This window comes from Streptomyces sp. NPDC005784 (genome assembly GCF_042871525.1).
Lineage (GTDB): Bacteria > Actinomycetota > Actinomycetes > Streptomycetales > Streptomycetaceae > Streptomyces.
The window spans coordinates 57,089-169,247 of record NZ_JBIAIQ010000008.1; the positions used below are offsets into that span (position 1 = coordinate 57,089).

Below are 112,159 nucleotides of genomic sequence, written 5' to 3' on the forward strand. Positions count from 1 at the left end.
GCGCACTGGTCAACAGCCGCAGGGCCCGCGCCAACCGCCGCCGCGAGGCCGACCTCGACCCCGCTCCCGCTCCCGCAGGAGGTGTGCGATGACCACCCTGTCCGAGAAGCTCCTCGCCGAGGCCGAGGCCGAGGCCGAGGAGATCGAGGAGACCACCGAGATCGGTTCCGCACGGCAGCCCGCCGAACCGCCGTCCCCGGTGCTGGCCGTACGCGATGTGCGCATCGGCGACCGGGCCGCCGACCGGGAGATCGTCCACGGCGTGAGTTTCGCGCTCACACCCGGCAGAGCGGTCGGCATCGTCGGCGAGTCCGGCAGCGGCAAGACCCTCACCTGCCGTGCCGCGCTGGGGATCCTGCCCGCCCACTTCGAGATCACCGGCGGCTCGGTGGAGATCGACGGCAGTGACATCGCCGGCCTGTCGCCCGCTCAGTGGACGGCTCTGCGGGGCGCCACGATCAGCGCGGTCTTCCAGGACCCGGCGTCCTATCTCAACCCCTCGATCCGCGTGGGGGTCCAGATCGCCGAGGTCGTCCGGGTCAAGACGGGACTGAAGCGGCGCGCGGCACACCGCCGGGCGATCGAACTGCTGCGAGCCGTCCACCTGCGGGACCCGGAACTCGTCCACGCCCAGTACCCGCACGAGCTGTCCGGCGGCATGCTCCAGCGGGTCCTCATCGCCGTGGCGATCGCCGCCGGCCCCCGGATCCTCATCGCGGACGAGGCCACCACCGCGCTCGACGTCACCGTCCAGGCCGAGATCCTCGACCTGCTTGACGACCTGCGCGAGCGGACCGGACTGGCCCTCGTCGTGGTCTCCCACGACCTGGCCGTCGTCGCCCAGCTGTGCGACGAGGTCCTCGTCATGCGCCGGGGCGAGGTGGTCGAACAGGGCCCGACCAGGGACGTACTCCACCATCCGCGGCACGAGTACACCCGGCTGCTCATTGCCGAACACGAGCAGTACGGCCTGGAGAAGTTCCTCGCGCCCGATCCCGAGGGGGACTAATGAGCACCGACGCCGTGGCCACCGAACCGTCCGCGCGAACCACCACCGGGGAGCCGACGGAACCCGTCCTGGAGGTCAAGGACCTCGAAGTGCACTACGGAACGCTTCGGCGACGCCGACCCGCGCTGCGCGGCGTCTCGCTCAGCGTCGCGCCGGGCGAAACCGTCGGCGTCATCGGCGAGACGGGTTCGGGCAAGTCCACCCTCGCTCGGGCCGTGCTCGGGCTGGTGCGCGCCTCGGCGGGGTCCGTCGTCGTCGACGGTGAGGACGTCAGCACCTACGGCGGGCGCCAGTGGCGGGCCCTGCGGCGCCGCGGTGTGATCCAGTACGTCTTCCAGGACCCGCTGCGCAGCCTCGACCCGGACCTCACCATCGAGGCCTCCCTGGCCGAACCGCTGCTCGTCCGGGGTGTGTCCCGCGACGAGGCGGCACGCAGGGTCCGCGCGTTCCTCGCCCGTGTCCACCTCACCGAGGACCTGCTCGACCGGCTGCCGGGTGAGCTCTCCGGCGGGCAGCGCCAACGCGTGGCAGTGGCACGGGCGTTGGTCACCGAACCCCGGCTGGTCATCCTCGACGAGCCGGTCAGCGCCCTGGACTCCGCCAACCGCGTCCAGATCCTGCGGATCCTCGAGGAACTCCGCGACGACGGTGCGGCCCTCGTCTTCATCTCCCACGACCTCGGTTCCGTCGCCGGGATCGCCGACCGCATCGCCGTGCTGTACCAGGGCGAGCTGGTCGAGGCGGGTACCGCCCGCGATGTCATCACCCGGCCCCGGCACGCGTACACGCGCCTGCTCGTCCGTTCCGCGCCCACCCTGCACTCCGCATCCGCCGACCGGGCCGAACGCGCGGCTCTGCGCGCCCTCTTGAACGCCTGAACGCTTGAAAACCCCACGAGAGACAGGAAGAACAGCCATGCCCCGCACGATCCATCTCGCCCTCCACCCCTACGGCGTCGGCGGTCCCGGCCAGCACGGCCTGTGGAAGGACCCGCGCGTAGCGAAGAACGCGAGCATCGACATCGACTACTACATCCGGCTGGCCAAGGCGGCCGAACACGCCCTGTTCGACGCGCTGTTCATCGTCGACAGCCAGTTCATCAACGCCACCTACCCGGCGCACTACCTCAACCGCCTCGAACCGCTGACCCTGTTGTCCGCGGTCGCCACCCACACCCGGCACATCGGCCTGGTCGGCACGGCGAGTTCGACGTACAACTCGCCGTTCAACCTGGCCCGCCGGTTCGCCTCCCTCGACCACATCAGCGGCGGCCGGGCCGGCTGGAACGTCGTCACCAGCTTCGACACCGGCACATCCCGGAACTTCGGACTCGACGAACACCTCGACTACACGGCCCGGTACGGCCGCGCCCTGGAGTTCGTCCGGGTCGCCCGGGGCCTGTGGGACTCCTACGAGGACGACGCCTTCCCGGCCGACGTGGACCGGGGCGTCTTCCTCGACCCGGCCAAGCTGCACCCGCTCGACCACGACGGCGAGCACTTCAAGGTGGCGGGACCGTTGAACCTCTCCCGCTCCCAGCAGGGCCAGCCCGTCATCTTCCAGGCCGGGGTGTCCGAGGAGGGCCGCGACCTCGCCGCGCAGGTCGCCGAGGGCATCTACGCGCCGGGCGGCACCCTGCAGCAGGCGCAGGAGTACTACGCCGACATCAAGAAGCGCACCGCTTCCTACGGACGCGACCCCGAGCACATCAAGATCTTCATCCACGGAAGCCCGGTCGTCGCCGCCACCGACGAGGCGGCCCGGCGCCGCGAGCGGGAGATCTTCGAGGAGGACAACGACTTCGACCGCAACCTCGCCCTGCTCGGCCGCTCCTTCGGCGCCTACGACTTCAGCGTGCACGACCTGGACGCGCCGTTCCCCGACGTCGCGCACCTCGCCGAGAAGGGCGGACGCACCGGCGCGGCGGCCCTCATCGAGCGCGCCCGGACCGAGAAGTTGACGTTGCGTCAAGTCGCCGAGTCCGTCAATCAGTTCCGCGGCTCACCGTTCGTCGGGGCGCCGGGGACCGTGGCCGACACCATCGAGAAGTGGTTCGACGCCGGCACCTTCGACGGCATCAACCTGGCTTTCCGTACCGAGGACGAACTGAACCTCTTCGTCGACGGTGTCGTCCCGATCCTCCAGAAGCGCGGACTGTTCCGTACCGAGTACGCGGCCGACACCCTGCGCGGCAACCTCGGCCTGCCCGTCCCGGCCAACCGCCACATCCGCGAGCCCCAGCTCGTGAACGACTGAGGTCCGCGCGCCGACCGACCGGTCGAGCACACCCTCGCCGCGCGGCCCCGCGCACCGGCCGGCTCACCCCGGAACCGGCCGGTGCGGCGGCCCGACACCGAAAGGCCGACACCTCATGACGAGCGAGCGACCACGCTTCCGGCTCGGCTTCCTCACCCATGTCCAGGGACGGGACCAGGACATCGCCCGTACCTACCGCAACGCGCAGGAACTGTTCGCCGTGGCCGACGAACTCGGCTTCGACGTCGGCTGGGTCGCCCAGCACCACGTCTCCCTCGGGGGCGGCGGGCTGTCCTCGCCCTGGACCTTCCTCGCCCACGCGGCGGCGCGGACCACCCGGATCCGGCTGGGCACCGCCGTCACCGTCCTCCCGCTGGAGGACCCGGTCCGCCTCGCCGAGGACATCGCCACCGTCGACACCCTCAGCGGTGGCCGCGTGGAGATCGGCGTGGGCAGCGGATCGAGCGGCGTGGAGTACGCCGCCTTCGGCAAGGACGCCGACCGCAAGCGCGAACTGACCAACGAGAACCTCGACGTCCTGCGCCGGGCCCTGGCCCACGATGACGTGGGCACACCCGACTTCCGCATCCAGCCCCGCCCCGGCGACTTCGGCCGCCGCGTCTGGCAGGGCGTGTTCAGCGCGCGGGGAGCCGAGTATGCCGCGAGCCGCGGCTCGAACCTGCTGCTCAACCGGGCGGCCTACGGGTTCGACGCCCCCACCGACGAGGTGCAGCGCCCCTGGGCCGACGCCTTCCTCGCCGCCTGGGACCGGCCGCACCGCCCGCGCATCGGCCTGTCCCGCTTCATCTTTCCGGCCAGGGACCGGCGTACGGCGGTCAGCGCGATCGGCGACGACGTGCACCGGGCGGCGCTGCGCATGGCGGAGAACGGCGCGTTCCCCGAAGGTCTCGACGCGGACGAGGCGCTGCGCCGCTTCCACACGTTCTACGGCCATCCCGACGACGTCGTCGAAGCGCTGCGGCAGGAGAAGGTCCTGCCCGTCGCGACCGACCTGATCGCCCAGTTCAACCCCGCCGTCCCCGACCACGACGCCGCCGTCCGTGCCCTCGAACTCATCGCGACCGAGGTGGCACCCGCGCTGGGCTGGAAGCCCGCGCACACGGCCGAGCCCGCATCCGCAGGAGTATGAGATGACCCAGTACAGCGACCATCACGGCCCCGAAGGCCTCCGTGTCCGCGGCACGATCCTCGTGGTTCCCGGCCGCGGCGAGACCCGGGCGACGTACGCCCGCCTCGGCGGACGGCTCGCCGCCGACGCCTACCGCGTCCGGGTGATCGACGCCCCGACCCTCGACGCCGAGGACCCGACGGCGGCCCTGGCCGATCTGGCCGCCCGGCTCGCCGAAGCGGTCGAGGACACCGCGTCCGAGGACGGTGTCGTGCGGCCGGTCGTCCTCGTCGGGGCGGACTCGGGGGCCGTCGCGCTCGCCGCGCTCCTCGGCCGGGCGAAGACTCCGGCCGCCTGGCAGCCGGACGCCCTCGTCCTCGCCGGCCTCCCCGGACCGTCCGCCGAAACAGGTTCCGCCGTCGGCACCTGGGACCAGGAGCTCGACGTCCGCACCTCCTGCCCCGCCCACCGGGGCAACCTCACCCAGGACCCCCAAGTACGGCGCGGGGCGCTCAACGACGCTCTGCCGGACTCCGTGCTCGGCGCGGCCTACGACAGTGAGGCAGCCGTTCCCACCCTGCTGCTCGTCGGCGACTCCGATCCGCTCGCCGACCACGAGGCACTCGCCCGGGTGGCCAAGTCACTGCCCCTGGCCCGCCTTTCGGTCGTGCACGGCGCCCACCACGACGTCCTCAACGACCTCCAGCACCGCTCGGTGGCGGCCGAGGTCGTCACGTTCCTCGAAACCCTCCGCAACGAACTGCGGCCGCTGATCACGGTCCGGTCGAGCGCCTGGTGAAGGCCCATCGTCCGGGCGTCGCCGCCGGACGTCGGGCGCCGCCGTCGGCCGCCGCCCCATCCGAAGGCGACGCCCGGACGGCCGGAGTACCACCGTCCGCACGGCCCACGCCCGGAGTGTCCCGGGTGCCCAGAGCGCCGCGTGCTCCGCGTGCCGCCGTGACACCTCCGCCAAGGGCCCCCGCTCCAGCTCCGTTCGCCGCACACCCACGTCACGCAACCGAATCCCGACCCGGAAGGTCCGCCATGGCCACGATCGTGTCCGTCTCCGGAAGCCCCTCCCCCACATCCCGCACCACACGTCTCCTGCGACACCTGGACGACCGGCTCCGCCTCCAGGGGCACGAGGTGACCCCGTTGGAGGTGCGCACCCTTCCCGCCCACGCACTGCTCGGGGCCGACTTCCGGCATCCGGCGATCGTCGAGGCCGCTGCCCTGTTCGAGCGGGCGGACGGGGTGGTGATCGGCACGCCGGTGTACAAGGCGGCCTATTCGGGCCTGCTGAAGTCGCTCCTCGATCTGCTCCCGCAGTACGCGCTGACCGGCAAGACGGTGCTGCCGCTCGCGACGGGCGGCAGTACGGCCCATGTTCTCGCCATCGACTACGCGTTGCGTCCGGTGCTGAGTTCCATGGGCGCGTCGCACATCGTGCCCGGCTGGTTCACGCTCGACAAGGACGTCACCGTCGGCGAGGACGGCTCACCGGTCATCGCACCCGCCACCGCCCAGGCCCTGGCGCAGGTGACGGACCACTTCTCCGCAGCGCTGGGAGGCCGTACGAACGCACTCGCGTCCACCGGCTGAGGACTTCCGGCGCCACGTCCCTGAACGCGTCCGCGCCCGCTGTCCGGGGGCGGTGGGGAGGCGAGACCTCTGTCGTACGCTCCGCGTGGTGGCGGCGCGGGCGGACGCTCGCGGGGCCGACCCGAGTCGTCGAGGAGCGGCCTGCGCGACCTCGGGCGACGACCATGCTCAGCGCCGGGCCAGGGCACGACCGACGTCAGGGCGGGGCCGCTTCGACAGGCGTCCGGGGTCTGAGCTGTGCGTCAATTCCGCGGCCCGGCGTTCATGCTGGTGCGCCGTGACCATATGTGGTTACCTGGCTCCACGACCGTGCTCGTGACCCGCCGCCACGTCGACTACGTGCGTGTCACCACCACGGGTTGTCGCACCGTGAGCTGACACCTCGCTCCGGTAACCGATCACCCTTCTCCTCCCCTCTTTCCGCGCCGTACCCCTTGCTGCCCGCTGCCCTTTCCGGAAGCGGCTCGCAGCTCGTGGTTCCGCGGTGCCTCCACCGACGCCACAGCCGGCGCACCCCGAGCACCCCCTGCGCCTCCGCACACCGCACAAGGGAGAACCATGAGCCAGCCCATCGACTCCGTGACCGCGGGCCACACCCCCGACGACGAGCCCGCGGGTCCCGACACCTCGGCCTGGTCGTTCGAGACCAAGCAGATCCACGCCGGTGCCGTGCCCGACCCGACGACCGGGGCGCGGGCGGTGCCGATCTACCAGACCAGCTCGTTCGTCTTCCGCGACACCCAGCACGCGGCGGACCTGTTCTCACTGGCCGAGCCGGGCAACATCTACACCCGCATCCACAACCCCACCCAGGACGTGTTCGAGCAACGCATCGCGGCGCTGGAGGGCGGAGTCGCGGCCGTCGCGCTCGCCTCGGGCCAAGCGGCGGAGACGCTCGCCATCCTGACGCTGGCGTCCGCCGGGGACCACATCGTGTCGAGCACGTCCCTGTACGGCGGCACGTACAACCTCCTTCGCCACACGCTCCCCCGGTTCGGCATCGAGGTGTCGTTCGTCGACGACCCGGACGACGCCGAAGCCTGGCGTGCCGCGATCAGGCCGAACACCAAGGCGCTGTTCGCGGAGACGCTCGGCAATCCGCGCGGCAACGTGCTCGACGTACGGGCCGTGGCCGACGTCGCGCACGCGTCGGGCGTGCCGCTGATCGTCGACAACACCGTCCCGACCCCGTATCTGCTGCGGCCCATCGAGCACGGGGCCGACATCGTCGTCCACTCGGCGACCAAGTTCCTCGGCGGACACGGCACCACCATCGCCGGTGTCGTCGTCGACGGCGGCACCTTCGACTTCGGCGCGAACGCCGAACGCTTCCCCGGCTTCACCGAGCCGGACCCGAGCTACCACGGCCTCCAATACTGGCCGGCGCTCGGCCCGGGTGCCTTCGCGGTCAAGCTCCGGGTGCAATTGCTGCGGGACCTCGGCCCGGCGCTGTCGCCGCACTCCGCCTTCCTGCTGCTCCAGGGGGTGGAGACGCTCAGCCTGCGCATCGAACGGCACTCCGCCAACGCTCAGGCCCTGGCCGAGTGGCTGGAGCAGCGCGACGAGGTCGCCGCCGTCCACTACCCGGGCCTCACGTCCAACCGGTGGTACGCGGCGGGGCAACGCTATCTTCCGCGCGGCGCGGGGGCGGTCCTCGCGTTCGAGCTGCGGGACGGCGTCGAGGCCGGAAAGAGGTTCGTGGACGCGGTCGAGCTGTTCAGTCATCTCGCCAACATCGGGGACGTACGCAGCCTGTTCATCCACCCGGCTTCGACGACCCACAGTCAGCTGGACGAGGCGCAGTTGACGGCGACCGGCACCTCGCCCGGTCTGGTGCGGCTGTCGGTGGGCATCGAGAACCTCGCCGATCTCAAGGCGGACCTGGAGGCCGGCTTCCGCGCGGCGAAGGGCGCGTCCTGAACACCGTACTCACACCGTCCGCGGTCCCCTTCCCGCCGGCCTCCGGAGGCTGGCGGGAGGGGGACCCGCCCGGACACCGGCAGTGGCATCTCCAGGACAAGTCGCTGCCCCTGGAGGCGGGCGGTGAACTGCCCGGTGTGCGGCTGGCGTTCGAGACCTGGGGACGGCTCTCACCGGACGGCTCCAACGCCGTGCTGGTGCTGCACGCGCTCACCGGCGACAGCCACGTCGCCGGACCGGCCGGGCCCGGCCACCCGACGCCCGGCTGGTGGGACGGTCTGATCGGGGCCGGACTCGCCCTGGACCCGCACCGCTGGTTCGTCGTCGCACCGAACGTACTCGGCGGCTGCCAGGGCAGCACCGGTCCGTCCTCACCCCGCCCCGACGGTCCGGCCTGGGGCAGTTCCTTCCCGTTTCTGACCCAGCGCGACCAGGTGGCGGCGGAGGCCGGCCTGGCCGATGCGCTGGGCATCGGCCGATGGGCCTTGGTGATCGGCGGTTCCATGGGCGGCATGCGCGCCCTGGAATGGGCGGTTTCGTATCCGGAGCGCACGGACGCGCTCCTGCTGCTGGCCACCTCGGCGGCGGCGAGCGCCGAGCAGATCGCCTGGGCCGACATACAGGCGCAGGCGATCCGCGGCGACCCGAACTGGCGGGGCGGCGACTACCACGACGCCGCCCCCGGCAACGGACCGCACGCGGGGCTGGGCCAGGCCCGCCGCCTCGCCCACGTCACCTATCGCAGCGAGCCCGAGCTGGCGGTCCGCTTCGGCCGTGCGCCACAGGGCACGGAGGACCCGTGGGACGGCGGCCGCTATCAGGTGCGGTCCTACCTCGACCACCATGCCGCCAAGCTGGTGCGGCGATTCGACGCCGGCAGCTATGTAACGCTGTCGCAGGCCATGAACAGTCATGACGTCGGGCGCGGCCGGGGCGGCACACGCTCCGCCCTGGGCCGGGTGACAGCGCGGACGCTCGTCGCCGGAGTCGACTCCGATCGTCTCTATCCGACCTCCCAGCAGGCCGAGTTGGCCGCCGGCATCCCCACGGCGGACCACCTTCGGGTCATCGAGTCTCCGTACGGACACGACGGCTTCCTCATCGAGGTGGAACAAGTCGCCGCACTGGTAAGTGAATTGATCGGCTAGGACTGCTGGGCGCCCGCCCCGGCGGCCCAGCGTCCCGAGCGGCGCCGAGCCGGTGTCTCCGGGACGGCCGTCCCGCTCCACCTCACCGCTTGCGCCACTCCTCGGCCAGCAGCTCGTACGACCTCACGCGGTCCGCGTGGCCGTGCGTGATCGTGGTGATCAGCAACTCGTCGGCGCCCGTGGCCTCCTGGAGCTGCGCCAGCTGGTCGGCCACCCGGCCCGGTGAGCCGACGAACTGGGTGTCGAGACGGTCCTGGACCAGCGCGCGGTCCGCGTCGGACCAGACGTGGGCGCGCGCCTCGTCCGGGGTGGGGAACTGGATGGCTCCCTCGGCGTTACGGATGCTGCGGACCCAGAGGCCGTATCCGGTGGCGAGTTCGCGGGCGGTGTCGTCGTCCGCGGCGACCACGACGTCCGCCGACACGCTGACGTACGGCTTGTCGAGGACGTCGGACGGCTGGAACGCGGCCCGGTAACCCTCCGCCGCCTCCAGCACGGTGGCCGGACTGACGTGGTAATTCGCCGCGAACCGGAGCCCGTTGCGGCCCGCGACCTCGGCGCTCTGGCCGCCGCTGCTGCCCAGGATCCACAGCTCCACGTCCGCGCCCTCGCCCGGTACGGCATGCGCCTCGACCCCCTCCGCCGATCGATAGGTGCCGGCGAGCAGCGCGAGAATGTCGTCGATCTGCTCGCCGTAGTCCTGCGACCGGGCGTTCGGCTGCTGGAGGAGGGTGCGCTGAACGGCGACCCGTGGTGAGCCGAGCAGATGCTCGAACGAGAAACGGGGCGGAATGCGCAGCCCGTTGGGCGTACGCCCGTCGACGACGGGCGTCGCGGTGGGCAGCGGCGTGGCGGGTCCGCCCGGAGGCCGACCGCCGGAACGACCGAGGCCCAGGTCGAGACGGCCGGGGTGCAGGGCGTCGATCAGGCCGAACTCCTCGACCGTGGACAGGGCGGTGCGGTGGCCCAGTTGTACGGCGCCGGAGCCGATCCTGATCGTCGAGGTCGCGGATGCCGTCAGGGCGAGGACGACCGCGGGCGAGGTGCCGGCGACGCCCGGATTGAGGTGGTGTTCGGCGAACCAGTAGCGGGCGTACCCGAGTTCCTCGGCCCTGCGGGCCAGGTCGATGGTGTTGTGCAGCGCCTCGGTGGCGGTGGAACCGGACGAGATCGGGACCAGGTCGAGAACGCCGAGAGGGATGTGGGACATAGCGGGTCAGGGCTCCTCAGCGGTCGGCGGGCACGGGTTCGGGTACGGGCGGTGACAGGACGGGTCCCCACGGGAACGGCGGGTCGGGGATCTCTCGGCGCAGCACCGGCGCGACGGCGGACTGGAAGAGTTCCAGTGAGTCCCGGTGCTGACGGTCGGTCAGTCCTCCGGCGTCGGCGTGCAGATGCAGGACGCTGTGCCCGAACTGTTCGTGATAGCGGTGCACCTTGTCGATGATCTGCTGGGGGCTGCCGATCAGTGCCGAGCTGCGTTCCACGAAGTCCTCCAGCATCGTGAACACCGGTTCGAGGCCGAGCCGCTTCTGGAACGCCAGGTTTCCCTCGAAGACGGGCCGGTAGGCGGTGAGCGCCTCCTGGGAGGTCCGGGCGGCGTAGATGCCGGCCGTCCCGGCGCCGACCGCGATGTCGGCCGGATCGTGGCCGTAGTGTTCCCAGCGCTCGCGGTAGTGGCGGATCAACTCGGCATAGGGCTCGATGGGGTTGGTGACATTGGCGGAGAAGAGCGGGTCGCCGTAGCGGGCGGCCAGGTCGACCGACTCCTTGCTGGTGGCGCTGCCGTGCCAGACCCGGACGGGCTGCTGGAGGGGCCGGGGCCACACCTCTGCGTCATTGAGTTCCGGGCGGAAGCGGGTCGCCGCAGTGACCTTGTCCTGCCGCCATATCCGGCGGAACACCTCGTAGCTCTCGGCGTTGCGGTCCCACTGGTCCTCGGTGGTGACCTGGAACAGCTCCCGTTGTGCGGCGCCGTTCCCCTTGCCGACGATCAGGTCAAGGCGTCCGCCGGACAGATGGTCGAGTGTCGCGTAGTCCTCGTAGGCGCGCACCGGGTCGAGGAGGCTGAGCGTGGTGACCGCGGTGAACAGCCGGATCCTCGAGGTGAGCGCGGCGATATGGCTGAGGACAACCGGCGGCGAGGACGAGATGAACGGACGCTCGTGGCGCTCCCCCACGCCGAAGCCGTCGAAGCCCAGTTCCTCGGCGAGCAACGCGTTGTCGATCACTTCACGGAAGCGGTCGTTCGTCGGCTTCTTGATCCCGGTGACCGGATGCGGGGCGTGCACGATCAGGGTGATCGCCAGGAACTTCATGACGCCACCCGGTCGGCCGGCGCCTCGGCGTCGGGGTGGGCGAGGCCGAGGTGGTCGCGCAGGGTGCTGCCCTCGTAGTCGGTGCGGTAGACGCCGCGTTCCTGGAGGAGCGGGACGACGGTGTCCGCGAAGGAGTCCAGGCCGCCCGGCGTGATGTGCGGGACGAGGATGAAGCCGTCGGAGGCGTCTGCCTGGACGAAGTCGTTGATGGTAGCGGCGACCGTGTCCGGGCTGCCGACGAAGGCCTGCCGGTTCCCGGTCTCGATGACGAGGTCGCGGATGGACCAGTTGTTGGCGGCCGCCCGCTCCCGCCACTCGCGGGCGGTGGCCAGCGGGTCGCGGTACATCCGGACCTGGGCGCGGCCCCGGGCGATGGTGTGCTCGCCGAGGTCCGGGTCGATGTCGGGCAACGGGCCGTCCGGGTCGTACGAGGACAGGTCACGGTTCCAGACGAACTCCAGGTGCTTGATGGCGGTGGCGCCGCTGACCTGGGCGCGCCGCACCTCGCGGGCGTGCTCCTCGGCCTCGGCGTCGGTGTCGCCGAGGACGAAGGTCGCGGCGGGAAGGATCAGCAACTGGTCGGGGCGGCGGCCGTGGCGGGCGAGGCGTCCCTTGACGTCGGTGTAGAACGCCTGGCCCTCTTTGAGGGTGGAATACCGGCTGAAGATGGCGTCGGCGCCGGCGGCGGCGAACTCGCGGCCCTCCTCGGAGTCACCGGCCTGGAAGATCACCGGTCGGCCCTGCGGGGAGCGCGGGACGTTGAACTGCCCCTCGATGTCGAAGTGTTGTCCCTGGTGGACGAAGGCTCCGGCCTTGGCGTCGTTCAGGAAGGTGCCGGTCTCCTGGTCGGCGACGATCTCGTCCCCGTGCCACGAGTCGAAAAGCTCGTTCGCCGTGGTCAGGAACTCCTTGGCCCGGGAGTAGCGCTCCTCCCGGGGCAGGAAGCCGCCGCGGCGGAAGTTCTCGCCGGTGAAGGCGTCCCAGGAGGTGACGACGTTCCAGGCTGCCCGGCCGTCGGAGAGATGGTCGAGGCTGGCGAACTGACGGGCCACCTCGTAGGGCTCGTTGAAGGTGGAGTTGATGGTGCCGGTCAGGCCGAGGTGTTCGGTGACGGCGGCGAGCGCGGCGAGGACGGCAAAGGTGTCGGGCCGTCCCACGACGTCCAAGTCATAGATCTTCCCGCCCTGTTCACGCAGGCGCAGGCCTTCGGCGAGGAACAGGAAGTCGAACTTGGCACGCTCGGCGGTGCGCGCGAAGTGCGCGAACGAGCTGAACTCGATGTGGCTGCCGGCCTCGGGGTCGCTCCACACGGTGGTGTTGTTGACGCCGGGGAAGTGCGCCGCGAGGTGGATCTGCTTGAGCGGCTTGCTCATGGTCGGGGGTCCTTCCGGCTCAGGCGGTCGTGGCTGCATAGCGGTTCGCGGGGCGGGCGAGTCCGAGCAGTCCGCGCAGGGTGTCGGCCTCGTAGGCGTTCCGGAAGACGTTCCGGCGCTGGAGTTCGGGCACGAGACCGCGGGTGATCGCGGGAAGGTCGTGCCCCACGACGGCGGGGCGCAGCCGGAAGCCGGTTAGCCCCGCGGCGGACAGCTCCTGTAGGAGATCGGCGAGCTGGGCGGGTGTCCCGGCGAAGACGCGCGCGTCGCTGGTGTACGGCTCGCCCGCCGGCGTGTCCAGTCGCTCACGGCGGGCCTCGGCCGCTCCGGGGGCGTCGTCCAGGAACACCACCAGGTCACCGAAGACGTGCACGGTGTCGCCGGCCCGGCCGGCCGTGTCCTGTTCGGCGCGGATCTCCTGGACGATGGCGCGGGCCTGGCCGGCGTCGTGCGGCGTGACGTAGCCGACGTCGGCGGACCTGGCCACCAGCCGGTACGGGATGGTCGCGTGGGCCAGGGCGGTGACGACCGGCTGGCCCTGCGGCGGCCGGGGGGTGATGGAGGGGCCCTTGACGCTGAAGTGGCTGCCCTCGAAGTCGATGTAGTGCAGCTTGTCGCGGTCGATGAAGCGGCCGGTCGCGACGTCCCGGATCTCGGCGTCGTCCTCCCAGCTGTCCCAGAGCCTGCGCACGACCTCGACATAGTCGGCGGCCTCGTCGAAGTGCTCGGCGACCACTTCCTGTACGGCGGGGGTGTCGTATTCCTCGAAACGGATCGGCGGGACCGTCCGACGTCCGAAGTGCGCGGCCTCGTTCTGGCGTGCGCTGATCTGGACACGTAGGCCCGCGCGGCCGGAGCTCACATAGTCGAGTGTGGCGATCGCCTTGGATATGTGGAACGGCTCAGTGTGTGTGGCCACTACGGTCGGAACCACGCCTATGTGGCGGGTCAGCGGCGCGATCCGCGAAGCGATGAGGACGGCGTCCAGGCGGCCGCGGACCTGGTCGGTGCGGCCGTCCGGTCCGGTGAGGGACGAGGACTGGAGGCCGAGTCCGTCCTCGATGGTCACGAAGTCGAGGAGACCGCGCTCGGCCTCGGTGACCAGGCCGGTCCAGTAGGCGGCGGTCAGCAGTTCACGGGGGCGGGCCACGGGCTCGCGCCAGGCGGCCGGGTGCCAGCCCGCGCCGTCGAGCGCGACGGCGAGGTGCAGGGGTGTGGGTGACGAGGACACGGAGGTGCCTTCCTGATCGACCGTACGAGGAAGCCCGCCCCGGCGAGCGGGGCGCGGCTGCGTGGGAACGGGTCAGGGGCGACAGAGCGCGCCGGCGACCCGCAGCAGATCGATGTGCGGCCGGCCGTACAGGTGCAGGCGGCGGGGCGGGAGCGGCCTCGGCACGCGGCGGCGGGACACGCGACGCATGTGCCTCACCTCCGACCTTCCGACCCGGTGCTCCGGGGTTCCTGGTCCGCCCGGCCCGGCGGGTACCCGAACGGGCGCCACGCGGTCCTGGACAAGCACAACCACGCGGCTATGCCCTTTCTTCCGGCTGCCACGCTTCTTCTTGCCTCTCGTACGCGGCCTGTTCGCCGTCGGGCGTGCGGACGAGCACGAACCGCGTCCGCCGGCGCAGGGTGAACCCGATCGACTCGTAGAGCCGGATCGCGTTCGTGTTGTCGGCGGCGGCGTGCAGGAAGGGGATGTCGCCGCGTTCCCTGATGCCCGCCGCGACCGCGCGGACCAGGCGTGTGGCGAGGCCCCGGCCGCGGTGGCCGGGATGGGTGCACACCGCGCTGATCTCGGTCCAGCCCGGCGGGCGCAGGCGTTCGCCGGCCAGGGCGATCAGGCGACCGCCCTCCCGGATGCCCAGGTACGAGCCGAGTTCGACGGTACGGGACAGGAAGGGGCCCGGCCGGGTCAGGGCGATCAGGTCGAGGATCTCGGGCACGTCGGCGGGGCCGAGCCGTACCGCTTCGGGCGCGGGCTCGGAGTGCAGCGTGGTGGCGATCAACTGGACCCCGTCACCGCTCTGTTCGACCGTCCAGCCCTCGGGCACGGCCTGGACCGCGGTGACCGGGGTGACCACGCCCGGACCGACGAGTGCGGCCAGGTCGTCCCACGAGCGGGGGTCGGCGGGGTCGTCGAGGGCGGCGAACGGGGACACGTCCGTGGGATAGCGGGCGGCCCGGCCGACGCGCTCGGCGAGGTGGGCGTGCGGACCGGTCAGCGCGGCCCACGCCGCGTTGTCGAGGATGTGCGGTGCGGTCGGGCTCGGAGAGAGTGCGGGGTGGACGCTGGTGGACATGGCGGTGCGGGTTCTCCGTATCTGGAACGCGGCCGGACGCGCCCCTGGGACTCCGCCACGGCGCGGCGGAGTCCGCTGAGGTGGGCGCTGGTTCAGGAGTTGTCGAGCGGCAGGCCGGGCGGGTTGACCTGGGAGGTGTCGACGGCCTCGTTGGAGAGGTTGTAGGCGGCGAGCCACTTGGCGTACTGACCGTTCTTGATCAGGTGGTTGATCGCGTCGGCGATGGGCTTGGCCAGCCCGCTGTCCTTCTTGGTGGTCGCCGCGATCAGGCCCTGGAGCGTGCCACCGGCCCCGGAGAACGTGCCCGCGCTGCGGGTCGGGTTGGGCGACTTGGCGGTCTGCGTGATGTGGTAGGCGACGCCCGGGTTGGCGGCGAAGTAGACATCGATCTTGCCGCCGGTCAGTGCCAGGCTGACGGCGTTCTTGCTGGCGTAGTTCTTGACGGTGAGGGTCTTGCCCTCCTTCTTCAGCTTCGCCTGCCACTCCAGGAGGATCTTCTCCTGGTTGGTGCCGTTGTCGACGGCGACGGTCTTCCCGGCGAGGTTCTCGTAGTTGCCGTCGAAGTTCCAGGTGCTCTTCTTGAGCACCTCGAAGCCGACGTTGTCCTTGCGGTAGGAGGCGAAGTCGTACTTCCTCTTGCGCTCCTCGGTGTCGGTGATGTTGGCGAAGGCCACGTCGACCTTGCCGCTGTCGACACCGACGAACATGTTCTCCCAAGTGGAGTTCCGAAGCTCGGGCTTGAGGCCGAGGACGGCGGCGATCAGACGGCCGAAGTCGGGCTCGGCGCCGGTGAGGGTCTTCTGGTCCTCGCCGACGTACGCCAGCGGCGGGAAGCCTTCGGGCAGGGCGCCCACGCCTATCTCCAGCTTGCCGCTCTTGCTCACCGACGCGGGAAGCTCGGCGCTGATCGACTTCACCTCCGTGACCTTGAGTGCGGTCGGCTTGGCGGCCCCGTTGGACAGCTGTCCCACAGTGACCGTGCCGGCGGCGCCGGTCGTGGTGGCGGCGTCGCTGTCACCCCCGCAGGCGGCGAGCCCGGCGGCGAGGGAGGCGACGGCCGCGGTGGCGGTGACGCCGCGAAGCATTCTGCTGTTCAGGGGGAGGGTGCGCATGGCTGTCCTTGTCGGGTGTGTGCGGTGCGGGTGTGGGGGCGCGGTCCCGGCGGGCCGCGAAATCGGGTGGATGTGCGCGACGGCGCACGGCGGATGGCAAGTTCCGGGGTCCCCGGTGCGAGTTGCATCGCCGAACGTGTGCCGCGGGCGCGGGTCGGTGGCGACCGGTGCCTCGCTGTTCGCCGTCGGCGTGCGGGTCAGAGGACCTTGCTCAGGAAGTCCCTGGTGCGCTCCTGCTGTGGATGGTCCAACACCTGCGTCGGCGGGCCCTGTTCGACGATCCGGCCGCCGTCCATGAAGACGACCCGGTCGGCGATCTCACGGGCGAATCCGATCTCGTGGGTGACGATGACGAGGGTGGTGCCGCTGCTGGCCAGGTCCTTGATGACGGTGAGCACCTCGCCGACCAGTTCGGGGTCGAGCGCCGAGGTCGGTTCGTCGAAGAGGATGACCCCCGGTCGCAGGGCGAGGGCGCGGGCGATGGCCACCCGCTGCTGCTGACCGCCCGACAACTGCCTCGGATAGGCGCTGGACTTGTCGGCCAGCCCCACGCGGGCGAGCAGATCGCGGGCCAGCCGCTGGGCCTCGGGCTTGGACAGTTTCCCGGTCGCCACCGGAGCCGCGGCCACGTTGTCCAGCACGGTCAGATGAGGGAAGAGGTTGAAGTTCTGGAAGACGAACCCGATGCGGCTGCGCTGGCCCAGGATGACGCGCTCGCTCAGTTCCTTCAGGCGCTCGCCGTGCCTGCGGACGCCGATGAGCTCGCCGTTCAGGCTCACATGGCCGATCTCGGGCTTCTCCAGATGGTTGATGACCCGCAGGAGGGTGGACTTGCCGGATCCGGAGGGTCCGAGGATGACCGTGACCTCTCCGGGCCGGACGGTCAACTCCACGCTCTGCAGGACCTGGTGGGCGCCGTACCACTTGTGCACGTCGTGCACCTCGACCGCGGCCGGCTGGATCCCGAGCGCTCCGATGACCTCGGCCGCCGGAGCCGTCCCCGTCGCCTGATCCTCCGGATCCGTCCTGGTCTTCACCGTCGTCCGACGCGTTTCGCCGCTCATATCGCCGTCTCCCTCCGGACCCGGTCGCGCACGTCGCGCAGACCGTTCCGTACCTTCTGCAACGGGGTCGGCGGCAGGGTGCGCAGCGCGCCCCGTGAGTAGTGCCGCTCGACGTAGAACTGGATGACGGACACGACGCTGGTGAGGATCAGATACCAGGCGGTGGCCACGAGGAGCAGCGGCACGATGTCGCCGGGATAGGTACTGCCCATGCTCTGCACGGAGCCGAACAGGTCCAGCAGGGAGACGTAGAAGACCAGTGAGGTGCCCTTGATCAGGCCGATCAACTGGTTGACGTAATTAGGGGTGATGGAGCGCAGCGCCTGCGGGAAGACGATCTTCGCGAACTGGTACCGCTTCGGCAGGCCCAGGGCGGAGGCCGCTTCGTGCTGCCCCTGGTCGACGGAGAGGAGGCCGCCGCGCACCACTTCGGAGGCGTACGCCGCTTCGTTCAGGCTCAGTCCGACGACGGCGACGGCCATGTCGGTGGCCAGGTGGGACTCGTCGAAGGTGAAGAAGGCCGGGCCGAACGGCACGCCGACGCTCAACGTCTGGTACAACGCGCTGAAGTTGTAGAGGAACAGCAGGACCACGATGAGCGGTACCGAGCGGAACAGCCAGGTGTAGACCCAGCTCACCGCGCGCAGCACCGGGCTCGGGGAGAGCCTGGCCAACGCGAGCAGGATCCCGCCCAGCAAGCCCAACACCGCGCTGTAGAAGGCGACTTCAAGCGTGATGACCAGGCCGTCGAGGATGGTCGGGCGAAGGAACCAGTACTGGAAACGGTCCCACTGGTAGAAGGAATTGGTCACCAGACCGTGGGCGATCTGGGCGACCAGTACGAGCACCACGGCCGTGACGATCCAGCGGCCGGGACGCCGGAGCGGAAGAACCCGCTGAGCCGCCAGAGGCTTGGGTACGGCAGGGACGTCGGTACGGGGGATCGCCTCGGCGAGCGGCGCTGATCCGGAGGACACAGCTGCGCCGGGAGATTGACTCATGGAGAGCTCCAGCGGATGCGGACACCCCGGACCACGGCGAGCGGCGGCATGACGCGGAGCCGGAACGGCTCAGCGCGGATCGACGCACGGGTGCATGTGGAACGGGGGCTGGACGGAGAAGGGGCACACCGCGACAGCGGTGGTCGTCAGAGATTCAGAAGAAGAGCCGTCAGCCCTGGCAGAGGGGGCGACACGTGCCCGTACACAGCGCGCTGTTGACGCGCAGCAGGTCCACGGAGCGGTCGGCGCACAGCACATCGCGGCCGAGGCGCCGCCATGCGGCCGTCCCGTCAGCTGCGTGCATCGCCGTCACCATCACTTCTCCGGCCCTGAGGCATCTCGTTGTGGGCCGCACGTTAGGCCCGCCCCGAAAAGAATGTCAATGCGGGTGACCACCAGGTGAGACCGCGCGTGCGGCCTTCTTGACGGCAGCTCAGGGCGCGTCGAGACTGGCCTGGACGGTCACGATTGTCAGCGCCCACGGTGCGGGTTCGCCCCGCTCCTGTGGTCATCGGCCCCGGCCCGCTGACAGGCAACCCTTCCACCGCGACGGGGTGCCCCGGGTGACGACCGGGTTCCGCCGATGCGGCGGAGCAAGCGTGGTCTCGCGTCTCGCGAGCCCTGGAGTCGGGACCGGTGGGAATTGCCCAGGAACGGTTTGACGAGACGCCTGCACATCGATCTGTTGCGTGTCTCCAGCGCCTACTGATTCGTGACCGGTCCGTTCGATCCGGACCGGTGCGACAAGCGCAGTCAATCCGCATTCGGCCGCTGGTGCCCACAAGGCGGCGGTGGCTTCCTCGTTCCCCAAGGGAGAGTCATGCCCGAGACAGCTTCGCGGACTTCAGGTACAGCCAACTCGCGCCCCTGTGACCAGATCCCGTTCCCCTCGGACCTTCGCCTCAAGGTGGCGGCGACACCGCCCGCGCTCCCCCACAGCGTCCACAGCCGTATCGGCGTAGGCCTGGCCGGCGGCTTCTACCCGGCGCCGCACCGCTACGAGCTGTATCTGTCGGAGAGTTGTCCGCTCTCGCTGCGCATCGCGATCACCCTCGACCTGCTCGGCCTGAGGGACTCGCTCGCCACCACCCTCCTGGCACCCCCCGCCGGGACACCCGACGCCTTCGCCTCGCTGCGCCGCGCCTACGAGGCCACCGAGCACCACTACGACGGACCGCTGACGGCGCCCGCGCTGTGCGACCGATGGAGTGGACGCATCGTCAGCAACCACACGCCGGACATCCTCCGCGATCTCGCGGGGCTGCTCTCCGGTCACACCACGGGGCACCCGTCCGCGCTGTGCCCTCCGGCCCTCAGCGCAGACATCGAAGCCCTCCGCGACCTGCTGGAGCGCGACGTCACCCCGTCCGCCCAGCCCTCGGAACTCTCGGCCGCCCTGGAGTTGCTGGACTGCCAACTCGCCGCGCAGCCCTATGTGTTGGGCGAAGACCTCACGGCTGCGGACGTGGACGTGTGGGTCGCGCTCACCCGACTGGGCCGGTCCGACATCCTCGGCTCGCATCCCCGGCTCCGGGACTACGTACGCCGTCTGGGCGACCACTCGGCCTTCCGGGACGGGAGCGCCGTGGTGTCCGTGGCTGCCGACGCCTGACGCTCCGGCGGAATCGAGAGGGGAGGTTCCTGCCTGGCCGAGCGCCCGGCCGGCAGGTGAGCGGGGTCCTCGCACGAATGGCTGAACGGAGAACCGGACGCCGGGCCCGGCGTCCGGGCCGTTCAGTCGCGCGGAACCAGGATGATGCTCACGCCCTTATGGGTCGAGGTCCACTCCCGGCCCCGATCGAGGATCTCCCGCCCCGAGCCCAGGATCTGGTCCTGGATGATCAGCGCGGACTCACGGAGCTCCTCCCACGGCTCCGGCACGTCGAAGGCACGCCGGGACCGCTCGACGGAGCCGACCAGAGCACGACAGGCCGCTTCCACGTCGGCGACGTTCTGGCCGGCCGATCCGACTCCGTCGATCGACCACGTCATCCACAGGCGCCCCATGACGACACTCTGTCCCATCCGCGGAACCAACGCATGGCCACCGCACAGAACACGGAGCAATCACCGAGACGGTCCACCGGTCTGCCCCCGTCCACGTGCGGTCCGCCGACGTTCGGCGCAGGCTATGAGCGTAGGAGCGCGGCACCCACACCACACGTCCGGCGGCCAGAAGGAATGACGATGGCTGAAACAGGCCCGTCGAGACGGCCGTCGGTGGCGCAGCGCCGGGTTCTCGCCCCACTCGCCCTCGCCCAGTTCATCTGCAGCTTCGCCGGCTCCAACATGAACGTGATGATCAACGACATCAGCGAGGACCTCGACACCACCGTGCAGGGCGTGCAGGTCGCGATCACGGTCTTCCTGCTCGTGATGGCCGCGCTGATGATTCCCGGCGGCAAGTTGACGGACCGCTACGGCCGGAAGCGCTGCTTCCTTGCCGGGCTGACGGTGTACGGGATCGGCGCCCTGCTGAGTGCCGTCTCCCCCGGCCTGGGTGTCCTCATCCTCGGCAACTCGATTCTCGAAGGCGTCGGAACAGCACTGCTCATCCCGCCCGTGTACATCCTCACGACGCTCCTCTTCCAGGACATGACCTCCCGCGCCCGAGCCTTCGGGGTCATCATGGCGCTGGGCGGCATCGGCGCGGCGGCCGGCCCGCTCATCGGCGGGCTCATCACCTCGTGGATCAGCTGGCGGGCCGCCTTCGTGTTCCAGGCCCTCGTCATCGCACTGATCATCGTGCTGAGCCGGCACATCAAGGACCCGCTGCCGCCGGATCCGACACGCCCCTTCGACACCGTCGGAGCCGTCCTCTCGGCCACCGGCCTCGTCCTCATCGTCATGGGCATCCTGGCCGCCGACAACAACGTCTGGCTGATGACCGCCCTGCTCGTCCTCGGGGCGCTGACGCTGCTGCTGTTCTTCCGCTCCGTACGCGCCCGCGAGGCAGCGGGAAAGGAACCGCTGCTGTCCACCAGCCTGTTCCGCAACCGCACGTCCAACCTCGGCCTCATCACCCAGAACATCCAATGGCTGCTGCTCATGGGATCGTCGTTCACCGTGGCCGCCTTCCTCCAAGTGGTACGCGGCTACGACGCCATCGCGACCGGCGTCATCTTCACGGCCGCCACCCTCGGTCTGCTCGCGACCTCCCTGGCCGCCGAACGTCTCGCCGAGCGCCGCCCCCAACGCACCCTGATCATCGCGGGCTTCGTCGTCACGATCTCGGGCGTCGTCGTCCTGATCGCCATGGTCAACAGCTTCTCGAGCCCCTGGGCCTTCGCTCCGGGGCTGCTCCTGGTCGGACTGGGCCTGGGCGTGATGCTGACCCCGTCGGTCAACATCGTCCAGTCGAGCTTCCCCGAGGACCAACAGGGCGAGATCTCCGGCCTGTCCCGCAGTGTGTCGAACCTCGGCTCCTCGCTGGGCACCGCCGTCGCCGGCACCATCCTCGTAGCCGAATTCACCACCCGTTCCTACGCGGCGGCCATGGTCACACTCGCCGTCCTCGGCCTCTTGGGACTCACCGCCGCGATCCTCCTTCCCAGGACCCCCGTCAGCACACCCAACATGGCGGGCACCCGGGCACGGAACGGCGGCTGACTACTCGGACGGCTGCCGAACTCCCCTTACGGAAAAGCCAGTTCCGGGTCCTGTGGCACAGGACCCGGCCTTCGTCATGCCCGAATACAGGCATCACTTCGGATTCCGTCCGTAACGCTTTTCGCGCTACGGCCCAAGAACAGGTGAAGCGACTTCGAAGCACTCCGGAAGCCTCCGCCGAGGAAGGCCGAGGAGGGCCGAGGATCCTCCGACAAGAAGGAGACGCCTGTGGACGGCGCGGAACGGTCACGGGGTGGGCCCGCCGCTGCGGCACGTGACCCGCGGCTCTTCGAAGCGTTCTACCGGCGCCATGTCGACGCCGTGACGCGTTTCGTGGCCCGGCGGGTCGACGACCCGCACACCGCAGCCGACCTGACGGCCGAGATCTTCCTCGCCGTCCTCGACTCGGCCCACACGTACCGGCCGGGCCTCGGCAGCGAGACGGCCTGGCTGTACGGCATCGCACGCAACGTCGTGTCCTCGGAGCGCTGCCGGGTCGCCCGGGAGGCCGAACGCGATCTGCGCTTCCGCGCACGACGGTTACTGAAGGCCGACGACATCGTCCGTCTGGAGGACAAGCTCGACGCCGAGAGCCCCGGCCGACGTGTCCTGGCCGCGCTCGCTCGGCTTCCCGAGGGCGAACGGGCCGTCATGGAGCTGATCGCCGTGGACCAGCTCACGGTCACGGAGGCAGCGGCCGCGCTCGGCATCCGCCACCCTTGGGGTGCCGGCCGCCGTGAGCGCGACGGCGGGGTTCGTGCCTCCGCCCTCCGCGCTGTCCGGCGCGGTGGGCGCCGGTCCAGTGGTCGCGCTCGCCTCGACGGCCCTGGTGATCGCCGTCCGCTGTGCGAGTTCCGGGTCGTCCGGACCGCGCATGTCCGGGGCTGTGGTGGGAGGCGTGCCGGCGCTGGTCCTGGTCGCCTTCAACGGCACCGTTCCCCTCTGGGAAGGCCTGGTGATCCTCGCCGTGATGTTCCTCGGCACCGCCGTCCAGCGGGCGGAAAGCGGTGAGAGCACCTGGCTGGTCGCGGCCCGCACGGCCGTCGTGGTGCTGATCTGCGCCGTGGGGAGTGCGTACGGACACGGCGACGCGGCGCATTTCGCACGGCGCGGCTGGATCGCGGCCTTCCTCCTCGCCGTGCTGACCTTCGGTGCCGGTCTGGCATTGCGCCGCCGGAAGTTCCCGCGCGTACTGACCGGGCTGGGAACGATCAGCTACTCGGTCTACCTGGTGCATCCGGTCCTGCTCGCGGTGAGCGACAGCGTGATCGGACGGTACCGGCGGGACGATCTCGTACTCGAAGCCGCGTTCTTCGCCGTGCTGCTGCCGCTGTCCGTGCTGACCCATCGTCGCATCGAGGCGCCGGGCCGGGCCTGGGGCCAGAAGCGGATCCGCCGCATACGGTCAACATGACCCCGCCAACAGGTCTTCCGTAGTAGACATGACCCGCCCACGGCACACAGGGACGGTCGGCGTACGGGGTTGGTCGCGGCCTTCGGCGATTCTCACCCGGCTCAGGGCGGGCCGGAATCGGGCGGCAACCTTTTCGCTTCCCGCGGCCACTGATGGACACACCATCGGCTCGAACCTCGGAACGGATGCGCATGAAGGAAACGAGGCAGGCCGCGCGGCGCCGCAGGCACCGGCTCAGACTGTTGACCGTCACCCCGATCGCACTGATCGCGGTGGGTGCTCTCGTCACCCTTGTCGTGGCGTTCCGCCCCGATCACAAAGCCGACGCCGGGCACAGCGCGGCCTCGGCCGCCGCCGGTTCCCGGGGGACCGCGACACCTGACCAGGGGGCTCCGGGCGGATCGGCGTCCCCGACGGCGATACGGTCGCCGAACTCGACGGTTTCCCCGACCGCTGCTGCCCATGCCACCACCGCACCGGCGCGGCCGTCGGCCTCGCACACTTCCGGGACCGTGTCCACGGCGGCGTCGTTGGCGGGACGGATTCGCCCCGGGATCGGCTACCGGGGAGTGGCCACCACCTACGACGCCGGGACCGGCGACGGCGCCTGTTCCTTCGGGCCGAGCGACGACCTCATGACCGCGGCGATGAACCACGCCGACTACGAGTCGTCCAAGGCGTGCGGGGCGTACGTCCTTGTCCGGGCGGCCGACGGCGCGACCGTCACTGTCCGGATCACCAATGAATGCCCGGTGGGTTGCGCCCCGGGGCAGCTCGACCTCAGCGCACAGGCGTTCGCCCGACTCGCGAATCCCACGGCCGGACGGATCCCGATCACGTGGAAGCTGCTGAGCCCCAGCACCTCCGACACCATCGCGGTCCGGTACAAGACCGGGTCCAGCCGCTGGTGGTGCGCGGTCCAGGTGATCGGCCACCGGAATCCGGTGGCCCGGCTCGAACTTCGCACCACCAGCGGATGGCGGCAGCTGCCCCGTACCGACTACAACTACTTCCTCGCCGACAACGGCGGCGGATGCGGCGGCGCGATCAGGATCACCGACATCTACGGTGAACGCCTGACCGTCAGCGGAATCGCGCTGCGCCCCGACACCGTGCAACCGACGCGGGTCCAGTTCGCCCGGCACTGACCCGGTCCGAAGGGCTTGCCGGCAGTCGCGCGCAGGGGCACAGCTGATGTGCGGGTGACACCTCCAAAGGGCTACTCCGCGACCCGGCCGCAGCCCACACCCGCTCCCGCAGCGGGCGGCCGGGGCGGGGAGGGGACGGTGACGGCGACGGAGTCACCGCCCGCGCCGACCTCGGACGCCGGGTCTGTCGTGGCGGGCACGGCCGGCTTGCGGAGCAGGAGCAGGGCCGCGTCGTCGTGCAGACGGCCGCCCACGTGGGCCTGGAGCTCGGCGTCGAGCGCGGCCAGGGTGGCCGCCGGCTCGTCGGACACATGCCGTGCCAGCCCTTCGGCGAGGGGGTAGAACTCGCGGCCGTGGTCGCGGGCCTCGGTGACCCCGTCGGTGTAGAGCAGGAGCTGATCACCGTCGGCCAGGGGCAGCACCTGGAGGCTCGGGGCCTCCCCCGTCAGGGCCCGCAGCCCGAGAGGCGGAGTGGGGTTGACGGGGTCGACCGACGCGACGCTCCCGGACGCGCGGACATGCAGCGGAGGCGCGTGTCCGCAGTTGACGACCTCCAATCGGCCCGGCTCCGGGTACCCGGCGACCACGGCGGTCACGAAGTCGTCGTACCCCAGGTTCCGAGCCAGACTCCGTTCGATCCTGCCGACGACGGCGAGAAGGTCGGGCTCGTCGTAGGCGGCCTCGCGGAAGACACCGAGCACGAGCGCGGCTGTGCCCACGGCCGGCAGCCCCTTGCCGCGGACATCACCGATGATCATCCTGACTCCGTACGGCGTGGGCACCAGCGCGTAGAGATCCCCGCCGATCCGGGCTTCCGCCGCGGCGGCGCTGTAGCGGACGGCCACCTGGAACGGTCCGACACTCGACGGTATGGGTGCGAGCACGGCGTGCTGGGCCGCCTCGGCGACGGAGCGGACGGCCGCGAGGACCCGCTCCCGGCGCCAGCGCAGCGCGCTGGCCAGGGCGCTCGCCAGTGTGACGGCCGCCAGGGCGGACAGGACGGCCGTGAGCTCGCCGCCCGGGACAGCGTCCCGGGTGCCGAGGATCGCGCTGACCGCCGCGGCCAGCAGGCCGACGCAGAGGACTCCGCACGGCCGGCTGGTGGTGGCCGCCAGTGCGGGTCCGGCGGCAAGCAGCGGAAGCCAGATCACTCCCGCTCCGCCGGCCAGGTCGACCAGCACGATGGCGCCGACGACCAGAAAGGGCAGCACCGGCGTGCCGAAGGCGAGATGGGCGGCGCGCTTGCGGACCGCCGCCCCGGAACCCACTCCTCGGTTCGTGAACGTCCGTTTCGGCCAGTGCTCGCTACCGTGCTCTCGGGCCTGACTCATGTTCGTCCGCAGTCCTCACCTGGGTTCATCACTGAAATGTCCGATTGATACAGGAAAGACGTTCGAGGCGTCCGCCACAAGCACGGAGATTTCAGATAGTGAGCGACAGGCCCCTGGTCACCCGGTTTGCGGTCGGGATCAGCCGCTTCAAAACGTCCGCGAGCCGGGGCAACCGTTCGGCGGGGAGGGAGACGCCGAGCGAGCCGAGCGTGTCCCCGCTGTAGACCGGTACGGCGACGCAGACCGTGCCGAGGGCGTACTCCTCCAGGTCCGTGACAGCCGGGGCCACGGGCGACGAGGCCAGGCGCCGCAACAGTTCCGGTCGGCTGGTGATGGTCCGCGGCGTGAGGTCCGCGAGGGTGTGCCGGGCGAGGTAGTCGTTACGGGATTCCTCGTCCAGTTCGCGCAGTACGGACTTGCCCAGCGCTGTGGCGTGCCCCGCGTCCTCGAATCCGACCCAGAGGTCGACCCGGGGCGCCCGGGGCCCGTCGACGATCTCGGCGACCCTGATCTCGCCCTCCTCGTAGAAGGTGAGGTAGGCGGCGGAGGCGAGTTCGTCGCGCAGGGCGGCGAGTGTGGGGCGGACGCGGCTGAGCAGGGCCTGCCCGCGGCCCTGGGTCCGCAGCGTCTGCATCTTGTCACCCAGGATGAATCCACCGTCGTCAAGTTTGCGTATGTATCCGTCGTGGACGAGGGTCCGCAGCAGGTGATAGGCGGTGGCCAGAGGCAGCTCGGTCTCGCGTGCCAGCTGTTTGGCGGGCGCGCCGTTCTCGTGGGCGCTCACCGCCTCCAGCAGGCGGAAGGCCCGTTGGACGGAGGTGATGAGCGTCGGCCCGTCGCGAGCTCCCATGCCACCAGCGTGCGCCGAGGTCACGAGACAGGCAAGACGTCACCGGACCCGCCACCCCTCGACGGCGCCCCCGCCTGCGGCGCAGGGCTCCGGGTCAACACCTCGGAGTAGCAGACTCGGAGCGACCCATCGGCGCCCCCGCCTACGGCTCGGCACTCCGAGGCAACACCTCCGAGTAGCAGACTCGAAGCGCCCCCTCGGCGCCCCCGTCTGCGGCGCAACGCTCCAGGGCAACACCTCGGAGTAGCGGACTCGAAGCGCCCCCCGCCCCGGCGCCCCCTGCCCCGGGCACCCCCGCTCACGGCACCCCCGCTCACGGCATCGCCGCCTCGCGGGACGCCCGTCACGCGGGCCAGCCGTCGCACGGGACGCCGGTCACGCGGGCCAGCCGTCGCGCGGACCTGCCGGTCGCGGACCAGCCGTCGGACAGGCCTGCCGGTCGCGGACCTGCCATCGCACAGGCCGGCCGTACAGCGGACCTGCCGTCGCACGGACCTGCCGCCGCACAGGCCGGCCGTACCGCGGACCAGCCGTCGCATGGCCGGCCGGTCGCGGGCAGACCGCCCCGTGGGACGCCCCGCCCGCAAGGGCACTCGCACGGTTCAGGAGCCGCCGGGCTCGCGTCGGGCGAACCCGGTGCCGCCGAGGCGGCCGAGGAGGCCGGCGAGCTGTGTCGCCTCCTCCTTGGTCCACGTCGGCTCGGCGAAGATCTCCTCGGCGACGTGCTCGGCGGTGACGAGCATGTCCGCAAGCCGCTCCCTGCCGGTGTCCGTCAGTGCCGCATAGGCCACCCGCGCGTCACGGGCGTCCGCGTCCCGCCTGACCAGGCCGATGCGCTCCAGGGGTACGAGACCCCGGGTGACACCGGAGGCGGTCAGCCCCAACGCCTCGGCCAGATCCACCCGGCGCATGCGGTCGCCCGGAGCCTCGGACAGGCGCAGCAGCATCGTGAAGTCGGACAGGCTCACCCCGTGCAGTCCGCCCAGGCTCGCGTCGAACCGCTTCACCAGGGTGGCCTGTGCCCTCACCAGGCGCAGTGCCGCGTCCAGGCCCCTGCTCATTGACACCTCCTTGACTACTCAAGCATATTCGGAACGTAGGCACCCCATGAAGTACGAGGGATCAGGGGGTGTTCTGGGCCATGGACCGCCGCTGTCGTTTGCCGAGGGGGGCCTGGGACAGGTCCTCACCCTGGGACTTGAGTCTCTTGAAACCGTAGCCGCGCTCCGTCAGCCAGGCTGTCGCGGCGGTTTCGGCCCGTTCGACCGCCTCCAGGATGTCCTCCTCCGCCTCTCCCGAGTCCAGGAAGCGGAAGGTGAAGGCCGGCCGGGCGGCCAGGTCGTAGCTGAGGTGCCCCTCGGGGGTGAAGGCGGCCCGCAGGACGTCATGTTCTGACGCGCGGGCCAGAAGTTCGGCACGCTGGTCGGCGCCGAGCCCGTCGAAGACACCGCGAACGGTGATACGGAAGGTGCGTGTGGTCATCGGGCGAGCCTAACCAACGGGATCGGCCCTGTTCCACCGCGTTTCCATCGCGCTCACCGTCTGCGGGCAAGTGACGGAACCGGCGGGGGCGGACCGGGAGCGGGGTGGCCGCGCCCGGCCCTCAATCCTCGACCGGAGCACTCAGTGGTGGTGATGCCGGCAGTCCCAATGGCCCTTGACCCACACGTGGTCCCAGTGGCCGGGAACGTAGACCCACTTCTGCATCCAGCCGTGGCTGTGATGACCGTGGTGCCAGGTGTCGTGGTGGACCCACTTCTTGACCCAGTGGCCGGGCACCCACTTGTTCTCCCAGTGGCCCTTCTTCCACTCGCAGCGGTCGTGGTGACCATGGTGGTCAGCGGTCACCGAAGGCGTGGGCGACGGTGTCGGGGCCGCGGCGGCGGAACCGGACAGGCCCAACGCGGCCCCTCCGGCCAGCAGGCCCGTGGCGGCCGCACCGGCGAGCAGGCGCCGAGCGCTGATGCGTGCGGTCATCGGACTCACCTCCCTCGAAATGTGATGGACGTGCACAACGGGAGCCGATGTCACGGGAGTTCGCGCCGAAGCCGTCGGTACGTTCCAAGGCCCTCGATGTGCGGGACATAAGGTATTCGGAGCGACGAAAGGTATGTATGAGGATAGACCTCCGTAAGTTTTCGATACGAGTTTTCGGGAGGGTCCGGACAGGGCCGGTTCCGTGGGCGCCGAGCCCACGACCGGGCGCGGGGACTTCGCCGCGCCCTCGGCTCATACGCGGGGCGCGGTGGCTACGAATACACGGTGTCAGCGGCCGTCGCCTGCGCGGCTCCGGACGCTGACGGCGCCGGCCGGCGCCGCCTTCTCGGCGCGGCGGCCTGCGCGCACCCCTTCGGCGAACGGCCCGGTCGCGCTGCGGAGGAGACCGCCGCGACGGAGAGTCGAACCGGACGGGCCAGGCGAGAAGGACGCAACGGACGGATTCTGTGAGCGATGCCCAAGACCGGTCAGGACGGACACGGTTCGCGACGGCACCCCTCGGCGGAGGCATGGCTGGACGCCCGGCTCAAGCGCGCGGCGGAGGGCGATCATGACGCGTTCGCCGATGTCTACGACGCCCTCGCGCCGCCGGTCAAGGGCCTGATCCGCCGTGTGCTGCGGGACGAGGCGCAGGCCGAGGAGGTGACGCAGGACGTGATGGTGGAGATCTGGCGGACCGCGGGCCGCTATCGACCCGAACTCGGAACCGCCCGGGGATGGGTCCTCGCGCTCGCACACCGACGGGCCGTCGACCGGGTCCGGTACGTCCAGGCCAGTACGGCGCGGGAACGGCGCAGCGCGCTGCTCGCGGAGGACCGGCCCTTCGACGAGGTGGCCGAGGCCGTGGAGCGGCACGAGGATCACCATCGCGTCCGGCGCTGCCTTGCCTCCCTGGAGCGGCATCAACGCGTACCGCTGGTGCTCGCCTACTACCAGGGCATGACCTATCTGGAGGTGGCCGCCTGTCTGGCCACTCCGGCGGGCACCGTGAAGTCCAGGATGCGCTCCGGGCTGCGCCTGCTCCGCAGGTGTCTGGAGGCCGGGTGATGACTGCCGCCGAAGACCCGCACCAGCTCGTCGGCGCATACGTACTGCACGCTCTGCCCACGGCCGAGGAAGCCTCGTTCGAGAACCATCTGGCCGGCTGCGCCGCGTGCCGGGACGAGGTGGCGGAGCTGTCCGAGGTCACGCTGCGACTCGCCTCGCAGGAGGAGGCGGACCCCTCCCCCGAGCTGCGCCGACGCGTCCTCGACCGGATCGCCCACACGCGTCAGGAGCGTCTCCCGCACGGCCTTCCGGTCCATCAGCGGGCGCTGCGCGTGGCCCTGGCCGCGTGTGTGGCTGTCGCGGTGGCGCTCGGCGGCCTCGCCACGTGGCAGCACACCCAGGCGGACGAGGCGCGCGCCGAAGTCGCCGCCAGGCAGGCCCAGGCCTCCGCCCTCACCGACATCCTCACCGCCCGGGACGCCACGATCAGCACGCGGAAGCTGGGCAACGGGGCCGACATCAGTGTCGTCGCCTCCCGAGCGCAGGGCCGGGCCGCATTCATCGCCTCGGGCCTGCCCCGCCTCGGCAACGATCAGGTCTACGAACTCTGGTACGCCGCGAAAGCGGGCGGCCTTCGCCCGGCGGGCCTGCTCCCCGGCTCGGGCGGCGGGCACGCACAGGTGCTCCACGGGCCCCTGGACGACGCCAGAGCCGTAGGAATCACGGCCGAACCGGCGGGCGGATCACCACAGCCGACCAGCGAGCCACTCGGCATCGTCACGGTGCCCGCCTGATGCCTCCCGGGTCCGCGCCGACCGGGTCCGCGCCGACGACGCCGAGGGGGCGGTCGCCCCTCGACTCTCGCAACCGATCCATCCATCCCAGGAAGTAACAAAACAGGATATTTATCTTTTGATGCGATTCTCTCTTGATCATTCTATGCTGATGTGAGGGAGGGCTCGGGCGGCGGTCAACGGCCGGTCCTGGACCGGCGGGAAGCGGGCTTCCATGGTTGGGCGGCTTAAGTCGGGGCTGATCGGCGAAATGTCCGCCGAATTCCTCGGCACAATGATTCTCATCCTCTTCGGGTGCGGCGTGGTGGCCCAGGTGGTCGCCGGCGGCGCCCTCACGACGCCACCGGGCGGTCTGGGAAACCACGACAGCATCGCGTGGGCATGGGGTATCGGCGTCATCATGGGCGTCTACGTCGCGGCACGGCTGAGCGGCGCGCACCTCAACCCCGCGGTGACGGTCGCCCTGGCCACGTTCAAGGGATTCCCGTGGCGCAAGGTGGCGCCCTACGTGGTGGCCCAGACCCTCGGAGCCTTCGTGGCGGCGCTGATCGTGCGCTGGAACTACACGGACGCGCTGGCGAAGGCCGACCCCGGCCACACCATCAAAACCCAGGGCGTGTTCTCCACACTGCCCGCCAACGGCAACCCGAACCTGCCGGTCCACGAGTGGGGCGCGTTCCGCGACCAGATCATCGGCACCGCCATTCTGCTGCTGCTGATCATGGCCATCACGGACCTGCTCAACACCCCGCCGGGCGCGAACCTGGCCCCGTTCATCATCGGCCTGGTCGTCGTGGGCATCGGAATGGCCTGGGGCACCCTCGCGGGCTACGCGATCAACCCGGCCCGTGACTTCGGTCCCCGGCTGGCGAGCTTCCTCACGGGATACGGAGGGGCATGGCGAGATCAGTACGGGAACTTCTACTTCTGGGTGCCGATCATCGGCCCCCTGATCGGTGGTGTGCTCGGCGCAGGCATCTACAAGCTCTTCATCGGCCGGTTCCTGCCGACGGCTGAGCCCGAACCCGCGGGACGCGTCCCGGTTCCCGAGGACTGACCCCCCCAGCAGAGGCGGCAACCCATGGCTGACTTCGTGGGCGCGGTGGACCAAGGGACCACCAGCACCCGATTCATGATCTTCGACCACGCCGGCAACGAGGTGGCGAAGCATCAACTGGAACACGCCCAGATCCTCCCGCGCTCCGGGTGGGTCGAGCACGACCCGGTGGAGATCTGGGAACGCACCAACTCGGTGATCCAGAACGCCCTGCGGCACGGCAACCTGACCGCCGAGGACCTGGCGGCGATCGGCATCACCAATCAGCGGGAGACCACGGTCGTGTGGGACCCGCGCAACGGGCGTCCGTACTACAACGCCATCGTCTGGCAGGACACCCGGACGGATTCCATCGCCGCGGCCCTGGACCGTTCCGGCCAGGGCGATGTCATCCGCCGCAAGGCGGGGCTGCCGCCGGCGACCTACTTCTCCGGCGGCAAGATCCAGTGGATCCTGGAGAACGTGGACGGGGTCCGCGAAGCGGCGGAACAGGGCCACGCCCTGTTCGGCAACACGGACGCCTGGGTCCTGTGGAACCTGACCGGCGGCCCCGACGGCGGCATCCACGCCACCGACGTGACCAACGCCAGTCGCACCATGCTGATGAACCTCGAAACCCTCGACTGGGACGACGAACTGCTGGGCTTCTTCGGTGTACCGCGAGCCATGCTGCCCAGCATCAACTCCTCGTCCGACCGCGAGGCGTTCGGTACGACGCGCACCTCCCGTCCGCTGCGCGCCCCCATCCCCATCACCGGGGTGCTCGGCGACCAGCAGGCGGCCACCGTCGGACAGGTCTGCTACGCGCCCGGTGAGGCCAAGAACACCTACGGCACGGGCAACTTCCTGGTCCTCAACACCGGTACGGAGCTGGTCCGTTCGCAGCACGGCCTGCTGACCACCCTCGCCTACCGGTTCGGCGACAGTCCCGCCGTCTACGCGCTGGAGGGCTCCATCGCGGTCACCGGATCCGCCGTGCAGTGGCTGCGCGACCAGATGAAGATCATCACCAACGCGGCCGAGAGCGAGACGCTGGCCCGCAGCGTTGAGGACAACGGCGGGATGTACTTCGTCCCGGCGTTCTCGGGCCTGTTCGCCCCGTACTGGCGCTCCGACGCACGCGGCGCGATCGTCGGCCTCGCCCGGTACAACAGCAACGCCCACCTGGCCCGGGCGACCCTGGAGGCGATCTGCTACCAGAGCCGCGATGTCGTCGAGGCCATGGAGCAGGACTCCGGAGTGCATCTCGACGTGCTGAAGGTCGACGGCGGCGTGACCGCCAACGATCTGTGCATGCAGATCCAGGCCGACGTCCTCGGCGTACCGGTCAGCCGCCCCGTCGTCGCCGAGACCACCGCGCTCGGCGCCTGTTACGCGGCGGGTCTGGCCACCGGCTTCTGGAAGGACACCGACGAACTGCGCACCCACTGGCAGGAGTCCAAGCGCTGGGAGCCCCAGTGGTCCGAGGACCGGCGCCAGCAGGGGTACGCGGACTGGAAGAAGGCGGTGGAGCGCACACTCGACTGGGCGAAGGTGGAATAGACCGGTCCGTCGATCACGCGGGTGACCGAGGGTCGATCACGCTGGTGACCGAAGGACACTCCGTTCAGCCCCTGGCTCGTATCGCGTCAGGGGCTGAACGCCGCTCCGGGTCCCACGCGCACGTCCCATCCCGACACGAGGCCACTCGGTTCCCTCGATGTGGCCGGAGTCCAGCGGGCTGGAGCTACGGACCGGTCGAGGGCGAGGGCCGGATATTCTGACGTAATGATCGAAAATCTTCCCCCCTGTCCGACGTGCTCGTGCGAGTACACCTACGAGATGAACGCCCTTGTGGTGTGCCCGGAGTGCGGCCACGAATGGGTTCCCGCCGAAAACGATGCCGAGGGTGGGGCCACCACCGGGGAGCGGGTCGTCAAGGACGCTGTCGGCAATGTGCTGCAGGACGGCGACAGCGTGGTTGTCGTCAAGGCGCTCAAGGTCAAGGGGAGCCCTTCGGGGATCAAGGCCGGCACCAAGGTGCGCGGTATCCGGTTGGTCGACGGCGTCGACGGCCATGACATCGATTGCAAGGTCGACGGTTTCGGGGCGATGCAGCTCAAGTCAAGCGTGGTCAAGAAGGCCTGATCCGTGACTCGCGGGTGACCGAGGCGGCAGTGTCTTGCTGAATTGCAAAATTTAGCAATTGGTTAGATGCTGTGTTTGCTCTACCTGCAGGTAGCTGCGGGCGCAGCACTTTGTGTCTGCCCCGGGTGGGGCGCCATCCGGGGAAGGCGAGGGGTCGTGTCCGTTCCGCTGTACCTGGCTGAGCTGCTGGAGACCGGGGTTGCCGCGCGATGACCTCGGGGATCAGCCGGGTCCGGGCCCGGATCGCCTCGCTGCTGCCAACCCGCGGCGATCTGGCGGAGATGGGACGCAATCCCCGCCGGGACCTGCTCGCCGGGCTGACCGTGGCAATCGTCGCCCTGCCGCTTGCCCTCGGCTTCGGCGTCTCCTCCGGGCTCGGCGCCGAGGCGGGCCTGGCCACCGCCGTCGTTGCGGGCGCCCTCGCCGCGGTGTTCGGCGGATCGAATCTGCAGGTGTCCGGGCCGACGGGCGCCATGACGGTGGTGCTGGTGCCGATCGTGGGTCAGTACGGTCCGACAGGCGTCCTCACGGTCGGTGTGATGGCAGGAGTGATGCTCGTCGGCCTCGCCCTGCTGAAGGCCGGACGATACATGCAGTACGTGCCCGCGCCGGTCGTCGAGGGCTTCACGCTGGGCATCGCGTGCGTGATCGGACTGCAGCAGATTCCGGGCGCGCTCGGCGTGCCCAAACCGGAGGGCGACCGGGTACTGGTGGTGACCTGGCGGGCCATCGAGGAGTTCGTGCGGCACCCGAACTGGACGGCCGTCGCCATCGCCGTCGCGGTGGCCGCGGTCATGCTCCTGGGAGCCCGGTGGCGTCCGACCGTGCCGTTCTCCGTCGTCGCGGTGATCGCCGCCACGGTCGTGGCACAGGCCGCCGGGCTGACCGGGGCGAAGCCGATCGGTGAACTGCCATCGGGGCTGCCGGCGCCCTCGCTGTCCTTCCTTGACCTGGGCTCGCTGGGCTCCTTGATGGCCCCCGCGGTGGCGGTCGCGGCGCTGGCCGCGCTGGAGTCGCTGCTGTCGGCCTCGGTCGCCGACGGCATGACCGTCGGCCAGCAGCACGACCCGGATCGGGAACTGTTCGGCCAGGGCCTTGCCAACATCGCAGCCCCGTTGTTCGGTGGCGTACCGGCGACCGGGGCGATCGCGCGCACCGCGGTCAACGTGCGCACCGGTGCGAGCTCCCGGCTCGCCGCCCTCACTCACGCCGCGATCCTCGCTGTGATCGTCCTCGCGGCCGCGCCTCTCGTCTCGAAGATCCCGCTGGCGGCCCTCGCCGGTGTCCTGCTGGCCACCGCGATCCGCATGGTCGAGGTCGGTTCGCTGCGGGCGATGGTGAAGGCCACCCGCTCTGACGCGCTGATCCTCGTCCTGACCGCCGTCGCGACGCTGGCCCTCGATCTCGTGTACGCCGTCATCATCGGCCTGGTCGTCGCGGGCGCCCTCGCGTTGCGCGCCGTTGCGAAGCAGGCCCGCTTCGACCAGGTGCCTCTCGACCGCGGAGACCACACCGCCGAGGAACATGCCCTGCTCGCCGAGCACATCATTGCCTACCGCGTCGACGGGCCTTTGTTCTTCGCCGCCGCGCACCGCTTCCTGCTCGAGATGACGGAAGTGGCCGACGTACGTGTGGTGATCCTTCGCATGTCGCGGGTGTCGACCATGGACGCGACCGGGGCGCTGGTGCTCAAGGACGCGGTCCAGAAGCTGAACCGGCGCGGAATCGTCGTCCTGACCTCCGGAATCAGGCCGGGACAACGCCGAGTCCTCGAATCCGTCGGCGTGTTGGACCTCCTGCGGCTGGAGGGCCGCGAGTACTCCACTACCCCCGAAGCGATCCAGGAGGCCCGCGGCCACCTGGAGAGGGCCGGGGTTCTTCTCCCTGCCCGGAAGTCCGCCCGCAACGCCACAGAGATGAAAGAGGAGACACCCCGATGAGTGAGTTCGGGCGGCTGGTGGCGCGCACCCCGCCGCAGGCCGCTGCGGTTCGGTCGTCCGTGACGGGCCACGTCTACGAGGTCCGGTCCGCGACCGGCACCAGCACCAGCACCAGCTGGACGGTGACCCTCGCTGGTCCCGGCGAGGCGGTTACCGGCCCTAACGACGCCGCCCACTACCGCCGTACGCTCCTGGGCTGGAGCCACGGCCCGCACGACGCGATCGTCCGCATCCGTCCCCAGTCGGTATCCGGCTTCCGGCCAGCCCGGGGGACGGAGGGCTGATGTCCATGCTGTTCGAAGCCCTGCCCTACCGGCACGTTGTCACCCTGCCCAACGAGCCGTCCGCTGTCCGGCTGTCCCGCCGGACCGCTGAGCAAGCCCTGACCGAATGGGGGATCAGCCTGCGCCACCCCACCGTCGACCCGGCGCTGCTGATCCTCGGCGAACTGGTCACCAACAGTGTCCGGCATGCCGTGACGCTCTCTCCCCAGCTCACCGTCATCTATGCGGCCGGCTCCAACTGCCTGGCTTTTGCCGTCCACGACCGCCACCCCCACCAGCCGGCGCTGTACGGGGCCGCGATCGGCAGCGGAGCCGGGGGGCTGAGCACCGTCATGGAACTCACGCTCGGCCTGGGCGGCACCGCCGTCGTCCGCGGTGACGCCGACGGGAACGGCAAGAGCATCTGGATCACCCTGCCCCTGTGACCCGAGCCGGTCCAGGAGGCGAGCCGAACAGGCAACACCCACAAGAAGGTTCATCATCATGACGATCGAATGGCACTACACCGCCGGAGAGGATTTCAGTGTCCTCTCCGTCTCCGGGCACCTCGGACCCGAGGGTGCGCATCGCTTCGCCGGTGCCGTCGGCTGGGTCCTGGCCCGCGGCGCCGGTCCGGTCGTCGTCGACATGAGCGGGCTGCGCAGCTGGTCCGTCAACGGCCGGCTCGCCGTGATTGAGGCAGCGCGCCGGCTCAGCACACACGGACGCAGCCTGGAACTGGCCGCGATCCCCGCCGACGGCTCCCTCGTACCGGACGGCGACTGCCCGCCCATCACCATCCACACCGACCTTGCGGCGGCCGTCGCGGAACACGACACGGACGGCCGGGGCGGCGAGGGTCGACAACAGTGGCGTACCAGCGGCTGGCCCACCTGATTGCCGGCCGCTGTCCTCGCAGTACTCGAGGCGGCGTGCGGGGCACTTCAGCCGGACGACGCCCAGGCGGCCGCGCAGTGGGGTGCTTCTCACCCAGGCATCCTTCACGCGATATATTGAATTTCTAATCTTGGCAAGTCATGAGGCCTTCACTGCTCGAACGGGTGGACGGGTCCTCGCACACGGATTCGGCCCCGCCGACTCCGCGGGCGAAGATGGGCGCCATGTTGTTGACGAGTAGGTGGATGCGATGCACCGAGGACTGGCCAGCTCGGCCGGACAACTGTTCCGGGGAGGCGACAGCACGATGAGCACGCCGCTGTACCAGCTGAAGGCCGAGTTCTTCAAAACCCTTGGGCACCCTGCCCGCATCCGCGTCCTGGAACTGCTCAGCGAGCGTGAACACGCCGTCGCGGAGATGCTGCCCGAGGTGGGCATCGAAGCCGCGCACCTGTCCCAGCAGCTTGCTGTACTGCGCCGGGCGAACCTCGTGGTGACGCGCAAGGAGGGCTCGACGGTGTACTACTCCCTGACCAGCCCGCATGTGGCGGAGCTGCTCAGGGTCGCGCGGACGATCCTGTCCGGGGTGCTGGCCGGACAGGCCGAGCTGCTCGCCGACCTGAAGGCCGCTCAGCAGGAGATGAAAGCGCCCTCCTAGCGCCCTCCGCCCTGCCCTGTCGAATCCGTCAGCCGTCGCCCGATCCGAATCAGGGTCCTTGGCCCGGCCGCCGAAGGGCAGCTCGGCACGCGGGCCGCGCCGTGGCGCGGCGACGCCCGGAAGGGCGCCGCCGCAGGATGTGCCCACGTGTACCGGTCCCTCTCGCCCGTGGCCACGCGCAATCCACTGTTGAAATCATTCCGATATGGCGACTTGAAGAAGTCTTCATATCGTGGGCACACGTCGGCCAAGGGCTCCGGCCGGTCTAGATCTCCAGTTGGCCCTCGACGCGCTTGAGGTGGTGGCGGGCCATCGCCAGGTTCGAACGCGCCCTGTCGAGCACGAGATACAGGAACAGGCCGTTGCCGTTGCGCCCGGCAACCGGCCGAATGAGGTGGTACTGGTTTCCGAGGGTGATCAGGATGTCCTCGATCCGGCTCTTGAGCTCCAGCTGCTCCATGGCGCGCACCTTCGCGCGGACGACGTCCGTATTGCCGGCGGCGGCGACCGTCATGTCCAGATCCTTGCCCCCTCCCAGCGTGCCCAGTGCCATGCCACTGGTGTAGTCGACGACGGCTGCCCCCAACGCTCCCTCGGCCTCGGTCATCATTTCCTTCAGCGACACTTCAACACTCGCCATAGCGCCTCCCCTTGGTTGTCGGTCACGCGGCAGGACCGGCAACTGTCCGTGCCTGCCGCGTGACCGCACCGTATGCGCACGCCCGAGTCACCAGCGGAGGATCTCCGAGGCTGACATCTGGTGACCGGGCATGAGCGCAAGGGAACCGCTTACCGACTGCTCCTGTCGAAAAGTCGGGCACAAGGGGCGTACGCGGAACCAGCTCGGCGCGCACGGCACATCAGTCTCGAAGGCGGGGCCGTCCCCTGCCTCTCGATGTCCGAGGCGCGTTTCACCCGCGGCTCATCACTCCACCATCCGGGCCACACGCCGAATGATCACCCCCGGTCACGCGCCCACCGCCTCAGCTTCTCTATGCTCGGGGGCGAACATTCGCATCCATGAGGAGCAGAGCAATGAGCGACAACGTCTTCTTCGAGGTCACCGCCGACGGCAAGCCGCTGGGCCGCATCGAGTTCAAACTCTACGACGACGTCGTCCCGAAGACCGCGCGGAACTTCCGTGAGCTCGCCACCGGCGAACACGGTTACGGTTACAAGGGCTCGCCGTTCCATCGGGTCATCCCGGACTTCATGCTCCAGGGCGGCGACTTCACGCGGCAGAACGGCACGGGCGGCAAGAGCATCTACGGCGAGAAGTTCGCCGACGAGAACTTCACGCTGAAGCACACCAAGCCGGGTCAGCTGTCCATGGCCAACGCGGGCGCCAACACCAACGGCTCGCAGTTCTTCATCACCACCATCGTCACCGACTGGCTGGACAACAAGCACGTCGTCTTCGGCGAGGTCGTCCAGGGCATGGACGTCGTGAAGGCGATCGAGGCGCTCGGCAGCCGTTCCGGCACCACCTCGAAGAAGATCGTCGTCTCCGACTGCGGCACCGTCTGAGCGGTCCGGCAGCCTGGGTCCACCCCACGGACGAGTGCTGACGGAGGCGGCGGCGCGCCACCCGCCGCCTCCGTCGGGTGGCGCCCGGCTCCGGCGGGGCGATGTCCGGGCCAAGTCCGGTGGTCGGCACCCCCCGTGAGGCGGAAGGGCATCGCACCCGGTGCGAGTCCCACGGCCTGCGCACGGTCACCGCGCCAGAGGTGTTCCTGATGAACGAAGACGACGAGACTCTCGTACGGTCGGAGCGCCCTGCGCCGGACCAGTGGCCCCGGGTCGGGACCGCCGCCGCGTCGTGTCCCGCGCAGGCCGGCCGCTTCGTCGAGGAATGAGACCGCCACCGCCCGGTGGTCACGCCGACGCCCCTTCCGGGCCCGCCGTGCGGTCCGCCGCGCAGGACTCCGCGGCCACCGGAACCGATCGTGCCCCACGCGTCGCGGGGCCGCGAAAGAGTTCAGCCGGATTCGTGGCCGGATCCCGTACTCCAGGGGACCGGCCCGCCCGCGAGGGGTAGCCCCTTCCCGCACACGCCGAAGCGCGCGAGGGTTGGGGGGAGCTGGCCCGAGTGACACCGAGGGGGCGGACATCAGGGAAGCGCTTGTCAGGACGCGCGCAGCGGCAGCGAGCCATCCGCCGACTGCGCGCCGAAGGGCACTACGGGCCCTTATTACGTGAGGTGCTGCCGGCCCTCGCCGCGGTGGTCGTCACCCTGTGCGCGGTCGTAGCCGGCCTTGCCGTCGGCTACCGCCTGGCCGGCATCGGCGTACCCCTCGGCGCGCTCGTCGTCGTGGCCGTCGCCGCCCCGGCCGCGGTGCGGCGGCACCGTCCGCTGGCCCGTCGGCGCCTCGGCTTCTACACACCGGAGGAACTGGCGGAGCTGGACACGGCGGGGCTGGCCCTGGCCGTGTCCCGGATGCTGCGCCGGGACGGCTGGCGGGTGCTCCCTCAGCGGAGAACCGAGGACCGGGTCCGCGTACGCGCGCGCGACGGTCGCGGGCAGCGTCTGGAGGTCGCCTTCCGGCCCGTGGCCGAGCCCTTGCCCGACGAGGAGGTGCCCTCTCGTGCGGGACGTCCGGGCGGCCCCGGCCCGCCGATCCGTCTCGTGGTGCACCGCGGGGCCTTCACCCGGCGTGACGTCCAGTGGGCGCGACGGCAGGGCGGTGTTCGTCTCATCGACGGTTCGTGCCTCCGGCGCTGGGCGCACGGAACACCGCTGAACGAACTGCGCGACACCTCCTGAGCCCGCTCGGGCATGACCGCCGACCGGCGCGGAACACGTGCCGCGGGCACCGCGCTGAACCCCCTCCCGGACCGCCTCGTCGACCGACGCGTACGCCCTCGACGCCCCTCCTCGTGGTGGGCGAATGACGAATCCGCGCGCACCGAACATCCCCGTCACCCATGCCACACCCCTCACTTCCGAGCGCGGGCGCAACAGCCGTTTCACCGACAACAGGCAAGGTCAGCGGCATATGCACGGTCCGACCAGGTACTTGAAGGAAACCCCTTCGCACGGGCCGAAGGGCCGAATAGCGTGCGAGGACCCGAGCCGTTCCCCCCACCGTCCCGCGGTCCATGTACGCCGGGCCCGCACCCCACCAGGAGGCCGGCATGTCGTACGACAGTTCCGCCCCGCGTCCCACGCGACCGCCGCACGGACAGCGCGACTCCACCGCCCGGCCCGGCCCGGACCCCGCCGGGGAACCGTTACGCGGCGGGGCATCACCCCGCACCTGGACCGGGCACCATCGCGATCTGCGCATCCTGCGCCGCGCCTACCGCCGGCAACGGCGCGTGACCACGTTCGCGGTGCTCGGCTGCTTCACTCTCTTCCTCGGTCTCTCCGCCGGCTGCCCCGGCTTCATGGACCGTCCCGTCACCGGAGGCCTGTCGACGGGCCTGGTGCTCGCCCTCTCCCAGATCCCCGCCACCTGGCTCGCCGTGCTCGCCTACGAGCGCACCGCCCGCCGCTATGTCGACCCCCTCGCACGCCGCGTCAACCGGAGCACCCCCTGGGCGAGCGGCGAGCCGGGCCAGGAGCGGTGAACGCCTTCGGCGGCTCCACTCAGTCCTGGTCCCTCGTCGCCTTCTCCGTCGCCGTCACGGTGACACTGCTGCTGTGTGTGCTGACCGGCCCGGACAGCGACGATCTGGCGGAGTTCTACACCGGCTACCGCTCGCTCTCCCCGCTGCGCAACGGACTCGCCATCGCCGGCGACTACATCTCCGCCGCGACCGTGCTGACCATCGGCGGCGTGATCGCCCTGTGCGGTTTCGACGGTGTCGTGCTGGCTCTGAGCACGCTGCTCTCTCTGCTGGTGCTGATGTTCCTGCTGGCCGAACCCCTGCGGAACACGGGCAAGTTCACCATGGGCGACGTGCTGGCCCGCAGGATGCCCTCACGCGCCGTACGGATCACCGCGTGCGGCGTCACGATCGCCGCGCTCGTGCCGATGATGCTCGTCCAACTGGCCAGTACAGGGCAGCTGTTGGCCTTCATCCTCGGCTTCTCCGACAACTCCATGAAGACCGGCTGCATCGTGGGAGTCGGCACCCTGATGATCATCTACGCGGCCATCGGAGGCATGCGCGGCACCGCGTTGATCCAGCTCCTGAAAATGGTGGTGCTCCTCGGCTCCGGAATCGTCGTCGCGCTGCTGATACTGAGCAAGTTCCACTGGAACCCCGGGGTCCTGTTCACCGCGGCGGCGAAGCGCAGCGGCTCACCGGCCGCGTACCTGCACGGCGGGCTTCAGTTCGCCGGTGGCCCGCACCCCCGGCTCGACATGATCAGTACGCAGTTCGCCATCGTGCTGGGCGGTGCCTGCCTGCCGCACGTGACCATGCGCATGTTCACCGCCAACAGCGCCCGTCAGGTGCGGCGTTCGATGTCCTGGGCGGTGTCCTCGGTGGCGCTGTTCATGCTGGTGGCGGGCGTTGTCGCCATAGGAGCGACGGCGATGATCGGCCGGGCCCGCATCACCGCGGCCGACCCTCACGGGCACACGGCCTATCTGCTGGGCTCACTGGCCGCGTTCGGCCCGGTGATGTCCCGGGCCGAGACCCTCGTGTTCACCACGGTCACCACGGCGATCTTCCTCACCCTGCTCGCCTCGGTCGCCGGGATGACCCTCGCCTGTGCCAACTCGCTGGCACACGACGTCTTCGCGGGCCGGAAGGCCTCCATGTCTCCGCAGCGCGAGACGGCCTTCGCCCGCGGCTCGGCCCTGGTCGTCGGCGCGCCCGTGATCGCCCTCGCGGTGCTCGTCCAGCACCGCAGTCTGCAACCGCTCGCCACGCTGTCGTTCTGCGTGGGGGCCTCGGCGATCGCCCCCGCTCTGGTCTACAGCCTCTTCTGGCGCCGCTACACGCGGACCGGGCTGATGAGCACGCTCATCGGCGGCACCCTCGCCGTCCTGATCCTGATGCCGGGCACCAGACTGGTGTCGGGGTCCCCGACGTCCGCGTTTCCCGCCGCCGACTTCAACTGGTTCCCGTTCACCACCACGGGGCTGGTGTCCATCCCGCTGGGCTTCGCCTTCGGCTGGCTCGGCAGCCTGCTGTCCGGCCGCCGTGCGGCGGACCGGGAACGAGGGGTGTACGAGGGTGTCGAGAGCCTGATCCTCGCGGGGCCGCGACCGAGGGAGCGGTGACGGTGGCAGGGTTCCGCCACCGTCACCACACGCCCGTCCACCCTCAGTGGTCCACGCGCCTCTCAGTGCTTCACTCGCCCTGGACCACGATCTCGCGCTTGAGGATCTTGCCCGTGGGGCCCTTGGGCAGTTCGGCCGCGATCGTGACGATGCGCGGGTACTTGTACGCCGCGACCCGCTCCTTGGTGTGGGCGCGGATCTCCTCGACCGTGGCCTCGGCACCGGGCCGGAGCGTGACGACCGCCGCGACCTCCTCACCGTGCAGGGGGTGCGGCACGCCCACGACAGCGGCCTCGGCGACCGCGGGGTGCTCGTACAGCACCTCCTCGATCTCACGCGGATAGACGTTGTATCCGCCGCGGATGATCATGTCCTTCTTGCGGTCGACGATGAAGTAGAAGCCGTCCTCGTCGACGCGGGCCAGATCACCGCTGTGGAACCATCCGTCACGGATCGCCTCCGCGGTGGCCTCCGGGCGGTTCCAGTAACCGGTCATGATGTTCTCGCCGCGGATGGCGATCTCGCCGATCCCGCCGGGCTCGACCTCACCGCCGCCCTCGGCGACGAGCCGCATCTCGACCCCGCGGATGGGCAGCCCGATCGACCCCGGCTTGCGCGGGCGGTCCGGGTGGTTGAAGGCGGCGACCGGCGAGGTCTCGGACAGTCCGTACCCCTCCAGCACCGCGGCACCGAAGCGCCGCTCGAACCCGTGCAGCACCTCGACCGGGAGCGCGGACCCGCCCGAGACGGCCAGGCGCAGCCGACCGGTGTCGAAGCCGTCGGGAAGCTCGGCGTGCAGCAGTGCCGCGTACATCGTGGGCACGCCCAGGAACACGGTGACCTCGTCCCGGGCGATGATCTCCAGGGCGCTGCGCGGGTCGAACCGGGGCAGCAGGGTCAGCGTGGCGCCGGCGGCGACGGCCGTGTTGAGTCCGCAGGTCTGGCCGAAGGCGTGGAAGAGGGGCAGGCCGCCGAAGAGTACGTCGTCCGGTCCGACCTGGAGGAGGGTCTCGGACGTGGTGAGGGTGTTGCTGGCCAGGTTCCGGTGGGACAGTTCGGCGCCTTTGGGCGTTCCGGTGGTGCCCGAGGTGTAGAGGATCAGAGCGGCATCGTCGTCGGTCCGGTCCGGGGTGTCGCGCAGCGGCTCGTGGCCGCGCAGCAGGGCGCCGAAGGCCTCGGGCTCGGTCACCAGACAGTCGGTTCCGGTCTCTGCCGCCGCCTTCGTGACCTCCTCGGCGAACAGCGGGAAGACCAGCGCGATCCGGGCCCCGCAGTCGCGCAGGGTGAAGGCGACCTCACGGGCCTTGAGCAGCGGATTCATCGGGACGACGACACCGCCGGCCCGCATGATGCCGTAGTAGAGGACCGGGAACAGCGGGACGTTGGGCATGGTCATCGCGACGCGGTCGCCCGGCAGCACGCCGCGGTCCCGCAGCAGCGCGGCCACCCGTGCACTGGCGTCGTCGAGTTCGGCGTAGGTGAGCGTGCTGTCGTCATGGCGGACGGCGACGCGCTCGCCGTGGGCCGCGACGGTGGCGGCCAGGAGGGTGACGAGGTTGGTCATGCCGGGTATCTCCTTGAATTCGTCGCGGCGGGCACGGCGGTGCCGCGCGGTCGGATCACATCGCGAAGAGTGACCCAGTGGCGTGCGTCCTGGCTACCTGGCCCCTGCGGAAAGGCCAGCCACAGGCGCAGCGAGTGACGTTTGTGTTCCGGCGATCGATGGTCCTCGAACGCCGAGCGGGCGTGCATCACGCGGTGTGTGTTGAGCAGCAGCAGGTCCCCGACCTGGAGGTCGAGGTCGAACCGGTACTCCGGGGAGCCGGCCACGGAGTCGATGAGATCGAAGAGTTCCCGGTCCGCCGCCTCCAGGCGGGGCACTTCGGGGAAGCGCTGGGCGGATTCGAGATAGCACCGGTTGTAGCGCATGCTCAGTGCCCCGGAGTGGCCGTCGGGGCGGGAGACCAGCGGGGCGGCCGTGTAGGGCGGCTCACCGGGAGCGTGTTCGTCGCGGCGGTCGAAGTGGTACGTGCGGTACAGGCGCCCGGCGAGATCGGGGCGCAGGTCCAGTACGGCGTTGTGGACCGCGGCCGAGCTGACCAGGGAGATCCGTCCGCCGGTGCGGGGCGCCCGCACCGGCAGCAGGGCGAGGAGATCGGCGCCGCCGGTGTGGAAGGGCAGGGCCTCCCGGGTCTGATAGCCGCGCACGTCGGGGTCGCTCAGGCCGCGCCCGGTGTCCCGGACGTGGCCGAGGACGACTCCGTCGGCGTTCTGCGGGACCGGATGCCCCAGGTGCCGGCCGAGGCCCCAGAAGACGGTGCTCGCGGCACTCTCGCCGAGCCGCTCGACAGGGATGCCCCGGACGATCGCGAATCCCCGTCCGTGTTCGAGGACCCCGGCGAGGCGCTCCAGGTCGGCGGCGAGGGTGGGGAGCGGGAAGTCGGCGGCTGTCAGCCTCAACAGGGTGAGATCCCGCCTGCGTGCCGCGTACAGGGCGGAGTCGATCTCGGCGAGCCGGGGCGCCGACAGCCGCAGCTGCCACTCCTCGGGGTGTGTTAGGTCCTGGCCCTTCCACACCGAGGGGCCCGAGCGGGGCGTGGGCGTGGGCGGCGCCTGGTCCGCGTCCGTCGTTCCTGTCATGTTCGCCTCCGATCCGTCGCGTGTTCACCTGTACGCGAGTGGTCCCCTGATGGACCGGCCGGTGAACGGCGTCATGCTAGGTTCCTCGACCACCGCCGCGCTTGTCATGGCGGGACAGGAGACTAGGCTTTTCGGGACATCCCTGGAGTGCGCCTCATGAGACCTCTGGTCCGCACCGCCGCCCTGAGCGGCTATGTCGAGCTGTGCCGCTCCCTCGGCATCGATCCGCAGGCACTGCTGAAGCGGGTGGGCCTGGACACCGCCGCCCTCACCGTGCAGGACCGGTGGATCTCCGGCACGGCCGCCGTCGAGGTACTGGAACTGTCGGCGGCCGAGTCCGGTCACGAGGACTTCGGGGTGCTGCTCGCGGAGTTCCGGCGCTTCTCCAATCTCGGCCCCATCAGTCTGGTCGTCCGCGAGGAACCCGACGTACGCAGCGCGCTGGAACTGCTGATCCGCCATCAGTACATGTACAACGAGGTGCTGCACACCCGGCTGTCCGAGGGGGACGGACTGGCCACGCTGAAGGTGGATCTGCGGCTCGGTGAGGTGAGGGAGTCCCGGCAGGCGACGGAGCTGGCCGTCGCCGCCTTCCACCGCATCCTGAGCGACTTCCTGCACACCGGCTGGCAGCCGCTCTCCGTGTGGTTCCGTCATTCGGCGCCGTCGGACAGCACGGAACACTGGCGCACGTTCGGGCCCATCGTGGAGTTCGACCGCGAGATCGACGGCATCGTCTTCTACGCCGACGACCTCGACGCGCCCAACGCCATGGCCGACCCGCTGCTGCGCGAGTACGCCCGCCAGTACTTCGACGCGATCGCCGTCCCCAAGGACACCACCGCCGCGGACCGGGTGCGCGAACTGATCGAGGTCCTGCTGCCGACCGGGCGCTGCTCGATCGAGCAGGTCGCGCGCAGCCTCGGCGTCGACCGGCGCACCGTCCACCGGCATCTGGCCGCGTCGGGCGAGACGTTCTCCTCGCTCCTCAATGTCACCCGCCGCCATCTCGCGGAACAGTTCGTCGCGAACCCGCGGCGCTCACTGACGGAGATCTCCGACCTGCTGGGGTTCTCGTCGCTGAGCGGTTTCTCGCGTTGGTTCCGTGAGCAGTTCGGGTGCAGTCCGAGAGCGTGGCGCGGCAGCAACGCTCCGTAACGGCTCCAGCCCCTGCGCCCCAACTCCCCACGGGGACTGCCGTGACGGGCGGGACGGGTGTCCGGGCCATGCACTGCCCGGCACGGCGCGTCACGCCACCGATGTCCCCAAATGACAAATCATCTGTCCCCTGACGGCAAGCACACTCATGGGCTCGGCCCTACCTTTGCACCACCGCACAGAAGACGCGGTCGGCCGCCGGAGGGAGCCGTGCCACTCCCCCGGCACTCCCTCCGGAACGGCCGATCGCAGCGGGCCACCTCGCGCCCGCTGTCACCCGGTGACCCGCATCGATCCCCGCCGGACATCCCAGGGCCGCGCAGTTCGCGGCGATGCTCCCGGCGAGTGATCACCGATCCGACGAAGGAGACGGACCGTGCACTTCCACGACGACTCACTGTTCCCCGAGAACCAGGAAAAGCTCGTCATCCAGGCCGCTCCCTACGGGCCCGAATGGCTTCCCGGAGACGCCGACGACCTCCCCCTGACGATGGACGAGCACGTACAGGCGGCTGTCGACTGCTACAACGCCGGCGCCACCGTGCTCCACATCCACGTGCGGGAGCTCGACGGCAAGGGCTCCAAGCGGCTCTCCATGTTCAACGAGCTGATCGGCCGCCTGCGCGAGGCCGTGCCGGACATGGTCCTGCAGATCGGTGGGTCCATCTCGTTCGCCCCGGAGGGCGAGGGCGCGGACGCCAAGTGGCTCGACTTCGACAGCCGTCACATGCTCGCCGACCTGGACCCGAAGCCGGACCAGGTCACCATCGCGATCAACACCAGCCAGATGAACATCGTCGAGATCATGACCGACGACGATCTGGAAGGCACCTCGATCGCCAAGCCGGACTACTACAAGGCGTACCGGGACATGTACCTGGAGGCCGGTCCGGACTTCTACCTGGAGCACCTGAAGCGTCTGGCCGCGAGCGGCATCCAGCCGCACTTCCAACTCGCGACGCTGGCCCAGCTCGAAACCGTGGAGCGGCTCATCCGAGCCGGTGTCCACACGGGCCCGCTGATCCTCAACTACGTGGCGATCGGCGGCGGTTTCTCGGGCCGTCACCCGGCCGACCTCATCGAGTTCGTCCGTCGCGCCCCTGACGGCGCCGTCCTCACCATCGAGGCCTCCATGCGCGCCGTGGCGCCCATGAACGCGATCGGCATCGCGCTCGGCGTGCACGTCCGGGTGGGCAACGAGGACAACCTGTGGCGGCGCAAGGGCGAGCGCATGTCCAGCGTCGAGCAGGTCGAGCAGATGGTGCAGATCTCCGAGGCGCTCGGCCGTGACATCGCGACCGGCGCTGAGGCCCGGAAGATCTACAAGCTCGGCGAGACCTACTCGAGCACCGACGAGACGCTGGCCCGCCTCGGCATGGTGCCGAACCGGCGTCCCGGCCAGCGCGGCTTCATGCTGCGCGACGCCTGACCCCACGGCGGACCGCCGTGCCGGCCGACGGCCAAAAGACCACCCTTGCAGTCCGCCCCGCTGCCTCACTGCGCAGCATTGCGGCCCACAAGGCCACGGTCTCGGCCACCCGGTCACGGCCAGGACCACCGTCCCGGCCGCCCAGCCACGGCCAGGACCACAGTCCCCGGCTCGCCAGGCCACGGCCAGGACCACAGTCCCAGCCCACCCGGCCACGGCCAGGACCACCATCCCGGCCACCGGGCCACGGCCAGGACCACAGTCCCCGGCTCGCCAGGCCACGGCCAGGACCACCGTCCGAGCCCACCCGGTCACGGCCAGGACCACCATCCCGGCCACCGGGCCACGGCTGGCAGCATCGTGGCCCGCCCGGCCACGGCGCGGGCCACGCACCGGCCGCCCGATCGAATGGCGGCCGTGGCACCGGCCCCGCGCCGGCCGCTCGGCCGGGCACCGGCCGGCCCGACCGACCGTCGCGCGCGTCCCCGCACCACCGGCCCGACCGACCGTCGGCCACCGCGCGACAGGCCGGTCGCGGCCGGAACCACCGTGGCGCCGCTCTGCTCATCACGCCACGCGGCCGCCGGGGCCAGGCCCCCCGGCTCCGGCGGCCCCTTCCCTCCCTATCCCCCTCCCCTTCACCCGACACCCAACAACGGAGCACTCCCGTGGCCCACGCCATTCGATTCAAGGAGACCGGCGGTCCCGAGGTCCTGCGCTGGGAGGAGGTCGTCGTCGGCGACCCCGGCCCCGGCCAGGTCCGGATCCGCCACCACGCCGTCGGACTGAACTTCGCCGACACCTACTTCCGCACCGGGCTCTACCCCGCGCCGCTGCCCGCCGGGCTGGGTGTCGAGGCGGCCGGCGTGGTCGAGGCGGTGGGCGAGGGCGTCACCCAGTTCACCGAGGGGGACCGGGTCACGTACACCGGAAGTCCGCTCGGCGCCTACAGCACCGAGCGGGTCATGCCCATCGACTCGCTGATCAAGCTGCCGGACGGCATCGCCTTCGAGACCGCCGCGGCCATGACCATGCGCGGTCTGACCTCCGCGTACCTGCTCCGCAGGATCCACCCCCTCAAGGCGGGTGACACGATCCTGCTGACCGCGGCGGCGGGCGGCGTCGGCCTCATCGTCTGCCAGTGGGCCAAGCTGCTCGGTCTGAACGTCATCGGCACCGTCTCCACCGAGGAGAAGGCCGAACTGGCCCGCGCGCACGGCTGCGACCACGTCATCCACTACCGGTCCGAGAACGTGGCCGAGCGGGTGCGTGAACTCACCGACGGCGCAGGGGTCCCGGTGGCCTTCGACAGCGTCGGCAAGACCACGTACAACTCCTCGCTCGCCTCGCTGCGTCGGCGCGGCCTGCTGGTCTGCTTCGGCACCGCCTCCGGTCCCGTCCCGCCCATCGACGCCATGCAACTCGCCGTCCAGGGCTCCCTGTTCGTCACCCGGCCGGCCCTCGCGGACTACATCGCGGACCCCGCGGAGCGGGCGGACCTCGCGGGCGAACTCTTCGACCACGTCACCTCCGGCCGCATCACCATCGAGGTCAACCAGCGCTTCGCCCTCGAGGACGCGGCCCAGGCGCACCGCGAACTGGAGGCCGGACAGACCACCGGATCGTCCGTCTTCGTCCTCTGAGCCCCACCACTCCCCGCGGTTCAACTCCACTCTCTCCAGGAGGAAGCACCATGGATCACACGCTCGCTCCCCCCGAGGGCGCACCGGTCCTCGCCCATACCCGTGGCTCGATCAAGGTCGAACCGCTGACCTGTACCATCGGCGCGGAACTGTCCGGAGTGAACCTCGGCGACGCCTCACGCGACGAGGATCTGTTCGAAGAGATCAGGGCCCTGCTGCTCCAGTACAAGGTGCTGTTCCTGCGCGACCAGGACATGACGCGCGCCGAACACGTCGCCTTCGCCGAGCGCTTCGGCGCGCTCGAGGACCACCCGGTGGCCGGCAGCGACCCCGAGAACCCCGGCCTGGTGCGGATCTACAAGGACCTGGACAGCCCGGCGGAGCACTACGAGAACGCCCTGCACACCGATGCCACGTGGCGCGAGCGCCCACCCATGGGCGCCGTACTGCGCTGCATCGAAGGGCCCCCCGTCGGCGGGGACACGATCTGGGTCAACATGGCCGAGGCCTACCGCCGACTGCCGGAGAACATCCGGACGACGATCCGGGGGCTGCGGGCCCGGCACAGCATCGAGGCCACGTTCGGCGCCGCCATGCCGCAGGAGAAGCGGCACGCCCTCAAGGAGCGGTTCCCGGACGCGGAGCACCCGGTGGTGCGCGTCCACCCGGAGACCGGCGAGGAGATCCTCTTCGTCAACGCGTTCACCACCCACTTCGTCAACTACCACACGCCCGAGAACATTCGGTTCGGGCAGGACTTCGCCCCCGGCGCGAGCCTCCTGCTCAACTACCTCATCGGCCAGGCCGCGATCCCGGAGTACCAGGTGCGCTGGCGCTGGACCCCGAACAGTGTCGCCATCTGGGACAACCGCTCCACCCAGCACTACGCCGTACAGGACTACTGGCCCGCCGTCCGCCGGATGGAGCGCGCCGGGATCGTCGGCGACAGACCGTTCTAACCCCGTTCCTCCAAGCGCGTGAGGTGATGACAATGGAGTTGCACACCACTGCTGGGTCCATTCCCGAGACGAACACGACCGCCTCGTCCGAATGGCCCGTGACCCGACGTTATGCCTGGGTGGTCTTCGCCCTCAGTTTCGGCCTGCTGCTGTCCGACTACATGTCCCGGCAGGTCCTCAACGCCGTCTTCCCCATGCTCAAGAGCGAGTGGCTGCTCACCGACGCCAAGCTCGGTTCGCTCAGCAGCGTTGTCGCTCTCATGGTCGGTCTGCTCACCTTCCCCATGTCGCTGATGGCCGACCGCTGGGGCCGGGTGAAGAGCCTGCTGCTAGCTGCGGCGTTGTGGAGCGCGGCGACCCTCGGCTGCGCGGTCTCCGGGAGCTACGACCAGATGTTCGTCGGCCGGCTCTTCGTCGGCATCGGCGAGGCGGCGTACGGAAGCGTCGGCATCGCCGTCGTCCTGAGCATCTTCCCGATCGGGCTGCGCGCCACCCTCTCCGGTGCCTTCATAGCCGGCGGCGCCTTCGGGTCGGTCCTCGGTGTGTCGATCGGCGGCGCAGTGGCCCAACACCTGGGCTGGCGCTGGGCGTTCGGCGTCATGGGCATCTTCGGCCTGGTCCTGGCCGCGGTCTACGGCTTCGTCGTCACCGAGAAGAAGCTGGCTCCTGGGGCCGGTGCCACCGACGCCGAGCCCGAACCCGGACCACGCGGCCGGCTGCGCATGCTGCTGCCCCGGCTGTTCTCCTCGGTCTCGGTGATCAGCGCGTACGTCGGCAGTGGTCTCCAGCTCTTCATCGCCGCCTCCCTCATGGCCTGGCTGCCCAGCTTCTTCAACCGCTACTACCACATGCCCACCGCCAAGGCGGGCGCGACTGCCGGGATCTTCATCCTCGTCATCGGCATCGGCATGATCGGCGGCGGCATCGTCTCCGACCGCCTCTGCCGGGCGTTCCCCATCCGCAAATGGGCCGTCGCCATCGCGTGCAGCCTCGGCTCCCTCGTCCTGCTCATGACCGCGTTCCGGCTGCCGACCGGCCCCCTCCAGCTGGCCGTGCTGGCGGCCGGGGCCGTGCTGTCGGCCGGCACGGCCGGTCCCGCGACCGCCATGGTGGCCAACCTGACCCCAGCGTCCATCTCCGCGACGGCCTTCGCCACCCTGACGCTCGCCAACAGCCTGCTCGGGCTGGCTCCCGGGCCCGCCGTGACCGGCGCGCTCGCCGACCACATGGGGCTCCTCGGCGCCCTGCGGATCATCCCGCTCGCGGCGGTCGCCGCCACGGTCGCCTTCCTGATCGGCCGCCACTTCTACGAGCGTGATCTGAGCCGTCTGACGAGCGCCCCCGTCCCGGCGGCAGAGCCGGAGGACGCGGTGGTGACCGCATGAGCGCCACCACCGATCCGGTGATCGTGATCGTCCCCGGACTGCGCGATCATGTCGCGGAGCACTGGCAGACCCTCCTGGCGGACCGGCTGGCCGAGGCCGGGCGGACCGTCCGCACGGTCCCGCCGCTCACCGAGGACGCCCTGAGCCGCGAGGCCCGCGTGGCGGCGCTCGACAAGGTGGTCTCGGAGATCGAGGGCCCCGTCGTCCTCGTCGCGCACAGCGCCGGTGTGATCACCACGGTCCACTGGGCCCAGGGAAGCACGGCACAGGTGCGCGGTGCGCTGCTCGCGACACCGCCGGACTTCGAGACCCCGTTGCCCGAGGGCTATCCGGCCCCCGAGGTGCTCGGCGAGAACGGCTGGACACCGGTGCCCCGGAAGCCGCTGCCCTTCCCCAGCGTCGTCGCGGTCAGCTCGAACGACCCTCTGGGCACAGTCGAGCGGGTCACTGAACTGGCCCGCGACTGGGGCGGCCGGCTGGTGGACCTCGGTGAGGTCGGCCATCTCAACCCCGCGTCCGGCTACGGCCCTTGGCCGCACGCGGAGGAGCTGCTCCGCGAAATAGAAGAAACCGGCTGAACGCCGCGTCCAGCCCAGAAAGGCAACCGTTGGCTTCCTCCCCCGCCTAAGGGCGGGGGATTCCAGCGGTCGCCCGCTGGAGTTCCTGCTTCATCGACGACTGCCCCGTCCGGGACGACTCCCGTTGAGGTCTTACACCGTCTCCACAGGCAGCCACGGCCAGCCCGGCCGCGAGAACGTTCTTCGCCGCGTTCACGTCGCGGTCATGCACCGTGCCGCACTCGCACGTCCACTCACGGACGTTCAGCGGCAGCTTCGCTCGGATCGTGCCGCAGTTCCCGCACAGCTTGCTGGAGGGGAACCAGCGGTCGATCACGACGAGTTCACGCCCGTTTGGTTCTCACGGACGAGACGAGTCGAGAGCTTGTGCAGGAAGTCCCGGCGCCGGTCGGCGATCCGGGCATGGACCTTGGCCACCTTGCGCCGCGCCTTGGCCCGGTTCGTCCCTTCACCAGGGGCCTTGCGGGACAGCTCCCGCTGGGCCTTGGCGAGGCGGGAGCGGTCACGGCGTTCGTGCCCGGGGTTGGTGATCTTCTCCCCGGTGGACAGGGTCACCAGCGAGGTGATCCCCGCGTCGAGGCCGACCGTCCTGGTGGTGACCGGTGCGGGGGCGATGGTGTCGTCGCAGAGCAGCGACACGAACCAGCGCCCGGCCGCGTCTTGGGACACGGTCACCGTGGACGGCTGCGCACGTTCGCGGAGGGGCCTGGACCACACGATGTCCAGCGGCTCGCGCATCTTGGCGAGCGTGAGCCGACCGTCGCGGTAGCGGAACGCCGAACTGGTGTACTCGGCACAGCGGCGGGACATCTTGCGCGACTTGAACCGCGGGTACTTCGCCCGGCCCTCGAAGAAACTCGTGAACGCCGCTTGAAGGTGCCGCAGGCACTGCTGCAGGGGCACCGAGGACACCTCGGACAGGTAGGCGAACTCCTCGGTCTTCTTCCACGCGGTGAGCAGCGCCGAGGTCGCGTTGTAGTTGACCCTCTCCTGCCGCTGGTACCACGCGAAGCTACGGGCCTGGAGAGCCAGGTTGTAGACCTTGCGCACGCATCCGAACGTGCGCGACAACTCAGCCGCCTGCACATCGTCCGGGTAGAAGCGGAACTTGAACGCCCGCTTCACGTGAGTGGTCATGACTCACAAACCATCACGACAGATTGTGACCATCTGCTGACTGTGGGTGGTAAACGGCGATCCGCCCTGGCGGCGAGTCGTCCTGCCCTTCCCTGCTCCGCAAGCGTTCGTTTCTCCCCCGCAAGCGGGAGGTACCCCCACCCCGGCCTGAAGTCCGGGGCATCCACGAAGGAAGACCGATGAACACAGACACCGACCTGCTGTGGTCCCCCAGCCGCCGTGAGTTGGAGGACTCCAACGTCGCGAGCTTCATGGACTGGGTGAGCGAAGTACGGGGACTCGACTTCTCCGACTACGCCGAGCTGTGGCGGTGGAGCTCCACCGACCTCGCTGGATTCTGGTCGGCGGTGTGGGAGTTCTACGGGCTGGACGCGGTCACCGATTACGACAAGGTGCTCGGCGAGGCGTCGATGCCGGGAGCCGACTGGTTTCCCGGTGCCCGGCTGAACTTCGCCGAACGCTGCTTCGCCCAGGCCACGGACGCCCGCCCCGCGCTCGTCTGCCTGACCGAGGGCGGCACTCCCGAGGACATCTCCTGGCACGAGCTGCGCCGGCAGGTCACCGACGTCGCGGCCGCCCTGCGCCGCATGGGCGTGCAGCCCGGCGACTGTGTGGCCGGCTACCTCCCCAACCTCCGCCAGACCGTCGTGGCGCTGCTGGCCACGGCCGCCGTCGGCGCCGTGTGGACGGCCTGCTCCCCCGACTTCGGCACGCCCAGCGTGCTCGCCCGGCTCCGCCAGGCACAGCCGACGGTCCTCGTGGCCGCGGACGGATACCGCTACGGCGGCAAGACCTACGACAAACGCCCGGAGGTCGCCGAACTCGTGGACGGCCTGCCCACAGTCCGCCACATCCTCGCGGTCGACAGCCTCTTCCCGGCCCCGTCCGAACCGTGGTCGGGGCAATCCGACATCGAACAGCACGCCTGGTCCGCGCTCCCGGCGGCGGCTGAGGAGCTGGAGTTCGCCGACGTTCCCTTCGACCACCCGTTGTGGATCCTGTGGTCGTCGGGGACCACGGGGATACCGAAGGGCATCGTCCAGGGGCACGGCGGCATCGTGGTCGAACTGCTCAAGGCGCTCGGACTGGGCGTCGATCTGCGCGCCGACGACCGCTATCTCTTTCTCACCTCCACCAGCTGGATGGTGTGGAACTTCCTGGTCGGCGGGCTGCTCCATGGCAGCACCGTCATCCTGTACGACGGCAGCCCGACCTTTCCCGACATCGACGGCGCCTGGCGGATCGCCGAGTGGACCGGCGCGACCGTGGTCGGTCTGGGCGCCGCGTATCTCACCGCCGGGGAGAAGGCCGACTCGCGTCCCGCGGACATGTTCGGACTCGGCAAGCTGCGGACCGTCCTGCAGACCGGGTCGACCCTGCCGCCCAGCACCTGGCGCTGGGTCCACGACCGCCTGACGCCCGGAGTTCGGCTCCAGTCCATCTGCGGCGGTACGGACGTCTGCTCGGTCCTCGCGGGAAGCACCCCCCTGCTGCCCGTCCGAGTGGGCCGCATCCAGGCCCCCGCACTCGGCGTCGCCCTGGCCTCCTGGGACGCTCAGGGACACCCTCTGACGGGCGAACAGGGCGAGTTGGTGGTGACCGCGCCACTGCCGTCCATGCCGCTCCGCTTCGTCGGCGACCCCGACGGCGCCCGCTACCGGGCCAGTTACTTCGACACCTACCCCGGAATCTGGCGGCACGGTGACTGGGTCACGATCGACACCGACCTGTCGGTCGTCGTCGCGGGCCGCTCCGACTCCACCCTGAACCGCTCGGGTGTCCGCATGGGCTCCGCCGACATCTACGCCGTCGTCGACCAGCTCCCGGAGATCGCCGACAGTCTTGTCCTCGGGGTGGAACAGCCCGACGGCGACTACTTCATGCCGCTGTTCGTCGTGCCCGCCGAGGGCACCACGCTCGACGACGGCCTGCGCCGGCGGATCGCCACGGCCATCAGGAGCCGGCTGTCCCCGCGCCATGTGCCCGACGTGATCGTGCCGGTCCCCGCCGTCCCGCGCACCCTCACCGGCAAGAAGCTCGAAGTCCCGGTCAAGCGCATTCTCCAGGGCGCCCGCAGCTCCGAGGTCAGCAGCGAAGGATCCATCACCCACCCCGAAATGCTGGCGTGGTTCGCGGACTTCGCGACGCGCACGGCGGCGTCACGGCCTTCGGCCGCCGGGTGAATCCCGTCCGCCGACCGCACGCCACCGGATCTTCCTCCGCGCCCGCGATCCATGGTCATCGACCGCACAACAGTGATCAATAGAGCCTGCGTCGGCGTACATTTCGATGCTCCTTCCGCCAGTCCCGAAACAACTCGGCTGCCCGCCGCGGACGGTCCGTAGGGTCCTGGTCACTGACCGGGCGGGAACTCCTCCGCCCGCGCGGTGACCAGGAGGAGACATCGGTATGGCAAATGTGGAGATCTCCCTCAAGGAGACCATGACGTCCATCGAGGGTGCGATGGGCGTCGCCCTCGTCGACTACACGAGCGGCATGGCACTGGGCACGCTGGGGGGCAGCAAGGAACTCAACCTGTCTGTCGCGGCGGCGGGCAACACCGACGTGATCCGGGCCAAGGTGCGCACCATGGAGCACCTCGGCCTCAAGAGCAAGATCGAAGACGTACTGATCACGCTCGCGGACCAGTACCACCTCCTCCGGCCCCTCAAGAGCCGTGACGGCAACGGGCTGTTCCTGTACCTGGTGCTCAACAAGGCGACCTCCAACCTGGCCATGGCGCGTCACCAACTCGCACGCATCGAGGCCGAACTCGAGGTGTAGACAGCCACCTTCTCCGCGCCTCCGCATGCCCACGACTTGAAGACTTCTTCATTTAGGTACATCCAGATCAAGTCAATCCCGTGGGCGTGCGGAGGTGGAGCCGCGAGGATCGGTCCTTACGGCACGGCTCGCGGCGGACGCGCAGACAGCCACCGCACCAGCCGGAGAAACAGCCCGTCCCAGGCGGCAGGGAGCGAACGATTTGACCAGGCAGGTCCCCCTCTACCAGGCCAAGGCCGAGTTCTTCCGCATGCTCGGACACCCTGTGCGCATCCGGGTCCTGGAACTGCTGCAGAGCGGTCCCGTCTCCGTGCGCGACCTGCTCAGCGAGATCGAGATCGAACCGTCCAACCTCTCGCAGCAACTGGCCGTACTGCGCCGCTCGGGAATCGTGGTGTCCATCCGCGAGGGTTCCACCGTCAGTTACGCGCTGGCCGGCGGCGATGTCGCCGAACTCCTGCGCGCCGCTCGCCGCATCCTCACCGAACTGCTCTCCGGGCAGACCGAGTTGCTGGCCGAACTGCGCCAGGCCGACCTCGGCACGGGCCTGCCTCCCGGCCCGCGCGAACCGGACCTCGTCGTCACCCGGTCCGCCTGCCCCTCACCCGCCGTCCGGGGACACTGACACCCGGAACGACCACCGGGTCGCCCGTCAGGCCCAGCCCTTGCGCGCGGCGTGCCAGCCGAGCTGGATGCGGCTCTCCGCGCCGGCCCGCGCCATGAGTTCACCGATGCGCCGCTGCACCGTGCGGCGGGAGACACCGAGGCGCGCGCCGACCGCCTGGTCGGTGAGTCCCGCGAGGACCAGGGCGAGCATCCTGGAGTCGAACTCGTCTATGGCGTCCGGGCGTTGCTCGGCGACGCCGTCGCCCGTCGTGTGGGGCGACAGCGGATACGCCTGCTCCCAGGCCAGTTCGAAATAGGCGACCAGTGCGTCCAGCAGCCCTCCGGCGTGCACCAGCACCGAGGCGGCCGCGGTGTTGCGGCCGCTGAACAGGGGAAGCATCGCCAGTTCGTGGTCCGCGATCATGAGTTTGACCGGCACGGCGTCGGCGACCCTGACCTGCTGTCCGGCTTCCAGCGCGGCGAGGGCCTGGGCAACCGCTCCGGGCTCGGTCAGCGCCTCCCGGTGCAGGATCGTCCGGTAGAGCACGCCACGGCGGACTCCAGCCCCCTCCGCGGCGTTGTCATCGCGAGGCACAACGGTCTGTTCGGGCACCATCATCGACCGCACCTGTTGCCGGGCGGACTCCTGGAGCTGTCTGAACCGGTGGCGAACCGCGTCGATGTCGCTGATCACCTCCACCGCGCCGCCCTCGGCGCCCGTGCGGTGCTGCTCCGCGAGGGTGAGCACCGCGTGCTCCGCCGCGCTCAACTCGTCGCGGCGCCGCCGCAGTTCCCCACCCAGTGCCACCGCGGGGGGTGCCGCGAGAAACATGGTGACCGTGTCCTCGCTCGCCTGGCGCACGACGAGACCGCGCCCGGCCAGATCGGTGAGGACTTCACGCACCTCGGACTCGGGGCGGTCCCCGTCGGCGGCCAGTTCATGTACGGCGGCCCGTCCCCGGGCCACCAGGAGGCGGTAGATCTCCTCCTCGGCCGGGCCGAGACCGAGCGCGGCGAGCATGGGCCACTCCTTGACGTCGCAGGTGACGCCGGGCGGGCCCGGGGCTGTGGAAACCCGGGCCCGCCCGATCTCACGGGTACGCCAAGGTCTACTTCAAGCCGTAGGCCCGTGTCACCTCCTGTGTGACGCTGTTGCCCGCATCGTCCCAAGTGCGGGCCTTAAGAGACACGAATCCGCTGTGCGGGGCATCGAATCGGGCGGTCCAGTGGCCCGTGGCTGTACGGTCCAGACGCACCGGACGCCAGTGGTGGCCGTCGTCGTAGGAGACGGCGAGCGTCGCGCCCGCCACCCGTCCGGCGCCCGCCGCGTCGGGCAGGTTCGACCCGGTCAGGCCGAGGGTCTGCCGGCCGCCGCGCGCGTCGCCCGCGAGGTCGGTGGCGACGTCGTAGTCCAGCTGCATCAGCGCCATCCGGTCGATCTCCATCGGATCGGTCACCGGCGCCGATCGCACCTTCCACACGGTGTGCGTGCGGGGCGACAACCGGTAGGCGCTCGCGTCGCGTTCGGCGCGCAGGTCCAGGGTGTACGTGCTGGGCACGGTCGGTACGGGATACAGCGTCGCCGACGCCCAGGCCGAGGTCTTCACCAGCTCACCGTCCTGGTAGACCTTGAAGGTGAGGCTGTTGCCGTCGTCCTGCATGTAGCCGCCGTGGTCCGCTCCGCTGTCCGTCCAGGGCTGGACGTTGAAGGACAAGAAGCTCTGCTGCCGCTCCGACCACCAGAAGCCGCTGCCGTTGCGCGGATGGGCGATCGGGGCGAACCAGTCGCTGGAGACCTTCTTGCCGGCCTTGTAGGTGATCATGCCGCCGCGGGACTCCAGAGCCAGGTTCGGCCCGGTGATCGAGTCCTCGGCCCACGAGGTGCCCGGCTGCGCCGACAGGTAGTCCGTGCGCGTCGCGGGCATGTCCGTACGCAGCGGGAATCCGACGGCGTAGGTGCGGTAGGGCCGGTAGTCCCAACGGTATTCGCCGCTGGGGTACTTGGTGGTGCCGTGGAAGCGCATGTCCACGACGGCCAGTTCGGAGGCGCGCGGCCGGTAGGTCAGATCCGTGTCGGGGATCCGGCCCGGGTGCGGGTCGACGAGGTCGTACACGTACGGCGAGTTGGGTGCTCCCTCGACGTTCAGGCGCAGGGAGCCGCGCTGAGCCTGCTTGATGAGCGGGGCGCCTTCGCGTGCGGTCAGCGAGGCGACCGGGACGGCGCTGTAGCCGCCCTCGTCGGTACCGACCCATTCGAGGAGCTTGCCGGGTTCGTCGTCGAGGACGAGCAGGAGTCCGGCCCCGGCGTCCGCCGCCGCCTGGGCACGCTGCGTACCGGAGACGGCGTCGGAACGGGTCACCAGCACCGCCTTGCCCTTGGCGCGCAGCCCCGCGTATTCGGCGGGGGTGCCGGTTCCGGCGTACACCGCGTCCAACCGCTTGCGGCCGTCGTAGAAGGCGGATCCGGCCTGCCCGAGGGGGGTGAGTGCCTTGCCGTCGTGACTCAGCGAGAGCAGCGGGTAGGCCTTGCGCCAGCGTGTCTCGTACTCGAAGGTGCCCTGGGTCACCTTCCGGGTGGGCAGCACGAACATGCTGTCGTACGTGGGCGGCAGCAGGTACTCGGAGTCCACGGTGCTGACTCCGCCGTCGGAGCGGTACCAGTTCATGTAGAGCATCCGGTCCTCGGTCCTTTGCGGCACCACCGCCGTGACCTCGCGGGTCCTGCTCCCGTCGAGAACCACCGTCCGGTCCCGGTCGAGGACGATCTCCGGATCACCGAGCAGCGCCATGCCGAGCGAGTCGGGGCCGTGGCTGCCGGCGACATCGAGGTAGCTGAGGGCGCTGTAGGTGCCCGCCTGGAGTCTCACGGTCGCGCTGCCGGTCTCACCCACGGGCACGATCTGCGGGTCGGCGTCACTGCCGAAGCGCTGCAACTGGACGTATCCGGAAGCGGGTTGGCCGGAGCGGTCCTTGAGGGTGACGTCGAGCGAGTAGCGCTCCTCCTCCCGGTAGAGCCCGACCTGGGTGCGGGCGCGCACATCGCCCGACGCGTCGCTCGCGGACACCTGCCCGAGGTAACGGCGGCCGTTCGCGCCGAGGTTCGGCCGCGCGGTGGCCATGACGGAGGCGGTGCCGTGCGCGGGGACGGTCACGGAGTCGGCGGAGAGGGAGAACATCCCCGCGGGCGCCGGGCTTCCGGCGCCCGCGCCCGGGTCGACGTCGTAGGGGCCGCCGGCCACGGACGCGGCGAGGGCGAGTTTCAGGGTGACGGCGCTGTCACCGGTGTTGCGGTAGGTGAGCGTGCGGTCGACGGTCGCCGGGCCGCTGTGCGGCCAGGCGTCGAAGCCGAAGTACGCCGAACCGGTGGCGGTCACGGTCGCGTCGACGGAGGCCGCCACATCGGCCCGGCCCGCGCCGACCTGATAGGCGCTCAGGCCGGGGAGCTCCTTCGCCGTGCTCATCAGCGCGTCCTTGAGCTGCGGGGCGGTCCACTCCGGGTGTTCCTCGGCGAGGATCGCGGCCGCTCCGGCGACGTGCGGCGTGGCCATCGATGTGCCGCTCATCGTCTGGTACCAGCCGGTCTCGGCGCTGCCCCCGGCCTTGGCGGCGAGGATGTCCACGCCGGGTGCGGCGATGTCAGGCTTGAGGGCGTAGTCGCCGTAGCGCGGGCCCGTGCTGGAGAAGTACGCGAGCTGGTCGTCGGAGTCCACCGCGGCCACGGTCAGCGCGTCGTCGGCGGCGCCCGGGGCGCTCATGGACGCTTCCGTGCCGGTGTTGCCCGCGGCGACGACGAACAAGGCGCCGCTCTTCTCGCTGAGCCGGTCCAGGGCCTCACTCATCGGGTCGGTGCCGTCAGTGGGCTCGGAGCCGCCGAGGCTCATGCTCACCACCTTGGCCCCCTGGTCGACGGCCCATTCCATGCCGGCGATGACCCAGGAGTCGTCTCCGTAGCCCTCATTGGCGAGGACCTTGCCGATCAGCAGGTCGGCGCCGGGCGCCACCCCCTTCTCGGCTCCGTCGGAGGCGGCTCCGCTGCCGCCCACGGTGGAAGCGGTGTGGGTGCCGTGTCCGTGCCCGTCCTCGGCGGATTCGCCGGGTACGAAGCTGACCGCGCTGCTGATCCGGCCGGCCAGATCCGGGTGATGGCTGTCGGCACCGGTGTCGAGCACGGCGACCTTGACGCCCTTGCCGTCGAGACCGGCCTTCCAGGCGGCCGGCGCGCCGATCTGGGCGGTGCTGTCCTTCAAGGTGGCCTCGACCCTGCCGTCCAGCCAGATCTTGGACAGGCCGCCCTTCAGTGAGGGCCGCTGTGCGGGGGTGCCGGTGGCGACCGATCTCCACAGCTTCCTGGCCTGCTTCTTGGACGCCCGGACGGAGGTGCCGTTGACGCTCTTCAGCGACCGCACCTTGGTGGTGCCGGTGGGCGTCGCCGCCACCTTGTCGCGATAGCCGAGGATCAGCGGGAGTCCTGAGCTGTGCTGGTCGTCGTAGCCCTGCTCGATGAGGGCGGTGACATCGAAGAGGCGCCGGTCGAGACGGTTCGCGGCCAGATAGGGCAACGCCTCGTCCGGGTAGACGTAGAGGTCCTTGCCGACCGTCTCGGTGCGTACGCCGCCGGTGGCGCCGCGCGGCCGTCGTACGTCGACGGAGTGCTTGCCTCCGCCGAGGTCCATCACCTTGACCACGTCTCCGGTGATCAGCGTGACGGTGCGGTCGGCGCCCGTTCGGGACGGGGCGGCGGAAGCCGTGGGCGCGCTGTTCGCGGCGCCCGCCTGCCCGGTGAGCGTGGTGAGAACGGCGGCGACGGCCGCCGTTGCCGCGAGGGCCCGCCTGCCTCGTGGGCGGCGCGGTATGAGGGGAATCATGGCTAGGTCCTACCGGTCCGCGTCGGTCCGGGGGAACGCCTGGCGGCTGGCACCAAAGCGCCACGTCTCACATGTGCCAACGGGACCGTGCCGGGGCGAGAGGGGCGGCGGGAGAGTCGGCGGGAGGGCATTGTCAGTGGTGGCAGGCAGGATGACGGGTATGACAACACCAGTCGCAGTGATCGTGGATGCCGTCGCCTACGCGCAGGCGGTCGAGGACGCGTTGAAGGCATCGGCCGCCTATTACGAGGGCGGCACGTCCGTGCTGGACGACGACGCGTACGACCGGCTCGTGCGCGGCATCGCCGCGTGGGAGGCCGAGCATCCCGATCAGGTGCTGCCCGACTCGCCGACCGGGAAGGTCGCGGGCGGCGCCGTCGAGGGAGATGTCCCGCACACGGTGGCGATGCTGAGCCTGGACAATGTGTTCTCGCCCGAGGAGTTCACCGCCTGGACGGTGTCGGTGGCCCGTCGGATCGGTCACGAGGTGGAGCACTTCAGCGTCGAGCCGAAGCTCGACGGTCTGGCCATCGCCGCGCGCTACAGCGAGGGCAGGCTGACGCAGTTGGTCACGCGCGGGGACGGGACGGCCGGTGAGGACGTCTCGCACGCGATCGGAACGATCGAGGGCCTCCCCGGCGAACTCACGGAGCCCCTCACGCTGGAGGCGCGCGGCGAAGTCCTCATGACGACGGCCCAGTTCGAGCACGCCAACGAGGTGCGCACCGCGCACGGCGGTCAGCCGTTCGCGAACCCGCGCAACGCCGCGGCGGGCACCCTGCGCGCCAAGGAGCGTGCCTACACCGTTCCGATGACCTTCTTCGGCTACGGCCTTCTCCCGGTGTCCGGCACCGAGGCCGAGGAGGCCGCCCGGCTGGGCGAACTCGCGCACAGCGAACTCATGGCACGGTCCGCCGAGTTGGGCGTGAACACCACCGCCGGCACCGCCGTCCCCGGCATCACGGCGGCCACCGCCGAGCAGGTCCTCGCCCGTGTCCAGGAGATCGGGGCACTGCGCGCCGAGTTGCCGTTCGGGATCGACGGGATCGTCGTCAAGGCCGACCTGGCCGCCGACCAGCGGGCCGCCGGATCCGGTACCCGCGCGCCGCGCTGGGCGATCGCCTACAAGCTCCCGGCCGTCGAGAAGATCACCCGGCTGCTGGCGGTGGAGTGGAACGTCGGCCGCACGGGCATCATCGCCCCGCGCGCCGTGCTGGAGCCGGTCGAGATCGACGGCTCGACCATCACGTACGCCACTCTCCACAACCCGGCGGACATCACGCGTCGCGATCTGCGGCTGGGCGACCATGTGATGGTGCACCGCGCAGGAGACGTCATCCCCCGGATCGAAGCGCCCGTGGCCCACCTGCGCACCGGCGAGGAACAGCCCATCGTCTTCCCCGAGACGTGCCCGAACTGCGGATCCGCCATCGACACCAGCGAGCAGCGCTGGCGTTGCGAGCAGGGCCGCAACTGCCATCTGGTCGCCGCGCTCTCGTACGCCGCCGGCCGCGACCAGCTCGACATCGAGGGCCTCGGCCATACGCGGGTCGTCCAGGTCGTCGAGGCCGGTCTGGCCGCCGATCTCGCCGATCTGTTCAGCCTGACCCGCGATCAGCTCCTCGGCCTGGAGCGCATGGGCGAGACCAGCACCGACAACCTCCTCGCGGCGATCGAGGCGGCCAAGGGCCAGCCGCTGTCGCGAGTGCTGTGCGCACTCGGAGTCCGCGGCACCGGCCGTTCCATGTCGCGGCGCATCGCCCGGTACTTCGCGACCATGGAGCTGGTGCGCGCGGCGGATGCGGAAACGATGCAGCGGGTCGACGGCATCGGCACCGAGAAGGCCCCCTCGATCGTCGCCGAGCTGGCCGAACTCGCCCCGCTCATCGACAAGCTCGTCGCCGCCGGGGTCAACATGACCGAGCCCGGCGCCACCCCGCCCGCTCCGGCCGGTGAGGACGACCCGGCCGCGGAGGGCGACGAAGCCGCGGGCGGGCCGCTGGCCGGGATGACGGTGGTGGTCACCGGTGCGATGACCGGTGCGCTGGAGCAGCTCAGCCGCAACCAGATGAACGAGCTCATCGAGCGGGCCGGCGGGCGTTCCTCCTCCAGCGTGTCGAAGAAGACCACCCTGGTCGTCGCAGGAGAGGGCGCGGGATCCAAGCGCGCCAAGGCGGAGACCCTCGGGATCAGACTCGCGGCACCGGAGGAGTTCGCCACGCTGGTCGCCGACTACCTCACCTGATCGCTCTGGCCGCGGGGTCGGCCGATCCGCCGGGCCAGTACCTGGCCGGGCCAGGTCCCGGACAGGAAGGGGTCGGTGGGGGTGAATCCCTGGCGCTCGTAGAACGCGACCAGTTCGCCCCCGCCGCCCGCCCAGCAGTCGACCCGTAGCAACTCGACGCCGGCCCGCCGGGTCTCCTCGGCGGCGTGGGCCAGGAGCGCCGCCCCGATGCCCCGGCCGGCGTACCGCCGGTCGGACACCAGCAGCCGGACGTACCGCTCGGGTTCCCCGGCGGGCTCGATCGGCATCTGCGGGCTGGGCCCGGAGTCGAGCACCATGGCTCCGACTGGTACTCCGTCCGACTCCGCGATGTAGGGGGCGTTCTCGGTCGTGTACCGATGGACGCGCTCCGCCCCGCCAGACGTCTGCGAGTACGGAGTCGTGCCCCACTGCTCGGTGTTGCCGCGGCTGTTCATCCAGACCACCGCCGCGTCGAGCATGTCCAGGATGGCCTGCGCGTCGGCCGGGCCGCCCGGCCTGATCCGTATCTCCTGCGTGATGCCCTGTGTCGTGCCCTGTGTGGTGTCGTTCACGGCGGAAAGCTTAGGCATCACCGTGCGAGCCGCCCCAGGGCCGGGCGCCGCCGGACGGATCACGGACGAGTCCGTCGCCCGCCGGACGGGATCCAGACGGGATCCGGGCAGACCCTAGGCACACGAAGGGCACAGCCCCCGGTAGGTGACCTCGACGGCGGCCACCGTGAAACCGAATCGTTCCGTCGCCGGAAGGTCGGCCAGCGGGTTGCCGGTCGGATGGACGTCACGGACGGTGCCGCAGGTGGAGCACACCAGGTGCTGGTGCGGGTGGTGGGCGTTGGGGTCGTAGCGCTTGGCGCGGCCGTCGGTGGAGACCTCGATGACCTCGCCGAGGGAGACCAGCTCCCCCAGGGCGTTGTAGACGGTCGCCCGGGAGATCTCGGGCAGCCGCTCCGCCGCACGGGCGTGCACCTCGTCGGCTGTGAGGTGCACATGCTCGCCGTCGAGGACCTCCGCAACGACACGCCGCTGGGAGGTCATCCGCCAGCCACGCCCTCGCAGTCGCTCCAGCAGGTCACTCATATCGGTTCACCTTTTCAGGATCAGTGGGAACCCGCAGTTTATCGGTGTGCATCCTGGGTCCGATCGGATACGCGTTTGGCGTCCTTCTTGACTTGGACTCTGTCCATTGTAGGATCGGTTTTGGCACTGGCCAAGGGACAGGAAGACTTCAGTACGGGCAGGAGAGACAGAGATGTCGGGACCACCGCCGTGGAACTTCGCGGCGCCGGCCTGCGTGTGACGGCCGCCCATGACACGCTGCTCGGGACCCTCCCGGAGCCCTGGGCCACCTCGGCGACGACGCGATCGCTGCCGAGGCGTGCCGACCCGGCGCCGTATCTCCCTCCACGTCGCACACGGCCCTCCGTCCGCTCACCGTGGCGGGACACGTACCCCGTATCGGACCGGTCCAGCCGATCCGATGCGAGCGGTGTACGACGTCCCCGCCCTCGACTGCGCGGGCGGCTGCGCCCTCTGCCTGTTCCCGTCCGAAGACCACGGCCTCCCCGTCGACTCCGTCGATGGTTCCGGGGCCGGCCGCCGGGGCCCCCGCCCCGGCTGTTCCCCCACCCGCAGTCTCTGAGCACCGAGATCCGCCCCCTCCGGAAGGATTCCCATGTCTGAGAACCACGATGCGATCGTCACCGACGCGAAAACGGAGGCCGGTGGCGGCTGCCCCGTCGCGCACGGACGCGCCCCGCACCCGACCCAGGGCGGCGGAAACCGCCAGTGGTGGCCGGAGCGGCTCAACCTGAAGATCCTTGCCAAGAACCCCGCCGTGGCCAACCCGCTCGGCGAGGGCTTCGACTACGCCGCGGCCTTCGAGTCCCTCGACCTCGCGGCCGTGAAGCAGGACATCGCCGAGGTGCTCACGACCTCGCAGGACTGGTGGCCCGCCGACTTCGGCAACTACGGCCCCTTCATGATCCGCATGGCGTGGCACAGCGCGGGCACCTACCGCATCAGCGACGGCCGCGGCGGTGCCGGTGCCGGGCAGCAGCGCTTCGCCCCCCTCAACAGCTGGCCGGACAACGGCAACCTGGACAAGGCCCGCCGTCTGCTGTGGCCCGTCAAGAAGAAGTACGGCCAGAGCCTCTCCTGGGCCGACCTCATGATCCTCACCGGCAACGTCGCCCTGGAGCAGATGGGCTTCGACACCTTCGGCTTCGCCGGCGGCCGCGAGGACGTGTGGGAGTCCGAGGAGGACGTGTACTGGGGCCCCGAGACCACCTGGCTCGACGACCAGCGCTACACCGGCGACCGTGAGCTGGAGAACCCGCTCGGCGCCGTCCAGATGGGCCTCATCTACGTCAACCCGGAGGGCCCGAACGGCAACCCGGACCCGATCGCCGCGGCCCGCGACATCCGTGAGACCTTCCGCCGGATGGCGATGAACGACGAGGAGACGGTCGCCCTCATCGCGGGCGGCCACACCTTCGGCAAGACCCACGGCGCGGGCCCGGCGGAGAGCGTCGGCGACGACCCCGAGGCCGCCCCGATCGAGGCACAGGGCCTGGGCTGGAAGAGCACCTACGGCACGGGCAAGGGCGCGGACGCCATCACCTCCGGCCTGGAGGTCACCTGGACGACCACGCCCACCCAGTGGAGCAACAGCTTCTTCGACCACCTCTTCGGTTACGAGTGGGAGCTGACCCAGAGCCCCGCGGGCGCCAACCAGTGGAAGCCGAAGGACGGCGCGGGCGAGGGCACCGTCCCGGCCGCCCACGACCCCGCCAAGAAGATCGCCCCCTCGATGCTCACGACCGACCTGTCGCTGCGCCTCGACCCGATCTACGAGCCGATCTCCCGCCGCTTCCACGAGAACCCCGCCGAGTTCGCGGACGCCTTCGCGCGGGCCTGGTACAAGCTGACCCACCGCGACATGGGCCCGAAGTCCCTCTACCTCGGCCCGGAGGTCCCGGAGGAGACCCTGCTGTGGCAGGACCCGCTGCCGGCGGCGGAGGGCGAGGTCATCGGTGCCGGGGACATCACCGCCCTCAAGGCGAAGATCCTCGACTCGGACCTGACGGTCTCGCAGCTGGTCTCCACCGCGTGGGCGTCGGCCTCGACGTTCCGCGGCAGCGACAAGCGCGGCGGGGCCAACGGCGCGCGGATCCGTCTGGAGCCGCAGCGCGGCTGGGAGGCCAACGACCCCGACCAGCTCGCGACGGTGCTGCGCACGCTGGAGGGCATCCAGCGTGACTTCAACGCCGGTGCCAAGAACGTCTCGCTGGCCGACCTGATCGTCCTCGGCGGCGTCGCCGCCGTCGAGAAGGCTGCCCAGGACGCCGGTCACGACGTCCAGGTGCCCTTCACCCCGGGCCGCGTCGACGCGACGGACGAGCACACCGACGCGGAGTCCTTCGCCGCGCTGGAGCCGCGCGCGGACGGCTTCCGCAACTACCTCGGCAAGGGCAACCGGCTGCCGGCCGAGTACCTGCTGCTCGACCGCGCGAACCTGCTGACCCTGAGCGCGCCGGAGCTCACCGTCCTCGTCGGCGGTCTGCGCGCCCTGGGCGCGACCCACCAGGGCTCCTCGCACGGCGTCCTCACCGGGACCCCCGGGACGCTGACGAACGACTTCTTCGTCAACCTGCTCGACCTGGGCACGACGTGGACGCCGACGTCCGAGGACGCGACCACCTTCGAGGGCCGCGACGACGCCACCGGCAAGATCAAGTGGACCGGCACGCGTGCCGACCTCGTCTTCGGCTCGAACTCCGAGCTGCGCGCGCTCGCGGAGGTCTACGCGAGCGACGACGCTCGGGCGAAGTTCGTGAACGACTTCGTCGCCGCCTGGGACAAGGTCATGAACCTGGACCGGTTCGACCTCGTCTGACGCCCGACGTCCGGGCCGGCCCCGAACGGGCCGGCCCGGACGCCTTCGGCCGGAACGGGCCTTCGGCATGCCCGGCCCGCGGCCCGTCGTCACGCCAGGATCGGCGATCCGGTGGCGGGGCGTTCTAGGCTGGCCGCCATGAGCGCACACTTTGACGTGGTGGTCCTGGGCGCAGGCCCGGGTGGATATGTCGCGGCGATCCGAGCCGCCCAACTCGGACTCAGCACGGCGATCGTCGAGGAGAAGTACTGGGGCGGTGTATGCCTGAACGTGGGATGCATCCCGTCGAAGGCGCTGCTGCGCAACGCGGAGCTCGCCCACATCTTCACCCAGGAGGCCAAGACCTTCGGCATCCAGGTGAACGGTGAGGTGACCTTCGACTACGGCGCCGCCTTCACCCGCAGTCGCAAGGTGGCGGACGGACGCGTCAAGGGCGTCCACTACCTGATGAAGAAGAACAAGATCACCCAGTACACCGGACGCGGCACCTTCCGCGACGACAACACCCTCCAGATCGCCCTGGCCGACGGCGGCGCGGAAACGGTCACCTTCGGCCACTGCATCATCGCCGCCGGCGCCACCACCAAGCTGCTCCCCGGAACCTCACTGAGCGAGCGCGTGGTGACGTACGAGGAGCAGATCCTGTCGGACACGCTCCCGGACAGCATCATCATCGCGGGCGCCGGCGCCATCGGCGTGGAGTTCGCCTACGTGCTCCACAACTACGGCGTCCAGGTCACCCTCGTCGAATTCCTCGACCGGATCGTCCCGTTGGAGGACGAGGAGGTCTCCGCCGAGCTGGCCCGCCGTTACAAGCGACTCGGCATCAATGTGCTGACGTCGACCCGCGTCGAGGCGATCGACGACTCCGGGGACGCGGTCAAGGTCATGGTGACCACGGGCGGCCAGCGGCAGACGCTGGAGGCCGGGAAGGTGCTGCAGGCGATCGGCTTCCAGCCGCGGGTGCAGGGCTACGGCCTGGAGAACACCGGCGTGAAACTCACCGACCGCGGGGCGATCGACATCGACGGCCGCTGCCGTACGAGCGTGCCGCACATCTACGCCATCGGTGATGTGACGGCGAAGCTGATGCTGGCCCACGCGGCCGAGTCGATGGGCATCGTGGCGGCCGAGACGATCGCCGACGCGGAGACGATGGAACTCGACTACGTCATGATCCCGCGGGCGACCTACTGCCAGCCGCAGATCGCCAGCTTCGGCTGGACCGAGGCGCAGGCCCGCGACAGGGGCTTCGACGTCCAGGTGGCGAAGTTCCCGTTCACCGCCAACGGCAAGGCGCACGGCCTCGGTGAGACCGCGGGTTTCGTCAAGATTCTCAGCGACGCGCGCCACGGCGAACTCCTCGGCGCCCATCTGATCGGCCCCGAAGTCACCGAGCTGCTCCCGGAACTGACGCTCGCTCAGCAATGGGATCTGACGGTCCACGAGGTCGCGCGCAATGTGCACGGGCACCCGACCCTCGGCGAGGCGGTCAAGGAGGCCATTCACGGGCTGGCCGGCCACATGATCAACATGTGAGGGGTGAATGCCGTACTCGACGGGACGGGCGCGGTGGGCAGCGCCAAACACCCAAGAAAGTGGGGGGTGTTGCTGCGTTGCCGGAGCCGGATGGACGACTCCGGAGTGGTCCGGGTGATGCTGCCCGACGGGACCTCTCCGCCGGTCGAAGATCCTGATCTGGACGTGCAGTTGTCCAAACTGCTGGGTCGTCACGTGTCCGTCTCGTCTGTCACACCGGAGCACGGCCGGCTGGAGCGCGCCGTGCCCGAGTACGAAGGCGGTGTCCCGGAGGCTGCGCGGGAGTCGGCATCCGTCGAGGCCACCGGCGAGTGCATCACGTCGGGAAGTGTCGCCCCGGGGACGTTCTTCGACTTCGGCCGGGCCCGTCTCGTCACCACGGCGGCTCTGGACCGGATGCGCAGCGTGTGTCCCGCCGGGGACTTCGACGCGCGCCGCTTCCGGCCGAACCTGGTCGTGGACACCCACGGAGGGCCGGGTTTCCCGGAAGACGCCTGGCCGGGGTCCCGCTTGCGCGTCGGAGAGGCGCTGCTTCGGGTCGTGGTGCCCACACCGCGCTGCGTGATACCCACCCTCGGCCATGACGAACTGCCGCCCGAACCCGGCATCATGCGTGCGGGGGCCCGGTGACCACCGCATACCAGGCCGCTGCCGGAGAAGCCGAGCGCCTTCTGGATGTCCGGGAGGGCGACGTTCACGATGGTCGCGTCGAGCACGACCATGAGCTGGGCGGTGGCGACGACCAGCAGAGCCGGGCCGAGGCGGTGGTCCCGGCCGCCGGCCGGGGCGGAGGGTGAGGCCGCACGCCCGGTCTCAGATCGCGCCGACCGGGTGGTGGGCGCGTAGTCGGGTGGGTCGGAGGCGCTGCCCGCGCCGGAGGCCGGCGAGGTCACGGGATCTCCCCTGGATCTCGGCACGTCCCTGGCGGCCGTGCGAGCTTTCGCTACGGGCCCAGGCTTGCCGCCCGTCGGATGAGATGTCGTCACCCGATCCCGGTGATTGCGATGCTGCGTGAACGTGACGCCGACTGATCCGGGGTTCGCGCGCAGTCGTCAGTAGGTGCGCGCTAGCCTGGTACAGACGGGAAAGGTGCCGGGGCTGGGTGACCGGCGCCAGGGTGTCGGGCGTGGATAGCAAGGCGGTCCTTCAACGGTGCCTCCAGCAGCTCCCCGGCTGATCGACCGGGATGATCTCGTCGCTGCCCTGGATCGCGCGGCGGCGGGCAAGGTGACGGTCATCTCGGCTCCGGCCGGCAGCGGGAAGACATCGCTGCTGCGCGCCTGGGCCGACCGGCCGGGTCAGCCGCGTCGGCTCGCCCTCGTGCAAGTGCCGCGCGGCCAGCAGGACGCCCAGCAGTTTTGGCTGGCCCTGCTCGGTGCGGTTCGTCACGCCATCGGCGCGGACGGCAGTGCGGACAGCGGCGAGGCACTGCCCGCAGCGACACCCGACTTCGATGCGTCGGCGATGGTCGACCGGGTGTTGTCGGAGCTGGCCGACGCCCACGGCGGCGTCACGCTGGTCATCGATGATCTCCACGAGCTGCTCTCGCCAGAGGCCCCCACTCAGCTCACCCGGTTGCTGACCAGCCTTCCCCCGCAGACGCACGCGATACTGACCATGCGTCACGATGTCCGGCTGCGGCTGCGCCTGACGGGCGAGCTCGCCGAGATCCGCGCGGCGGACCTGCGCTTCTCCGAGCTCGAAGCCCGCGAACTGCTCGACGCCTCGGGCATCACGCTCGCAGATCAGGACTGTGTTGGAGTTCATCCGGTCCGCGCTGGAGGCTGAAGGCGTGGCGCATGCGAGGCCGTCCCAATGGGAGGTTGCGGATGACTGGTATGTGAGGGCCAGGCCGGCGATGGACGGTCTTCGAATAGCCGAGAAGAGCATCGAGTTGCTGTGTGCTCCTGGCCTTCACTCACCGACGACCCTCTACGCCCGCGCCCTTAACCAAGCGGTCTGGCAGGAGCGTGACGAAGGAAGCCTGGCCGAGCGTCTGGAGCCGTTCAAGGCGGAGTTTCTCGCTGTGGCACGTAGCAGCCTGGCCTGACGACGCAGGTCACAGCCACTCGAAGGCCGTTCCTGGCCCGGCCGGCACCACCGCGTCACCCTCGTCACCGCCGCCCATGCCTTCCTCACCGAACAGCGCCTGTCCCCAAAAGTTCCCGGGCCGGCCTCACCCTCTATCAAGCCGAGCCCACCCGGGAGACGGACGATGGCCCGGCGTCGCACTCAGCGCCGGAAGTCGCGTTCCGGCGACTGCTTGACAATGAAGTCAAGCAGTGGCTTGAGTTCTATCGTGAGGCCAGAGAAAACGGACCTTCGCCGCGAGGCCGGTCAGCGAACGCGGGACGATCTGCTGGCGGCTGCTCTCGAGCTGCTCGCACAGCGGGGACAGGAAGGGGTGACCCTCCGCGAGATCACCCAGAACGCCGGAGCCAACGTCGCCGCGGTGAGTTATCACTTCGGATCGCTGAAGGCACTGTGCGATGTGGCGATCGAACACGCGCTGGAGCGATACCTGGACGCGCAGATTCGAGAGCTCGACACTCTGGCGGGCAGCTCGACGCTGAGCGAGTTGGCCGAGGCCTTCGCGCGGCCGATGGTGAGCGCCCTCGTGGCCGGGGGGCGCGATCTGGCCGTGATACGGACCGTGGCGCGGGTGGGGATCGATCCGCCCGAAGGGTGGGAGAGGCTGGCCGGGAAGTTCGAGCGGGCCCGACGACAGGCGGTGAGGGTACTGGCGGCGAACCTTCCCGGGGTCGACGAGCGGGAGCTCGTCTTCCGTGTCCGCTGTGCGGCCGGGATGCTGAACTGGCTCGCACTGGCGCCCATCGGGGCCGAGCTGGGCGCCGAGCCCGCCGAACGGGTGGAGCGGATGCTCATCCCCGTGGTGGCCGGGGCGTTTCGGGGAGCCCGGTAGGCGCCTGATACCGCCGAGCAGACCGTGCCGGCCCAGCGCCACGATGAATTCAAGTGCTTGCTTGACAAGGCGGCCACCCCCTCATCACAATTTCAATCAAGGGTTTGAATGGATTCTCTCAACACGGGAGGGCACCATGAACACCGACGCGGAGACCGTGGTCCGGGCGGCATACCGAGCGGCCGAGGGCAGCGTCCTGGACCTGCGGGGCTTCATCGACCTGTTCGCCGAGGACGGCGTATTCAACAACGTCGTCGCCGGTGAGAGTTATCGCGGTGAGCACCTTGGCGACCTGGTCGCCTTCATGGGCGCGCTCGCCCCCGACGTGCACCGCGAACTGCACCGGTTCCATGTCATGGGCAACGTCGTCGCCGTCGAGCTGACGATCCAGGGCACCGTCACCGGGCCGTTCGAGACACCCGCCGGGGTCGTACAGCCGACCGGCGCCAGGCTCGAAATCCCCACGGCCGACTTCTGGTACGTCGAGAACGGCAGGATCAAGGAGTTCAACTGTTATGTCGGCCTCAGCGTCATGCTCGCCCAGCTCGGCGTGCAGCCCGACTTCACCTCCGCCGTCACGGCGTCGGCCGCCGTGACGAGCTGACCGAACACCCCGCTCGACCCCGGCAACATGCTGCTGCGCCGGGCACCGCACCCGCCCGGTCACCAACGTTCCGGGCAACGCGTCTCCCGCGGACGCACAGCACCCCGAAGAGGCAGGCCAATCATGCCCACCATCGGCATCATCGTCGGCAGCACCCGTCCCAACCGCGTCGGGGACCAGGTGGCGCGCCGGGTCCTCGACCACGCCTCGCGTCGGACCGACGCCGGCTTCGAGCTGCTCGATCCGCGCGACCACCCCTCCCCCACCTCGACGATCCGATGCCGCCCTCCCTCGGCCTGGTCTCATACGGCGTCGCGGGCGGCACACGATCCGCTGAACAACTGCGCCTGGTCGCCGCCGAGCTCCGAATGGCCGACGTACGCCAACAGGTCGTGCTCTCCCTGTGCACCGAATTCGAGAACTTCAGCGTCTTCAAACCCGGCGAACACAACCTCCATGCGCTGAACACCATGATCGACCAGGTCATTGCCTGGACCTCTGCTCTCGCCCCGCTGCGGACGGCCCCGGCCGTCGCGAACTGACCCACCCGGCCGACGCGGACCGGTGGCCCTCCGCCACACCGACGGACCAGCCCACACGAACGGACTCACCATGACCAGATCTGCCGCCGATCTGATGCGAGTCAACCTTCTCGAGGTGTTCAACGAACCCGACCCGGATCGCCGGGCCGCGGTCATCGCCGAGAACTACGCCGAAGACGTGGTGTGGCACGAACCGGACCGCATCAACCGTGGGCGCACGGACTTCGAGCGACGCGCCACAGAGTTGCGTGCCGAGAACCCGGACTGGGCCTTCCGACCCGCAGGCGCCGCGTCGGGGCTCGACGACATCGGCCACCTCGGTTTCCAGTACGGCCCGGCCGACGGTCAACGACCCATGGTCAGCGGCATGGACATCGGCCGCACCAGCGGGGGCGTCATCATCGAGCTCTACACGATCGTCACGGAGATCCGTCAGCCGTCCTAGCTAGGCCGCTACCAGGATGGCCCGCCCGCAGCTCAACGGTGTGGCGGAGCGCAGGCCCCACCCCGAGGCCTGCGGCAGTCCCCTGCGGCCGAGCAACTCGTGCACCTCGTGCCTCCGGAGCGGACCCTGAAGACCGGAGGCAAGGGCGGGAACACCTTCATCCGGGAAGAGTTCGGATAGAAGACGGCAGTGAGTCCAACTACCGTGGTATCCGGGGCGATCGCGGTGGCCCAGCTCGACGGTTCCGGACCCCGCATTCTCCGGTCGGACCAGATCACCCGGCTGGGGGGCGTAGAGGCCTACGGTCGGCTGGCAGGCCGGCGGACCACCGGATTCCGGTGAGGACCGCGCACCCGCCCGTCGGAGATCCTGGGACTGGGGCGCATTGACGGCACCGCAGGCTGTGAAGGAGATGTCGCCGTGAGTATCCACACGTCAGTCACCGAAGCTGAGGCTGCCGACAGGCTCGCCCTCCGCGAACTGGTCGACGCCTACGCGCACTGCGCGGACCGACGGGACGCCAAGGGCCAGATGGCGCTGTTCACCCAGGACACCCACTTCGTGGTGCACATGGACGCGAGGGATCCCGAGCCTACGCAGGAGTTCCACGACCGCGAGGTCGCTGGCACCGGTTTTCGACGCGCTCAACGCCTACGCGGCCACCATGCACTTCAACGGGCAGAGCACGATCGAACTGGATGGCGATCGCGCGACAGGGGAAACCTACTGTCTGGCCCACCATCTGACCGAGGCCGACGACGGGTCACGGACGATGATGGTCGCCTCGATCCGCTACCTCGACACGATGGTCAAGAGGGAGCGGGAGTGGCTGTTCGCCGAGCGCCGCCTGCTGGTCAACTGGACCGATACGCGACCCCTTCAGCTCTGATCCGTACCCGGAGCACCGTGCCCGAGGCAGTGCGGATCGCGCCGACCGCGTCGAGCCAGAACCGCTGAGCGTCCTGCCGGCCGGACCGTACCGTGACGAACGCGATGGGTCGCTCCTGCCCGGCCCATAGGCATGCCGCGTTCTCCTCAAGGCTGGCCGCCGCCGTGATCCGACGAGATCACCCGAATCCGGTGATGACACCTCACCGGCACGGCCGAGACCCTGACAGCCCGACGACCGGGGGCACTGCTCTCGGTCGCTGCCGGGCCGGGTGCTTCCGAGGAACCCGCTGCCTTGCTTCTCCACATGCGGAACTCAATGGCTGGCGTCGTGCACGGCGGCGGTCGCCTGGGCGAGGTCGACGACCTCGCCGCCGGAGCCGTACTGATGCAGGTCCCCGCCGGGCGACTCGATGCGTCCGGCATCGGCCAGGCCACCGGCCTTGACGGGATCGAACCCGGCCGTGCGGATCAGCCGCTCGGCCATCGCGGCGGCGCTCTCGTCGTCGGTGGCGTAGAACAGCGCCGCCCGTCGCGGCGTGCGGTTCGCGCTCGCGGCGAGCACCTCCGCGGCGAGGGTGCCGAACGCCTTGACGTAGTGAGCGTTCTTGGGCAGCAGGGCGGCGGCCACCGACCCGGCCGACTCCCCTTCGGGCAGCGACCGCACGATCTGGCCCTTCTCGTCGAAGGCGATCGGGTTCGAGGGGTCGATCACGACCTTGTCCTCGAGCAGGGGCGCGACCTGCGGGATCAGCTCTCTCATGGCGTCCAGCATGACGGCGAACACGACCGTGTCCGCATCGGTGATCGCGTCCCGCACAGAGGCGGCGCGGGCCAGGGGACCCAGCTCGTCCGCGATCCCCGCGGCTCGCGCGGTGCCCTTTCCCGCCAGGACGACGCTCTCGCCACCGGCCACCAGATGCCGGGCGAGCGCAGCTCCGATGTTGCCGACGCCTACGATTGCGGTGGTCATGTCCAGCCTTCCTCTCCATTGACGTGGAATCAGTTCAAGCTTGGGTGTTCCAGACGTTCCAGGCCTTCACCGACCCGCCTCCCCAGGCCATGATCGCCCGACTGCGGGCGAACCGGGAGGTCGGCCTGCCGCCCGCCTCGTTCGCCTATCCCACTGCCGCCGCCGACCGCGGCCACGCCGCGCGCCGAGTCGTCCAGCCGGAGGTCCGCGCGGAGTGCCGATCCTGTGGTCCGCGCGCACCCAATCCGCCGCCGTCGCACGTCTCGTGGGAAGCGCCCGGCGATGCGCCGAGGAGCACGGATGGCTGCTGGCCACGCGCAACGAGACCAGCGCCGATGCCCAGGCCCCGAGCCCTTCCCAGTAAGGTCGGGACCGTCGCTAAGCGATCCATGCACGGGAGTCCCCTGTTCGGATTGCCGCCTCGCCCGTTCCTAACGCATCACCAGGCCACCGTCGACCGTGAGTACCTGGCCCGTCAGCGCGGCGGCGTCCTCGCCGACGAGCATCGCCACCACGGCTGCGGTGTCGTCGGGGGTGAGCGGCCGGGGCAGCGCCTGGAGCGCCGCGACCTCATCGAACTCCTCCGCCGGCACGACGCCGGTAGCCGGAGTGGGAGTCAGCCCCGGGGCCACAGCCGTGACCGCGATCCCGTGGCCGCCGAGCCCGACGGCGAGGGCGTGGGTCATGCCGATCAACGCCCCTTTGGACGCCACGTACGCGCGCATGTGCGCGCCCGGGGGACGCCAGAACGTGTTGGACACGATGGAGACCACCCTGCCGAAGCCCCGCTCACGCATCCCCGGCGCGAAGGCCTGGGTGAGCAGCAGCGCCGACTCGACGTTCACTGCCTGGACCTGACGCCAGAGGTCGAGTTCGAAGTCCTCGAACGGTCCGAAGGCGACCATCGCAGCCGAGTGGACCAGGACATCGCACCTGCCGTAGCGGTCCAGCACCAGTTGCGCGGCCCGGCGCACATCGGCCGGATCACCCAGATCGACCGGGACATCGCCGGTGCGGTCGAGCACGACCACGGTGTGATTGACCGCAAGCCGCGCGGCGATCGCACCGCCGATCGCACCAGCGCCGCCGGTCACGACCGCGACCCGCCGGCTCCCAAAGGTCTCAGTTGACGCGGTAGACACTGCCCAGCGCTCCTCTCACTGCCGAATCCGTCGGCACCCGGGCTGCCCACCTCGGCGACCAGCCGCCACAGGGAACCCGTCCGCTTGCACAACAAGCCAAACCTCTTCACGCACCGTCGTCCAAGACCTGCTACCGGCTTCAGCGACAGCCGCCCGCTGTCAAGCCGTCGGCTCGCAGCCCGAGCCGGCCGTGCTCAGGCGGCCGTTTCGATGGGCTCGAGGACGGCCTCGACGTCGACCGTGACATCGACCATGGGGCTGACAACCACTCCGCCGCTGTCGATCACATCGTTCCAACTCACCCCGAAATCATGTCGATTGATACGTGTCGTGGCGGTGAATCCGGCGCGGCGCCTGGGCCCGAGGTCCCGCCCTTCCTCCCACCAAGGGGTATCCCACTGCCCCAAGTAAGTGACGTCGAAGGTTACGGGGCGCGTCATGCCGCGTACCGTGAGATCTCCGGTCACCTCGAACTCGGTTCCGCTCACCTGATGAACACGCGACCCGACGAACGTCCAGGTCGGGTGGTGTTCGACATCGAAGAAATCAGCACTGCGGAGGTGGGCGTCGCGCTGGGGCTGACCCGTGTACACCTGGGTCGCGTCAACCGTGGCCTCAACGCGCGCCTTCTCCGGCTCGTCGGCATCGACCTCCAGCAAGCCGTGCACGTTCTTGAGCTGCCCCCGCACGTAGGTGACCATCATGTGCCTGGCGCGGAACTCCGCCGCAGTGTGTCCGGGCTCGAAGAACCATTTGGTCATGGCCACATGCGCCCCTGACTTACGCCTTCAACCAGGACGGATCCAATAGCGGTCACGGAGCGCGAACGGCAGCCGTGGGGCTGACGCGCTCGTGGTGCGTCACCGGTGTTCGTACACACCCTCGGCGATGAGGGAGACGCCGATGCCCAGCATCCAGACGTCCTTGGCCAGCACGGTCCCCTGCTCGGTCGGGCGCAGGCTGCCTTCCTGTCGCATCCCCGGCGTACGCAGGTTGAGCCCGAGGGTGCCAACGGAGAATGCGGTGAGCGCAACCCCGGCGACAGCGGCAGGGACGACCGGCAGGAGCAGTGTCGTGGCAATGGCGAGCTCTCCGGCGGCGAGCAGCCGTACGAACTTGTGGGAGTCGTGCCTGCCCAGGAACGGGTAGGTCGTGGCGGCGAACTGCTGGAGCCTCTCGGCGGTTGCCTCGTCCGCACCGAGTTTCGAGAGTCCGGAGTTCAGGAAGAACGCGCCGCTCGTGAGCCTGAGCGGAAGTTGCCGAGCCGCGGAAGATCGTGCCCAACCGCAGGCCATGCCGAGCCTCCCAACATTGGCCCCAGATACAACCGGGCCCCAGATACAACCCTGCCATCCGTTCGAAGCATGTCAAACGGGGGCCGATCCACTTCTCCCCCACCGGCTGCGCCCCGGAGGCCCCGGACCAGGTCAGTGCAGGTGAAGCTGCCAGTCCGCCGGGGCATTGCCCCACGGCCCCGGGATCGGCTGCGAGGTCGGGCGTACGTGTCGCCGCATCGCAGGCGGGCCAGGGCGAGCAGGGCCTGACAGCCGACGGGCAGGCGCCGCCATCGCGTGCCGATCTCCCGCCGGTGATCGGCCGGCTGCCTGGCCAGGTGCCGCAGCGTCCGGCTGGACAGATCGATCGACGACGGATGGACCAGCACGCCGGCTGACCTCCCACGCAGCTCAAAGCGCAATCGGTCGGTACTTCAGAGCCTCATCGACAATCTGCTCCGCAGACGCGGCCCGAAGGTTGTGCAAACGGTGGAAGCCCAGGTGACTCAGCCGGGGATGCGAGATGTTCGCCTCCAGGAGCCGCAGATAGTAGTCACTCTCCGGGTCGGCTTTCAGGAGTCTGCGAACGATCTCCACGAGCTCGTCCCGGGCGATGTCCGCAACCATGGGGCGAGCCGGCCTGGCCGCCTCCATGTCCGTCCGTGCCAACACGCCCGAGCCGAGCCCTCTGGGTGCTGCGAGTTCTCATCAACATTTCCGGACAGCTCGATCAAGAACCGATGCCGGGCCCCATCAACACTCGCCCTCGTTCTCACCTACGAAGCCACCACGGTCCACCCCGGGCTGATGCGCACCGGATCGCACCTTCGGGCCGAATTCGGCGGTCGCCCCTCCAAGGAGTTCGCCTGATTCTCCGCACTCGCCGGCGCCCCCGTCGTCTCGATGGACGCCGAGCGTGCGGCCGAGCGCGTTCTGCGTGCCCTGGAGCGGCGGCGGACCCGCCTGGTTCTCACTCCCGCGGCGCGTGCCGCGTCGGTGGCGCACGGCGTGGCGCCCGTCACGGTCACCCGGCTCAGCGGGTTCGCCGTCCGGCTGCTCCCACACGCCCAACAGCCCGGCCGGCCCGGGGCATTACGAGCGATCCGTTCCTGGCTCACCCCCGCCATCACCCTCAACCGATGGTGGCAAGCCTGGACAGGCACGGACTCGCCCTCCAAGCTCCAGGCCCTGAGCTCGGAACGCTGCCTCTTCACCGGTCGTCGTCGAGGACGGGCGGCCGCGTGGCTCGTCCCCCTGTGAGTTACTGCGCACTCGACCGTGCACCGCGCAGGAAGAGGGCACTGGTGAGGACGCCGAAGAGCACGATGGCGGCATTCACCGCGATCGCCGCCTTCAAGCCGCCGAGGGTGGCCGAGGCACCGGTCCCGGTCATCGCAGCGGTGGCAACGGCGCTCATGATCGGCGTGCCCATGGTGATGCCGATCTGCTGGGTCATGGTCGCGAGCCCGGTGGCCAGTCCCTGTTCATGGTCGGCCAGACCGGTGTTGCGGTGACCATGAAGCCGACGATGACGAGCATGTTGCCGACCCCTCCGACGAAGGTGGCGACGAGCAGCAGCCACATCCAGGAGCGATCGTCGCCGAGGCCGAGCAGGGCGGCTGTGAACAAGGTTTGCAGGATGCCGCCGGTGATCAGGGTCTGCTTGGTGCCGATCTTCCCGATGACCTTCGGGGCAACGGAGCCGCCGACGACCGTTCCCAGGCCCAGCACGCCGAAGGACAGTCCGGCGGCCAGCGGGGAGAAGCCGAGGACTTCCTGGAGGTACAGGGTCAGCAGGAAGACCAGGGACGTCTCGGTGAGGAACGCGATCAGGCCGGCGACGTTTCCCCAGGCCACTGACCGCTTGCCGAGCACGCTGAGCGGCACCAGAGGCGCGGCCACCTTGCGCTCGACAGCCAAGAACACCACCAGCAGCAGCACGCCGGCCGCCAGCGGCAACAGCGCGGACGAGGAGCCCCAGCCGTGCTCACCGGCCTGGGTGAGGCCCAAGACGATGGCCAGCAGACCGAGCGTGACACTGACGGCGCCGGGTACGTCCAGCTTCGGGCGCTCGTCGGGCCGGGATTCCTTGATGACCGTCGGAGCGATGACGAGGACGGCGAGGGCGACGGGCACGTTGATGAAGAACGCCCAGCGCCAGGACAGCAGGTCGGTCAGCAGACCGCCGAGGATCGCTCCGGTGGTGAACCCGGCGGACATCAGCGCCCCATTGAGGCCGAGTGCCTTTTCCCGCAGGGGGCCCTCCGGGAACGAGGTCGTCATGAGTGAGAGTCCGGCGGGGGTCACCGCCGCGGTGGCCAGGCCCTGGAAGACCACCAGTCGGTTTTGAGCGCGCGGACAGGCGCCGGTTCCGAGGCCTTGTCGCGATACCGACTGCGGCAGGCGCTGGGAAAGCCGCAAATCAAAGACCGTCCGCCCGCGCCCGGGTTCGACATGGTCAACTCCCCAGGCCTACTGCGGCCTGTTGACCAGGAAGTTCCGTGGCATGCCTCGATAGCCCAAAATGGCCCGGACGGCTGGGTTTGTGCGACAGCCCCTTGAGAATCAGGTGCCAGAGTTGTCGACGAACCCCACGATATCGAGGTATTCGATTTTAGGCGGGACGCCATAGATCCCCGTCACCTTGTCGACGATCTCCTCCGTGAAGAAGGCACGGGCTTTCTCCTCGTCATCCCACACGTAGAAGTTCCTTGCCTGAACGCCGCCTTCGTCGAGCGTGAAGCTCTTGAAGCGAAGGCCGGCCATGCCTTCGAACGGTCCTCGGAGTTCATCGGCAATCTTTGCGAGAGTTGAACGATCGAACTTGTCGGTCTGTGTGAAAGTCACGAGCACGCCGATCATCGGGCCTCTTATCGATTGGGTGAGCAACGGTCGATCGAGTGACGCTAGCGGCGGATCCTAGTACACGCGGCCGGATGTTCTGGTTGTTAGGCCGCGAATGTCGACGAACCCGGATAGATCGCCCCGGGTGACTGCAGACAGCTCGGTAATGCCGCGGTCGGCGAGCCACTGGGCGAACATCGACCAAAAAGGTGTGGATGAAAGTCGTGGCAGCCGCGATCCTCGCCGGCAACGGAGACGCACGAGAGCTGGGCCGTCCACGGGCCGTCCGAGGGAGGCCAACAACGGCCAACGACGACAGATGACAACAGCGTCCTTGCTGGTCAGACCAACAGTGCCTGGCATCCGCCGAGGTGGCCGAGTCGGCGCGCTTCTTGATCAACATGTGGCACGCGACAATCACCTCCATGAACGACAGGTCGAACGACACCGAGAGCCGGATCGTCAGGATCGAGCGGATTCTGGAGTCCGGCGAGAGCGAAGTGGCGCCCGCGTGGCGGAGGGTGACGCACGGCGAGCCGCGGTGGGCCGTGACCGCCGCGATCCTGGCGGCGGTCACCCTCCAGCTGAAACTGCCGCACGAGCTGACCCTGATGCCGCCCTGGGTTCTGCCGGTCCTGGAACTGGTCCTGCTGGGGGGCCTGATCTCCGCCAACCCCCGGCGGGTCGAGCCCCGGAACAAGCGGCTGCGGTGGCTGGGCCTGGCGCTGATCTGCTTGATCAGCCTGGCCAACGGCTGGGCGGCCGCACGGCTGGTGACGGACCTGGTGCAGGGCACCGACTGGTCGCACCCCCCGACGTTGCTGCTGACCGGCGGCAACATCTGGCTGACGAACGTCATCGTGTTCGCCCTGTGGTACTGGGAGTGGGACCGCGGCGGACCGGCGGACCGAATGATGGGCCACCACCAGTTCGCCGACTTCCTGTTCGTGCAGATGCAGAGCCCCGAATCCGCGCCGCCCGACTGGGAACCGGCGTTCCTGGACTACCTGTACCTCTCCTTCACCAACTCCACCGCGTTCAGCCCGACCGACGTGATGCCGCTGTCCCGCTGGGCCAAGATGCTGATGATGCTCCAGTCCACGGTCTCACTGGTGACCGTGGTGCTGGTGGTGGCCCGCGCCGTCAACATCCTGCAATCACCGTGACCCACCCCCTTCGCGCGGTGACCGTCACCCACCGCCGCCGAGGACCGGCCGCTCCGCCCTCCGCGCACGAGCCCGCACCGCCGTCCACGAAGCGGACGAACGGACAGCAAGATGCATACTGCATCTAATATGCGGGGTGTGCCGACCGATCGAGGGGAGCCCGGACATGGCCGTGGTGCGGACCGAGGGAGACGTCAGCGACCGGGAGGCGGTGGTCGCGCTCCGCGAAGTGAACGTCCACCGTCACACGAGCGGCCAGGTGATCCTCTCGGAGATCGACTGGACGGTCCGGGCCGGTGAGCACTGGGCCCTGCTCGGAGCCAACGGCGCGGGCAAGACGACCCTGCTGCGCCTGCTGGGCGCGCTGATGCACCCCACGACCGGGAGCGTCGAGGTGCTCGGTTCCCGGCTCGGCCGGGTCGACGTGCGCGAACTGCGCGCCCGCATCGGCCATGTGAGTACGGCCCAGCGCGTGCCGCAGGACATCGACGCCCACACCGTCGTCCTGACGGGCCATACCGGCACCGTGCAACCGCTGTGGCGGAAGTACGACGCCGAGGTGCGCCGGCGTGGCCACGAACTGCTCGCCGAACTGGACATCAAGGAGCTGGCCGACCGGCCGTACGGAGTCTGCTCGGGCGGGCAGCGGGCCCGCGTCCTGATCGCCAGGGCACTGATGGCCGAGCCGGCCCTGCTCCTGCTCGACGAACCGTTCAACGCCCTGGACCTGCCCTCGCGCGAGGACCTCGTCGAGGCCATGCAGCGGCTGGCCGAGAGCCGCCCGGAGCTGGCCACCGTGACCGTCACCCACCACCTGGAAGAGCTGTCCCCGGCCGTCAGCCACACCCTGCTCCTGCGCGAGGGGCGGGTCCTCGCGCGCGGTCCGGTCGACGACACCCTGACCGACTCCTGGATGACCAGCTGCTTCGGGCGCCGTATCACCGTGGTCCGGCACGCGGGCCGATGGGCGGCCTACTCCGGCCGCCACCAGGGTAGTTGACAGCGGTACGAAGCAAGTCGTCGCGCGGGAAAGGGAAGTGTCGGGTGGCTGCCGCTCGGTGAGTACGGACAACAGGTGTGGGCCCCGGCAAAAGCCCTCGCCGTGAGCACATCCGTCGGCGGGGCGCACCAGTTGAAGCAGTGTGCCCTGTACGCGCCCCCGTCCGCACGGCGAAAATGCGCCTGTCGACGGTCATTTGGCCCAGACACCGAGTACCCCGCCGCCAAGTCACCAGGAAAGCAGGTCGGCTGCCGTGCTGTTGCGTCTGCCCACGTCCGTGTCCGAAGCGCAGGAGTGCATGACCGAAGGAGCGGTGCCGATAGGCGGCGCCACGCTGGTGTGGGCCACCTGGCAACGGGACGGCTTCCCCGGCCACGCCATGTCGCTGCGCGATCTCCCGGAGGCCAACGCGATCGGGCGCGAGGTCCTGGGCGCGGCCGTGGTGCTGAACCGTATCGACGACCGTGTGCCGGAGGTGCTGCGCAGGGCGGCCGCCACGGTAGGAACCGGAGCGGTACGGCGGACGGCCACGGTGGGCGGCAACATCGTCGGCAGCACGCTGCGATGTCTGCTGCCCGCTGCGCTCGTACTGGACGCCCGAGCGGTGATCCTGGAACCTGAAGGCGTCTCCGAGACCGACCTGGCCGAGGTGCTGGCCAAGCGCCATCTGCTGCTGAGTCTCCGCTGGCGCGCACCGATCGCCAGCAGTTACCACAAGGCCGCCGGCGAGGCGGGTGGGCCATCGCCACTTGTCATCGCCGCCGCCCTGCACTCCGCCGACGGCGGACGGACCCGCCTTCGCGTCGCCGTCCGCGAAGATGACGAGGTGTTCAGCGAGAGCACCACGTGCCACACCGATGTCGAAGAGGATCTGCGCACTTTGCGGAGCAGTTCCTTCGGCCGTCTTCCGGCCGCGACCTGGGAACTCGTCGGCCGACAGGTGACAGACCTTCTCGCACGACCGGCCGGCGCATAGGGGCACTCGTCCGGACCACGCTTCGGACGCGACGTCCGGCACCTGCTCCCCCGTTCACTTCGGGCAGGGCGACGAGAAATTCAACAGTGGCCGGTCAGTCGTACCGATCCGGGGGCGGGGGCGTCGGCGCGCTCGTTCACGGTCGGCCGCCGCGTCCGGCTCTCCGGTCCGCTGACCGGCACTTTCGCGTGACTCGGTGACGAGGGGCGGCGTACGAACGCGGCCGCACGGGACCGTCCGACGGGCCGTACCCCTAATTCATCAACGTGGAAATCGCTCACCGGACTCCCGACTCTGGGACCAGGCACCGGGATCCCCCCGGACCACTCGGACGAAGGACGCCACGATGCCCTCCACGCGTGCCCCTGCCGCCGGTTCAGCACCGGCCGCACGTCACAACCTGATCCTGGTGGTCACCTGCGTCGCCCTCGGCACGGTGGTCGCCGCCATGGCCTCGCTCAATGTGGCACTGCCCGATCTCGCCCGCGAGACGCATGCGACGCAGACCCAGCTGTCCTGGATCATCGACTCCTACAGCCTCGTCTTCGCGTCCCTGCTGCTGCCGGCCGGCGCCCTGGGCGACCGATTCGGCCGCAGGCGGGCCCTGCTCGCGGGACTGGCGATCTTCGGCGCCGGATCGGCCGCCGCCGCGCTGACGACCGAGCCCTCGACACTCATCGCCCTGCGGGGTGTTCTCGGGGTGGGCGCGGCGCTCGTCATGCCGGCCACGCTGTCGACGATCACCAGCACGTTCCCGCGTGCTCAGCGGGCGCGGGCGGTCAGCGTCTGGGCCGCTGTCGCCGGAGCCGGCGCCCTGGTGGGCCTGTTCGCCACCGGAGCCCTGCTGGAGGGTTGGTCGTGGCGCTCGGTGTTCCTGCTGAACGTCGCTCTGGCCCTGGTCGCCCTGGTCGGGACGCTGCTGTTCGTGCCCGAGTCCGCGGAACCGCAGCAGCCGCGGCTCGACGTCGGGGGCGCTCTCCTCGCCGTGGTGGGCCTGGTCGCGCTGGTCTACTCGGTCATCGAGGCGCCGACCCGCGGGTGGGCCGACCCGGTCACGCTCGCGGGGATCGGGCTGGGCCTGACGGTACTGGCCGGATTCGTCCTCTTCGAGCTGCGCCGCGAGAACCCGCTGCTGGACCCCCGGCTGTTCCGCAACCGGCACTTCGCCGCGGGCTCGCTGTCGATCATGCTTCAGTTCTTCGTGTTCTTCGGGTTCATCTTCGTGATGATGCAGTACCTGCAACTGGTGCGGGGCGACAGCGCCCTGATGGCGGCCACCGCCATGCTGCCCATGGCCGCGACGATGGTGCCGGTCTCCCGGGCCGCTCCCCTGCTGGTCGGCCGGTTCGGTTTCCGGGGGCCCTGGGTGGCCGGCCTGGCCGCTGTCGCGGCGGGCATGGGGGTCCTCTCACGGCTCGACGCGTCCAGCCCGTACTGGCTCATCGCCACCGGTCTCGTGGCGCTTGGCGCCGGGATGGGCCTGGCCATGACACCGGCCACGACGTCCATCACGGACGCCCTGCCGCGCTCGCTGCAGAACGTCGGTTCCGCCATGAACGACCTGGCGCGTGAGCTCGGCGGTGCCCTGGGGATCGCCGTCCTCGGCAGCCTGCTCAGCGCCGCCTACCGCGACCACCTGAGCCTGCCCGGTCTGCCGCACCAGGTGGCGGACGCGGCGCGCTCCTCGCTGGCCGCCGCCCACGCCATCGGCGGGCCGGCCTCCGGCCGGGCGACGACCGCCTTCATCGACGGTATGCACGTCGCGCTCCTGGGTGCTGCCGCGGCCGCCGTACTCGCCGCCGTCGCCGTCGCGGTGCTGCTGCGTTCCGCTCCGCGGCCGGAGGTGTCCGCCGACGACCACGAGGTGCCGCGTGCCGTCGGCACGAAGGAGCAGCCCTCGTACCTCTGAGACCTCCGGGCCGGCGCCTCGCACTGTGCGAGGCGCCGGCCTTCGTTGCGTAGGGGGTCCCGATGCGTACTGCGGAACCGGCCGGCGCATCGGGAGCGCACCGCCGGTCGCCCCACCGGTGGGGAGCGTGACGTCAGCCGACCCACCGGTCGGAAGCGCGGGCCGGTCGCCCCACCGGTCAGGGGCGCCGCGCAGGTCGGCCCGCCGGTCGTGCGTTGGGTGTCGGGCGTCCGGGGCCGCGCAGTGCCTGCCGCAGCTGCGGGCTCACGAAGCGGACCAGTTCGTCGGTCGTCATGGAAACGATCGGCTCCAGGCGCAGCAGATAGCGGGTGGCGATCAGTCCGACGACCACAGTGGTGAACGAGGCGGCGCGTTGCCGGGCCTCCCGTCCCGGAACGAGGGTCCCGATCCGGTCCACGATCTCGCGCTCGACCGCCTCTTTGACCAGTCCGCCGAGGGGGTCGTCGTCGATCGCGCTCTTCAGCATCGTGAGCAGGGGCGGGCCCGTCACGGGATCGTCCCAGATGGCGACGACCTGACGGATGACGCGTTCCGGGAACGTATTGAGGTCCCCTTCTTCCACGACCCGCGCGAGGACTTCGGCCGGATTCGCGCCCAGCGCCAGCGCGGCACCGAACAGCCCCTTCTTCGATCCGAAGTAGTAGCTGATCAGAGCGAGATCGACCCCGGCCTCACCGGCGACGGACCGCAGGGTCACCGCGTGATAGCCGTCTTCGAGGAAGCGGCGGCGCGCGACGTCCAGGATCGCGGCCCGGGTGCCCGGGCTTCCCGGCCGGCGCCCACGGGGCGACCCGGGGTTATTCATCACGGACGAATTCTAGAGCGGCGGCTCACGCGGGAGACCGGGCGGGAGACCAGACAGGACGGGGGTGGACCGGCTCGTTCAGGTGCGTTCAGGTGCGTTCAGGTGCGTTCCGCTGTTGGGCACTTCTCACGAAATGGTGTCGTTAATCCGTACGAGTGGTGCATCACACATCAAAGCCGTAGCGTCGAGGCAGAGCCGAAACACTGACGGCCACATGACAGAGCGTCCCGCACGGAGCTGATATGCGCAGAAACTCAATCCGGACCGCGATCACCGTCTGCGCGGCCGCGTCGCTCGCAGTGGTGATGGGGACCGCGTCCGCCGCCCCCGCGGCCTCGCACGCCGCGAAGCAGCGGCAGGCGACCCCCGTACTCGTGGACTGCTTCTGGCACCCGGATGTGCGCCCCGCCAACTTCATCCTGGCCTGCGGCGACGGCAACAGTCGCCTCGTCTCCCTCCACTGGTCGCGCTGGAACCAGAACTCAGCAGTGGCCGAGGGCGTCAACATGGTGAACGACTGCAAGCCGTACTGCGCGGCGGGCAAGTTCCACTCGTACCCGGTCGTCGTCCGGCTGGACCACCCGCAGCAGTGGAAGAAGAAGCCGCAACTGCAGCACTACTCGCAGATGACGCTGGTCTACACCCAAGACCGGCCGGAGGGATACGCGCACACGGTCAGCTACCCGCTGTGGAACTGACAGCCGCCCGTCGCGGACCCGGCGTCGTGCCCTGACGGACCCGGCCCGAGGCCGCTCCAGGGTCGCCTGAGACCCGACGCTCGCGTCGGACTCGCCGACGGTGGGTGGCCGTGGAGGCCCGCGGCCACAGAAACAGGTACAAAATGGGGCATGTGGGTATCCGGCGCATGTCAGTGGACCGTCTCGTGGAGCAACCGTCGGGCCGCGGTCTGGTGGCGATCCCGCTCGCGTTGATCGTCGTGATCACCGTGGTGGACATCCGCTCCCCCACCGACGTCCACCTGGGCCCCTTGCTGGTCATCGCGCCGACCCTCACCGCCTCGCTCGCGGGCCCCCTGCTGACGGCTCTGGTCGGGGCACTGGCCGTGACCGCCCAAGTGGTCATCGCCGTCCTGCACGGCGGAATCGGCACCACCAATCACATCGCGCAGATCATCGCCCTGGTGGTGCTGTCCGCGCTGGTGGTGTTCGTGTGTCATGTACGGGAGCGGCGCGCCCGGGAACTGGTGCGGGCACGCTCGGTCGCCGAGACCGCTCAACGGGTCCTGCTGCGCCCCCCGCCGCGAAGGATCGGTCCGCTGCGCGTGGCCTGGCTGTATCTGGCCGCCGAGGACGACACCCAGATCGGCGGCGATCTGTTCGCGGTCACCCGCGCCGCCGACTCGTCCACCCGCGTCATCATCGGCGACGTCCGGGGCAAGGGGCTGGCCGCCATCGGTGAGGCCTCGGTGGTGCTGGGCGCCTTCCGCGAGGGCGCCCACCGGTACGCCAGTCTGCCCGAACTGACCGCGGCCCTCGAGGTGAGCGTGTGCCGGGACCTGGACGAGGTCGCCGACACCGAGCACGACCCGGGCGAACACTTCGTCACCGCGCTCGTTCTCGACATCCCCGACGACGGCACCCAGGTCGAAATGATCAACTGCGGCCACCCGCCGCCCCTGCTTCTGCGCGATCACGAGGTCGCGGTCCTGTACGCACGACACCCCGTGCCCCCGCTGGGCATGTGCGAGCTGCCCGCCGCCAGCCACCGCACCGACCCGTTCACCTTCGGAGCCGGCGACTTCCTGCTGCTGTACACCGACGGCGTGATCGAGGCCCGCTCCCCGGAAGGAACCTTCTATCCCCTGGCCGAGCGGGTCGCCTCCTTTGCCGCCTCCAGCCCCGACGACCTGCTGCGCCGGATCCACGACGACCTCGTGCGGCACGTCGGTGACCAGCTCGGTGACGACGCCGCCTTCCTGATCATCGAGCGCACCGCCTCCCACCACCTCCGCCTCCCCCACCGTCCCGTGGACGGCCACCACCGGCTCCGCGCCGACGGATCCCCGCCTCCCGCACAACGCTGAAGCGGCACTGAATCCAGCATGGAGCGACTCCGTACCGGACAGGCGGAGGCGGAGGCTGCTCAGGCCTCCGTGACGGTCAGACAGCGGCCCGCTCGCGGCCGTGCCGTGCGGCGTACTGGTCCGGATAGTGCTCGGTGAACCGGACGGCGAGGACCAGGAGGGCCACCGGGATCACCCAGTTCAGCCAGTCCGAGGAGCCCTCGGTGTGGACGGCGACAAGGCCGAGTACGGCAGTGACCACGAAGACGCCGCCCCAGACCGCCGTGAGGACGAGGTTGATGTGCCGGAACGCGGGCGAGTCCCAGTACTCGCGCGGCGTCGACTCCCGCGCGTACTGAGCCGTGAACGGATCGAACGCGAGGGAGCCGAGAGCCACGACGGCGATCACCCCGTTCGCCAGTACCTGCGCGTACGTCTCCAGCCAGATGAGGTCGTGCCGGTCCACGGCGAGCGCGAGCACGCTGAGAACGGCGAAGAAGACGATGCCCGTGACCTCCAGGATCTTCGGCCGGCCGCGGCGGATGTCGTCGAGGTTCAGCACGACCGATGCCAGCAGGGCGGCCAGCGCCGCGTACTTCCAGGTGCTGGGGCTCGCCACGACATCGAAGATGATCCACGGCGCGAAGGCGAAGAAGATGCCGCCCGTTCGTCCGGCCGGTTCGGTGCGTGCCACTGCGCATCTCCCGTGAGGACGGTACGGGGTGAGGCCCGGTGCCCCTCCGCTCCCGACCATCGTGGCTTCCACCTGCTCCCTTCGCATCCGATGCGCCGTCGCTCCCGGAGGCGCGGGGGCTTCCCGAGCTGGTGCTCGGGTAGCGAGGCCGGTCGCCCCGGGGCCACGATGGAAGGAGATCGACTCGACGCAGGGGGCGTACGCAGGGAGGCTCCCGTGGCGCACACCTTCGGAACCGACGTCGTGGTGGCGGGTGCGGGCCCGGTCGGTCTCACAGCGGCCGCGGAGCTGCGCAGACGCGGGGTGCGCTGCCGTGTCGTCGACCGGCTCCCGGCACGGCTGCCGTACGCGAAGGCGGTGGGCATCCAGCCGCGCACGCTGGAGATCTGGGACCACATGGGGCTCGCCCGCACGGCCCTGGAGGCGGCGGTACCGATGTACGGGCAACTGGCGTACGTCAACGGCGTCGAACAGCCCCGGATCGACCTCGTCCTGCCGCCCGAAGTACCGTACGGCTTCGCCGCGTTGCCGCAGTACGAGACCGAGCGCATCCTCGACGGGTTCCTCGGGAGGTTCGGGACCGGGATCGAACGGGGTACGGAACTGGTCTCGTTCAGCCAGGACGCCGCCGGCGTGACGGTCGCGCTGCGGTCGGCGTCCGGGGCCGAGGAGGAGGTCAGGGCGCGCTATCTGGTGGGCTGCGACGGCGCGCACAGTGTGGTGCGCAAGCAGTTGGGTCTCACCTTCGAGGGCAGCGCGTTCCCGGAGGAGTACATGCTCGGTGACGTCGAGGTGGACTGGGACCTGCCGACGGGGTACGGCGTCCGCGCCATGCACCGGGACGCCGACGGCGAGGTGGACGACCTGCTGGTGTGCATCCCGCTGCCCGGCCAGGGGCGGTACCGGATGTCGATGATGGTCCCGCCCGAACTCTCCGCGGCTGCGCAGCAGGACGGTCCGGCCGATCCGGCCGACGGTGTCGTCCATGGCCTGGAGAGCGGCGAGGCACCCGCGCTCTCCGACATCCAGGCCGTGCTGGACCGGCTGTCCCCGCGGCCCACGACCGCCTCGGCCCTGCGCTGGTCCTCGGTGTTCCGCATCAGCCACCGGATCGTCGACCGATACGGCGAGGGCCGTGTCCTCGTCGCCGGGGACGCGGCGCACATCCACCCCCCGACCGGCGCCCAGGGCATGAACACCGGTATCCAGGACGCCTGGAACCTGGCCTGGAAACTCGCCCTCGCCGTCGGAGGCGGCGCGCACCGCGACCTGGTGGCGAGTTACGACGCCGAGCGGCGGCCGGTCGGCGAGGAAGTCGTCGAACGCACGGTCCGGCACGCCACTCAGGGCGTTCAGGCCGACCCGATCGACCCGCGGACCATGATGCTGCGCGAGGCCCAGCTCCTCGTCGGCTACCGCGGCAGCCCGCTCGTCGACCCGGCGTCCGAGGGACCCGGACCCCGGCCGGGCGACCGGGCACCGGACTGCAGCGGACTGTCGGCGCACATCGCCGCCTTTCCCCTGCGCCTGTACGACCTCCTGCGCGACCGCGGACATGTGCTGCTGCTGTTCGGAGACGGCGGGTGGGGCGAGCAACTCGCCTACGCGGCGAGCGAGTTCTCCCAGGGACGCGTCGACACCTGCGTGATCCGGCCCGCCGGCTCCGCCACCGACACCTCCGGCCCACCGGCGTACGTCGACACGCTCGGCGAGTTCGCCCGTCTCTACGCGGTCTCCGACGGGCTGACTGCCTTCCTGGTCCGCCCGGACGGGTACATCGGCGCCCGTCTCTCCCCGCCGACGGCGGCGCAACTGACGGCCCACCTCGCCCGCACGTTCGCCCCGAACTCCGCGAGCTAGCGGACCGCGTCGCGGCGGCCGCGGCCTGACTGCCCCAACTCAGCGGGATCAGTCCATCAGTTGGGCGGCGAGGGTCGCGCCGAGTTCCCAGCACGCCTCGATGTCGGCCTTGCCCGGCTCGCCGGTCACCTTCACGGCCTCGGCCGCACGGCGCCAGCCGAGGCCGGTCGTGATCGACTCGACGCCGCGTACCGCCCCCGTGACGTCGTTTCCTCCGTGCACGTAGAAGCCGAAGGGGCGCGCGGCCGTCGCGTCCAGGCACGGGTAGTAGACCTGGTCGAAGAAGTGCTTCAGCGCGCCCGACATGTAGCCGAGGTTCGCCGGGGTGCCGAGCACATAGCCGTCGGCGGCGAGCACATCCGAAGCGGTCGCCTCCAGCGCCGCCCGCCTCACCACCCGGACGCCCTCGATCTCGGGCGCCGTCGCGCCGGAGAGCACGGCTTCGAACATGGCCTGGCAGTTGGGCGAGGGCGTGTGATGCACGATCAGCAGAGTAGGCACACCCGCACCCTGCCGCGCCGCCCACCACCACCGCAAGCACCACCCCGACGAGCCGAAGGCTCTCCTGAGCCCGGCTCCCCCTCAGACGGCCATGGCCTCCTGCAACCAGCGGGTGACGTGGTACGGGAGCCACCATGCCAGGTCACCCACGTGCAGGACCAGATGTTCGGCGGTGAAGTCGGCGAGGACGTCCGCGGGCACCGCGGTGCTGGCGATGCCACGGTCCAGCACGGCGATGGCGTCCCTGTAGTGCGGCTCGTCGGCGGTGAAGCGGCGCAGGTCGCCCCAGCGGCGGTCGCGGATCTGCACGAACCCGGGGCCCTGACGCCACACCAGCTTGCACAGGTAGTGACGGATCCGCCAGGCATGGAGGGCTTCGTCGGCGTCGGCGAGACCGGCGATCCCGCGGGGCGGGTGCAGATGGGAGAGCAGCTTCCACTGTTCGGCATCGCCTTCCGGGGACAGCCGTAGGTCCCAGTCGACCTGGACGGCCCGCGCGGTCAGGTCGCGGATCAGGCAGAGCAGGTCCACGGCCCGCCGGTGCGCGGCGGCGCCCTCGGCGGCCAGATCGACCGGCTCCTCCAGTTCGACGAGCCGTACGCCCATCTCCCAGAGGCGGTCGGCGACAGCGGAGCCGGCCGGGACCGGGATGCGCCCGAGCGACATGCCGGGCAGAAGGCGGGCCTCGGCGTCGTGGTCGCGCCATGCCCGCACGGCCGGGTTCGGTGCGGTCTGCGTTGTCATCGTGTGCGGTCTCCGTCGGGGTCGTGGTGGGCCGGTCGGCGGTGGTGGTCCGGGTCCGTCGCCCGTCCTCAGGAAAGAGCGGGGGCCGGCGCCGGCGTCGCGGGTTCCGGCTGTGCCGGGGTGGTGGTGTCGGGCTGTTCGGAGCGCGGACGCCGGTGCGTGTGCGCCATGTAGTCCAGACGGAGCAGGTCCTGGTTGACGGAGGCCGGCGCGAGGTGGACGTACTGCCCGGCGTCCGTGAACACCAGGCCCCGCTCGGCCCAGGAGTCCAGCAGCCGCTGGACGTCGGCCTGGGCGGTGTCCGGGAGACCGGTGGGATCGTCGTTCAGCTTGCGCAGGAGGGCCGAGGCGGTGTGGGGCTGGTCCAGCAGACGGAACGCGGCGATCTCGAACGGGTCGGACAGGCACAGGGTCCGCCAGTCGAAAGCCTCCCGTCGGCTCACCAGCACGATCCGGTCGCCGAGATCGGTATGGGTCAGGCGCGCATCGACATGGCGCTTCTTCCACTCCGCGATCCCGGCGTTGAGCTTGTCGACCGTCTCCTCGTTGATCCCGCGCTCTGGTGCCTCGAAGACATAGGCCAGGTCGTACAGTTCGGCCTCGGGCAGGTCGTACGTGAAGCGGTAGTGCTCCTCGGGGCGCAGCCCGGTGAAGCCGAGTTCGGGCTGTTTGAAGTAGGGGCTGAAGCGTTCGATGGCGATGCGGGCCGACAGGTCGACGGGCGGGTTGAGGTGTTCCAGGGCCGGGAGCTGACGTATGACGGGCTCGTAGTCCTCGGCGGTCTCGCCCGGGAATCCGTGCAGGTAGTTCCACGAGACGGACAGCCCCGTCTCGGCCGCGTCGCGGAGCATCCGGATGTTCTGGCAGCCGCTGACGCCCTTGTCCATCAGGTCGAGCACACGGCTGTTGAGGCTTTCGATGCCCGGCTGGACGTAGATGAGGCCGGCGTCGGCGAGGACCTGGAGCTGCGAGCGGCGCATGTTGGCCTTGATCTCGATGTGCATGCGCAGGTCATGGCCGCTGTCGATGATGCGGGGCAGGACGGTCTTCAGATAGCCCATGTCGAGAATGTTGTCGACGACGTACATGTCCAGGACGCGGTGCCGGTGTGCGAGGTCCATGATCTCCTCGTAGAAGACGTCCGGGCTCTTGCTGCGGAACTGCATGAAGGAGCCGTTGAGTCCGCAGAACGTGCAGTGGTGCTTCTCGCCCCACCAGCAGCCGCGGGCGCCCTCGACGACGAGTTTGGGCTCGACCCAGTTGCGTGCCACGGAGGCCGCGAGGCGTTCGAAGTAGCCGCTGTAGTCCGGGGGAAGGATCGCGGCGGGCGGCAGCGGGCCGCTCGGCATCGGGTTGGCGACGGAGGTGCCGTCGGCGGCCCGGTGGCACAGGCCCGCGACGGCTGCCGGTTCGGACTTCTCGCCCTGGAGTGCCGTCAGCAGCTCGGGGAACGCCTGCTCGCCCTCGCCGCGCACGACGTAGTCGACGAACGGGAAGTTGCGGTGGACCGAAGCGCCCTGTTCCGCGTCGCAGTTGGCTCCGCCCATGACCGTGACGATGTGCGGGGCGAGCTTCTTGACCTGGCGGGCCGCCGCCAGTGCGGCGGTGTTCTGCTGGAACGTGGAGGTGAAGCCCACGACGTCGGGCTCGGCCTCGACGATACGGCGGGCGATCTCGTTGACGAACTCGGGTACGCGCTCATGCAGTTGACGGGTCATCCGCATCCGCGACTTGCGGAGTTTGCCCTGCATGACGCGGGTGAACTCCGCCTCCCGCCAGCCGGGGTCGTCGTACAGCGCCGAGGAGAAGACCCAGTCGCCGCAGCCGAGGAAGTAGGAGGACAGCGCGTAGTACTCGTAGTCCTCGGCGGAGAATTCGGTGCGGCTGGTGATCCAGTCGGTGAACTCCAGGTTGGCGTGCAGCACTTCACAGGTGGCGCCGGGTACCCGTTCGTCGACGCTGCGTTTGAGGATGCCGAGGGCCAGGGAGGGCAGGTCGATGGGCGACCAGGGCATGTTGACCAGAAGGACGCGCACGGACGACTCCTTGTGAGGGCGCGGGAGACGGGAGGGGAGCCCGGCCGGCCCGTGGCGGACCACGGGCCGGCCGGGCGGTGGGTCACTCTTCGTCGTCGCCGCCCTCGTCGGCGTTGCGGAACGGGATGGTGATCGTGATGCCGATGCCCGGCTTGCGGTTCTCCTCGTCGCCCGCCAGCGGGTCGTTGTGGATGATGTCCTTCTGCACGGTGGTTCCTCCTTCGGTGGGTGGTGCTGTGCACGGCCCGGTCCCACTGGTGCTTCAGTGGGACCGGGATCCCCCGAGTCGTGCCGGGGGACGCTGTGGACCGGCCGGCCGGTGCGCGGCGGGCAGGTGGGTGTGCAGGAAGCGCAGGGACCGGCGCAGCACGGAGACGTGGGCGGCGCCGTCATAGCCGTCGTGGCCGGTGTCCAGCCACATCTCCTCGTGCGGTACCCCCGCCCGTTCCAGGGCTTCGAGATAGCTGCGGATCTGTCCGGGCGGACACTTGGTGTCCTTCGTCGCGCCCACCACGAGCAGGGGCGCGGCGACGTCGGCCGCGTAGGTGAGCGGGGAGCTCCGCGCGTAGCGTTCGGGCATCTCGTCGGGGGTGCCGCCGAACAGTCGCACGTCCAGGGCGCGGAGCGCGGGCGTGGTCGAGCGGTGGGCGGCGACCCAGTCCGCGACGGGCTTGACGGCGACGCCGGCCCGCCAGAGCCCGGGGCGGGTGCCGAGGGCTAGCAGGACCAGATAGGCGCCCCAGGACACGCCCCACAGCGCGGTCGCGTCCCCGGAGATGAGCCGACGCCGGACTAGCTCGGCGCGGACGGCGGCGAGGTCACGGACCTGGGTGTGCCCGACGCCGTCGGTGAACGCCCGTCGCCAGTTCGGTCCGTACCCGGTGGAGCCGCGGTAGTTGACGCGCACCACGGCGTAGCCGGAGGCGACCAGGGAGTGCACGGTGGCGTCGTAGGCGTCCCGGTCGTGGTCGGCGGGTCCGCCGTGGACGAGGAAGACGGCCGGTGGCGGTACGACCGCGTGCCGCTCCGGCAGGCTGAGCAGGGCATGCGCCCGGCCGTCGGGAACCGGTGTCCACAGGTCGGTGTGGTGGCCGGGTACGACGGTCGAGGGGCCGGCCGGTGGCAGCGGGGTCGCGTCGGTGGCGCGTACCTCGGGCGGATGCGCGGTGTCGGTCCATACGTAGTGCAGGGCCCCGCCGGGGCGGGGTGCCGCGTCCAGCAGGCTGCCCACGGGTGTGGGAACGATGGTGCGGCGACGTGTGCGCGGCTCGACGCGGTGCAGCAGGGAGCGTCCGTGCCGTTCCTGACGGACCAGGACCGCACGGCCGTCGGGGTACCAGCGGGCGGTGATCTCGGTGTCGAAGGAGCACCACAAGTGGGAGGTCGCTCCGGCCGTGGGCGCCCAGGTGGCCAGGACATAGCGGCGCCCGCTCTCGCGGACGAGCAGCAGGTCGCGGTCTCCGGGCCGCGGGGAGAAGCCCAGGCACCACAGCCGGGCCGTCGCGCTCGGCTCCTCGGGCCGGGCAGGCGCGTCCTCGGGTCCGGGTATCGCGGGTCCCTCGGCGCCTCTGCCGAGGGCGGGCGTGTCCGCAGTCACGGTACGGGCCGACGCGTCCCCGGCGTCGGCGTCGGCGTCGGCGCGGGCATGACCCCCCGCGCCGAGGGGAGTGGCGTACGACCGCTCGCGGCAGGACGAGGGCGTCGTGCGCTCCGCCCGGGACAGCGCCGCCCCTTCCCCGGATCCGGCATCCTCCGGGAGAGCCCCGGCATTCGAGGGTCCGGGCACCTCTCCCTCTCCCCTCCCCGGCAGCACGGCCACCGTCTCGCCCCGACTGGTCAGGACCGTGACCGCCGCGTCGTCCCCGGGCGCTGTCGCGAGGGCCAGCAGGTCGCCGTCCGCGCTGATGCCGGCGAGCCGGAACGGGGCGTGCCTACGCAGCAGGGTGCGCGGGGCGCGCCCACGTCGTCCGACCAGCAGGGTCGTGGTGTCGGCGTCGGCGACCGCCGCCGCGACCGTTCCGTCCGGCGCGATGGCCAGGCCGCGCGGCTGCCCGGCGGGCGCTCCGGGCAGGCCGGGCAGCCGCGGTCCGCCGCCGAACGCCCGGAACCACCAGCGGCCGTTGCCCTCCGCGTCGTCCTCGAACCACCACACGTGGGCGTCGGCGTCGATCGCGCAGTGCGCCGTCCCGCCGACGCGGTCGGTGACCTGACGGGCCGTACGGGTGTCCGCGTCCCAGGTGAACACCTCGCAGCGCCCGTCGGCATCGCCGACGAACACCATGCGGCTCGGGTCGTTCGAGCAGACGTCCGGCAGTGCGCCGCGAAACACCTGGTACGGCTCGGTCATGGCCGCCGCTCCATCCCGGTCGAGGGCCCGGTCACGGACCCGGTCACGGACCCGGTCACGGGATCAGTCACGGGATCAGTCACGGACCCGGTCACGGGATCGGTCACGGGCCCGGTCACGGGATCGGGTCGGTCGGCCACGTCGGCCGTGACCGGCGTGAGTGTCCTGCGGGCGGCGCTGTGGGTGTATCCGGCGAGCACGGCCACGGCCGCGGCACACAGCAACGCCGGTGCCCGTGGGCCCACTTCGGTCACCAGGGCCGCGGCGACGACCGGAGCGCCGGCGGCGGCGAGCGCGGCCGCCGACCCGATGACCGCGCCGGCCCGCGACTGCGCCTCCCGGGGCGTGGCGGCGATGGCGGCGCTGGACAGCACGACGGTGATCACCGGCACGAGCACACACAGCCCGGCGAAGGCCGCTCCGAAGGCCCAGGGACCGTGTGCGGCGGAGAGCGCGGCCGGCGGGACGATCAGCAGCCATGTCGCCGTCACAAGTGCCCGGCGCGGTCCGAACCGTCGCACGATCCGCACCGACAGCAGCGAGCCGAGCAGCCCCGCCGCTCCCGCGACCGCCAGGACCAGCCCGGTCGCGGCCGTACCGCCGTGCGCGCCGAGCACGAACAGCACGGTGAAGGACAGCAGTGTCACCACACCGCTCGCCACCGAGGTCCAGGTCACGACGAGTCTCAGTACGGCGGAGCGGGCCACGAGGGCGAGTCCGGCTCCGGCGTCGCCCGGCAACCCGCGCAGTGTCCGCAGGACTCCGGGGCGCGGACCCCGCCTCTCGTGCGGTGTGTCGAAGGGGGTGCGGATCGCGCGGACGCCCAGCGCCGTGGCCGCGTACGAGAGGGTGTCGGCCAGGAAGGGCAGGGGCCTGGCCAGTTGGAAGAGCACACCGCCGACGGCGGGGCCGGCCACCAGGGCGACCTGGTCGCCCGTCTGGATCCCGGCCGCGACGCGCGGCAACTCGTCCGGGGTGGCGGCGAGATGGGCGAGCGCGCCGCGCCCGGCCGCCTCGTAGGCCACCGCGCACAGCCGCTCGGCGAGAGCGAGCGACACGAGGATCCGTAACGAGGGGCGCCCCTGGGCGGCCGCGACCGCGAGGCTCGCCATGGCCGCGGCGGCCAGCAGCGCCGAGGCGATCATGATCCGCCGCCGGTGGCCCCGGTCGGCGGGCACTGCGACGAGCGGTCCGAGGGCCACGCCCATGAGCGCGGCGGCGCTGGCGAACGCTCCGGCCACGGCGGGACTGTGCCCCAGGTGAAGGAGCAGCAGAGGGAACACGACTCCGGAGGTCTGCGTACCGAGACCGTCGACCGCATTGGTCAGCCACAACAGCCGTACATCGCGTCGGCCTCGGTCGGCGGGGCTCCGCACCCCGGCGGTGGTGCGCCTCCCGCGCCGGCCGTGGGAGCCCGCGGACGGCTGCGCTGCCGCACACTCGTCGGCCATCTCCACCTCCCCCGTGCTCCCCGTGCCGACCGGCGACACTCCCGGGCCGGAAGGTCGCGCAACGCGCCAGGAACCGCCGGACCGGCCCGTCCGGCCGATCCGCAAGTGCAGAAAATGTGTACGAACAGCGAAAGTGAGCCGGAGCCTAATCACCGGCCACCGACAGCGACAAGGGCCCTACGGACCGGGAACGCGAGCCGGTGCCGGACGTTTTGGCCGGAGGACGACGGGCCGGGCCCGCCCCAGCCGCGCCGGGCCCGGCCGACGTCCCACGGGTCCCTCGGGAGGGCGACCGGCCCCCGTCCTCGTTCACTGCCGCGCAGCCACCGGCAGGGGCCGAATCCTCGCCTCACACCCCCGTCGACGCACGTCACCTGCGCGCACACCCGCAACACGGGTCGGCGCCGTCCGGCGTGCCGAACCGCCGGTGTCGATTGCACCAAGTAACCCACCGCCCCGCCAGGACACCCGAAGACAGCACCGCCACCGTCACCTTCCGGCCACCGGGAACACGAAGACGCCACGCACAGGAGGGCACGATCCGTCGCGGTTATTGGCCGACAATGCACGCCACGTCTCCGCAAACAGCAATCAATCACTCCGCTTCACCATTCGCGTTTCGGCCCGGCGAGGTTGGCGCGGAACCTCCCGGAGAGCTGATATGCTTGATCTTGAGCACGCGCCGATCAGTCGGTGCCGAGCCCGGCGTTGGTGGTCCAAGGAAAGACGCCCCGCTTCCTGCGGGGAAATGCAGGTGCAAGGCCTGCCCGGCGCTCCACACGCACCGCCTCCGGTCATCCCGGAGGCGGTGTTTTTTGTGTGGCCCGGAAGCCGGGTCTCATCTCAGCGGCCCCGCAGCCCCGCGCTGATCGTTCTTCCCGTGCGCTGAACGACATCGGCGAGGCGGTCCAGCCGGTGCCCGGCATCGGTGACGACGGACAGCGCCGCCACCGTGACACCGCCGGGACCCTTCAGCGGCACGGCCACACAGCACACGCCCGTCACCAACTCCTCGCGGTCGAAGGCGACGCCCTCCTCCCGGATGACGGCCGCCTCCCGCTGCCAGGCGGCGGGCTGCGGGCCCAGCGGCAGCCGGGGAGGCGCCCCGGCGACCAGAACCTTGCCCGCCGCGGTGAACCAGGGCCACACCACGTCGAGGCGCAGCTGATCGCGTACGGCGTCAGGGGCGCCGGCTGTCCAGTCCAGGACCAGCGTCTGTCCCTCCCTCAGCACGTTGACCCCGACCATCGCACCGGTCATCTGCGCCAGACGGCGGGCCGACTCCCAGGTGGCCGCCCTGAGTCCGGGGTGCGGCTGCCACCGCTGGCCGAGCCGGAACAGCCTCGGCCCCATCCGGTACCCGCCGGCACACCGCTCCACCGCTCCCAGGTCCACCAGCTGTTCCAACAGCCGGTAGGCGGTGGTCTTGGGCAGGCCGCAGTCCGCTGCCAGCCGGGTCAGACCCGCGACCTGAGCCCGTTCCAGCGCTCCCAACAACGCGAAGGCACCCTCCAGTACGCTCCGTCCGCTGGCGTCCGCGGACGGCCCGGCGACCGGCCCGGCCGGCCGTTCCGCGTGCCGTGGCGGATACCTGTCCGAACCTCTCGTGCCGACTGTCTCCGTGCGTCGCCTCTCATGCGTGTCCATCGCCTCGTCACACTCCCCCGATCACTTCCCCGTGTGCGGTCCGGCGGCCGGCCATTCGTACGACACGCGCACCAAGCCGCCCCGGGCCGGTCGTGCCCGGAGTGGTCCGTCCGACGGTCCCGGCCCACGGCCATGTCCGGAGCCGGGACCGGGCACGTGGACATGGGCCCGACTCTCCCGTCCCGCGCGGCACTTCACTCCTGATCGCGCCTCTTCCGCACCTCGGCGGTCGCGGGCATATGCGATTCCGCCGCGCCACCAGCGTGGCCTCCGAGCGTGGGTCGCAATGTTGTCGATAGCTTGTCGCCCAGCACTTGCGGATGCGCGACGGTGAAAGGCGATCTGCACGGGGGTGCGGACATCGTGGTGGAATTACGGCTGCTGGGCCCGGTGGAATTCGCGGAGCACGGACTCGCGAGGGAAGTGGGTCCGCCGCAACGACGTGCCGTGCTGGCGGCACTGGCCGTCGACACCGCGCTGCCCGTGGCGACCGACGTACTGATCACCAGGGTGTGGGGCACGGAACCCCCGGACGGCGCACGGCGGGCCCTGCACGCGCACATCGCCCGGATCCGCCGGCTCTGCGAGCAACTCGGCCAGGTCGACGACGTACGGTTCCGACTGGTTCGGCGCTCCGGCGGTTACGTCCTGGAAGCGGGCCCGGAACAGGTGGACATCCTGCTCTTCCGGCACCTCGTCGGCCGGGCCCGGGAGGTGAGGCGGTCCGACGACGTGCGGGCATCCCTGCTGCGGGAGGCCCTCGGGCTGTGGCGCGGTGAACCTCTCGCCGGGCTGAGCGGCCAGTGGGCGGCGCGGGTGCGCGAGGCATGGCGACGGCAGCATGTGGACGTCGCCGTCGGATGGGCCCGGCTGACGCTGCGGGCCGGGGACCCGGTCACCGTGATCGGCCCGCTGGGCGATCTGCTCGGCGCGTATCCGCTGGTGGAACCACTCAGCGAGGGCCTCATGCGCGCGCTGCACGCCGCGGGACGCGGCGCGGAGGCGCTCGACTGCTACGCCGCTCTGCGCCGACGGCTGGCCGAGGAGCTCGGTTCCGACCCCTCGCCCGGCCTCCAGGAAGTCCACCAGGCCATCCTGCGCGGCAGTGTGTCCCCGCCCCCGGCCTGGCCGACAGCCACCGGCGCGGCGGACGACGCCACCATCGCGCTGTCCTTCACCCCGACGCCCCCCGAACCGCCGACACCTCCATCTTCGCCGCCCACCGCGACAGCCCAGTTGGGCGAGTTACCGACCCAACTGCCAATGGGGGTACGAGGCTTCACCGGCCGACAGGACGAACTCGCGCACCTCGACGGACTCCTCGCGGCGACAGCGGGGCAACCGCGGGGCGTGGTGATCTGCGCCGTGTCCGGCACCGCGGGCGCGGGGAAGACGGCACTGGCCGTTCACTGGGCGCGCACCGCACAAGGCGCGTTCCCCGACGGGCAGTTGTACGTGAACCTGCGCGGATTCGCCCCGGGCGGGCCGGTCATGGACCCGGCGGAGGCGCTGCGGGGCTTCCTCGACGCGTTCGGTGTGCCGCCGAGCCGCATTCCGGTCGGCCTCGACGCTCAGGCGGGCCTCTACCGCAGCCTGCTCACCGGACGGCGTGTCCTCGTCGTGCTCGACAACGCCCGCGACGCCGAGCAGATCCGCCCGCTGCTGCCCGGCTCACCCGGCTGCATGGCACTGGTGACCAGCCGCAACCTGCTCACCGGACTGGCCGCCGCCGAGGGCGCCCACCTCCTCGCCCTCGGGCTGCTCACTCCCGACGAGGCACGGGACCTGCTGACCGGCCGGCTGGGCGCCGACCGCACCGAGGCCGAGCCGTCAGCCGTGCGGGAGATCGTCGACCGGTGCGCGGGACTGCCCCTCGCGCTCGCCGTCGTGGCCGCGCGCGCCGCCGCCGATCCCGGGCTGCCGCTCGCCCGGCTCGCCCAGGAACTGCGCCTGGCCGACAGCCGGCTCGACGCCCTCGACGGCGGGGAGCCCGCCAGCCAGATACGGGCCGTGTTCTCCTGGTCCTATCAGGCGCTGCGCCCCGAGGCCGCCCGGGTGTTCCGGCTCATCGGGCTGCATCCCGGACCCGACACGGCTCTCCCGGCGGCCGCCGCGCTGGCCGGGGCGCGACCGGCCGAGATACGTCCGCTGCTCACGGAACTGGTGCGCGGGCACCTGCTGACGGAGACCGCCGCACGCCGGTACTCCTTCCACGACCTGCTGCGCGCCTACGCCGCCGAACTGGTCGCCACGCACGACAGTGAGGCCGTCCGGCACGACGCCACGCTCCGGATGCTGGACCACTATGCGCACACGGCGCACCGAGCGGACGTACTGCTGACCCCGCAGCCCCGTCCGGTGCCGCTCCCGTCCCATCAACCAGGCTCCGGACCAATGGAGTTGATGGATCATCAACAAGCCCAGGAATGGTTCGGCGGTGAGCGTCCCGTACTCCTCGCCGCCGTGCACCGGGCCGCGGCCGAGGGCTTCGACGCGCACACCTGGAGACTCGCCTCGGCCCTCACCACCTTCCTCGACCGGCATGGCCACTGGCGGGCGCTGGCCGAGGTGCAGACCGCCGCCCTGGACGCCGCCCGGCGGCAGGGCGACACGGCGGCCCAGGCGGACGCGCACCGCGGACTCGGCCTGGCGCACGACCGGTTGACCCGGCGCGACGAGGCGCGCACCCACTACTTGCTCGCTCTCCAGCTGTTCGGCGCTCTCGGCCACCACGCCGGACAGGCCCGCACCCATCAGCACCTCGCCCGGATGAGCGCCGCGCAACAGCTCCACCAGCAGGCCCTCTCGCACGCCCATCACAGCCTCACGCACTACCGGGCGGCCGACGACCGGGCCGGGCAGTCCGCCGCCCTCAACCACATCGGCTGGCTGCACGCCCAACTCGGCTACCAGGAGAAGGCACTTGTCCACTGCCGGCAGGCACTTCTCCTGGCCGAGGAGACGGGTGATCTGAACGGGCAGGCGCACACGTGGGACAGCCTCGGCTACATCCACCACCGTCTCGCCCAGTACGCCCAGGCCGTCGACTGCTACCAGCAGGCCGTCGCCCTGTTCCACCGGACCGGCGAGTTCCACAGCGAGGCCGCGAGTCTCGTCTGCCTCGGCGACATCCATCACGCCTGTTCCGCCCCCCGGGCCGCCCACGGCGCGTGGGCGCGGGCTCTGACCATCGCCGACCGGCTCGGCCTCGCCGACACGGACCCGCTGCGGACCGGCCTGCTCCCGCGGCTCCGTCTCCCCCACATTCGCGCCACGGGCGGTCGAGCCCGTCCCGGCGGCGCCTGGTCGCCCCACAGACCGGGCTCGGCCCTGGCCTGAGGGCATGTGCCGCACAAAACGATCGAGGGGCCGACATCGTAATGTCGGCCCCTCGATCTTCGAGTAGCGGGGACAGGATTTGAACCTGCGACCTCTGGGTTATGAGCCCAGCGAGCTACCGAGCTGCTCCACCCCGCGTCGTTGAACTCAACTCTACGTCATCTTTTCCGGCCCAAAGACCATGATCGCCCTCGCACGGCGACGGAGGGCGTCTCCGGCCTTCGGAGACCGTCCGGCCAGGGACCCCGACAGGCCCGATCCGCCCCGCGCTGGACAGCGCCGGACCAGACCCACCCGGTGCGGCCGGGCCCACGGCAGCTCGCGTTCGCTCCGACCAGCCGGTTTACCGTCGTGCGGGACGGGCCGGAGCGCTCCGAGGGATGTCACACGTCGGTGGGCAGACCGCTGGCCTCGGCGATTCCGCGCAATTCCTCGTCCTGACGGTGGCGCTCCCCGATGAAGTCGGCGATCTCCTTGCACCGCTCCGGATCATCGGCGGTACCCGAATCCGTGACGACCCGGACGACACCGATCTCCTCGGTCTCCAGCTCGACGATCCGATTGTCCAGGCGTCCCGTGACGGCTACGGCGACCACGAGGGACGCCTCGTCACGGACCTCCTGCGGAACGCTGTCGGGTTCCGCGCCGTCCAGACACAGTTCGATCGCGCCCGCCCTCTGTTCGCTGATCGCCTGGAGCACGGGCTCGACCATGCGCAGCAAGAGCGCGTAGTCCGCCGGATCCATACGCAGGCGGAGCATTTCGAGGTACAGGTCGAGGGGCCGGTCATCCGGTGCCTGCTCTGATGCGTCCATGGAGCTTCGCCTTCCCCAATGTGGACGACATGATCGCGTCTCCCACCAGCATGCTGTGAATCGGCGCACACCGCCGGTCGAGATAGCCGTCCGGGACGCGGCCGAGGGGGCCCGTGCCCTGTCCGCACAGGCCACGAGCCCCCTCAGAACTCATCCGTCGGGACTCGTCCGTCCCGGCCGGTCCGTGTCACGCATAGGCGCGCCGGATACGGACGAGCACCACGATGCCCGCGATCACGAAGATCCCGCCGATCGCGGCCGGCCACAGGTTCGCCCCGGTTTCGGCGAGCCCGCCGCTGCCGACCGCCTGCGGCTGCTCGGCCCCCGAGACGGCCGACGGATACGATCCGTACACGGGTTCCGTCTGCGCGGGCGTACCCACCTCGGCGCCCTGATCGTTGCCCGGGGTCGTCACATCGGACTTGGGCTCCACCGTGACGGGCGACGCGTTGTCCCCCGCCGGCTCGGTGCCCGGCGCTCCGGCCGTGGGCTCCGCGGTCTGTCCGCCGCCGTTGTCACCGGGGGCCGCTCCCCCCGCACTCTCGGACGGGTCTTCCGCGGTGGGCGCCGGCTGCTCCGAGGGGTTCTCGGAGGGGTTCGGATCCGCCTCGGAGGGGTTCGGGGCCACCTCGGACGGGTTCGGATCCGCCTCCGACGGGTTCGGGGCCGCCTCCGAGGGGTCCGGTTCGGCGCTCTGTGACGGCTGCGGCTTACCGGTGCCCGACGGGTCCTGCGGCTGCTCGGCCCCCGCACCCGCGCCGCACTTGCGGCCGCTGTTGATGCAGTCGACCACGTGGTTCATCAGGCCTTCGTCGAAGACGTTGATGAAGTCGCCGTGGTCCGTGACCGGCTTGTGCAGCTGCTCGGGGAAGGAGTCCACCGCGAACAACGGTGACGTACTGCCACCGTCCTGCAGACTCGGCGCGTTGATGGCGTAGACGATGCGCTGCACCAGCTGCGGGATGGCCTTGAAACCGCCGGGGCAGTTGCCCTCGGCGTCCGCGAAGGCAACGTGGGTGCGGTGGTTGGCGCTGTCGATGTTCGCGCCGTCCCAGCAGCTCTGGAACTTGAAGGTGCGGACCACGTCGCTGCCCTGCGGGCAGACCGGGTACTTGTCCTTCAACTGCCGGTCCTCGAAACCGGTGCAGCTCCAGGACGCGTTGGCGTTCTTGGTGCCGTTGACGAACGCCTTGGCGTCGCCGGTGATGATGCGCAGCAGACGCGGCATGGCCGTGACCTTGCTGCGCGGGTTGCCGACGAAGGTCAGCGTGACCTGCTTGGGCGTGACGATCTGACCGGCGTTGCCCTCGGTCCCGCCTCCGGCGGCGTCGGCGTCACGTTCGCGGGTTCCGTTCTGGAGCCGCACGACCGGCCAGTAGTACGAGGACTTGTCGCCCTTGTCCTGGCAGGACGTGTCGGCCTTGGCCAGGTCGTCGTCACTGGCGAAGGCGTTGTTCGACTGGTTGCCGACGTAGTCGTGGAAGTGGTGGGCGCCGTTGGTGACGCCGGGAGCCACGATCACGTTGTCGGAGTTGAACAGCCCATTGGCGTTCACCCCGCAACTGGAGGCGAACTCGCCCTGGGAGGCGTCGCCCTGGGGCTGCGGGGTCTGCACGTTGGGCTGGACGGAGTTGATGTCCGCGAAGTCGGCGACCACGGGGCCGTTGCCGACCGGAGCGGCGCCGCCCTGTTGGCCGCCCTGGTTCTGGGGCGGGCTGCTCTGATCCTGCGGTGCGCCGCTCTGGTCCGACGGCGCGCTGCTCGGAGCGGCGCTCTCCCCGCTGCCGGGCTGAATGCCGGAAGGACGCAGTATGCAGGCCGCGAGGCCGTCGAGTCCGCTCGGCGGATCCCCCGCGGCGTCGATGGCGGCCACGATGCGGCCGATCGACTCGGCCCGCTTCTCCTTGAGCGGATTCATGATGGCGTCGGCGCCGCTGTCGCCGCTCTGCTGCATCTGATCGGCTTTTGCCTGGAGTTGCTGGTAGGCCTCGGCGATCTGCTGGTCCATGACCGCGAGTTCCTTGTCGACATCCCCCTTCGCGGCGTCCGGGACCGTCTTCAACTGGTTCCCGACGTCAGGGCAGTCGATGGTGGCGGAGCCGGCGGACAGGACGTGCAGGCCCTGCGGGCCGCCGCCCGCCCCGGTCTCGGTCGCCGATGCGTAGACGTTGACTGCTACCAGTCCGCCTCCGCCCAATATCAGTGCGAAAGCTGCAGAAGTCGCGCGTCGTGCGCCCGTGGGGCGTCTGCGCGTGTTGCGTCCCAAGGTGGTGCTCCTACGCGTCGTGGTCGGCTCGGCATGGAAATCCCCCAGCCCTATACGCGCGGGGGTTTCGTTGTGTTCAACCGTCTCTCGCATTCACAGCAACCCCGTACGGAGCAACGGCCCGAGGACGCTTCGGGGAGCGCCTGGAGAACGGCCCGTCCCCGGGCGGACCAGGCACGGCGAGGGCGGCCCGCGGCACCTCCGCGGTTGCACCGGACGCGGAGCGGTGGCCTGATGAGAACACTGCACCACACGTACGCCCTGGGCCCGGGCCCCGGCCAGGGCCGGGCGGGTGGTGCAGGGCCAGGTGCTCCGCCGCTTCCACCGTGGGCACGACCAGGGCGGTGTGAGGCGGGTGAACAGGTGGTGGGAGCAGAGATCGACTACAGCGGTGTCTTCCACGCCCTGCCCGGCATGGTCGCCCTGCTCACCCCACAGCTGGTCTTCGTGGACGCGAACGAGGACTATCTCAGCAACTCGGGCCGCTCTCGCGAGCAGTTGGTCGGCCGGTACCTGTTCGACGTGTTCCCCGACCGGCCGGACGATCCGGCCGCCGACGGGATGCGGAACCTCGAGGCCTCCCTGCGCCGGGTGGTGGAGACCGGGGAGCGCGACGCCATGGCTCTTCAGCGGTACGACGTGGAGTCCCTGGACCGGCCGGGTGTCTGGCAGGAGAGGTACTGGAGCCCGGTCAACGCTCCCGTGTTCGGCGAGGACGGCACCGTGGTGCTGGTGGTCCACCGGGTGGAGGAGGTCACCGAACTCATCCGTGCCCGCGGCAGGCCGGCGCACGGCACCCGGACCCCCGTGCTGCAGGCCGAGTTGTACACGCGGGCCCGGGAGCTGCAGGAGGTCAACGACCGCCTGCGGCAGGCCCACGCCCACGAACGGGAGGTCGCCGTCGCACTCCAGGACGCGCTGCTGCCCTCAACGCACCAGGTGGGGCCCCACCATGCCGCCGTACGCTATCGCCCGGCCACGAGCGCGCTGAACGTGTGCGGCGACTGGTACGACCTGGTCGCGCTGACCGGCGACCGTATGGCGGTCGCGGTGGGCGACGTCGTGGGCCACGGGCTGTCCGCCGCCTGTGTCATGGGCCAGTTGCGCAGCGCCCTCAGTGCCGCGTCCCGTGCCTCCAGCGGACCTGCCCGAGCGCTTGAAGTGCTCGGGCTGTACTCGCGTTCCGTCGACGGCGCCGAATCCACCACGGCGGTGACGGCCTGGATCGACTGGGGGGCCCACACCATCACGTACAGCAGTGCCGGGCACCTCCCGCCGGTCCTCCTGCGCGGCGACGGGAGCGTGGGGTTCCTGGACCGGGCGACCGACCCGCCGCTCGGAGCCCGGCCGGAACACGTGGCCCGCCCCGAGGCCACCACTGACTTCGCGGCGGGCGACACCCTGGTCCTGTACACGGACGGTCTGATCGAACGCCGTGTCGAAGACATCGACGTCGGCCTCGGACGCCTCGTCGCCGCCCTGACCCGGCACCGGGAGGCCGAGCCCGAGGCGCTCGCCGACGCCCTCCTGTCGGACCTGCTCCCGCCCGGCGGCATCACCGACGACACGGCACTGGTGATCCTCCCGCTGTGAGCTGGACCGGCGAGGGACGGCGGTGGCTACTGGCGGCCTGCGGCTGTCGGTGGCCGCCGAACGGTGTCACGCGGTCGAGGCCGCATGGCTGAGGCGGTGGGAGCGGACCACCGCGAGCACGCATCCGGCGAGCAGCGCGGCGGCCAGGGCGGCCAGATCGCGCAGCGGCACGGTCGTCGCGGGTCCGGCGGCCAGGGCGCGTGGCGGTACCCGCCCCTCGGGGTCGTAGACGACGGCGAGCACGTCACCCGGCCGAGTGGTCCGCCCGCAGCCCCGCCAGACGCGGACCTTGAGCGGTGCACCGTCCCGGGCGACCACCGAGCACAGGTAGCGGGTACGGCCCGCGCCCGCCCGCCCGCCGCCCTCGACGGAGGTGACCACCATCGGCGCCACTCGCTCCCCGTCCGCCGGCACCACGCCCGCCGCGGCCTGCGGAGCCTGGAGGGCGAGACACACGCCGAGCACGGCGACGATGCCGACCAGTGCCCGCCCCGCCCGCACAAGCACAAGGTGGAGGACGAGGCCTCCGGCGCACACGAGCCCCGCCTCACCACTGGCCAGGACGGGTACCCCGGTCCGATCGCCGACGACCCCGACGCCGACGATCGACCCGGCCCCGAGGACCCCGGCGAGGACCCCCTCCCCCACCAGCCGGCGGGGCGGCCATCCGACGAACTCGGCGGGCCCCCACACCGTGCTCCGCAGGTGCGCTGTCAGGTCCGGCTCCGGGGCGAGCGGAGGGCGACGCCACCAGCGCATATCGGTCCCACCCCAGCGTCGTTCCCCGTCGGTCAGCGCCTCGTATCCTGCCCTTCGCGCGCGGCCCGCGGCCCTGCCTCCGTCCGGAACGAATGACGTGGACAACGTTTCCGGGAGTCGGCAGCGAAGCGTCGTTGGCCCAACGTCATGCTCAGTGCCGGGGTTGCGGCGCCAGGGACTTCGTCAGCAGCAGGCGTCCGCTCGCGCCGGCCGGCAGAGCCCGGCCACCATGGACACGAGGCACAGGGCCGGGTCCGAGGACCAGTTGACGTCGAGGACGAGATACGAGGCAGTGGTCAACCGAGCGTCAGCCATGGGGTGACCGTATCGCCACGCGATCACCGGGCGGCAGGCGCTGCCGGGCCCGGTCACCCCACCGCAGGCTCCGCCCGACGCGAAGAAGATCCGGGTGCGCGGCACAATGCGGGGTACACGGGCGATCACACAGCCGACCGCACTTCAGGCCCGCGGGGCACCCGCACTAGGAGTTCCTGTGACCACCTTCGTCATCACCGTTCCCGGGACGTTCGTCCACGGCCTCTCGGACGTCTCCCGTGCCGACGTGGAACGCAGGCTCCGCCCTCAGGACCCGCAGAACACGGACCTGGGCGAGAGCGAGGAACTGAGTCTGCTGACCGTCGACGAGAACCACACGTTCTCCGTCCGGCTCGAAGTCGAGGCGGCGAACCGGAAGAGCGCCGAAGCCGAGGCCGTACGGCTGGTCTCCGGCGCGCTCCGCGACAGCGGCCTCTCCGAGGACGACGCCCCGCTGGGACCCGCCGCTGTCACGGGGATCGACCGGGAGTTCTGAAGGCGCGCCGCCACGGCGTCCTGGCGGGCGCCCGCACTCCCCCGGACGACCGCACCCTCGGGACGACCGCACCCTCGGGACGACCGCACCCCTAGGACGGCCGGGCCGTCTCAGACCGGTCGTACGACGCTGTGGATGGCTGCCTGCCCGGCATAGTTGATGGATTCCTCGGCGATCCGCGCTCCGGGACTCGGCGCATGGATCATCATGCCGTCACCGACGTAGAGACCGACGTGGCTCACATTGGCGTGGAAGAAGACCAGGTCACCCGGCTGGATGCCGGCGAGGGCGACCGCCGGGCCGACCCCCGCCTGGTCGCGCGTCGCTCGGGGGAGCATGACCCCGGCGCTCTTCCAGGCCGCCTGGGTGAGGCCGGACGGGTCGTACGAGCCCGGTCCGGACGCTCCCCACACGCACGGCCTGCCGACCTGGGCACGGGCGAAGGCGACGGCCTCCGCGGCCCTGCTGTCGTATCCGACGACCGGCGGGGCGGCGGCAGCGACGAGGCTGTCGATGCTGAACCCCGGATTCGTGTCGACGGGCCCGGGAGCGGCGGGCCACACCTGTTCTTTGCCGGTCCGCAACGACTGCCGCCAACCGTCGTCGACCGGCGGGGACGCCGGCTTGTACGCAGGGGGCATGGGGGCCGACTCGTAGGCGGGTGGCATGGGCGCCGGCTCGTACGCGGGCGGCACAGGGGCCGACTCGTAGGCGGGAGGCATGGGCGCCGGCTCGTACGCGGGAGGCATGGGCGCCGGCTGGTAAGAGGTGGGTTGGGGGGCCGACTCGTACGAAAGCGGCAGGAGCACCGACTTGTACTCGGGCGGCGCGGGCGCCGGCTCGTACGAGGTGGGCAGCGGCGCCGATTCGTACGAAAGCGGCAGAAGCACCGACTTGTACTCAGGGGGCGAAGGCGCCGGCTCGTAAGAAGCGGGCAGGGGCGCCGACTGGAACGTGGGGGACACCGGGGCCGACTCGAAGGCAGTGGGCATGGGCGCCGTCTGAAACGCGGGGGTCTGGGGCGCCGATGCGTACGAGGCGACCTGGGGAGCCGGCTGGAACGCAGGGGGCTGGGGCATCGACGCGTACGCGGCGACCTGGGGAGCCGGCTGGAACGCGGGGGGCTGCGGCGTCGGCTGGAACGAGGGGAGCCGGGGTTCCTCCACCGGCCGGTACTCGATCGCCGGGGCCTGCATGGCCGGCACGCTCTGCCGTGCCGCGTGCCGCGACAGCAGTTCCTGTGCGGCGGCCAGTTTGCGCCGAGCACTGTGCTTCTTGAGGTGCAGCGCGGACTTCTGCGAGGCCTGGGCCGGAGCGGACGCCGCAGGGAGGGCCGCGCGGACGGCAGCCTCGGGTGCGGGTGCTGCCGGGGCGCGCCCGGCCGTCATCTCGGCCACCGGACCCGCGGTCAGTTCCAGGACGGGGCGCGCGGTCAGTTCCGGAGTCGGACCCGCGGTCAGTTCTCGTACCGGTGCCGCCGCCAACTCGGCCACCGGCCGACCGGCTTGCTCCAGTTGATACACCGTCGGGAGCTCCGCGGGGAGCTCCTTCGGACGTCTCGCACCCTCCGTCGGGCGGGCGTCTTCCCTGCCGCGGTCCGGCTGTCTGTCGGCCGGCAGTACGGCCGGGGCCGAGGGCCCGAAACGGGAGCGTGCCCCGTCGAACCACTGCCGCATCAGGGCTTCCTGGGCGGGATCGACTTCCGCGCGACCTTGGCCGGCGGCACGTCGGTCGGGCTTGCGGGAGGAGTTCGCCAGGGCGCGGGTCGCGTTGAAGTTACCGGTGGCGTTCTCCGCCTGGTCGTAGAGGGACGAGAGCCGTCGACGGACTTCTTCGCCGCTGGGCGGGGTGCGTTCCGGCGCCATGGAGTGGTGCTCCTTCCGTCGTCCGCCTACCGGGTTAGCTGTCGGGTTCGGGCGGACGATTCCGGAAGGTATGCCCTACGACCCCTGCCCCGTAAGGCAGTTGGGTCGATTCACCCCAAGTTCGGTGGGTCCCCGGCTCCAGCCGCCACAAGGGCAGACCGGACTCGGCGGAGGCCGCACCGCCCGGCGAGCTTCGCCGGAGGGAGTCGGGCGGCCTGGTCGTCAACTTAGCCATGTTGTGCACCCGATGTGAAGATCCACGTCCCAGATGTCCGATACATTTTCGTGACCTTAATCGCATCACCTCGTAGCGCGACGGTGAGGACACGCGCCGTGCTCGAAACGGCGGCTGAGCACGTCCGTTGCGGCGATCGGAACCCCCTCGTGTCCCGACCCCCACCCGAACTCCCGTCCCGCCGACCCGGTCCACTCTGTCCGGATTCCCGTCCGACCGGGCCACCCCAGCGTGTCCCGCCAGGCCGCTCGCATGCCCCGGCGTCTCGGACCTGTCGGAAGTGCGCACAGAAC

At 70.4% G+C, this 112,159-nt stretch carries 101 protein-coding genes, 1 tRNA gene, 8 pseudogenes and 2 riboswitches (1 of these 112 only partly in view); of the genes and pseudogenes, 63 read left to right on the forward strand and 47 right to left on the reverse strand.

Annotation, left to right across the window (positions count from 1 at the left end; all coding sequences use genetic code 11):
- From ACFYR3_RS15830 to ACFYR3_RS15870, 9 genes are all read left to right on the forward strand, one after another.
- A protein-coding gene (locus tag ACFYR3_RS15830) for an ABC transporter permease (protein ID WP_389283389.1) crosses the window boundary here: on the forward strand, window positions 1–92 show its 3' end. Its footprint begins 811 nt before the window's first position; 92 of the gene's 903 nt are visible here — the last part of the coding sequence; its start codon lies beyond the left edge, outside the window; its stop codon occupies window positions 90–92.
- Window positions 89–1,009, forward strand: a complete 921-nt coding sequence (locus ACFYR3_RS15835; RefSeq protein WP_389283391.1) for an ABC transporter ATP-binding protein — start codon at window positions 89–91, stop codon at window positions 1,007–1,009. The genes ACFYR3_RS15830 and ACFYR3_RS15835 overlap by 4 nt, the downstream gene beginning before the upstream one ends.
- Window positions 1,009–1,887 (forward strand): ABC transporter ATP-binding protein, encoded by an 879-nt coding sequence (locus ACFYR3_RS15840; RefSeq protein ID WP_389283393.1) that lies wholly within the window; start codon window positions 1,009–1,011, stop codon window positions 1,885–1,887. The genes ACFYR3_RS15835 and ACFYR3_RS15840 overlap by 1 nt, the downstream gene beginning before the upstream one ends.
- A 37-nt stretch (window positions 1,888–1,924) precedes the next feature.
- Window positions 1,925–3,265, forward strand: coding sequence for an LLM class flavin-dependent oxidoreductase (locus ACFYR3_RS15845; RefSeq protein ID WP_389283395.1), 1,341 nt, complete (start codon window positions 1,925–1,927; stop codon window positions 3,263–3,265).
- A 115-nt stretch (window positions 3,266–3,380) separates the two neighbouring features.
- Window positions 3,381–4,415, forward strand: a complete 1,035-nt coding sequence (locus ACFYR3_RS15850; RefSeq protein ID WP_389283397.1) for an LLM class flavin-dependent oxidoreductase — start codon at window positions 3,381–3,383, stop codon at window positions 4,413–4,415.
- A 1-nt stretch (window position 4,416) separates the two neighbouring features.
- Window positions 4,417–5,193, forward strand: coding sequence for an alpha/beta hydrolase (locus ACFYR3_RS15855; protein WP_389283399.1), 777 nt, complete (start codon window positions 4,417–4,419; stop codon window positions 5,191–5,193).
- A gap of 245 nt (window positions 5,194–5,438) precedes the next feature.
- Window positions 5,439–5,996, forward strand: coding sequence for an NADPH-dependent FMN reductase (ssuE, locus tag ACFYR3_RS15860; RefSeq protein ID WP_389283403.1), 558 nt, complete (start codon window positions 5,439–5,441; stop codon window positions 5,994–5,996).
- 558 nt (window positions 5,997–6,554) lie between these two features.
- On the forward strand, window positions 6,555–7,916 hold the full coding sequence (locus tag ACFYR3_RS15865) for a bifunctional o-acetylhomoserine/o-acetylserine sulfhydrylase (protein WP_389283405.1): 1,362 nt from the start codon (window positions 6,555–6,557) through the stop codon (window positions 7,914–7,916).
- Complete coding sequence (locus ACFYR3_RS15870) at window positions 7,913–9,064, forward strand: homoserine O-acetyltransferase (RefSeq protein ID WP_389283589.1); 1,152 nt, start codon at window positions 7,913–7,915, stop codon at window positions 9,062–9,064. Before ACFYR3_RS15865 ends, ACFYR3_RS15870 begins: the two co-directional genes overlap by 4 nt.
- A gap of 82 nt (window positions 9,065–9,146) precedes the next feature.
- Here ACFYR3_RS15870 and ACFYR3_RS15875 read toward each other — a convergent pair whose 3' ends face one another.
- The 10 genes from ACFYR3_RS15875 to ACFYR3_RS15920 form a co-directional block, all read right to left on the reverse strand.
- The gene (locus ACFYR3_RS15875) at window positions 9,147–10,274 is read right to left on the reverse strand and encodes an LLM class flavin-dependent oxidoreductase (protein ID WP_355841788.1); all 1,128 of its coding nucleotides are present in this window, start codon (window positions 10,272–10,274) and stop codon (window positions 9,147–9,149) included.
- 16 nt (window positions 10,275–10,290) lie between these two features.
- Entirely contained in the window at window positions 10,291–11,382 is a 1,092-nt protein-coding gene (locus ACFYR3_RS15880) for an LLM class flavin-dependent oxidoreductase (protein WP_389283407.1), read from the reverse strand.
- On the reverse strand, window positions 11,379–12,755 hold the full coding sequence (locus ACFYR3_RS15885; protein ID WP_389283409.1) for an NtaA/DmoA family FMN-dependent monooxygenase: 1,377 nt from the start codon (window positions 12,753–12,755) through the stop codon (window positions 11,379–11,381). Before ACFYR3_RS15885 ends, ACFYR3_RS15880 begins: the two co-directional genes overlap by 4 nt.
- A 19-nt stretch (window positions 12,756–12,774) precedes the next feature.
- The gene (locus ACFYR3_RS15890) at window positions 12,775–13,986 is read right to left on the reverse strand and encodes an LLM class flavin-dependent oxidoreductase (RefSeq protein ID WP_355841797.1); all 1,212 of its coding nucleotides are present in this window, start codon (window positions 13,984–13,986) and stop codon (window positions 12,775–12,777) included.
- Window positions 13,987–14,058: 72 nt separating this feature from the next.
- On the reverse strand, window positions 14,059–14,175 hold the full coding sequence (locus ACFYR3_RS15895; RefSeq protein WP_355841800.1) for a putative leader peptide: 117 nt from the start codon (window positions 14,173–14,175) through the stop codon (window positions 14,059–14,061).
- 109 nt (window positions 14,176–14,284) lie between these two features.
- Window positions 14,285–15,058 carry a GNAT family N-acetyltransferase gene (locus ACFYR3_RS15900; RefSeq protein ID WP_389283412.1) on the reverse strand — a complete coding sequence of 258 codons (774 nt, stop codon included), beginning with the start codon at window positions 15,056–15,058 and terminating at the stop codon, window positions 14,285–14,287.
- A gap of 92 nt (window positions 15,059–15,150) precedes the next feature.
- The gene (locus ACFYR3_RS15905) at window positions 15,151–16,170 is read right to left on the reverse strand and encodes a transporter substrate-binding domain-containing protein (protein ID WP_389283414.1); all 1,020 of its coding nucleotides are present in this window, start codon (window positions 16,168–16,170) and stop codon (window positions 15,151–15,153) included.
- Between the two features lie 197 nt (window positions 16,171–16,367).
- Window positions 16,368–17,132 (reverse strand): amino acid ABC transporter ATP-binding protein, encoded by a 765-nt coding sequence (locus ACFYR3_RS15910; protein WP_389283591.1) that lies wholly within the window; start codon window positions 17,130–17,132, stop codon window positions 16,368–16,370.
- Between the two features lie 98 nt (window positions 17,133–17,230).
- A complete protein-coding gene (locus ACFYR3_RS15915; protein ID WP_355841809.1) occupies window positions 17,231–18,235 on the reverse strand; it encodes an amino acid ABC transporter permease in 1,005 nt (334 codons plus the stop codon).
- 169 nt (window positions 18,236–18,404) lie between these two features.
- On the reverse strand, window positions 18,405–18,539 hold the full coding sequence (locus tag ACFYR3_RS15920; RefSeq protein WP_355841812.1) for a hypothetical protein: 135 nt from the start codon (window positions 18,537–18,539) through the stop codon (window positions 18,405–18,407).
- A 156-nt stretch (window positions 18,540–18,695) separates the two neighbouring features.
- Window positions 18,696–18,841: riboswitch (SAM riboswitch) on the forward strand.
- Here ACFYR3_RS15920 and ACFYR3_RS15925 point away from each other — a divergent pair.
- Window positions 18,819–18,944: a putative leader peptide gene (locus ACFYR3_RS15925; RefSeq protein WP_355841815.1), complete on the forward strand. Its 126-nt coding sequence runs from the start codon at window positions 18,819–18,821 to the stop codon at window positions 18,942–18,944. (Overlaps the previous riboswitch by 23 nt.)
- Window positions 18,945–19,055: 111 nt before the next feature.
- Window positions 19,056–19,847 (forward strand): glutathione S-transferase C-terminal domain-containing protein, encoded by a 792-nt coding sequence (locus ACFYR3_RS15930; RefSeq protein WP_389283417.1) that lies wholly within the window; start codon window positions 19,056–19,058, stop codon window positions 19,845–19,847.
- Between the two features lie 122 nt (window positions 19,848–19,969).
- On the opposite strand, the gene ACFYR3_RS15935 is transcribed toward ACFYR3_RS15930, so the two are convergent.
- A complete protein-coding gene (locus tag ACFYR3_RS15935) occupies window positions 19,970–20,242 on the reverse strand; it encodes a hypothetical protein (RefSeq protein ID WP_355841821.1) in 273 nt (90 codons plus the stop codon).
- A 180-nt stretch (window positions 20,243–20,422) separates the two neighbouring features.
- On the opposite strand from ACFYR3_RS15935, the gene ACFYR3_RS15940 reads away from it, so the two are divergent.
- The 4 genes and pseudogenes from ACFYR3_RS15940 (at window position 20,423) to ACFYR3_RS15955 (ending at window position 24,406) form a co-directional block, all read left to right on the forward strand.
- On the forward strand, window positions 20,423–21,844 hold the full coding sequence (locus ACFYR3_RS15940) for an MFS transporter (RefSeq protein WP_355841823.1): 1,422 nt from the start codon (window positions 20,423–20,425) through the stop codon (window positions 21,842–21,844).
- A 228-nt stretch (window positions 21,845–22,072) separates the two neighbouring features.
- Window positions 22,073–22,558 (forward strand): annotated as a pseudogene (locus ACFYR3_RS15945) (RNA polymerase sigma factor); the annotation flags it as partial.
- A gap of 160 nt (window positions 22,559–22,718) precedes the next feature.
- Window positions 22,719–23,258, forward strand: coding sequence for an acyltransferase family protein (locus ACFYR3_RS15950; RefSeq protein WP_355841826.1), 540 nt, complete (start codon window positions 22,719–22,721; stop codon window positions 23,256–23,258).
- Between the two features lie 185 nt (window positions 23,259–23,443).
- A complete protein-coding gene (locus ACFYR3_RS15955) occupies window positions 23,444–24,406 on the forward strand; it encodes an expansin EXLX1 family cellulose-binding protein (protein ID WP_389283420.1) in 963 nt (320 codons plus the stop codon).
- A 71-nt stretch (window positions 24,407–24,477) separates the two neighbouring features.
- Here the strand turns inward: ACFYR3_RS15955 and ACFYR3_RS15960 are convergent, their stop codons facing one another.
- From ACFYR3_RS15960 to ACFYR3_RS15980, 5 genes are all read right to left on the reverse strand, one after another.
- The gene (locus ACFYR3_RS15960; RefSeq protein WP_355841832.1) at window positions 24,478–25,737 is read right to left on the reverse strand and encodes a PP2C family protein-serine/threonine phosphatase; all 1,260 of its coding nucleotides are present in this window, start codon (window positions 25,735–25,737) and stop codon (window positions 24,478–24,480) included.
- 91 nt (window positions 25,738–25,828) lie between these two features.
- Window positions 25,829–26,587 carry an IclR family transcriptional regulator C-terminal domain-containing protein gene (locus ACFYR3_RS15965; protein WP_355841835.1) on the reverse strand — a complete coding sequence of 253 codons (759 nt, stop codon included), beginning with the start codon at window positions 26,585–26,587 and terminating at the stop codon, window positions 25,829–25,831.
- Window positions 26,588–27,189: 602 nt separating this feature from the next.
- The gene (locus ACFYR3_RS15970) at window positions 27,190–27,648 is read right to left on the reverse strand and encodes a MarR family transcriptional regulator (protein ID WP_389283423.1); all 459 of its coding nucleotides are present in this window, start codon (window positions 27,646–27,648) and stop codon (window positions 27,190–27,192) included.
- Between the two features lie 61 nt (window positions 27,649–27,709).
- Entirely contained in the window at window positions 27,710–28,069 is a 360-nt protein-coding gene (locus tag ACFYR3_RS15975) for a DUF6204 family protein (RefSeq protein ID WP_355841841.1), read from the reverse strand.
- 141 nt (window positions 28,070–28,210) lie between these two features.
- A complete protein-coding gene (locus ACFYR3_RS15980) occupies window positions 28,211–28,564 on the reverse strand; it encodes a hypothetical protein (protein ID WP_355841844.1) in 354 nt (117 codons plus the stop codon).
- A 474-nt stretch (window positions 28,565–29,038) separates the two neighbouring features.
- Between ACFYR3_RS15980 and sigK the strand changes: the two genes are divergently transcribed.
- The 10 genes from sigK (at window position 29,039) to ACFYR3_RS16030 (ending at window position 37,308) form a co-directional block, all read left to right on the forward strand.
- A complete protein-coding gene (gene sigK / locus ACFYR3_RS15985) occupies window positions 29,039–29,632 on the forward strand; it encodes an ECF RNA polymerase sigma factor SigK (protein ID WP_355841847.1) in 594 nt (197 codons plus the stop codon).
- Entirely contained in the window at window positions 29,632–30,366 is a 735-nt protein-coding gene (locus ACFYR3_RS15990; RefSeq protein WP_389283426.1) for an anti-sigma factor domain-containing protein, read from the forward strand. The genes sigK and ACFYR3_RS15990 overlap by 1 nt, the downstream gene beginning before the upstream one ends.
- Before the next feature lie 214 nt (window positions 30,367–30,580).
- Entirely contained in the window at window positions 30,581–31,423 is an 843-nt protein-coding gene (locus ACFYR3_RS15995; RefSeq protein ID WP_261705810.1) for an MIP/aquaporin family protein, read from the forward strand.
- Window positions 31,424–31,447: 24 nt separating this feature from the next.
- The gene (gene glpK / locus ACFYR3_RS16000; RefSeq protein WP_355841853.1) at window positions 31,448–32,965 is read left to right on the forward strand and encodes a glycerol kinase GlpK; all 1,518 of its coding nucleotides are present in this window, start codon (window positions 31,448–31,450) and stop codon (window positions 32,963–32,965) included.
- A 225-nt stretch (window positions 32,966–33,190) separates the two neighbouring features.
- Entirely contained in the window at window positions 33,191–33,550 is a 360-nt protein-coding gene (locus ACFYR3_RS16005) for a zinc ribbon domain-containing protein YjdM (protein ID WP_355841856.1), read from the forward strand.
- Window positions 33,551–33,759: 209 nt separating this feature from the next.
- Window positions 33,760–35,490, forward strand: coding sequence for a SulP family inorganic anion transporter (locus tag ACFYR3_RS16010; RefSeq protein ID WP_389283429.1), 1,731 nt, complete (start codon window positions 33,760–33,762; stop codon window positions 35,488–35,490).
- Entirely contained in the window at window positions 35,487–35,774 is a 288-nt protein-coding gene (locus ACFYR3_RS16015; protein ID WP_355841862.1) for a hypothetical protein, read from the forward strand. The genes ACFYR3_RS16010 and ACFYR3_RS16015 overlap by 4 nt, the downstream gene beginning before the upstream one ends.
- Window positions 35,774–36,199, forward strand: coding sequence for an ATP-binding protein (locus ACFYR3_RS16020; RefSeq protein ID WP_355841865.1), 426 nt, complete (start codon window positions 35,774–35,776; stop codon window positions 36,197–36,199). The genes ACFYR3_RS16015 and ACFYR3_RS16020 overlap by 1 nt, the downstream gene beginning before the upstream one ends.
- A 58-nt stretch (window positions 36,200–36,257) precedes the next feature.
- Window positions 36,258–36,650: an STAS domain-containing protein gene (locus ACFYR3_RS16025; protein WP_356781370.1), complete on the forward strand. Its 393-nt coding sequence runs from the start codon at window positions 36,258–36,260 to the stop codon at window positions 36,648–36,650.
- 307 nt (window positions 36,651–36,957) lie between these two features.
- Entirely contained in the window at window positions 36,958–37,308 is a 351-nt protein-coding gene (locus ACFYR3_RS16030; RefSeq protein WP_355841871.1) for a metalloregulator ArsR/SmtB family transcription factor, read from the forward strand.
- Between the two features lie 265 nt (window positions 37,309–37,573).
- Here ACFYR3_RS16030 and ACFYR3_RS16035 read toward each other — a convergent pair whose 3' ends face one another.
- Window positions 37,574–37,948, reverse strand: a complete 375-nt coding sequence (locus tag ACFYR3_RS16035; protein ID WP_355841874.1) for a hypothetical protein — start codon at window positions 37,946–37,948, stop codon at window positions 37,574–37,576.
- Window positions 37,949–38,343: 395 nt separating this feature from the next.
- Here ACFYR3_RS16035 and ACFYR3_RS16040 point away from each other — a divergent pair, with 395 nt between their 5' ends.
- The 5 genes from ACFYR3_RS16040 (at window position 38,344) to ACFYR3_RS16060 (ending at window position 42,485) form a co-directional block, all read left to right on the forward strand.
- The gene (locus tag ACFYR3_RS16040; protein WP_355841877.1) at window positions 38,344–38,835 is read left to right on the forward strand and encodes a peptidylprolyl isomerase; all 492 of its coding nucleotides are present in this window, start codon (window positions 38,344–38,346) and stop codon (window positions 38,833–38,835) included.
- A 101-nt stretch (window positions 38,836–38,936) separates the two neighbouring features.
- Complete coding sequence (locus ACFYR3_RS16045) at window positions 38,937–39,164, forward strand: ferredoxin (protein WP_389283433.1); 228 nt, start codon at window positions 38,937–38,939, stop codon at window positions 39,162–39,164.
- Window positions 39,165–39,430: 266 nt separating this feature from the next.
- On the forward strand, window positions 39,431–40,072 hold the full coding sequence (locus tag ACFYR3_RS16050) for a hypothetical protein (RefSeq protein WP_355841880.1): 642 nt from the start codon (window positions 39,431–39,433) through the stop codon (window positions 40,070–40,072).
- 371 nt (window positions 40,073–40,443) lie between these two features.
- A complete protein-coding gene (locus tag ACFYR3_RS16055) occupies window positions 40,444–40,878 on the forward strand; it encodes a DUF485 domain-containing protein (RefSeq protein ID WP_389283435.1) in 435 nt (144 codons plus the stop codon).
- Entirely contained in the window at window positions 40,875–42,485 is a 1,611-nt protein-coding gene (locus ACFYR3_RS16060) for a cation acetate symporter (RefSeq protein WP_389283437.1), read from the forward strand. Before ACFYR3_RS16055 ends, ACFYR3_RS16060 begins: the two co-directional genes overlap by 4 nt.
- Before the next feature lie 70 nt (window positions 42,486–42,555).
- On the opposite strand, the gene ACFYR3_RS16065 is transcribed toward ACFYR3_RS16060, so the two are convergent.
- Together ACFYR3_RS16065 and ACFYR3_RS16070 are read right to left on the reverse strand one after the other, a co-directional pair.
- Window positions 42,556–44,049, reverse strand: coding sequence for a long-chain fatty acid--CoA ligase (locus tag ACFYR3_RS16065; protein ID WP_389283439.1), 1,494 nt, complete (start codon window positions 44,047–44,049; stop codon window positions 42,556–42,558).
- A complete protein-coding gene (locus tag ACFYR3_RS16070; RefSeq protein ID WP_389283441.1) occupies window positions 44,046–45,125 on the reverse strand; it encodes a TauD/TfdA family dioxygenase in 1,080 nt (359 codons plus the stop codon). The genes ACFYR3_RS16065 and ACFYR3_RS16070 overlap by 4 nt, the downstream gene beginning before the upstream one ends.
- Before the next feature lie 156 nt (window positions 45,126–45,281).
- On the opposite strand from ACFYR3_RS16070, the gene ACFYR3_RS16075 reads away from it, so the two are divergent.
- The 6 genes from ACFYR3_RS16075 to ACFYR3_RS16100 all read left to right on the forward strand — a co-directional run bounded on the left by ACFYR3_RS16075 (window position 45,282) and on the right by ACFYR3_RS16100 (window position 52,277).
- On the forward strand, window positions 45,282–46,283 hold the full coding sequence (locus tag ACFYR3_RS16075; protein ID WP_355841895.1) for an AraC family transcriptional regulator: 1,002 nt from the start codon (window positions 45,282–45,284) through the stop codon (window positions 46,281–46,283).
- Between the two features lie 376 nt (window positions 46,284–46,659).
- Window positions 46,660–47,712, forward strand: coding sequence for a 3-keto-5-aminohexanoate cleavage protein (locus ACFYR3_RS16080; protein WP_355841897.1), 1,053 nt, complete (start codon window positions 46,660–46,662; stop codon window positions 47,710–47,712).
- Between the two features lie 668 nt (window positions 47,713–48,380).
- The gene (locus ACFYR3_RS16085; protein WP_355841900.1) at window positions 48,381–49,355 is read left to right on the forward strand and encodes a quinone oxidoreductase; all 975 of its coding nucleotides are present in this window, start codon (window positions 48,381–48,383) and stop codon (window positions 49,353–49,355) included.
- Between the two features lie 50 nt (window positions 49,356–49,405).
- On the forward strand, window positions 49,406–50,314 hold the full coding sequence (locus tag ACFYR3_RS16090) for a TauD/TfdA dioxygenase family protein (RefSeq protein WP_389283443.1): 909 nt from the start codon (window positions 49,406–49,408) through the stop codon (window positions 50,312–50,314).
- 98 nt (window positions 50,315–50,412) lie between these two features.
- Window positions 50,413–51,699 carry an MFS transporter gene (locus ACFYR3_RS16095; RefSeq protein ID WP_389283445.1) on the forward strand — a complete coding sequence of 429 codons (1,287 nt, stop codon included), beginning with the start codon at window positions 50,413–50,415 and terminating at the stop codon, window positions 51,697–51,699.
- Window positions 51,696–52,277, forward strand: coding sequence for an RBBP9/YdeN family alpha/beta hydrolase (locus ACFYR3_RS16100; protein WP_389283447.1), 582 nt, complete (start codon window positions 51,696–51,698; stop codon window positions 52,275–52,277). Before ACFYR3_RS16095 ends, ACFYR3_RS16100 begins: the two co-directional genes overlap by 4 nt.
- 46 nt (window positions 52,278–52,323) lie before the next feature.
- Here ACFYR3_RS16100 and ACFYR3_RS16105 read toward each other — a convergent pair.
- Window positions 52,324–53,414 (reverse strand): annotated as a pseudogene (locus tag ACFYR3_RS16105) (RNA-guided endonuclease InsQ/TnpB family protein).
- A 179-nt stretch (window positions 53,415–53,593) separates the two neighbouring features.
- On the opposite strand from ACFYR3_RS16105, the gene ACFYR3_RS16110 reads away from it, so the two are divergent.
- The 3 genes from ACFYR3_RS16110 (at window position 53,594) to ACFYR3_RS16120 (ending at window position 56,823) form a co-directional block, all read left to right on the forward strand.
- Entirely contained in the window at window positions 53,594–55,597 is a 2,004-nt protein-coding gene (locus ACFYR3_RS16110; RefSeq protein ID WP_355841915.1) for an acetoacetate--CoA ligase, read from the forward strand.
- Between the two features lie 226 nt (window positions 55,598–55,823).
- On the forward strand, window positions 55,824–56,198 hold the full coding sequence (locus ACFYR3_RS16115) for a hypothetical protein (RefSeq protein WP_261705830.1): 375 nt from the start codon (window positions 55,824–55,826) through the stop codon (window positions 56,196–56,198).
- Between the two features lie 250 nt (window positions 56,199–56,448).
- Window positions 56,449–56,823 (forward strand): ArsR/SmtB family transcription factor, encoded by a 375-nt coding sequence (locus ACFYR3_RS16120; RefSeq protein ID WP_389283593.1) that lies wholly within the window; start codon window positions 56,449–56,451, stop codon window positions 56,821–56,823.
- 27 nt (window positions 56,824–56,850) lie between these two features.
- On the opposite strand, the gene ACFYR3_RS16125 is transcribed toward ACFYR3_RS16120, so the two are convergent.
- Window positions 56,851–57,825, reverse strand: a complete 975-nt coding sequence (locus tag ACFYR3_RS16125; protein ID WP_355841921.1) for a helix-turn-helix domain-containing protein — start codon at window positions 57,823–57,825, stop codon at window positions 56,851–56,853.
- An 88-nt stretch (window positions 57,826–57,913) separates the two neighbouring features.
- The gene (locus ACFYR3_RS16130; protein WP_389283450.1) at window positions 57,914–61,669 is read right to left on the reverse strand and encodes a S8 family serine peptidase; all 3,756 of its coding nucleotides are present in this window, start codon (window positions 61,667–61,669) and stop codon (window positions 57,914–57,916) included.
- Between the two features lie 160 nt (window positions 61,670–61,829).
- On the opposite strand from ACFYR3_RS16130, the gene ligA reads away from it, so the two are divergent.
- Complete coding sequence (gene ligA / locus ACFYR3_RS16135) at window positions 61,830–63,914, forward strand: NAD-dependent DNA ligase LigA (RefSeq protein ID WP_389283452.1); 2,085 nt, start codon at window positions 61,830–61,832, stop codon at window positions 63,912–63,914.
- On the opposite strand, the gene ACFYR3_RS16140 is transcribed toward ligA, so the two are convergent.
- Window positions 63,902–64,393, reverse strand: a complete 492-nt coding sequence (locus tag ACFYR3_RS16140) for a GNAT family N-acetyltransferase (protein ID WP_355842052.1) — start codon at window positions 64,391–64,393, stop codon at window positions 63,902–63,904. The two genes, ligA and ACFYR3_RS16140, sit on opposite strands and share 13 nt — an antisense overlap.
- 207 nt (window positions 64,394–64,600) lie before the next feature.
- Window positions 64,601–65,011 (reverse strand): Fur family transcriptional regulator, encoded by a 411-nt coding sequence (locus ACFYR3_RS16145; protein ID WP_355841930.1) that lies wholly within the window; start codon window positions 65,009–65,011, stop codon window positions 64,601–64,603.
- Window positions 65,012–65,606: 595 nt separating this feature from the next.
- On the opposite strand from ACFYR3_RS16145, the gene katG reads away from it, so the two are divergent.
- The 12 genes and pseudogenes from katG (at window position 65,607) to ACFYR3_RS16205 (ending at window position 74,771) form a co-directional block, all read left to right on the forward strand.
- A complete protein-coding gene (katG, locus tag ACFYR3_RS16150; RefSeq protein ID WP_355841933.1) occupies window positions 65,607–67,829 on the forward strand; it encodes a catalase/peroxidase HPI in 2,223 nt (740 codons plus the stop codon).
- A 138-nt stretch (window positions 67,830–67,967) separates the two neighbouring features.
- Window positions 67,968–69,368: a dihydrolipoyl dehydrogenase gene (gene lpdA, locus ACFYR3_RS16155; RefSeq protein ID WP_356781355.1), complete on the forward strand. Its 1,401-nt coding sequence runs from the start codon at window positions 67,968–67,970 to the stop codon at window positions 69,366–69,368.
- A 90-nt stretch (window positions 69,369–69,458) separates the two neighbouring features.
- Entirely contained in the window at window positions 69,459–69,998 is a 540-nt protein-coding gene (locus tag ACFYR3_RS16160) for an MOSC domain-containing protein (RefSeq protein ID WP_356781461.1), read from the forward strand.
- Window positions 69,995–70,165: a hypothetical protein gene (locus ACFYR3_RS16165; RefSeq protein ID WP_356781460.1), complete on the forward strand. Its 171-nt coding sequence runs from the start codon at window positions 69,995–69,997 to the stop codon at window positions 70,163–70,165. Before ACFYR3_RS16160 ends, ACFYR3_RS16165 begins: the two co-directional genes overlap by 4 nt.
- Before the next feature lie 355 nt (window positions 70,166–70,520).
- On the forward strand, window positions 70,521–71,156 hold the full coding sequence (locus ACFYR3_RS16170; protein WP_389283455.1) for an AAA family ATPase: 636 nt from the start codon (window positions 70,521–70,523) through the stop codon (window positions 71,154–71,156).
- A gap of 283 nt (window positions 71,157–71,439) precedes the next feature.
- Window positions 71,440–71,577 (forward strand): annotated as a pseudogene (locus ACFYR3_RS16175) (IS701 family transposase); the annotation flags it as partial.
- Window positions 71,578–71,667: 90 nt separating this feature from the next.
- The gene (locus tag ACFYR3_RS16180) at window positions 71,668–72,291 is read left to right on the forward strand and encodes a TetR family transcriptional regulator (protein WP_356781348.1); all 624 of its coding nucleotides are present in this window, start codon (window positions 71,668–71,670) and stop codon (window positions 72,289–72,291) included.
- Window positions 72,292–72,427: 136 nt separating this feature from the next.
- Entirely contained in the window at window positions 72,428–72,895 is a 468-nt protein-coding gene (locus ACFYR3_RS16185; RefSeq protein ID WP_356781347.1) for a nuclear transport factor 2 family protein, read from the forward strand.
- Window positions 72,896–73,018: 123 nt separating this feature from the next.
- Window positions 73,019–73,108, forward strand: a pseudogene (locus ACFYR3_RS16190) (NADPH-dependent FMN reductase); the annotation flags it as partial.
- Between the two features lie 65 nt (window positions 73,109–73,173).
- Window positions 73,174–73,437 carry a hypothetical protein gene (locus ACFYR3_RS16195; RefSeq protein ID WP_389283606.1) on the forward strand — a complete coding sequence of 88 codons (264 nt, stop codon included), beginning with the start codon at window positions 73,174–73,176 and terminating at the stop codon, window positions 73,435–73,437.
- A gap of 70 nt (window positions 73,438–73,507) precedes the next feature.
- Window positions 73,508–73,882, forward strand: a complete 375-nt coding sequence (locus ACFYR3_RS16200) for a nuclear transport factor 2 family protein (protein WP_389283458.1) — start codon at window positions 73,508–73,510, stop codon at window positions 73,880–73,882.
- 420 nt (window positions 73,883–74,302) lie between these two features.
- A pseudogene (locus ACFYR3_RS16205) lies at window positions 74,303–74,771 on the forward strand (nuclear transport factor 2 family protein).
- A gap of 315 nt (window positions 74,772–75,086) precedes the next feature.
- Here ACFYR3_RS16205 and ACFYR3_RS16210 read toward each other — a convergent pair.
- The 6 genes and pseudogenes from ACFYR3_RS16210 to ACFYR3_RS16235 all read right to left on the reverse strand — a co-directional run bounded on the left by ACFYR3_RS16210 (window position 75,087) and on the right by ACFYR3_RS16235 (window position 78,786).
- Window positions 75,087–75,743 carry an NADPH-dependent F420 reductase gene (locus ACFYR3_RS16210; protein WP_389283460.1) on the reverse strand — a complete coding sequence of 219 codons (657 nt, stop codon included), beginning with the start codon at window positions 75,741–75,743 and terminating at the stop codon, window positions 75,087–75,089.
- Between the two features lie 431 nt (window positions 75,744–76,174).
- Window positions 76,175–76,837: an SDR family NAD(P)-dependent oxidoreductase gene (locus ACFYR3_RS16215; RefSeq protein WP_389283462.1), complete on the reverse strand. Its 663-nt coding sequence runs from the start codon at window positions 76,835–76,837 to the stop codon at window positions 76,175–76,177.
- Window positions 76,838–77,079: 242 nt separating this feature from the next.
- Entirely contained in the window at window positions 77,080–77,646 is a 567-nt protein-coding gene (locus ACFYR3_RS16220) for a YceI family protein (protein WP_389283464.1), read from the reverse strand.
- Between the two features lie 99 nt (window positions 77,647–77,745).
- Entirely contained in the window at window positions 77,746–78,180 is a 435-nt protein-coding gene (locus ACFYR3_RS16225; RefSeq protein WP_389283466.1) for a hypothetical protein, read from the reverse strand.
- A 197-nt stretch (window positions 78,181–78,377) separates the two neighbouring features.
- A pseudogene (locus ACFYR3_RS16230) lies at window positions 78,378–78,548 on the reverse strand (IS5/IS1182 family transposase); the annotation flags it as partial.
- A gap of 22 nt (window positions 78,549–78,570) precedes the next feature.
- On the reverse strand, window positions 78,571–78,786 hold the full coding sequence (locus tag ACFYR3_RS16235; RefSeq protein ID WP_356781340.1) for a hypothetical protein: 216 nt from the start codon (window positions 78,784–78,786) through the stop codon (window positions 78,571–78,573).
- 276 nt (window positions 78,787–79,062) lie between these two features.
- On the opposite strand from ACFYR3_RS16235, the gene ACFYR3_RS16240 reads away from it, so the two are divergent.
- The gene (locus tag ACFYR3_RS16240) at window positions 79,063–79,419 is read left to right on the forward strand and encodes a hypothetical protein (RefSeq protein WP_389283468.1); all 357 of its coding nucleotides are present in this window, start codon (window positions 79,063–79,065) and stop codon (window positions 79,417–79,419) included.
- A 1-nt stretch (window position 79,420) separates the two neighbouring features.
- Here ACFYR3_RS16240 and ACFYR3_RS16245 read toward each other — a convergent pair.
- Together ACFYR3_RS16245 and ACFYR3_RS16250 are read right to left on the reverse strand one after the other, a co-directional pair.
- Window positions 79,421–80,493: pseudogene (locus tag ACFYR3_RS16245) on the reverse strand (MFS transporter); the annotation flags it as partial.
- A gap of 231 nt (window positions 80,494–80,724) precedes the next feature.
- Complete coding sequence (locus tag ACFYR3_RS16250) at window positions 80,725–81,021, reverse strand: hypothetical protein (RefSeq protein ID WP_356781338.1); 297 nt, start codon at window positions 81,019–81,021, stop codon at window positions 80,725–80,727.
- Window positions 81,022–81,428: 407 nt separating this feature from the next.
- Here ACFYR3_RS16250 and ACFYR3_RS16255 point away from each other — a divergent pair, with 407 nt between their 5' ends.
- The 4 genes from ACFYR3_RS16255 to ACFYR3_RS16270 all read left to right on the forward strand — a co-directional run bounded on the left by ACFYR3_RS16255 (window position 81,429) and on the right by ACFYR3_RS16270 (window position 86,054).
- The gene (locus tag ACFYR3_RS16255; RefSeq protein WP_356781337.1) at window positions 81,429–82,169 is read left to right on the forward strand and encodes a hypothetical protein; all 741 of its coding nucleotides are present in this window, start codon (window positions 81,429–81,431) and stop codon (window positions 82,167–82,169) included.
- Window positions 82,170–82,335: 166 nt separating this feature from the next.
- Window positions 82,336–83,169 carry an ATP-binding cassette domain-containing protein gene (locus ACFYR3_RS16260; protein WP_356781336.1) on the forward strand — a complete coding sequence of 278 codons (834 nt, stop codon included), beginning with the start codon at window positions 82,336–82,338 and terminating at the stop codon, window positions 83,167–83,169.
- Between the two features lie 253 nt (window positions 83,170–83,422).
- The gene (locus ACFYR3_RS16265) at window positions 83,423–84,145 is read left to right on the forward strand and encodes an FAD binding domain-containing protein (RefSeq protein WP_355841952.1); all 723 of its coding nucleotides are present in this window, start codon (window positions 83,423–83,425) and stop codon (window positions 84,143–84,145) included.
- A 346-nt stretch (window positions 84,146–84,491) separates the two neighbouring features.
- Window positions 84,492–86,054: an MFS transporter gene (locus tag ACFYR3_RS16270; protein WP_389283471.1), complete on the forward strand. Its 1,563-nt coding sequence runs from the start codon at window positions 84,492–84,494 to the stop codon at window positions 86,052–86,054.
- Between the two features lie 178 nt (window positions 86,055–86,232).
- Here ACFYR3_RS16270 and ACFYR3_RS16275 read toward each other — a convergent pair whose 3' ends face one another.
- On the reverse strand, window positions 86,233–86,880 hold the full coding sequence (locus tag ACFYR3_RS16275) for a TetR family transcriptional regulator (RefSeq protein WP_389283595.1): 648 nt from the start codon (window positions 86,878–86,880) through the stop codon (window positions 86,233–86,235).
- Window positions 86,881–87,122: 242 nt separating this feature from the next.
- Here ACFYR3_RS16275 and ACFYR3_RS16280 point away from each other — a divergent pair, with 242 nt between their 5' ends.
- Entirely contained in the window at window positions 87,123–87,578 is a 456-nt protein-coding gene (locus ACFYR3_RS16280) for a hypothetical protein (protein WP_355841958.1), read from the forward strand.
- A gap of 167 nt (window positions 87,579–87,745) precedes the next feature.
- Window positions 87,746–88,924, forward strand: a complete 1,179-nt coding sequence (locus ACFYR3_RS16285; RefSeq protein WP_355841961.1) for a PP2C family protein-serine/threonine phosphatase — start codon at window positions 87,746–87,748, stop codon at window positions 88,922–88,924.
- Window positions 88,925–89,000: 76 nt separating this feature from the next.
- Here ACFYR3_RS16285 and ACFYR3_RS16290 read toward each other — a convergent pair whose 3' ends face one another.
- Window positions 89,001–89,597, reverse strand: a complete 597-nt coding sequence (locus ACFYR3_RS16290) for a hypothetical protein (protein ID WP_355841964.1) — start codon at window positions 89,595–89,597, stop codon at window positions 89,001–89,003.
- Between the two features lie 216 nt (window positions 89,598–89,813).
- Between ACFYR3_RS16290 and ACFYR3_RS16295 the strand changes: the two genes are divergently transcribed.
- The gene (locus ACFYR3_RS16295; protein WP_389283472.1) at window positions 89,814–91,457 is read left to right on the forward strand and encodes an FAD-dependent monooxygenase; all 1,644 of its coding nucleotides are present in this window, start codon (window positions 89,814–89,816) and stop codon (window positions 91,455–91,457) included.
- 48 nt (window positions 91,458–91,505) lie between these two features.
- Here ACFYR3_RS16295 and ACFYR3_RS16300 read toward each other — a convergent pair whose 3' ends face one another.
- The 7 genes from ACFYR3_RS16300 to ACFYR3_RS16330 all read right to left on the reverse strand — a co-directional run bounded on the left by ACFYR3_RS16300 (window position 91,506) and on the right by ACFYR3_RS16330 (window position 100,030).
- Window positions 91,506–91,958 carry an NAD(P)H-dependent oxidoreductase gene (locus ACFYR3_RS16300; RefSeq protein ID WP_355841970.1) on the reverse strand — a complete coding sequence of 151 codons (453 nt, stop codon included), beginning with the start codon at window positions 91,956–91,958 and terminating at the stop codon, window positions 91,506–91,508.
- A gap of 81 nt (window positions 91,959–92,039) precedes the next feature.
- On the reverse strand, window positions 92,040–92,702 hold the full coding sequence (locus ACFYR3_RS16305) for a DUF5825 family protein (protein ID WP_355841972.1): 663 nt from the start codon (window positions 92,700–92,702) through the stop codon (window positions 92,040–92,042).
- 68 nt (window positions 92,703–92,770) lie between these two features.
- On the reverse strand, window positions 92,771–94,738 hold the full coding sequence (locus tag ACFYR3_RS16310; protein WP_389283475.1) for a RiPP maturation radical SAM C-methyltransferase: 1,968 nt from the start codon (window positions 94,736–94,738) through the stop codon (window positions 92,771–92,773).
- Window positions 94,739–94,820: 82 nt separating this feature from the next.
- Complete coding sequence (locus ACFYR3_RS16315; RefSeq protein WP_257785090.1) at window positions 94,821–94,946, reverse strand: hypothetical protein; 126 nt, start codon at window positions 94,944–94,946, stop codon at window positions 94,821–94,823.
- A gap of 54 nt (window positions 94,947–95,000) precedes the next feature.
- Window positions 95,001–97,085, reverse strand: coding sequence for an alpha/beta fold hydrolase (locus ACFYR3_RS16320; protein ID WP_389283477.1), 2,085 nt, complete (start codon window positions 97,083–97,085; stop codon window positions 95,001–95,003).
- Complete coding sequence (locus ACFYR3_RS16325) at window positions 97,082–98,536, reverse strand: MFS transporter (protein ID WP_389283479.1); 1,455 nt, start codon at window positions 98,534–98,536, stop codon at window positions 97,082–97,084. The genes ACFYR3_RS16320 and ACFYR3_RS16325 overlap by 4 nt, the downstream gene beginning before the upstream one ends.
- A gap of 843 nt (window positions 98,537–99,379) precedes the next feature.
- On the reverse strand, window positions 99,380–100,030 hold the full coding sequence (locus tag ACFYR3_RS16330; protein ID WP_389283481.1) for an IclR family transcriptional regulator: 651 nt from the start codon (window positions 100,028–100,030) through the stop codon (window positions 99,380–99,382).
- A 483-nt stretch (window positions 100,031–100,513) separates the two neighbouring features.
- On the opposite strand from ACFYR3_RS16330, the gene ACFYR3_RS16335 reads away from it, so the two are divergent.
- Window positions 100,514–103,522 carry a BTAD domain-containing putative transcriptional regulator gene (locus ACFYR3_RS16335; protein WP_389283483.1) on the forward strand — a complete coding sequence of 1,003 codons (3,009 nt, stop codon included), beginning with the start codon at window positions 100,514–100,516 and terminating at the stop codon, window positions 103,520–103,522.
- A gap of 64 nt (window positions 103,523–103,586) precedes the next feature.
- Here the strand turns inward: ACFYR3_RS16335 and ACFYR3_RS16340 are convergent.
- The 3 genes from ACFYR3_RS16340 to ACFYR3_RS16350 all read right to left on the reverse strand — a co-directional run bounded on the left by ACFYR3_RS16340 (window position 103,587) and on the right by ACFYR3_RS16350 (window position 106,603).
- Window positions 103,587–103,660, reverse strand: a tRNA-Met gene (locus ACFYR3_RS16340).
- A 245-nt stretch (window positions 103,661–103,905) separates the two neighbouring features.
- Window positions 103,906–104,337 carry a hypothetical protein gene (locus ACFYR3_RS16345; protein WP_355841990.1) on the reverse strand — a complete coding sequence of 144 codons (432 nt, stop codon included), beginning with the start codon at window positions 104,335–104,337 and terminating at the stop codon, window positions 103,906–103,908.
- Window positions 104,338–104,524: 187 nt separating this feature from the next.
- Entirely contained in the window at window positions 104,525–106,603 is a 2,079-nt protein-coding gene (locus ACFYR3_RS16350) for a DUF1996 domain-containing protein (protein ID WP_389283485.1), read from the reverse strand.
- Window positions 106,604–107,017: 414 nt separating this feature from the next.
- On the opposite strand from ACFYR3_RS16350, the gene ACFYR3_RS16355 reads away from it, so the two are divergent.
- Complete coding sequence (locus ACFYR3_RS16355; protein WP_389283597.1) at window positions 107,018–108,196, forward strand: PP2C family protein-serine/threonine phosphatase; 1,179 nt, start codon at window positions 107,018–107,020, stop codon at window positions 108,194–108,196.
- A 66-nt stretch (window positions 108,197–108,262) separates the two neighbouring features.
- Here ACFYR3_RS16355 and ACFYR3_RS16360 read toward each other — a convergent pair whose 3' ends face one another.
- Both ACFYR3_RS16360 and ACFYR3_RS16365 read right to left on the reverse strand, forming a co-directional pair.
- Window positions 108,263–108,955 (reverse strand): hypothetical protein, encoded by a 693-nt coding sequence (locus ACFYR3_RS16360; RefSeq protein ID WP_355841998.1) that lies wholly within the window; start codon window positions 108,953–108,955, stop codon window positions 108,263–108,265.
- 183 nt (window positions 108,956–109,138) lie between these two features.
- Window positions 109,139–109,270 carry a hypothetical protein gene (locus ACFYR3_RS16365; protein ID WP_355842001.1) on the reverse strand — a complete coding sequence of 44 codons (132 nt, stop codon included), beginning with the start codon at window positions 109,268–109,270 and terminating at the stop codon, window positions 109,139–109,141.
- Window positions 109,271–109,448: 178 nt separating this feature from the next.
- On the opposite strand from ACFYR3_RS16365, the gene ACFYR3_RS16370 reads away from it, so the two are divergent.
- Entirely contained in the window at window positions 109,449–109,766 is a 318-nt protein-coding gene (locus ACFYR3_RS16370; protein WP_355842004.1) for a hypothetical protein, read from the forward strand.
- A 110-nt stretch (window positions 109,767–109,876) separates the two neighbouring features.
- Here ACFYR3_RS16370 and ACFYR3_RS16375 read toward each other — a convergent pair.
- Window positions 109,877–110,233, reverse strand: a pseudogene (locus ACFYR3_RS16375) (C40 family peptidase); the annotation flags it as partial.
- Window positions 110,234–111,638: 1,405 nt separating this feature from the next.
- Window positions 111,639–111,811, reverse strand: a riboswitch (cyclic di-AMP (ydaO/yuaA leader).
- Window positions 111,812–112,159 lie beyond the last annotated feature (348 nt).

Excerpts from the sequence above, each read along its gene's own strand:
- ACFYR3_RS15835 (WP_389283391.1), top strand. The coding sequence starts at position 89 with ATGACCACCCTGTCCGAGAAGCTCCTCGCCGAGGCCGAGGCCGAGGCC.
- ACFYR3_RS15840 (WP_389283393.1), top strand. The coding sequence starts at position 1,009 with ATGAGCACCGACGCCGTGGCCACCGAACCGTCCGCGCGAACCACCACC.
- ACFYR3_RS15845 (WP_389283395.1), top strand. The coding sequence starts at position 1,925 with ATGCCCCGCACGATCCATCTCGCCCTCCACCCCTACGGCGTCGGCGGT.
- ACFYR3_RS15850 (WP_389283397.1), top strand. The coding sequence starts at position 3,381 with ATGACGAGCGAGCGACCACGCTTCCGGCTCGGCTTCCTCACCCATGTC.
- ACFYR3_RS15855 (WP_389283399.1), top strand. The coding sequence starts at position 4,417 with ATGACCCAGTACAGCGACCATCACGGCCCCGAAGGCCTCCGTGTCCGC.
- ssuE (WP_389283403.1), top strand. The coding sequence starts at position 5,439 with ATGGCCACGATCGTGTCCGTCTCCGGAAGCCCCTCCCCCACATCCCGC.
- ACFYR3_RS15865 (WP_389283405.1), top strand. The coding sequence starts at position 6,555 with ATGAGCCAGCCCATCGACTCCGTGACCGCGGGCCACACCCCCGACGAC.
- ACFYR3_RS15875 (WP_355841788.1), bottom strand. The coding sequence starts at position 10,274 with ATGTCCCACATCCCTCTCGGCGTTCTCGACCTGGTCCCGATCTCGTCC.
- ACFYR3_RS15880 (WP_389283407.1), bottom strand. The coding sequence starts at position 11,382 with ATGAAGTTCCTGGCGATCACCCTGATCGTGCACGCCCCGCATCCGGTC.
- ACFYR3_RS15885 (WP_389283409.1), bottom strand. The coding sequence starts at position 12,755 with ATGAGCAAGCCGCTCAAGCAGATCCACCTCGCGGCGCACTTCCCCGGC.
- ACFYR3_RS15895 (WP_355841800.1), bottom strand. The coding sequence starts at position 14,175 with ATGCGTCGCGTGTCCCGCCGCCGCGTGCCGAGGCCGCTCCCGCCCCGC.
- ACFYR3_RS15900 (WP_389283412.1), bottom strand. The coding sequence starts at position 15,058 with ATGTCCACCAGCGTCCACCCCGCACTCTCTCCGAGCCCGACCGCACCG.
- ACFYR3_RS15905 (WP_389283414.1), bottom strand. The coding sequence starts at position 16,170 with ATGCGCACCCTCCCCCTGAACAGCAGAATGCTTCGCGGCGTCACCGCC.
- ACFYR3_RS15915 (WP_355841809.1), bottom strand. The coding sequence starts at position 18,235 with ATGAGTCAATCTCCCGGCGCAGCTGTGTCCTCCGGATCAGCGCCGCTC.
- ACFYR3_RS15920 (WP_355841812.1), bottom strand. The coding sequence starts at position 18,539 with ATGCACGCAGCTGACGGGACGGCCGCATGGCGGCGCCTCGGCCGCGAT.
- ACFYR3_RS15925 (WP_355841815.1), top strand. The coding sequence starts at position 18,819 with ATGCGGCGGAGCAAGCGTGGTCTCGCGTCTCGCGAGCCCTGGAGTCGG.
- ACFYR3_RS15930 (WP_389283417.1), top strand. The coding sequence starts at position 19,056 with ATGCCCGAGACAGCTTCGCGGACTTCAGGTACAGCCAACTCGCGCCCC.
- ACFYR3_RS15935 (WP_355841821.1), bottom strand. The coding sequence starts at position 20,242 with ATGGGGCGCCTGTGGATGACGTGGTCGATCGACGGAGTCGGATCGGCC.
- ACFYR3_RS15940 (WP_355841823.1), top strand. The coding sequence starts at position 20,423 with ATGGCTGAAACAGGCCCGTCGAGACGGCCGTCGGTGGCGCAGCGCCGG.
- ACFYR3_RS15950 (WP_355841826.1), top strand. The coding sequence starts at position 22,719 with ATGTCCGGGGCTGTGGTGGGAGGCGTGCCGGCGCTGGTCCTGGTCGCC.
- ACFYR3_RS15955 (WP_389283420.1), top strand. The coding sequence starts at position 23,444 with ATGCGCATGAAGGAAACGAGGCAGGCCGCGCGGCGCCGCAGGCACCGG.
- ACFYR3_RS15960 (WP_355841832.1), bottom strand. The coding sequence starts at position 25,737 with ATGAGTCAGGCCCGAGAGCACGGTAGCGAGCACTGGCCGAAACGGACG.
- ACFYR3_RS15965 (WP_355841835.1), bottom strand. The coding sequence starts at position 26,587 with ATGGGAGCTCGCGACGGGCCGACGCTCATCACCTCCGTCCAACGGGCC.
- ACFYR3_RS15970 (WP_389283423.1), bottom strand. The coding sequence starts at position 27,648 with ATGAGCAGGGGCCTGGACGCGGCACTGCGCCTGGTGAGGGCACAGGCC.
- ACFYR3_RS15975 (WP_355841841.1), bottom strand. The coding sequence starts at position 28,069 with ATGACCACACGCACCTTCCGTATCACCGTTCGCGGTGTCTTCGACGGG.
- ACFYR3_RS15980 (WP_355841844.1), bottom strand. The coding sequence starts at position 28,564 with ATGACCGCACGCATCAGCGCTCGGCGCCTGCTCGCCGGTGCGGCCGCC.
- sigK (WP_355841847.1), top strand. The coding sequence starts at position 29,039 with ATGCCCAAGACCGGTCAGGACGGACACGGTTCGCGACGGCACCCCTCG.
- ACFYR3_RS15990 (WP_389283426.1), top strand. The coding sequence starts at position 29,632 with ATGACTGCCGCCGAAGACCCGCACCAGCTCGTCGGCGCATACGTACTG.
- ACFYR3_RS15995 (WP_261705810.1), top strand. The coding sequence starts at position 30,581 with ATGGTTGGGCGGCTTAAGTCGGGGCTGATCGGCGAAATGTCCGCCGAA.
- glpK (WP_355841853.1), top strand. The coding sequence starts at position 31,448 with ATGGCTGACTTCGTGGGCGCGGTGGACCAAGGGACCACCAGCACCCGA.
- ACFYR3_RS16005 (WP_355841856.1), top strand. The coding sequence starts at position 33,191 with ATGATCGAAAATCTTCCCCCCTGTCCGACGTGCTCGTGCGAGTACACC.
- ACFYR3_RS16010 (WP_389283429.1), top strand. The coding sequence starts at position 33,760 with ATGACCTCGGGGATCAGCCGGGTCCGGGCCCGGATCGCCTCGCTGCTG.
- ACFYR3_RS16015 (WP_355841862.1), top strand. The coding sequence starts at position 35,487 with ATGAGTGAGTTCGGGCGGCTGGTGGCGCGCACCCCGCCGCAGGCCGCT.
- ACFYR3_RS16020 (WP_355841865.1), top strand. The coding sequence starts at position 35,774 with ATGTCCATGCTGTTCGAAGCCCTGCCCTACCGGCACGTTGTCACCCTG.
- ACFYR3_RS16025 (WP_356781370.1), top strand. The coding sequence starts at position 36,258 with ATGACGATCGAATGGCACTACACCGCCGGAGAGGATTTCAGTGTCCTC.
- ACFYR3_RS16030 (WP_355841871.1), top strand. The coding sequence starts at position 36,958 with ATGAGCACGCCGCTGTACCAGCTGAAGGCCGAGTTCTTCAAAACCCTT.
- ACFYR3_RS16035 (WP_355841874.1), bottom strand. The coding sequence starts at position 37,948 with ATGGCGAGTGTTGAAGTGTCGCTGAAGGAAATGATGACCGAGGCCGAG.
- ACFYR3_RS16040 (WP_355841877.1), top strand. The coding sequence starts at position 38,344 with ATGAGCGACAACGTCTTCTTCGAGGTCACCGCCGACGGCAAGCCGCTG.
- ACFYR3_RS16045 (WP_389283433.1), top strand. The coding sequence starts at position 38,937 with ATGTCCGGGCCAAGTCCGGTGGTCGGCACCCCCCGTGAGGCGGAAGGG.
- ACFYR3_RS16055 (WP_389283435.1), top strand. The coding sequence starts at position 40,444 with ATGTCGTACGACAGTTCCGCCCCGCGTCCCACGCGACCGCCGCACGGA.
- ACFYR3_RS16065 (WP_389283439.1), bottom strand. The coding sequence starts at position 44,049 with ATGACCAACCTCGTCACCCTCCTGGCCGCCACCGTCGCGGCCCACGGC.
- ACFYR3_RS16070 (WP_389283441.1), bottom strand. The coding sequence starts at position 45,125 with ATGACAGGAACGACGGACGCGGACCAGGCGCCGCCCACGCCCACGCCC.
- ACFYR3_RS16075 (WP_355841895.1), top strand. The coding sequence starts at position 45,282 with ATGAGACCTCTGGTCCGCACCGCCGCCCTGAGCGGCTATGTCGAGCTG.
- ACFYR3_RS16090 (WP_389283443.1), top strand. The coding sequence starts at position 49,406 with ATGGATCACACGCTCGCTCCCCCCGAGGGCGCACCGGTCCTCGCCCAT.
- ACFYR3_RS16100 (WP_389283447.1), top strand. The coding sequence starts at position 51,696 with ATGAGCGCCACCACCGATCCGGTGATCGTGATCGTCCCCGGACTGCGC.
- ACFYR3_RS16110 (WP_355841915.1), top strand. The coding sequence starts at position 53,594 with ATGAACACAGACACCGACCTGCTGTGGTCCCCCAGCCGCCGTGAGTTG.
- ACFYR3_RS16115 (WP_261705830.1), top strand. The coding sequence starts at position 55,824 with ATGGCAAATGTGGAGATCTCCCTCAAGGAGACCATGACGTCCATCGAG.
- ACFYR3_RS16120 (WP_389283593.1), top strand. The coding sequence starts at position 56,449 with ATGCTCGGACACCCTGTGCGCATCCGGGTCCTGGAACTGCTGCAGAGC.
- ACFYR3_RS16125 (WP_355841921.1), bottom strand. The coding sequence starts at position 57,825 with ATGCTCGCCGCGCTCGGTCTCGGCCCGGCCGAGGAGGAGATCTACCGC.
- ACFYR3_RS16130 (WP_389283450.1), bottom strand. The coding sequence starts at position 61,669 with ATGATTCCCCTCATACCGCGCCGCCCACGAGGCAGGCGGGCCCTCGCG.
- ligA (WP_389283452.1), top strand. The coding sequence starts at position 61,830 with ATGACAACACCAGTCGCAGTGATCGTGGATGCCGTCGCCTACGCGCAG.
- ACFYR3_RS16140 (WP_355842052.1), bottom strand. The coding sequence starts at position 64,393 with ATGCTCGACGCGGCGGTGGTCTGGATGAACAGCCGCGGCAACACCGAG.
- ACFYR3_RS16145 (WP_355841930.1), bottom strand. The coding sequence starts at position 65,011 with ATGAGTGACCTGCTGGAGCGACTGCGAGGGCGTGGCTGGCGGATGACC.
- katG (WP_355841933.1), top strand. The coding sequence starts at position 65,607 with ATGTCTGAGAACCACGATGCGATCGTCACCGACGCGAAAACGGAGGCC.
- lpdA (WP_356781355.1), top strand. The coding sequence starts at position 67,968 with ATGAGCGCACACTTTGACGTGGTGGTCCTGGGCGCAGGCCCGGGTGGA.
- ACFYR3_RS16160 (WP_356781461.1), top strand. The coding sequence starts at position 69,459 with ATGGACGACTCCGGAGTGGTCCGGGTGATGCTGCCCGACGGGACCTCT.
- ACFYR3_RS16185 (WP_356781347.1), top strand. The coding sequence starts at position 72,428 with ATGAACACCGACGCGGAGACCGTGGTCCGGGCGGCATACCGAGCGGCC.
- ACFYR3_RS16195 (WP_389283606.1), top strand. The coding sequence starts at position 73,174 with ATGCCGCCCTCCCTCGGCCTGGTCTCATACGGCGTCGCGGGCGGCACA.
- ACFYR3_RS16200 (WP_389283458.1), top strand. The coding sequence starts at position 73,508 with ATGACCAGATCTGCCGCCGATCTGATGCGAGTCAACCTTCTCGAGGTG.
- ACFYR3_RS16210 (WP_389283460.1), bottom strand. The coding sequence starts at position 75,743 with ATGACCACCGCAATCGTAGGCGTCGGCAACATCGGAGCTGCGCTCGCC.
- ACFYR3_RS16220 (WP_389283464.1), bottom strand. The coding sequence starts at position 77,646 with ATGACCAAATGGTTCTTCGAGCCCGGACACACTGCGGCGGAGTTCCGC.
- ACFYR3_RS16225 (WP_389283466.1), bottom strand. The coding sequence starts at position 78,180 with ATGGCCTGCGGTTGGGCACGATCTTCCGCGGCTCGGCAACTTCCGCTC.
- ACFYR3_RS16235 (WP_356781340.1), bottom strand. The coding sequence starts at position 78,786 with ATGGTTGCGGACATCGCCCGGGACGAGCTCGTGGAGATCGTTCGCAGA.
- ACFYR3_RS16240 (WP_389283468.1), top strand. The coding sequence starts at position 79,063 with ATGGACGCCGAGCGTGCGGCCGAGCGCGTTCTGCGTGCCCTGGAGCGG.
- ACFYR3_RS16250 (WP_356781338.1), bottom strand. The coding sequence starts at position 81,021 with ATGATCGGCGTGCTCGTGACTTTCACACAGACCGACAAGTTCGATCGT.
- ACFYR3_RS16255 (WP_356781337.1), top strand. The coding sequence starts at position 81,429 with ATGAACGACAGGTCGAACGACACCGAGAGCCGGATCGTCAGGATCGAG.
- ACFYR3_RS16260 (WP_356781336.1), top strand. The coding sequence starts at position 82,336 with ATGGCCGTGGTGCGGACCGAGGGAGACGTCAGCGACCGGGAGGCGGTG.
- ACFYR3_RS16270 (WP_389283471.1), top strand. The coding sequence starts at position 84,492 with ATGCCCTCCACGCGTGCCCCTGCCGCCGGTTCAGCACCGGCCGCACGT.
- ACFYR3_RS16275 (WP_389283595.1), bottom strand. The coding sequence starts at position 86,880 with ATGAATAACCCCGGGTCGCCCCGTGGGCGCCGGCCGGGAAGCCCGGGC.
- ACFYR3_RS16280 (WP_355841958.1), top strand. The coding sequence starts at position 87,123 with ATGCGCAGAAACTCAATCCGGACCGCGATCACCGTCTGCGCGGCCGCG.
- ACFYR3_RS16285 (WP_355841961.1), top strand. The coding sequence starts at position 87,746 with ATGTCAGTGGACCGTCTCGTGGAGCAACCGTCGGGCCGCGGTCTGGTG.
- ACFYR3_RS16305 (WP_355841972.1), bottom strand. The coding sequence starts at position 92,702 with ATGACAACGCAGACCGCACCGAACCCGGCCGTGCGGGCATGGCGCGAC.
- ACFYR3_RS16320 (WP_389283477.1), bottom strand. The coding sequence starts at position 97,085 with ATGACCGAGCCGTACCAGGTGTTTCGCGGCGCACTGCCGGACGTCTGC.
- ACFYR3_RS16325 (WP_389283479.1), bottom strand. The coding sequence starts at position 98,536 with ATGGCCGACGAGTGTGCGGCAGCGCAGCCGTCCGCGGGCTCCCACGGC.
- ACFYR3_RS16345 (WP_355841990.1), bottom strand. The coding sequence starts at position 104,337 with ATGGACGCATCAGAGCAGGCACCGGATGACCGGCCCCTCGACCTGTAC.
- ACFYR3_RS16355 (WP_389283597.1), top strand. The coding sequence starts at position 107,018 with ATGGTCGCCCTGCTCACCCCACAGCTGGTCTTCGTGGACGCGAACGAG.
- ACFYR3_RS16360 (WP_355841998.1), bottom strand. The coding sequence starts at position 108,955 with ATGCGCTGGTGGCGTCGCCCTCCGCTCGCCCCGGAGCCGGACCTGACA.
- ACFYR3_RS16365 (WP_355842001.1), bottom strand. The coding sequence starts at position 109,270 with ATGGCTGACGCTCGGTTGACCACTGCCTCGTATCTCGTCCTCGACGTC.